Raw genomic sequence first — 102096 nt, forward strand, 5'->3', positions numbered from 1 at the left:
GGTCGCCGAGGGCACCAACGCGGACTCGGATATGGGCCCGGTGATCACCCCGGCCGCGAAGGATAAGGTCGTGCGGATTGTGGGCGAGGCCGAGGCCGACGGCGCCGCCCTGGTGGTCGACGGCCGCGACCTGGTCGTGGAAGGCAACGAGGAAGGGTTCTTCGTCGGCCCGACCGTGATCGATAAGGTCAAGACCGAAATGAGCGCCTACACCGAGGAGATCTTCGGCCCGGTGCTGGTGATCGTGCGGGTCAACGACCTGGACGAGGCGATCGATCTGATCAACGCCAACCCGTACGGCAACGGCACGGCCGTATTCACCGGCTCCGGCGCCTACGCCCGGAAGTTCCAGCGTTCGGTGAAGGTCGGCATGATTGGCGTGAACATACCGCTGCCGGTACCGGTCGCGTGGCACTCCTTCGGCGGCTGGAACGACTCCCTCTTCGGGGACCTGCACATTTACGGGCACGACGGAATCCGCTTCTACACCCGCGGCAAAGTCATCACCCAACGCTGGCCCGAACCAGCCCACGCCTCCGACGCCTCCTTCTCCTTCCCCTCCAACACCTGATTGCCGCTGACTGCCAGCTCGGACAGCCGCCATCAACGTAAAATAGAAAAGGTTCAATTAATGAATTTCAGTACTCGTCCCGAATTGGCCGGTACCTTCGGAATGGTTTCATCGACTCACTGGCTGCCTTCACAAGTCGGGATGGGGGTGCTGGAACGTGGTGGTAACGCATTCGATGCCGCTGTAGCGGCAGGATTCACTTTGCAGGTGGTTGAACCACATCAGAATGGACCTGGTGGAGATCTCCCGCTGATCTTCGCCCGTGGCGACGACAAGAAACCGACTGTGCTGTGTGCTCAGGGCCCCGCACCTGCGGGGGCAACCCCTGAGGCATTTGCGGCCCTCGACATTGACATGGTGCCGGGGACCGGGCCGCTTGCAACGGCCATCCCCGGAGCCACTTTGGGATGGATGACTTTCCTCCGGGATCACGGGACTATCAGTTTGCAGGACGCCCTGAGTCCTGCCGCGTCCTATGCCGAGAATGGCTTTCCGGCCGCGGCCAAGGTCGTTGAGTACATCGGGCGGATGGAACCAATGTTCCGGGAGCACTGGCAGCCCTCGGCTGACTTGTACTTGCCGGATGGCAAAGTCCCCGAGGCGGGACAGATGTTGGTCAACAAGGCGCTGGCCCGGACGTACCGGCGTCTGATGGAGGCAGAGACAAGTGCCCTCGACGACGGTGGTACGCGCGAAGATGGCATCGACGCTGCCATTGCGGAATGGACCGAGGGCTTCGTCGCCGAATCCATAACCGAATTCGTCAAAACGCCATGGCGGGATTCAACCGGAAAGAATCACGCGGGATTCCTGAACCGTGAGGACATGGCATCCTGGCGTCCGCATTATGAAGAACCCCAGACCTTTGAGTTCGAAGGCCACACCGTCTGCAAGGCCGGTTTCTGGAGCCAGGGCCCTGTCTTCCTGCAGCAGCTGGCATTGCTGGAGGGAATGGAAGTAAAGCCGGGTACCGCAGACGGAATCCACAAAATTCTTGAAGCCACCAAGCTGGCATTCGCCGACCGCGACGCCTGGTACGGCGACTCCGACGACGTCCCGGCCAAAACTCTTCTTTCCGCCGACTATGCGGATGAACGCCGGCGTCTGATTACCGATGAGGCGTCGCTGGAAATCCGCCCAGGCAGCCCTGATGGGCGGAATCCGATTCTTCCAAATCTGGAGGTAAAGGGTGACTTTGACGCCATCGGACTGAACGGAGTCGGCGAGCCCAACGCCGTCGCCGCTTTGCTTGACTCGGGTCCTAAAGCGAACGGTGAAGCTCGCTCGGATACCGTGCATGTCGACGTCGTCGACCGTTGGGGGAATATGGTTTCGGCCATGCCAAGCGGGGGCTGGCTGCACTCCTCACCTGTCATTCCCGAGCTTGGATTTCCGCTGGGAACCCGGTTGCAGATGGCTTGGTTGGAGGAAGGACTGCCGAATACGCTCAGCCCAGGCAAGCGCCCGCGCACAACGCTTTCTCCAACTCTTGTCTGCAAAGATGGCGAACCGGTTCTGGCTTTCGGCTCGCCCGGAGGGGACCAGCAGGATCAGTGGCAACTGCATTTCCTGCTGAATCACCTGCTGGGTGGGATGAATCTGCAAGAAGCCATCGACGCGCCGTCGTTCCACAGCACTCATTTTCCCAGTTCGTTCTTCCCTCATGAGCACCAATTGGGCGTCGTACTAATTGAACAGCGCGTGGGCGATGAAGTTCTGACCGCACTGAAGGCACGCGGACACCGGGTGGCACGCGCCGGTGACTGGGAGATCGGTCGGCTCTGCGCTGTGTCGAGGGAACCTGAAACGGGCATGCTGCACGCGGGGGCGAACCCGCGAGGCATGCAGGGCTATGCAGTCGGGCGTTGATAATGGGGATATCGGCGGTCGAAATGGGCCAGCGGAAGGCTAAACAGCCCCGTACATTCCGCATTGCGACACCCCGCTTGCATATGTGGCTTATGTTGGCGCTGACTTTTTCAACGGGCGTCATCGATGCAGTGGGATTCCTCGGCCTGGACCGGGTCTTTACGGGAAACATGACGGGCAACGTCGTGATCCTCGGTATGGCCTTGAGCGGGACGACGGACTTGCCGGTCCTCGGCCCCGCCCTGGCCCTGGTGGCGTTCTTCCTGGGTGCCATGCTGTGCGGGCGCATGCTTCGGGGACGGCCAGATGGCTGGGTCGGTCCGACGTCAGTGGCACTGGTCATCGTCGCAACAGTCCTGGTGGCGGTTTCGGTTCTTCTGATGGTGGCCGGTCGGCATGCGTTCCCGTTTATGACGGAGGGCATTACGTCCGCACTGGGGCTGGTAATGGGAATTCAGGCGGCCGCGGCCCGGCATATCAAGGTTCCAGATGTAACCACTGTCGTCGTGACGTCCACCATCACCGGTCTGGCCGCTGACTCCCGCCTGGGCGCGGATAAAAAACAGGACTGGTTGAAGCGGTTCCTCGCAGTGCTGCTCATCCTTGCTGGAGCGGTTGCCGGTGCCGGTTTGATGACGTTCACCCTATGGTTGCCGATTTCGATTTCGGGGTTCCTGACCATTGTCGTGCTCCTTATCGGGCACCTGCGTAGGCGGGCGGAAAAGCATCAAGAAAACAACGGCGGTGAATACGCCTAATTATTTCAACTGCGGCGGCTCCGAAAAAGACTTGCAACTTCCAAATGCAATGTTGATCGGGCCGCCGCAGGCTGTTAAGTTCGAAATAATTACAGGTGAAGATGCCCACCTGGTCTCCGCTATTCTAAGAGGACATGGAAACTATGCCTTCGCCGTCGAAAGCCAACGCTGACTCCGTTCGCCCTCCGAAAGCGGCCAATAAGCTTGTACAGAGTTATACGGACTTGATGAAATCGGTACGCGACGCTGGTCTGCTCCAGCGGCGGCGTAGGTTCTACATCACCCTCTTCGTTGTTCTCATGCTGCTGCTGACCGCGGCGTGGACGGGCTTCGCCCTGCTGGGGGATTCATGGTTCCAGCTGTTGATAGCGGCAGCCTTGGGCGTGATTTTCACGCAGCTGGCTTTCATGGCGCATGAGGCCGCCCACCGGCAGATATTCGCTTCAGGTCCTGTCAATGACCGTGCCGCGAGGGTGCTGGCGAATCTGGTGGTTGGGATCAGCTACTCGTGGTGGATGAACAAGCACAACCGCCATCATGCGAACCCCAACATCATGGGCAAAGATCCCGATGTCGATATGAAGGTGCTGTCCTTCGACGAGGAAAGTGCCAAGGGTAAGCGCGGTCTGGCGGCGCTGTGGACCCGCAACCAGGGGTACATGTTCTTCCCCCTGCTGCTGCTTGAAGGCGTCAATCTTCATGTGACGTCCTGGAAGACAGTCCTGGGGCGCGGCCGAGTGGAGAAGCGCTGGGTCGAAATCGCCATGCTGGGACTGCGCATGGGCGCGTATCTGGCCATCGTTTTTATGTTCCTGCCGGTTGGCATGGCGTTCGCCTTCATCGGCATTCACATGGCGGTCTTCGGCGTCTACATGGGCGCATCCTTTGCACCCAACCACAAGGGCATGCCGGTGCTGCCACGGGGCAGTAAGGTCGACTTTCTCTCCAAGCAGGTACTGACTTCCCGCAATATCCGCGGCGGTACGTTCATGAGCCACTTCATGGGAGGGCTCAACTATCAGATTGAGCACCACCTGTTCCCGAACATGCCGCGGCCGCATCTGCGCAAGGCGCGGGAGCTGGTACGGGCGCACTGCCAGGAACACGGCATCAAATACACAGAGACCTCGCTGCTGAAGTCCTACTCGATCGTGGTGCAGTACCTCAACCGGGTTGGGCTGTCCGCCCGGGATCCGTTCGACTGCCCGCTCATAGACCGGTACCGCCCGCGCTAGAGGCGGCGGTCCCGGTTAGCGCCGGGTCTCGTTGCCGCGGTTCGGGTCGGTGTCCAAGCGCCGGGTCTCGTTGCCGCGGTTCGGGTCGGTGTCCAAGCGCCGGGTCTCGTCGCCGCGGTCGAGATCGGTGTCCACCTGCCGCGTTTCGTCACCGCGGTTATGGTCAGTGTCCACATGCCGGGTCCCGTCGCCGCGGTCGTGGTCAGTGTCGACGTTCGGGTCGAGCAGGTCGGCCTCCCGGGTCCTGTTTTCCGTCTCGTTCCGCATCCCGTGCGCATCGGCTTTGCGCTGCTCAGCTTCATGGCGGAGACGCTCGGCCTCTACTTCCGCCTTTTCGGCTTCCGCTGATGCCTGGTTGGCGTCGGCTTCGCGCTCCCGCGTGTCCAGTTCGTTCTCCCGGGCCTTTTGGCGCATTTCCTCGGCATGGCGATGATCTTCCAGACGCTGCCGTTCGGCGTGTTCTTCCTTCTTCTTGCGTCCAAAGTAAATCGCTGCGCCAATGATGGCCAGCACAACGATGATCCCGACGATGATCCAGATGACTGCTTGGTCCACTGCTCATTCACCTTCTCTGTCGATGCTTCCGGTTTGCGGACGCTGCCGGACACAGTCTCCAGCCGGTTCTGCCGAAGCCTGTTGAACCAACTCTCGTCTTGCGCGGCGGACCCGTCAAGGGTTTAGCCTCAAGCCGAACTTGAAGCCCGCTTCCAGGTGGTAAATCCGCGCCCCAAAAACACTGCCGCAGGAGCCCCCCGCGTGGTTCAATTTAGCCAGAACGATCATCACCGTTTGATTCGCCATCGGGAGGATCCATGCAAGCGGGACAAAGAATCGTCGTCGGCTTCGATGGCTCGGACGAAGCCAGGCTGGCCGTGCGCTGGGCGGCCCATCTAGCCGTTGCGGAAGGGCGGGGCCTGCACCTGGTTCATTGCTGGCTTTGGCCGCTGTTCACCCACGATCTGGGTCCGGTCGAGGGCGTCGCAGGCAGCGGACTGAGGCATTCGGCGGAGGCCATCATCGAAGACGGGGTGGCTGAGGCGCGGGCAGTGGCGCCGGCGCTCGATATTAAGACCAGCCTCCTCACGGGTTCAGCTTCCTACGTTCTGGAAGAGATATCCCGGCGGCAGCGCATGCTGGTGGTCGGCAGTCGGGGGATCGGCGGCTTCCTCGGTCTGCTTGTCGGTTCCGTCAGCCTCCAGCTCGCCGTTACGGCAAAGTGCCCGGTCGCGATTCTGCGCTCCGCCGGCGATGCCAACGGGCCGGTGGTCGTGGGAGTGGACGGCTCCGCCGAAAGCAACATGGCCCTCGACGACGCCTGTGGCCTGGCGGGGCTATGGGATGCGCCGCTGAAGATCCTGCACGTGCAGAAAAGCATGGGCAGGTTCGGCCGGGGAAAGCTGACCGCCGATGCGGAAACCGAGGCAAAGGCAATCCTCGACGACGCCGTCACCAGGGCCCGCGCGCACGCGGCCGATGTGCCGGTCGAGGAGGAACTGGTATTGAAGACCTCACCACCGGGAGCGCTGGTGGAGGCCTCGCAAAATGCAAGAATCCTTGTCGTCGGGGCCAAAGGCAAGGGCGAATTCCGCGGCAATGTTGGATCAACGGCGCACGCCGTGCTGCACCACGCAGCCGGACCGGTGCTGGTCAGCCGGCGGGGCGCTGCTCCTGAGCCAGGGGAGGGAGGATCCGGTGGCCTTCCAAGCAGCTAATCAGCCACCGGGACAGCGGCACGTATCCGGCCATGCGTTTGCGGTTGTCCTCGGCTGGATCGGACTCGTTCTGCACATTCTGGTCGGTTTCCTCTACCTCGCCGCAGGACTTGTGGCACCGCTGTACGGAATCTTGTTCTTCTGGGCGGCCTGGATTGCGTTGACGATTGTCGCAGTGCACCTCCTCCAGCGCAGGCCGGCGTGGACGCTGGTCGTGCCCGTGGTCGCGGCATTGGTCCTGTTCGGCGGCATTGCGATCGGAGGCGAGCTGCTGGGCTGGCGCGCGTAGCAGCTTCCACCACGACGACGACCTGTCCGGTTTTGCGCCTCCGGGCTGGCCGGGCGGCATGCTTGAGGACTATCGTATGAATACCTTTGTGCACTTGCAGCGCCTTGCGGGACGAGGGAAGTGCCGACCGGGCCAAATCGTCGGGCGAACGGTGGTATAGATGGAGACCGAGCAGGTGCCGGCAGAGGATGAGGCTGTCCGGGTCCGGGAACGGATGCAGGGGCTGCTCGCCGCCGTCGTCACCATTGCCGGGGACCTGAGCCTTGAGGCAGTCCTGAACCATGTGGTGCACTCCGCCTGCCAGTTGGTAGGGGCCCAATATGCCGCCCTCGGTGTCCTGGAGGATGACCAGCAGGGACTCATGCATTTCATCACGGCCGGAATCGACGACGACACAGCCCGGAAAATTGGGACCAATCCCGTCGGCCTGGGCGTACTCGGACTACTGAACCGGGATCCCAAACCGCTGCGGCTGCACGACCTCCGCCGGCACCCCGATGCATACGGCTTCCCTGAGAATCATCCGCCGATGGCCTCTTTTCTCGGCGTACCGATCCGGGTCCGGAACGTGGTTTTCGGCAACCTGTATCTGACCGAGAAGCAAGGCGGCGGGGACTTCACCGACGAGGACGAGGAGCTGGCCGTTGCGCTCGCGGCGGCGGCCGGCGTCGCCATCGAAAACGCGCGGCTGTTCGAAGATGCACGACGGCGGCAGCAGTGGCGGCAGGCGTCGATGGACGTTACCGGAAACATGATGATGACCGTCCTGGATGCTCCTGTGGACGGACTGCACCTGGTGGCCGAGCGGGCGCTGGCCGAGTCCGGCGCTGCCTTGGCCATTCTCGGTTTTCCTGCCGGCGACGGCGACGCCGTTTACTGTGCTGCCGCCGCTGGAACCCAGGCCGACGACGTCGCCGGCAGGACGTTGTCCATAGCGTCGCCGTTGATCACCGAAGTACTCCGGATAGGAAAGTCGAAGGTGATACCCGACGCCGGCGGAATTCTGGACGCACAGGGAGTCGCAGGGCTGGGGCCGGTCCTCGCCGCCGCACTCGGGCCGCCCGGAAAGGACCAGGGACTGCTGCTGCTCGCGCGGGAGGCGGGCGGGGAAGGTTTCGTGCAGACCGACGTCGAAATGACAGCTGTCTTCGGTTCGCATGTCGCCTTGGCGCTCGAACTTTCGCGGGCGAACGGACTGCGCGAGCAACTGGCCGTCTTCAAGGACCGGGACCGCATCGCCCGCGACCTGCACGACGTCGTCATCCAGCGGCTGTTTGCCGCGGGCCTCAGCATGCAAAGCCTGCGCCGGTTCACTCCAGAACCCGCCGCCCTTGAGCGCATCGGTGCCGTTACCGGCGAACTCGATGGAACTATCCGCGAACTGCGCAACACCATCTATTCCCTTCGGGACGCCGCCGAGCAGGAGGTGTTGAGCAGCCGGATTCTCCGTGTCGTGCGGGAAGGGGCAAAATCAGTTGCCTTCACTCCGCGGCTGAAACTCTCCGGAGCCATCGACCTGAACATTCCGCAATCAGTGGGGGAGCACCTGCTGGCCGTGGTGACGGAGGGGCTGAGCAATGCCATCAGGCATTCCGGAGCAGACAGTATCGATGTCTCCGTGACCGTGGATACCAATGGTCTGGAATTGGTGATCTCCGATAATGGATGCGGTTTCGACGACGGCGGCTCCCGCAGTGGACTGGCGAACCTGGAGCACCGGGCGCGGTTGCTGGACGGGAAGTTCGACATCGACAGCGCAGCTGGAAAAGGGACGCGGCTGCGGTGGTCGGTCCCGCTTGGAGCCCCCGGGTAGCTTTATTGCTTCTCCCGGGTCACATACACCGCAGCCTGGGTGCGGCGTTCGAAGCCGAGTTTCGACAGCAGGGAGGAAACGTAGTTTTTGACCGTCTTTTCCGCCAGGAACATCTCCTCGCCGATCTGGCGGTTGGTTAAGCCTTGGCCGATCAATGTCAGGACGCGCCGCTCCTGCGGGCTGAGCGCCGCAATCCGCGAATCCAACGCTTCGGGATGGGTCAGTCCGCCGATGATCCTGGCTTCGACTCCCGGGTCGAAGAGGGATTCGCCGTCGGCCGCCCGGCGCAACTGCGTCACCAGCTCCATGGCGCCGATTTCCTTGAGCACGTAACCGGACGCCCCAGCCAGGACCGCGCCGCGCAACGCCTCGTCGTCGTCGTAACTGGTGAGGATCAGGCAATGCAGTGACGGGTCCACGGACCGGACGTTCCGGCAGACCTCTATGCCTGAGCCATCCGGAAGGCGGGCGTCGATGACGGAGACATCGGGATGCAGGGCCGGAATGCGGCGGGTGGCCTCCTCCGCAGAGCCGGTTTCCCCCACAATTTCGAATCCTTCGCTCTCCAGCAGTTCCTGGAGTCCGCGCCGGACCAGCTCGTGGTCGTCAAGGATGAAGACCCGTACGGGATCCTGGGCCGGAGCATCGCCGGGTTGCGGGATTGGTGCTTTCACAGTGCAATTCTGCCCGACCGGGGGGCGGTGCGATAGGGCCCAAAGTCCATTTGCGGTCGGCCCCTTGAAACATCAATTCTGATAGGGACTTAAGACCCTACTGGTGGGCGCCGTTCTGCAGGAGTCTTGAAGCGGGGATTCGCGGCCCGTCGGTGTAGGGGGAACCACCGGCGGGCACACCCCCATGTCGGGACTAAGGAATCTTCAAATGAACCAGAACCCAACAGGAGCAAAAATCGTCGTCGGCGTTGACGGTTCCGAATCGTCGATCGAGGCGTTGCGCTACGCCGCCAGCCTCGCACCGGCTTTGGGCGCAAAGATCAACGCTGTTGCCTGCTGGCATTTTCCGTACCTGTATGCAGGCATTGTGGAAGCGGCCGACGTCCAGGAGTACGAGAACTCCGCGCGGCAGTCCCTCGAAGAGGCCATCAAGAGGGCGTTCGACGGCCGAAAGAAGCCGGATATCCACACCTCGGTACTGAATGGGCCCGCGGCGTCGACCCTGATAGATGCCAGCGAAGGCGCCGACATGCTGATCCTCGGACGGCGCGGTCATGGCGGTTTCAGCGGGCTGCACCTCGGCTCAGTCAGTACCGCCTGTGTCTCGCATGCGACGTGTCCTGTACTCGTGGTTCACGGCGGCGGCAAGCGGCATTCGCACTGACCGAACCAGCGCTGTTCACCGAGCTGCCGCTTAAGCGTTACGGGCGGTGCTGACCACCTGGAGCCTAAGCGTTACGTGCGGTGCGGAAACCGGAGAAAATCTGGCGCCGGATGGGATAGTCCCAGTTCCGGAAGGTGCCGCGGCATGCCGTGGGATCCGCCGCCCACGAACCGCCGCGCAGGACCTTGTAGTCACTGCCGAAGAAGACCGCGCTGTATTCCTCGTACGGGAAAACGGTGAAGCCGGGATACGGCCGGAAATCACTGGACACCCATTCCCAAACGTCACCCAATAACTGCTGGACCCCCAGCGGTGAAGCACCCTTCGGATAGGAACCGGCAGGGGAGGGGCGCAGCGCCGCTCCACCCAGATTCGCGTGTTCCGGTGCTGGATCGGCGTCGCCCCATGGGTACCGCAGGGAGCGGCCTGTGTGCGGATCCCAGCGGGCGGCCTTCTCCCACTCCGCCTCGGTCGGCAGCCGCCGTCCCGCCCAGCGGGCAAAGGCATCCGCCTCATACCAGCACACATGTTGGACGGGTTCGTCACCCGGAACGGGTTCGACGACGCCGAACCGGCGCCGCAGCCAGTGGTTTCCTTCGCGCTCCCAGTACTTGGGCGCCTCGAGGCCCGCAGCGTTGCAAAGATCCCAACCCTCGGCGGTCCACCAGCGGGAGTCCCGGTAGCCGCCGTCGTCGATAAATTCCAGGAAGGCGCCGTTGGTGACTGGAAGCGAGTCGATCCAAAAACCGGGAACATCGATTTGGTGCGCCGGACGTTCGTTGTCCATGGCCCACGGTTCCAGGGAGGTGCCCATTGTGAAGGTGCCTGCTGGTACCAAGACCTCCCGGGGCAGTCCCACCGTGGTGGACGAGGCACTTACGGATGCACGCTTGACCCCGTTCCCGGCGCCGTGCAGCAGCGGTTCGCCCGAGCGCAGTTGGTGGGTGACGAGCATCGTCTCGGCGTGCTGCTGCTCGTGCTGAATCATCATTCCGAATAGGAAGCCGCGGTCCTCAAGGGGCGTTCCCTCAAGCCGGCTGCGTTCGAGGACATCCATCGCTTTGGCTCTGACTTCGGCGATATACCCCCGCGATTCGTTGGGCCTCAGCAGTGGCAAAGTAGGCCGGACGCTGCGGGGGTACTCGAAAGCGTCGTAATACCGGCGGATGTCGCAGCGCAGCGGTTCCATCCGGCCGACGTCGTGCAACAGCCACTGCTCCTCCTGGCTTCCCACATGCGCCAGATCCCAGACCAGCGGCGACATCAGCGGCGAATGCTGTTTGAGCAGCTCCTCATCATCGAAGTCCGCCAGGGCGAGGATCCGGTTGCGGGCGCGGTCGAAGCCGTTGGCGATCAGCGACCTGAGGGTTTCGGCGCCGGCGGCGTCCGGTCCGGGAACGTACGCGATGGTCACGGCAGCAGTCCATCTTCGGTCGGATCGAAATAACTGCCGGTGCGGCGCCACAGCTCCACCCGGTCGTCCGCCGGGCTGCGTCCGCGGTTGGTGTACCGCTCGACAAACTCCTCTGTGCGGGACACTGTTTCGCTGTCGGCCCCCAACCGGTCCAGCGCTCCAAGAGCCGCTTCGGCGCAGGCCAGCGCCGCCGCGGCGAGTACCGGATCGGTCAACCCGTCCCTTGCAGCCGACGATACGGGGCTGGGCAGACTGCCCAACGCCGCGCAGGCGTCGGCGGCAAGATCCGACGCCCGTTCATCGTCGACGAGTGCCGCCGTCATCGCCGCTACAGCTTCCCAATCGCTGCCAGCCTGTGCGTCGATGACCCGCAGCTCCAGGAAACCCCGCGGCCGGACATGTGGAAACAAAGTGGTGAGATGGTAGTCGACATCCCCCAGCGTCGCGGGCCTGGGACCCCCGCCGCGCAGCCATTCCCGCATTGTCAGACCGCGGGGAGCCTGCCAGGATCCATCGACTGATGGAATGCAAAGCACAAAAGCGTCGAGGGCGTAGCGGGCCCAGGCGGAACGCGGATCGTCCGACGGCGGTACCGGAGCCGCCCGTGAACAATCGGTGGAGAGCCACACACCCTGCCGGGCGCTGCGCCAGCCGCTGGGTACGCCAAAACGGAACGGTGAATTGGCGAAAGCCGCAATAAGTACCGGTGCCAAGTCATGCAGCCGCCGCCACCGCTGGACTGCACTCCCGGTTCCTGTCCCATCACCGCCGGCGTCGAGGCACACCTGAAGCGACGCCGTCGAACACATCATGGTGACTCCCGCCGGACTGGAGCGTCCGTAATACTCCTCCATGGCCTCGTAACGCGGCAGCTCCAGCGTGCGTACCGGCGGCCGGAGTCCATCCAAGGCGACCGGGCAGAAGGCAAGGCCGGCGTCTGTGACCCTTGCATCGATGGCAGCCAAGTCGGTGCGGACGTCCTTGACCAGGGCGGCAAAGCCGGGAGCGCACGCCGTACTCACCTCCAGTTGGCCACCCGGTTCGAACGTGACAACCCCGCCCCGGGGAAGTGATTGACCCGCGTCTCCGACTACTGAGCGGACCTCCGCGACGGGAACAGGACGTTTAGGATCAGCAGCATCGTGGATGATCCGCTCAATCTCCAGGCCAATGGCTCCACAAGGTCCGGTCCTGAAACAAGCCGCAGCGATGTAAAACTCCGCCTCCGATTCCAATACCGGGCGGAAATCCGGCTCCAATTTTGGCCTGGATGTCAAAGCACACCGTCCCTTCGGTGCATGCTCATAGACGGCTAGTAAACAGTCACGCGGCACTTCTGTCAATGGTTCCGCTGCGTTACAGGAAACTTTTCAGATTATGGGTTGAATCGCTGATTTGTGGGGTTACAATCATGCATCAGGTGGTTCAGAAGTGACTGATTTCACATTGGCTCTGCTGTTGGGGGGAGCCTGATTCAAGGCACTCTTGTGACCCGCGTTTTGTGACTAATGAGAATCCTCAAGGAATTCACAGGTTCCAAAACGCAAGCTTGGTTCCGGGACAGCCCCCGCACAGGGCTCCCATCACTCACAGAATGTGCGCAACTAAGGGGAACCACAATGAAGTCCGATACAACCAACCAGGCCCGGCAGGCCAAAAGCCGCCGGTTGCAACGACGGCGGGCGGCGGTGGGAATTGCTGCAGCAGGAGCTGTTCTGTTGCCGCTCTTCGGCGCAATACCAGCAGCAACATCGGCAACACCGGCTACCGGCGGCGCACTCGCACCTGCCGCACTCGCCGGCATGCTGCCTGCCGCACTACCAGCAGGACCGACCGGGGTAGGACCAGTCGATCCCGATAATGGATATCCGTACTGGTATGGCGATGCCGGAGTTCCGGCGACTGCTACTACACCGGCACTGGAGCCCGTGCGTCTGGAACTCTGCCTCGTCGTCGCTGAATGCGCCGCTGCCGCACCGGAGGCAGGTGTCGATCCAGGCTACGATCAGAGCCAGCCGCTGACTATCCCGGGAAACTTCCCGGAGGAAGCGTTCTGGTGGTCCGGTGAGGCTTCGATGACGCTGACTGGTGGAGCAGAGGCCAGGCTGGTCATGGCACAGGAAGCCGCATTCGGCGGGGACGGATCGGTCGCGGCGGGACAGCAGAACGGGTTCCAACGGATTCGTATCCGTATCGATGATGCAGTTCCGGGGGGCGTCTACACGGTCACCCACCCCTATGGAAAACTCGAAGTAACGGCTGACGATCGTGGCCGCGTCCGCTTCACGGAGGACATCGGATGCCTCCAGCAGCCATGCACCTGGGACGAGCCGACAGAGGGCAAGGTCGGCCCATTCCTTCGCTGGTCCGGCGATGAGGCACCGGCAGGGACCGTCGGTGATCCCAACGTGCTGCACAGAGTTGTCGGCAGCCCGAACAATACGAACTACTTCAGGATTAAGGGCCCCAACTCAACGGGAACGGTCGTCACGAACCGTACGAGTATGTTCGCCGTCATGGGCCAGATTGCAACGCTGAAGGCCGACGTGGACAAGCCCGGTGGGCTCTACAACCAGACCCAGGAAGTTAGGATCCAGGCGTCGTTCCCGCATGAATCCAAGATTGTTTGGACGACGGACGGCAGCAATCCAACCGTTGATGCAGACGGAACCGTTACCAACGGCGAGGAGTACGTTCCCGCTGAAGGCGAAATCAACCCTGCAGCGACCGTGACCCTGGCATCACCGGGAACACCGACGTTGAAGTTCATCGCCGTTGATATCGCAACAGGCGACGCCACGGAAGTATACAGCGAGGTGTACGATCTGGACCCGACCAGCCCCTGGGTTGAGGCATCACCTGCCGCAACGGTTCCTTTGGCAGGTCCGCAGACGGTGACGCTGACAGGCACCATGCCCTCAGGCGAAACGCCGACCGTCTACTTCACGACAGACGGATCCGTCCCGCAGTACACCGCAGAGGGAGAGCCGACCGGTTCAACTCAGGTTTACACGGAACCGCTGGCCATCCACTCCTCGACCATTCTGCGGACGGTCGCGGTCGACGCTGCGGGTGAGGCCGGCGAAGTCCGGACGCTCCCCTACAAGATTCACAACCTTCAGTCCATTGGCGCAGTGGGGGAGCACGGCTTCCCTGCTACCTTGACGGATAACGGCTTCGGGGATCAGGCTCCAGTGACATTGGACCTGTGCCTGGACGACCCGCTGTGTCCGAACGTGGATGCGCGGCCGAATCCGGACCTGCCGACGGCGTGGCCGAACAACTTCCCCGCCGAGGCGTTCTGGTGGGCTGCAGATGCTGAAATGACTGTTGCGGGCGAACGCGTCCGTCTGGTCCTCGCCTCCGAGGCGGCATTTGCGTCCGGCGAAGCCAAAGAAGGCGACCAAATCGCCTTCGGCCGGATCAGGGTCCGCGGCGACGCGGTCTTCGAGCAAGGCGTAACCTACCTGGTAACCCATCCGTACGGCACAGTGCGGCTCACGGCAGACGAAGACGGCGACCTCAATTACACCGAGGATCTGGGCGCCATGAATGGCAACGGTAACTTCGATGCGCTGCTTGAAGCGAAGATCGGTCCCTTCCTTCGCTGGGATGCAGGTGCACCGGCCGGCTACCTGGGTGACGGCGCCACGCCGCACACCGTTGTCGGCAGCCCGTACGACACGAACTTCTTCCAGCTCACGCAACTCACGAACACCGCGGGAGAACCGCTGGCTGAGCCGGTAGTGCTCGGTGAGACGAATGAGTTTGTGGTCCAGGGGCGCGAGGAATTCTTCTCGGATGCCCGTGGCGCAATGTGGGAAGAGCAGATCCGTTGGGCTGTTGACAATGGCATCACCGCCGGCTTCGCTGACGGGACGTTCCGTCCGCAGGCCAACACCAGCAGGGATGCGATGGCTGCGTTCCTGTACCGTCTGGCCGGGTCGCCTGAGTTCGTGGCACCCGAGGTGTCGCCGTTCGTGGATTACGGTCCGGAGAACGCGTTCTACAAGGAAGTCACTTGGCTCGCAGAGCAGGGCATCACGAACGGTTATAAAGACAACACAGCGGATACGACGGTTGAGTACCGCCCGTTCACCGAAATCAACCGGGATGCGATGGCTGCGTTCATCTACCGCTTTGCCGCCATGGCGGGGGACACCATCGAAGGACCGGCTGCGGACTACGCGGGGCCAGCGGTGTCTCCGTTCGTGGATTACGCCCCGGGCGAGAAGTTCTACAAGGAGGTGTCCTGGCTGGCAGAGCAGGGGATCACGAACGGTTACACAGACGGTCCGAACGACACCACCGCGGAGTTCCGGCCGTTTATCCCGATCAACCGCGACGCCACCATGGTGTTCTTGTGGAGGCTGTCCGGACAAGGGCAGTAGCTGATTGGCCGCTCCGTCACCGAGAGGCGGTGGAGCGGCCAACCAAATAAGTCAATACGAAGTGTGGCCCATGCGAACCAGATCGCGTGGGCCACACTTTTTGGTGTAGTCACGCAGACGCCGCAGCACCAGCAGGGCTGCGTATCTGCCATCGCAATACCGTCAGCCGGGGCTCGGGGCTGATCGCCCGCGCCGCCGATCTAGAATCCATCGCCGAACCCGGACGAGCCCCTTGACAACCGTTTTGGCGGCGGGGGCGGCGAGCATCGACCGGGCATCGGCAATCGCGGCATTCCACACGCCGTCGTTATATGTGGGGTAAGGGTGCGTGACTCCCGCCAGGTCCCGGGTGGAAAGGCCCTTTTCGACGGCGAGGGTCAGTTCGGCCAGCGACTCGCCGGCCCGTGGCCCGACGATGGTGCCGCCAACGATCCGCCCGCCTTTGCCGATAATGAGCCGGGTCAGACCATCCGGAGTGCCTTCGGTAATCGCCCGGTCCAGCTCCCGGTGCTCGATGGTTGAGGCACGGTACCGGCTTTGCCCGGTGACGGTAATGCCGACGGCGGCAAGTTCAGGGGCGGTATAGGTCACCCGTGGAATTACGGTGCTGACGCTGCGGCTGAGTCCGAGGATGGCGTTGAAGGCAGCAACGCTGGCAGATACTCCGGCCAGGTGCGTGAACTGTGGATTTGCTGTCACGTCTCCGGCCGCCCATATGGTTTGGTTGGAGCTGCGCATCTTGGCATCCGCGACAACGTGGCCGGTATCGTCGCAGTCCACCCCCACGGTTTCCAGCCCAAGCCCTTCTGTCCTGGGCCTCCGCCCGGTGGCGATCAGGACGAAGTCGCCATCGTGATGCGAACCATCGGCCAATTCGGCACGGCTGATGCCATCCGTCGCCGAGAGCCGCTCGACGGGGGAGTTCTCGAAGAACTGTACGCCGTCGGATTCCATGCTTTGCCGGACGACGGCGGCGGCGTCCCGGTCCTCCTTTGGAAGCAGCTGTGAGCGGGCCAGAATCGTGACCTTCGATCCGAACCGCGCAAAGGCCTGTGCCAGCTCGCAGGCAACGGGACCACCCCCGACGACGAGAAGCCGGTCCGGAGCCTCTTCAAGGTCCCAGATTGTTTCCGATGTGACGGTAGTTGCTTCGGCCAGTCCGGGAATGGGTGGCGACGCAGGCTCCGCCCCGGTGGCGATCAATGCCTGCCGGAAAGCGATTGTTTCGCCGTCGATTTCAGCCAGTCCAGGCGCGGTAAAGACCGCGGATCCCTTTCGGACAGTCACGCCGGCCTTCTCCAACGCAGCCGGGGAATCGACCGGTTCAATCGTGCTGATTGCGCTGCGGATGTGTTCACGCGCCGCGGCGAAACCCGATTGCCGGGTCCGCGTCTGTCCTGGAACGTCTCCAGTCAGTTCCCGCTCGGGAATGCCGCCGGTCAGTTCTTGCTCAGCCAAACCGCCAATCAGGTCCTGCTCCAGTTTCGCGCGTTTAGCAGCGGCGAGGATGGCCTTGGAGGGAACACATCCCGTCCAGAGGCAGTCACCGCCAGTGCGGTCCCGCTCGACCAGAACAGTGTTCGCCCCGAGTGCTGCCGCCGTCGTGGCCCCGACAATGCCTGCCGTCCCACCGCCAATCACGAGCAGGTCCACGATGCCTTTGTCCGATTCCATGCGGTGCTCCCTGTGCTAGATTCGACTTCCAATGCTTGAAAAGTACAGCACCTTCGCCCCGTATTACGACCTGTTGTCCGGCGAATACCCCGTCTATCGGGCGGGAAGAGTCCTCGGTATCAAGGCGCTGGGCCTGAGCGCGGGGGATCAGGTGCTCGATATCGGCTGCGGCACCGGGTTGAACTTTCCGCTCCTGGAAAAGCGGATCGGCACGACCGGAACCATCGTCGGAATCGATAAGAGTCCGGACATGTTGCGCCAGGCCCGGCGCCGGGCCGACAAGCATGGTTGGAGCAACGTTATTCTTCTCCAGGCGGACGCGGCCACGCCTGCTCTGGATGACATTGCTGTCCGGATCGAGGCTCAAAATGGGCGTCGCCGCTCGGACGCCGCCATCGCCACCTACGCACTGTCGCTGATGCCGGACTGGCCCCGGGCCTGGAAAAACATGCAAGCGCTGTGCCGGAACCGGGGGGCGCTGACCGTGGTCGATATGCAGGAGCCCGTCGGGACTGCCGCTGCCTTTACACCACTGGCCAGATTCGCCTGTTGGCTCGGCGGCGCCGACATCTCAGCGCATCCCTGGCGCGGTGTCGAGCAGGATTGTGAAGAAGTCACCGCAGCGTCTGCCCGTGGCGGCCACCTGCAAATCCGGGCTGGCCGAACAAAGGCTGGGACACCGCCGTCGTAAAGCCGGCCGATTCCGGTCTCTGGCACGCGCAAAACTGCGTATCGATCAGAAGGGGTTGAGCAACCGGTGGACGAACTGCCGGGTCCGGTTTTGCCTCGGGTCACGGAGCACACGATCGGGATGGCCATGCTCGACGACGACGCCGCCGTCCATGAAGACGACCTCGCTGGCCACTTCACGGGCAAAGACGAGCTCGTGAGTCACCAGGACCATGGTCCAACCTTCTTCCGCCAGTTCCTTGATCACCGACAGGACCTCACCCACCAGCTCCGGATCCAGTGCCGAGGTAGGTTCATCGAACAACAACACCGATGGCTTCAGCGCCAGTGCGCGGACAATTCCGACACGCTGCTGCTGGCCCCCGGACAGCTCGTGCGGGTACTGGTCTTTCTTGTCAGCCAGGCCAACGCGGCCCAGGAGCGAGACGGCATCGCTGACAGCATCGGCCTTCTTGCGCTTTTGTACCTGGACGGGACCTTCGATCACGTTCTCCAGCACCGTCTTGTGCGGAAACAGGTTGTAGTGCTGGAACACCATGGCGCTCCGGTCGCGCAGGGAGGCCAGCTCCTTGCGCGTGACGGGAGAGGCGAAGTCCACCTCCGGCCCACCGTCGAAGGCGACGATGCCGCCGTCGGGTACCTCCAAGCCGTTGAGGCTGCGGAGCACCGTCGTCTTGCCCGAACCGGACGGGCCGATCAACGCCACCACTTCGCCCTGGCGGACGGAAAGGTCGATGGAGCGGAGTACCGTGTTGTCGCCGAAGGATTTTTGCAGTCCTTGGACCGATAGTAACGGAGCGGAATTAGTGGGCGACATAGCGGTCCAGCCTCTTTTCCAGATAGGACTGCCCGGTGGAGAGCACGAGGCAGAACACCCAGTACACCACCGCGGCTTCAAGGTAGATCAACATGAACTGCTGGCTGAACGCGGCGATTTCCTGCGCCTCGCGGAACAATTCCGTCACCAGGATCAACGATGCCAGCGACGTGTCCTTCACCAGCGAGATAAAAGTATTCGACAGCGGCGGAACCGAGACCCGGGCGGCCTGCGGCAGGATGATCCGGCGCAGGGTTGTGGTGGGGGACATGCCGATGGTGTGGCCAGCTTCCCACTGGCCCTTGGGCACCGACAGGATCGCGGCCCGGATCACCTCCGCCGCATAACCGCCGACGTTCAGGGAGAAGGCGATGATGGCGCTGGGCCACGGCCCGATGGTCAGGCCAATCGAGGGCAGGCCGTAGAAGATCACGAACAACTGCACCAGCAGCGGCGTACCGCGGATGATCGAGACGTAGCCGCGGGCGATGCCGGAAATGATCCGCTTCCGGCTGAGCCGCATCAGCGCAACGACCAGCGCCAGGACCAGGCCCACGGCAAACGACGTCAACGACACCGGGATGGTTCCGGTCAGGCCACCGCGGACCAGCGGCCACAGCGATGACCAGACGAGGTCCCAGTCGATACTCATACAGTTACGCTGCCGGCGTCGTTATTTACTGACGTCCGTACCGAAGTACTTCTCCGAGATTTCCGCCAGTGTGCCATCCGCGCGCAATTCTTCCAAAGCCTTGTTCGCCGCCTTCACCAGCTCGGGACTGCCCTGCTTGAAGGCAAGTGCGCTCAGCGACTCTTCCTTCGTCTCAGCTGCGATCTCGATGGCATCGTTGTTGTTGGCCTGCTGGTAATCCAAGTAGGTCAGCTTGTCATTGATGGTGGCATCCACGCGGTCCTGCTCGAGCAGGGCAACGGACTGGGCCCAGCCCTCGACAGCCTGGACGTTCGCACCGCTGGACTTGGCGAGCTCCTGCCAGTTGCTGGTCAGCGACTGGGCGGTCGTCTTGCCGTCCAGGTCTTCGAACGATGAGATCTCGTCATTGCCGGCCTTGGTCACGATCACGCCGGTGCTCACGGTGTAGGGCTCGGAGAAGGCGTACTCGGCCTTCCGCGCATCGGTCATGGTCACTTGGTTGGCGATCACGTCGAAGCGGCCGGCTTCCAGACCGGCGAAGATGGCGTCCCACTGGGTCTCGCGGAATTCGGCCTCCACGCCCATTTTTTCCGCAACGGCCCTCATGACCTCGACGTCGTAGCCGGTTAGTTTGCCGGTGCCGTTTTCGTGGAACGAGAAGGGCTTGTACGTCCCCTCGGTGCCGACAGTGATCACGCCTGCCTCCCGGATCTGCTCCAGGCTGGACGCAGCGGCGCTTGAGCTCTCGTCTGAACCGCCGGTCGATCCTGAGGCACCGCAACCTGTGATGGCCAGGGTAAGTACGGCGGCTGCGCCGAGCAGAGAGAAACGACGATTCATGATGAGGAACCCCTTCAAGGTATAGACGAGCAGGCCCGGCTAAAGCAGGACCGCTAAATGTAACCATTACGGCGGCGGGAAATTCCGGCCGGCGTAACGCGGCGTCATATTCGGGGTAGTTGTGCAGCGCGGCGGAATGAGTGGGACGGCAAGTGGCTGCCAAGTATGGTGGAGAACATTCCGGCATCTGCGCCGAACGGTCGACCCCAGGGAGAAACATGTCAGTGGCAACAGCGGACCTCTACGACGAGCGCGGCGAGGATCTTCAGTCCGTGGCGATGCAATTCCAGTCGTTCGGAGGTGCCGCCGGCTTCAGCGGAAAAATCCGGACGGTCCACTGTTTCGAGGACAACGTCGTGCTGAAGTCGGTGCTGTCATCGCCGGGTGAAGGCGCCGTACTGGTCATCGACGGCGGTGGCTCGCTGGACCGTGCCTTGATGGGGGACATGATCGCCGAACTGGCCGTCGAAAACGGTTGGGCCGGCGTCATCATCAACGGCGCCGTCCGGGACCGGAAGGCACTCTCGCAGCTGCCGCTTGGAGTCAAGGCGCTGGGCAGCAATCCGCGCAAGAGCACGAAGGGCGGCGAGGGGGAGATCGATGTCCCGGTGACGATCGACGGCGTCGCGTTCCGGCCCGGGGCAATGGTTTACGCCGACGAGGATGGCATCCTGGTCGAACGGTAGGGGGCGACGGCCTTGATCACGGCGGAATCGTCCGCCGCACCGAGACCGGCCGCCTGGCCCAGCAGGTACAGCTGTTCCGCGGCGGAAGCAACCGGCGTCGGCAGTGCGTTTTCCCGGGCGGCCTTGCTGACGATGCCCATGTCTTTCACGAAGATGTCGAGTCGGCTGAGCACCTCAGCGCCGTCGTCGTCGTACGCCTGCAGCATCCGCGGGCCGCGGTTGCCGAGCATAAAGGAACCCGCGGCGCCGGCCTGCAAGGCCTCCAGCGTCCGCTCCTGATCCAGGCCCAGCGCTTCCGCCAAAGCCAAAGCTTCCGCGGCCGCGGCGATATGCACTCCGCAGAGCAGCTGGTTCACGGTCTTGAGCGCCTGGCCGTCGCCGGCCTTGTCGCCCACTACGCTTAGGGTCGAGGCGAGCAGATCCAGCACCGGCTGGGCTTTCCCGCGCGCGGTTTCGGTGGCGCCGACGACGATCAGCAGGTCGCCTTCACCGGCGCGGACCGGACCGCCCGAAAGCGGCGCATCCACAAGCTCGACCTGCTGCTCGCTGAGCCGCGCGGCAACCTCGGTCACTGCCGGAACGCCGACTGTGCTGGTGAGGATGACGACGGCGCCGGGCTTCAGCGCCGCTGCGATGCCGTCGTCGCCGAAAAGCACGTCGTTGAGCTGCTCGCCATTGCGCACAGCCAGCACGACGGCGTCGGCTCCCTCGGCAGCCGCGGCACCGGAGGCGAAGGTCTTGATGCCGGCGTCGGCGGCGAGCTCGAGCCGCGGCTGGGCGATGTCGAAACCGTGCACCGTCAGTTGTGTGGCCAGGCGCGTGGCCATCGGCAGGCCCATGGCGCCCAGCCCGAGAACTGCGGCGGTGTAGGTGGAGTTATCAGGCATGGCGGTCCTTAGCTGTTTTGCGACAGTGTTGCGGTTACGGCGGCCAGGGAGCGGTCATCGCCAACATTCCCGGCGAAGACGATGTAGGGAATGCCCTTGGCCGGGCCTTCGACCGGCTCCCAGAGCGAGACAATGCCGGGCAGCATCGGGCCGCGGACCATGGCCCGGCGGATTTCCAGTCCCTTGGAAGCGACATCCGAGGAGGTGATACCGCCCTTGGCGATGACGAAGCGCGGCGGGTTGGTGGCGAGCACCCGGCGGACGACGTCGACGACGGCGGCTGAGACCCGGCGGGCAATGTCCAGGCTTTCGTCCCCATCTGCGGCGGTGACAAGCCGGCGGCTGGTGTGGACCACGACGTCGCCGCGCTCCAGCCCATCGGCAACCGCGGCGACAATGCTGTCCAGGTGGGCACTGCGTGCTTCTTCGTCGATGACGGACGCGACGTCGATCTCGGCGGTGTGGGCTATCGGGTGGCTCTTTTGGAGTTCGTCGAGTTGCCGCGTGGTCAGCCCGACATGGGAACCAACCACGATCAGGCCACCGGTCCGTCCGCGGGCGTCGGCGTTGTTTCCATAGACGTCATCCGCGGTGAGTGGCAGGTGCGGCTCTTGCCCAATGGCGGCACGGACGAAGGGTGGTCCGACCCGGTAGAGGAAGCTCTGCCCCGCCGCTTCGGCCCGCTGCAGGCCCAGGGCGAGCAGCCGCAGGTCGTCTTCGGTGACGGCATCGACGACGACGGGTGTCGCGTCCGCAGCCTTGGCCAGCTCTTCGGCGATCCGTCCGGCACCGGCGCGGATGATATCCAGAGTGAGGGCGACGACGTCGGCCGCCTTGATGCGCCCGCCCGACTTCTCCTCCACATAGTCCCTCAGGTTGGAGTTGCGGTAGCCGAACGTCGCATCCTTGGCGAACTCCGTTTCGGCAACCGGCTGCAGGGCTTCGCCGTCGCGCATGTAATGGACGGAACCAATGGTGACCCGGCCGGCATCGGGGAACGCGGGAACAATCACGACGCCGTCGGGAACCGGCCTCCCGGCCGCGGTCAGGCTTTCGATGAGTACGTCCGTCTCCAACGGATAATGGCCGCGCATGGTGGAGTCACTGCGTGAGACGAAGGACAGCCGGAGATCAAGTTGCTCCGCTGCTGCCAGCGCCCCTGCCACGACCTCGCGATTGCGGACCGCGGCGTCTTCCGGGCTCAAACTGCGGGTATTTGTCAGTACGTACACCGCAGGGCTGCCGGTGCCCAGCGCCCAGCTGAAGTCCGCTTCCTCCCACGCTGTCAGGACCGGCAGATCGGCCACCGATTGCGTTCCGGTTGGATCATCATCGAGGACGATAAACACTCCACCGGTGGACGCCCCGGCTGCTACCTCTGAGGCGGGCGTGGGCACATCTGCCGGATAGTGGGCCATCAAGGTCTCAAAGTTTTCCACGGAACTCCTTTAGTAGCTGCACCGCAATTGAGCCTACCCCCGATTCCGCAATGTGCCTCAAGACCGGCGGTGAGCACATGAATGCCCCAACACTTGCCGGTCAGTCGCGTGAAACGCTGGCCAACTCTTCCTTCGGCAACTCTTCCTTGCCCCGGTGGCCAAGGTCCGCCGTCGGAGTCCGGAAAGTCTCCTTGGCAGTCAAAGCAGCAACGGCGGCGATTACGCAGATGGCTCCGTTGAACATGCTGATGATCACCCAACCGCCTTCGGCAATACCGCCCATCGCAGCCACAATCGAGGGAGCGAATCCTGCCATCAGGAAGCCGAGCTGGGTGCCGATCGCCAAACCGGAGAACCGGACCCGTGCGCTGAACATTTCGCCATAGAAGGAAGGCCAAACAGCATTGGCGGCAGCATAGCCACAGGAGAAAACGACGATCGAAAGCAGGAACTGCAGGAGCGTGTTTCCTGACTCCAGCGACAGCAAGTACATCGGCATGAAAAGTGCGCTGGAGAGGGCACCGTAAATGAAGACCGGTTTACGGCCGAACCTATCGGACAGCTTTCCGAACTGCGGCTGCGTAAACAGCGCGACGAAGTTCGCGGCAACCACCAGCCACAGCGTGATGCTGGCATCGACGTCACCCACGGCAACGCCATACTTGATCGCCAACGTGCCAAACACGGTGCTGACAGCGGCGATGAAGGCACAGCAAACGACCCTGACGACATCGCGCCAATTGTGCTTGAGCAGATCACGAACGGGCAGCTTCGTAATCTCGTTGTTGGCCTTCGCCTTTTCGAAGGTAGGTGTTTCATGCAGAGACCGGCGAATGAAGAATGTTACGAGGACGACGAGAGCACTGAGCCAGAACGGGATGCGCCAGCCGATTCCGTATTTGATGTCATCCGGCAGCGCCATTACGGGGATGAAGACCAGAGCGGCCAGGATCTGCCCGCCCTGGGTGCCGGTCAGTGTCCAGGAAGTGAAGAAAGAGCGGCGGTCGTCAGGGGAGTGCTCAAGGGTCATCGAACTGGCGCCGGCTTGCTCACCCGCGGCGGAGAGTCCCTGCATCAGGCGGCACAGCACCAGTAGCGCCGGTGCCCACCAACCGATGACATCGAAGCTGGGCAGGCAGCCGATGAGGAAGGTCGACGCTCCCATCATGATCAAGGTGAACATCAGTATCTTCTGGCGCCCGATCCGGTCTCCGAAGTGGCCGAGTATCACTGCACCGATTGGCCGGGCGACGTACGCAAAGCCGAAAGTTGCGAGCGACATGACGCTTGCCTCAGCGCCGGCATTGGGAAAGAAGACATGCGGAAAGATCAGCGCCGCGGCAGAGCCGAAAATGAAGAAGTCGTAATATTCGACGGCGCTGCCCATAAAGCTGGCCAGGGCAGCCTTCTTGGGTGTCTTCTGTGGCTCCGCGTCTGGCTGCGCGGCTGTCGATGCGGTCATGGCATCTCCTTTGGAAATTACGGACGCCCGCAAAGGCGGCCGCTACTAGCTGAAAACGATAGGGACGGATAGATGGAACTTCTCCGTTACCCGTAGTGGTCTCTGTGCGATATACGTACAAGTGTGCATAAAATGAACAGTGCGAGTAACGTAGCTCATATCACAGGCGCATCGCAACATGACTATTACGCCACTGCGAAACAACGCCGAAGATGGACGGCAATGTCCTGGAGCACCCGGCAGAGAGGAAACAGAACGTGAGCGTGACCTCGGAATCCTATTTAGTGGGACTGATTGGGGAAGGAATCATCCAGTCCCTGACTCCGCCCATGCACGAGCATGAAGCGGACCAGCACGGTCTCCGGTACCTCTATCGTCCGATCGACCTGACCACGACGGGCCGGCCGTCGCATGACGTTGGTGAATTGCTGCGGCAAGGTCGGGACCTCGGATTTAACGCATTCAATGTTACGCATCCCTGCAAGCAATTGGTAATGGAACATCTGGATGACATATCAGCTGACGCCCGTCGGCTCGGAGCGGTCAACACCGTCCTGATCCGGGACGGACAACTGATCGGGCACAACACCGACTTCTCCGGTTTCGGAACTGCCCTGGCCAACGGACTCCCCGACGCTGGTCTGAAATCGGTCGTGCAGTTGGGCACCGGTGGAGCCGGGGCCGCCGTCGCCTACGCTCTGCTGAAGGCCGGAACCCACACCCTGACGTTGATCGATCTGGACGCCGACCGGGCAACGGAACGGGCCGGAACCCTCAGCGGATTCTTTCCAGAACAACAGGTCCGCACGGTTGATATGTCGGATCTTGGCAGTGTTCTCGACGGAGCAGATGGTCTCGTCAATGCCACCCCCGTGGGGATGCACTCGCATCCTGGCCGGCCGCTCGACGTCGAACTCCTGAAGCCACGGCACTGGGTTGCCGACGTCGTCTACCGGCCGGTGGAAACCGAACTGATCGCCGCTGCAGCAGCCAAGGGATGCCGGGTACTTGATGGCGGGCACATGGCTGTCGGCCAGGCCGCCGATGCATTCGGGCTGATCACCGGACTCGTCCCGGACGCTTCCCGGATGCGCGCACACTTCCTCGAACTGCTGGCCGAAGGCCGCTAGCGACGGGCAATCGAAAGGCCGATATGAGAACTTCAATTGCAACGGTATGCCTCAGTGGCACCCTCGAAGAGAAGATGCACGCCTGCGCCCGCGCCGGTTTCGACGGCATCGAGATCTTCGAGCAAGACCTGGTGGTTTGCCCGAAAAGCCCGGCCGAGATCCGGAGCCTTGCGTCCGAACTGGGCTTGAGTCTTGACCTGTACCAGCCGTTTCGCGATTTCGAAGGCGTGACCGACGAGGAACTGGAGGTCAACCTTTACCGCGCCGAGGCGAAGTTCCAGCTGATGAACGGCCTTGGAATCGACACCATCCTGGTCTGCAGCAATGTTGGAACGGCAACTATTGACGACGACGACGTCGCAGCCTCCCAGTTGCGCAGGCTCGGCATTCTCGCGGCGAAGTACGGCATAAAGATAGCCTATGAGGCGCTGGCCTGGGGGAAATACGTCAACGATTTCGAACACGCCGCCCGGATTGCCGCACTGGCCGACTTGGCCAATGTGGGAACCTGCCTGGACAGCTTCCACATTCTTTCCCGCAACTGGGACCCGTCGGGGATCGAGGACATCCCCGCGGAGAAAATCTTCTTCGTCCAGCTCGCCGATGCGCCAACATTGAGCATGGACGTGCTCTCCTGGAGCCGGCATCACCGATTGTTCCCGGGCGAAGGGGACTTTGAGCTGGATAAATTCATGGGGCATCTGGTCCGCTCCGGGTATGACGGACCGGTTTCCCTCGAGATCTTCAACGACGTCTTCCGGCAGAGCGATGAGGTCCGGACCGCCGTCGACGCGATGCGCTCACTGATCCAGTTGGAGGAGCGCACCCATTTGCACCTGCAGGAGACAGATGAGAAGGCTGCCAGCTACCCCATGCAGCTGGCGACGCTCCCGCAGGTCGATCAGCCTACGGGGTTCAACTTCACTGAAGTGAAGGCTGAGAACACCGATCATGTGCAGGAGCTGCTGCACCAGCTCGGGTTCGCCTACAGCGGCCGGCACCGGACCAAAGACGTTCAGCTGTGGTCCCAGGGCCACGCGAGGCTGATTGTTAACGAACAGCAGGCACGGAACCAGGAGCCGACAATCGCGGCACTCGGGTTCGACGTGGCGGATCCGCAGGCAGCGGCGTCGCGCGCCGTCCAGCTGTTGGCCCGTCCGGTACCCCGGCGGACACAGGCCAATGAAGAGGTCCTGCAGGCAGTTTCGGCACCGGACTCCACCGAAATATTCCTATGCCAGGCGACTCCGGACGGCACTGCAGCCTGGACCGATGAATTCAGCCGCACCACGGAAAACCCCGGGGCTCCGGCCGACTCCGCCGAACCGTCCGCGGAGCCGGACTTGATTACGCATGTCGACCACGTCAACCTGGCCCAGCCATGGCAGCATTTTGATGAGGCTGTGCTGTTCTACGAAAGCACCTTGTCGTTGCACCGCCAACCGTCAATGGAAGTTCCCAGTCCGGTGGGCCTCGTCCGCAGCCAGGTTATGAGAACCACCGGCGGCGAGATCCGGCTGGCACTGAATATCGCTCCGTTGGCCCTGGAACAAGCCGGCCCTGCGGCGGTTTCGGCCTACCCCCAGCACATTGCCTTTGGCTGTACGGATCTGATCGCAGTTGCGCGCCGGGCTCTGTCGCGGGGCCTCAAATTCCTGCCGGTCCCTGCGAACTACTACGATGATCTGCAGGCCCGCTTCCGTCTGGATCCCAAACTTCTGAAGGTCCTGCAGGACTACAACCTGCTGTATGACCGTGACGAGCATGGAGATTTCCTGCACTTCTACACCGCCACCGTAGGCAACGTCTTTTTCGAAGTTGTAGAACGCCGGAATGGGTACGAGGGGTACGGAGCTCCGAACACGCCAGTGCGGCTGGCCGCCCAATACCATCGATCGGGAAAGTAGGAAGCAATTGGACCGGGAACTGCCTGCCCACTACGTAAAGTCGGCGGAAAAAACCTTGGCGGTGTTGCTGGCTTTCACCACCGAGGAACCCCGGCAATCGGTCTCGCGCGTTGCCGCCGGTACGGATCTGAGCCGGGCCGCGGCCAGGCGCTTCCTGCTGACCTTGACCGATCTGGGGTATCTGCGCACCGATGGAACGTTCTATGAACTGGCGCCACGCTGCCTGGACATCGGCGCATCCTTCCTGGCGAACCTGACGCTTCCGCAGATTGCCGAACCCCATCTGAAGCAGCTGGCAACGGAGCTGAACGAAACGACGTCGTTATGCATTCTGGACGGCACGGACGTTGTCTACGTCGCCCGCGTGGCGTCGCCGCGGCTGCTCAGCGTATCCATCAATGTCGGCACCAGATTTCCGGCCTGGGCCACGTCCATGGGGCGCGTCCTCATCGCCGGTCTGGCGCCGTCCGAGCGGGACGCCTACTTCGAGTCCGTCCAGCTCCAGCAGTTCACGCAGCGTTCGATCAGCAGTATCGATGACCTGCGTGCCGAGATCGATCGGACCGCTGCCCGGGGCTGGGCCATGGTGACGCAGGAACTCGAAGAAGGGCTCCGCGGGATCGCGGTACCCGTACGCCGGGGGAGCGTTGTGATCGCCGCCGTCAATGTGTCCTTGCAGACCCATCGCGCGCCGGAAGAGGTCATCGAACAAACAATCGTGCCTTTGCTGCAGGACGCCGCGCGGCAGATCGGTGAGGACTTTGGCGGCCGCCGCAAATAGCCGTTCGGAGGAGTCGCCCATTTGCGTGGAACCGTGCGATCAAGCACTCTTCAACCATGACTGAAACTGTGTTGATCACCGGTGCGACCGCCGGTCTAGGAGCCGAGTTCGCCCGCCAGATAGCGGCCAAAGGCTCCAATTTGGTTCTGGTAGCTCGAAATTCCGAGCGACTGGAGGAGAAAGCCGGGCAGCTCCGCGGGAAGTATTCGGTCCAGGTGGAGACCTTGGCTGCGGACCTGCTGACCGACGACGGCGTGTCCCGTGTCGTCGCACGCCTGAAAGAGAGTGCGGCGCCGATAACCACGCTGATCAATAACGCCGGGTATGGCTTGACGAAGTCCTTTGCCGACAATCCAACCGAGGCAGAACTGGATCACTTGAAGATCCATGTTGAGGTTCCGCTCACCTTGTCGCACGCCGCCCTGCAGGGTATGCGGGAGCGCAGGAGCGGGCACATCATCAATGTCGCCAGCGTGGCCGGGTTTACACCGAGAGGCACCTATGGTGCGGCGAAGGCCGCAATGATCAGCTTCAGCCGCTGGGCAAACATTTGCTACGGGCCGGAAGGCGTCAAGGTCATGGCACTGTGCCCGGGCTTCGTGCATACGGAGTTCCATCAGCGGATGAACGTTGACAAGAAACTCGTCCCCTCCTGGATGTGGCTTCACGCCGATGATGTCGTTGCCGAAGCCCTCCGCGATGCCGCCCGGGGCAAGGCTGTGTCAATACCGAGTGTGAAGTACAAGGTGCTGGTGGGATTGAGCCGTCTGCTGCCGCCCGCCTTGGTTGCCACCTTGGCAAAACGCGGCCGGTAGCCCGGGTCACTGGGCCTCGCTGGTCGCGCCTGCTACTTGTCGGGAAGCCAGAGCCAGTGCGGACCCCCTTAAAAGTGATGCTTGACACATCGTTACTGAACCGGTTAAGTAGTATCAGCTGAACCGGTTCAGTAACGAGAGGGGTTGTGGGTATGGCGGTGACTATTTCCGACGTCGCGAGGGCAGCGGGCGTCAGCAAGGGAGCGGTATCCTATGCCCTCAACGGCAGGCCTGGCGTCAGCGATAAAACCCGGCTGCGGATTCTGGACGCTGCCAAGCAAATAGGTTGGAAGCCCAGCTATCGGGCAAAATCACTGTCGTCATCGCGGGCCTATGCTCTGGGTTTAGTGGTGGCCAGGAATCCGAAACTCATTAGTACCGACCCCTTCTTCCCCTCGTTCATTGCCGGCATCGAAACGACATTGGCTGAGCACGAATATACGCTTGTTCTCACTGTCGCGACGCAGCCGGGTGCCGAGGAGCGCGGCTACCGGAAACTCGTCGACGGCGGCCGGGTCGATGGCGTTATTCTCACCGACGTGCGGCATGACGATTCCCGCATTCCACTGATTCAGGAACTGAAGATCCCGGCGGTCACCTTGAACCGGCCGGATACCGGTTCGCCATTCCCCGCCGTCTGCATGGACGACACGGAGGGAATCAGCTCCTCCGTGAATCATCTTGTTGAGCTCGGGCACAGCCGTATTGCTCATGTGGGAGGTTCCCAGCACATGATCCACGGCAGGAGCCGCCGGCGGGCATGGGAGGCGGCACTGAATGAAGCGGGTCTGAAGGCCGATCTTTTTATTGAGGCGGACTTTACCGCCGCTGGAGGCATAGCGGCCACCGAAAAGTTACTGCGCACCGGCGACAAGCCGACCGCCATCGTTTACGCCAACGACATTATGGCGACAGCGGGACAAGCTTTCGCCCAGTCCGCCGGCTTTCGCATTCCGGAGGATTTGTCCATCAGCGGATACGACGACGCTGATTTCACTCAGTACTTGAATCCCGCGCTCACCACCGTCAGCACGGACCCCATGGCGTGGGGCCGCATCGCAGCCCAGGTGCTGATTAATGAACTTGAAGGCACGCACGACGGTATGGACGTCACGCTGTCTTCCCCCAACCTTGTGGTCCGTGGATCCACAGGCCCATGTAAGGCCACTGGCGCAGCGCCAGTGGCAGCATCCAAGTAATAAACCGAGGAGACGCAATGAAGCGTGCATTTGCATCGCGAACTCTATCCATAGCTGCAATCGCAGCAATGGGACTTTCACTCGCCGCATGCGGCGGATCGGATTCCGGCGGAACGGGGTCCAGTGAAGAAGCGAGTACCGGACCGATTGATATTTGGTACTCGAATAACGAGGCCGAAGTGGCGTGGGGAAAGCAAATGGTCTCGTCATGGAATGAGGACCATCCCGATCAAAAGATCAATGCTCAGCAGATTCCTGCTGGTAAAAGTTCCGAAGAGGTCATTGCAGCTTCGATTACTGCCGGAACGGCGCCTTGCCTCATTTTCAACACCGCTCCTGTTGCCGTACCGCAGTTCCAACGGATGGGTGGACTCGTAGCCTTGGACTCCTTTGAAGGAGGCGCGGACTACATCAAGAAGCGCAGTGGAGAATTGGCCAGCCAATACCAGTCACAGGACGGCAGCTTCTACCAAATCCCGTGGAAGTCCAACCCCGTTGTTCTGTTCTATAACAAGGACATCTTTAAGGAAGCCGGGCTGGATCCTGAGAATCCGCCGCTCGGCACGCAGGAAGAATTCCTCGAAACAGCCCGCACGCTTGTGGAGTCCGGCGCAGTGGACAACGCTGTCTGGCCCTCCCCGGCAAGCGACTTTTTCCAATCATGGTTCGATTTCTATCCGTTCTATGCCGCGGCATCGGGCGGAGAGCAGTTGCTCGAAGACGGGGAAGCGACCTTCAACTCGGAAGAGGGCAAAGCTGTTGCCGGGATGTGGAAGAAGATCTATCAGGAAGGACTGTCCTCAAAGGAGGTCTACACCGGTGACTCCTTCGTCGACGGCAAGTCGGCTATCGCCATCTCGGGTCCTTGGGCTATCGCCGCGTACGGTGACCAAGTCAACTGGGGCACTGTACCTATCCCTGTGACAGAAGAAGGGGCTGAGAGCCACACCTTTGCCGACGCGAAGAACATCGCGCTCTACTCTGCCTGTGAAAACAAGGGCACCGCATGGGAGGTTTTGAAGTACGCGACCAGCGAAGAGCAGGATGGCAAACTTCTGGAAATGACGGGGCAAATGCCGATGCGCGCCGATCTGACCACCGTCTATGCAGACTACTTCGAGGAGAATCCGGCCTACAAGCAGTTCGCGGAGCAGGCGAATAACGCGGTGGGCGTTCCTCAGACCCCAAACTCAGTCGAGATATGGCAGAACTTCCGTAACGCCTGGGTCGGCTCGGTGATTCACCCGAACGACAGCATCGATAAGGCTTTCGAGAAGGCGGCCACTGAGACCAATAAACTGGCCTCACAGCAGTAAGGCGAGCTGGATGTCTTTGCCTCGCAGCAAACGCGTGCAGCGGGATGGAAATGACCCGGCAGGGGCAGCTGCGGCTGGCCCTGCCGGGCGCCATGGAGGTTCCAGCGGCGGTAACGCCGGTGGTCCCGCGCCCCGGAAAGCCCGTTGGCGGCCGTTGGGTGCACAGCCCATCGGGGTCCTGTTCAGCGCTCCCTACGTCTTGTTCATTCTTGCGGTGCTGGCGTATCCGCTCGGGTATGCCGTATACATCTCATTTCACGACTTCTTTTTCACTGCCCCTGGCATCAGCGTTCCCAAGCCATTCGTAGGGTTCGATAACTACATTGCGGTTCTCACGGATCCAGCGGTCATTCGTTCTTTCGGGAACATTCTGATCTTTCTGGTGATCAATGTGCCGCTGACTGTTGCGCTCTCGCTGGTACTGGCCAATGCGTTGAACCGTGTGACTCGACTGCGCACCTTCTTCCGGGTTAGCTATTACGTTCCGTACGTAACGGCAAGCGTGGCAGTCATCGGCGTGTGGCTGTTCCTGTTTCAGCAGAACGGACTGATTAATTCGATCCTCGGTCCACTGGCGCCCGAACCGTCGTGGCTCGTGAATTCCTGGTTGGCGATGCCCACGGTTGCGCTCTATGTGACGTGGAAGCAGCTGGGATTCTTTATCCTGCTGTATTTGGCAGCCCTGCAGAACATTCCAGAGGAGCTGTATGAATCAGCGGCCGTGGACGGGGCCAACAAGTGGAATCAGTTTTGGAACATCACAGTTCCCGGCGTGCGGCCGGCCAGTGTGCTGGTCACGCTGCTGGCCACCATTACCGGCGCGAACCTCTTTACAGAGCCCTACCTCCTCACGGCAGGTGGCGGGCCGGATGGTGCCTCGACGTCCCCGGTGTTCCTGATGTACAGGACTGGAATCCTGCAGGGCAACCCGGATCTTGCCGCTGCGCTCGGCGTCATTTTGGTTATTGGCGTGCTGCTGATTGCCCTCATTCAACGCCGCCTGGTCGGCGGAAAGGAGGAATAGCGTGGCCCAGACACTTAATAACGATGACAATGCCGCTGCGGCTCACGCAGGTAAGGACCGCCGTCGCAAATCCGATGTTGTACAGGAACGGCACAAGCTTCGCCCAGGCAGCTTGATCCTGCTCGCCGTCGGCGCTTTCGTTTTCCTCTTTCCGTTCTACTACATGTTCATTGGCTCGTTGCAGGCCAACCCAGACACCTCCGTGGCCGGTGCCTTTCCCCAGCCGGGCAACATTACGCTGGAGAATTACACCAACATCAACAGCTCCATCAACCTGCTCAGAGGATTGATCAATTCCGGTATCTTTACCGGCGGTGTCATCCTCTGCACGGTGGTATTCGGGCTCTTGGTCGGTTACGCGCTGGCACAGCTATCGTTCCGTGGGCGAGGGGTCGTTTTCGGAATGATGCTGCTCGTGCAGATGATTCCGTTCCAGCTCTTGCTCATTCCGCTGTACGTGCTGATCGTGCGGAACTATGGCTTGGGCGACACCTATCTCGGCATGATCGTGCCCTTCGCCATTAATTCGACGGCGGTCTTTGTGTTCCGGCAGTACTTCCTGCAGCTGCCCGCTTCGCTTTTTGAGGCGGCCCGCATAGATGGGGCAAGTGAGTTGAGGATCTTGTGGCAGATTGCGGTCCCGCTGGTGCGTCCGGCGATCGTCACGGCAATTCTGTTGACCTTCATCGGCCCATGGAACGAATTCCTGTGGCCGTTCCTTGTCACCAAGGAACAAAGCATGCAGCCGCTTGCGGTATCGCTGGCGAACTACATCTCAAATATTGCCGCCACGGCGTCAAATCCCTATGGGGCCATTCTGGCTGGCGCATGCGTGCTGGCGGCACCGGCCATCATCCTGTTCATCATTTTCCAACGACAGTTCATTTCCACCAATCTCGGATCCAGCGCGAAAGGCTGACATTATCTATGACTTCTCTACCTACGGTTCCATTCACCCTCACCCGCGCGGGCGTGGTCATGACTCCAGAACCCGGCAACGATCTTGAAGCCGAAGGAGTTCTAAATCCTGCCAGCGGACGGGGTCCCGATGGCGAGTTGTACCTGTTGCCCCGTCTCGTCTCTGCCGGGAATGTCTCCCGGGTGGGCCTGGCCAAAGTTAAGATCGACGACGGCGTTCCGGTTGGCGTGGAGCGCGAAGGCGTCGTCCTGGCCCCTGATGAGGGTTGGGAACGAGGCAAAAATAACGCTGGAACGGAGGATCCCCGGACTACGTGGGTTCCGTCACTGGACCGGCACCTGATGACCTATGTTGCCTACGGTCCGATGGGCCCACGGTTGGCAATGGCGCACTCCACTGACCTGCGCAACTGGGAACGGCTTGGGCCATGCTTCTTTGAGTACGAGGCCGGGCTCTCAATGGACCTGAATCTGTTTCCAAACAAGGACGCTGTGTTCTTCCCGGAACCGGTCAACGATCCTGATGGCGTCCTCTCCTATGCCATGCTTCACCGTCCGATGTGGGACCTCGGTTGGATCCGTGAGGGTGAGGGCGAACATTTGCCGGCCGGAGTCACTGACAACCGTCCTGGTATTTGGATCTCGTATGTGCCGGTGGAAGATGTGAAGCGGGACATTCGCAATCTCGTGCATATGGGGAAACACAAGCTGGTCGCGCTCAGCATTTTCGACTTCGAGGAGCTGAAGATTGGCGGTGGACCGGCTCCCATCCGCGTCGACGAGGGCTGGTTGATTATTCATCACGGCGTGGCAGGGGCACTGGAGAAATCAGCATTCGATCACCAGCAGAAGGTCAACTACTCTGCTGCGGCAATGATTCTTGATCCTGATGACCCGTCTAAAGTAATCGCTCGGAGCGATAAGCCCTTGCTGGCTCCTGAGACCGAGGACGAAAAGTCCGGCATTGTTCCGAATGTGGTGTTCCCCACCACCATCGAAGAAATTGAGGGGCAGTTATTTGTCTTCTATGGGATGGCCGACTCAAAAATCGGCGTCGCACGTCTCGACCGGATCTGAGAAGCGTATGTGGCGCACCGACAGGAGGAACAGGATGACCGTTCACTCTGCACGTTCCCGCGGAAAACTATCGCTTACCCGCTTGGCGGGTGCCCTTGGACTGACCGTCGCCTTAGCCTGCGCCGGTCTCATTCCGGCGGCTGCTGGACCAGGGACATCCGGTTCTGCATTCAACGTGGCTGCCGATGGTTTTGCCGAACCAGCGGTAACCGACGGGGGACCATTGACCAATCTGTCCCATCTTGATTTCCTGCTGGACGAAGTCCCCCTGGAGCCGGTCGAGGGACATAGCACGTACAAAATAAAGCAGAATCCGACCGTACTGGCGCCGTGGACCTATGCAGACAGGAACGACGACGGGAGTTATCGCCGGGTGGGCGGAGGAAGCCTTGATCCGGAAACCGGTCACTGGAGCCAAGGCGCCTTCAACGCGGACGATATTTCGCGCACCGCCGTTGTGTATCTGCGTCATTGGCAACAGGCCGATGACGTCTCCAGTCGTGCGAAAGCCCGCGAACTTCTTCGCTCTCTGACTTACCTGCAAACCACCGACGGAGAAAACGCGGGCAACGTGGTGCTCTGGCAGCAACCGGATGGCACCTTGAATGAGAGCGCCGAACCGGTGGAATTGCCGGATCCAAGCGATTCAGGAGATTCATACTGGCTTGCGCGTACGGTTTGGGCCTTGGGCGAAGGATATGCCGCCTTCCAGAATGACGACCCGGAGTTTGCGCAGTTCCTCCAGGAGCGGTTGCACTTGGCTTTGGACGCCCTCAACCGGCAATCGTTGGCGCAGTATGGCGAGTACGACATCGCTGATGGTGAGCGGGTACCATCCTGGTTGATTGCAGACGGAGCGGATGCTTCAGCCGAAGCAGTACTCGGACTGAGTGCGTATCTGGAAGCGGCGCCCGACGACGAGGTGGCACGGACGGCTCTCACGCAACTCAGCGAGGGCATTGCGAAAATGTCGTCGGGCTCCGTTGGGCAGTGGCCGTATGGCGCGATCCTGCCTTGGACCCACTCACAGACTTTGTGGCACGCGTGGGGCGGAATGGCCCCGGCGGCATTGGCTGAGGCCTCCACTGTTTTGGAGAGGTCTGATTGGATGCAAGCGGCAGTCAGGGATACTGCCCAATTCACCCCGCAGTTGCTTGCGGCCGGAGGACCGGACAACGGGTGGACACCGACACCGGCAGACAAGGTCCAGATCGCCTATGGCGTTGATTCCCGGCTGCAAGGACTCGTTAGTACGCTGGATGCCACAGGCGCAGACGGTCTTCGCGAATTAGCGGCCGTCACGGGTGCATGGTACTTCGGAGCCAACCGCAGCGGTGAACCGATTTATGACCCAGGCACCGGTGTCACCTTCGACGGCGTTGATGGCAATGGGATGATCAACCGTAATTCCGGTGCTGAGTCAACGATTCACGGTCAACTTTCCATGCTCGCCCTCGATGCACACCCGATATTGAAATCAAAAGCGCTGGGAATCGATGAAACCGTCTCGACGAGAGGCCTCAATGTCGTCGAGGCTGAGTCCGGAACTGTGAACGGAGGTGAGGTCGTCGAGCCAGCTGCTGCTTGGACAGGAGAGGCGAACTTTTCCGGCGGTGCTTACGTGTTGCTCGATAAAGGCGGGCAACTCACCATGGGGGTATCTGATTCAGACCAGCGACGCCGCGTCCATCCCATCGTCGATCAGGGCGTCGAGCCCGAAGGGAGCACGTTGTGGCGGGCCGAGGGCATGAAACTGGGATCTACCGAAAATGGTGGAGTAGGGGAACCCGGCTTAACAGCAGTGCCTGGTAAGTTGTCCCCGCTGTCCCTCGGGAAATTTTTGGATCCGGAGCGTGCTCAAATAACCGGAGTGTCGGATTCCAAAGTAGCAATCGATGCTCTCATGCTGCAGCCGCTGATTTCCTCCATCGTCGTTGATGGGCCGGCCGGTAAGTCGACCGTGTATGTAAGCGCCGGTGATAAGAAGCTCAAGGAAAAAATCGATCTGCCTCATGGTTACGAATTGAAACAGCGTGCTTTCGATTCGACAGGTCAGCTGGTCGAAATCAATGGTGAGGAGATGAGTCAATCGGGGCAGATTGTGATCTTGCCCGGTGGGTTTACCGTCGCCCATCTGGAAGAAAGATAGCCGAGGTTGTGCTACAGGCTAAAGGCTAACGGTTTGCAGTGAGAGGCGAAAAAGCACTTCCCGGCGGGTCCGCTCCCCGGTATGTTGGTAAGCGGGCTTACCATTGTTTGGGAGCTGCACCATTCCGTTTGAATTAGATGTAGTAACGAAGGAGTGCACCATGCTTGTCAAGAAGCTTTCCGATGCTGGAATTACCAGCGAACATGCCTACACCGCGGCGTTCATCTCCATCGGGTTGTCTTTCCTTTCGTGGGTGACGAGCCGGAAGAAGGAGAAGGCCGGACTCGACCGCGCCGATCGCTGGGGCATCTTCGTCGGTGAATGGGCGCCCACCTTCTTCGGACTCGGGCTCGCGCTGCGAAGCTACGAGAAGAAGTAGCGGCGAACCTCTCGCTGTTCAGCAGTACAGAAAAAAGTGTGGGACTCCGGCACTCCCGGAGTCCCACACTTTTTGCGTCCTGACTATTCAGCCGATTCCCGCTCAGGGCTGGAGACGGTGGTGATCGCGTCTATCCCGCTCCAACTATGAGCATCGTCCCGGCGAAGACAATGCCACTGAGGATCAGCGTGATCAGGGTATAGCCCAGGATCTCCCGGACTTTGAGACCGGCGACCGCCAGCAACGGAATGGCCCAGAACGGCTGGATCATATTGGTCCACTGGTCTCCATAGGAGATCGCCATGATGACCACAGACTGGTCAACTCCGAGAGCGTTGGCTGCTTCGGCGAAGAGTGGTGCCATGACGGCGAACTGTCCGCCGCCTGAAGGGATGAACATATTGAGCAGACCGGCCGACAGGAAAGTCCAAAGTCCCAGCGTGGCCGGCGAGGATATGTCAATAAAGAATCCACTGATGATGCCAACCAAGCCGCTGACACTCATCATTCCGATGATGCCTGCGTACAACGGGTACTGCAGCAGCACCTCGCCGACGGTCCTCCCGCCCCGGGCGATCAGCCCGGCAAGCTCACGGGCATTACCGACCAGGAGCATGATCAGGCAGAGGAAAGACCAGTTGACAATGTCCAGCGTCAGCTCGAATCCCCGGATGCTGAAGTAGAACGTCAGGTACAGGCCGAGCAGGACACCCAGGGACAGGGTGAAGATGCGGAGATTCTCTACTCTGTCTGCCGGACTGGGCTTGGTCCTTGAGGGAGTCGTTTCAGTGGCATTGGCTGCTCCCGGTCCCGGCCTGGGTCCCTTCCGTTTTCCCTTGGCGCTGGTGCCATCAGCAACTTGGGTTGAACCGACAGACGCGGTCCCCTCAGGGCCGGCGGCATCAACGTCGTCGTCTGCAAAAACACTGTCCGGAGCCGGAACTATCTCGTCATGCTTCTTCGGCGCCAGGAGCATCATGGCGGCCGAAACAACGACCAATGTGACAATCGTGGCAATGATGTTCCAGGTTGAGAAAGTGGTACGGCTAATGTCCACCAGGCCGCCAGGAAGATCCGAGTAGGCGCCGCCTTCGGTGGCAGCATTCAAGGGCCCGGAACCCGAATAGCCCATATGCCAGACAACAAAGCCGCTATAAGCCGCGGCCACGAGCAAGGGGTAATGCAGCTTGGTCCCGCGGGCCTTTGCCGCCCGTGCCACTTCAACGGCCATGACGCCACCAACGATCAATCCCAGGCCGAAACTGATCAGGGATGCAATGCCGGCAACGATGGTGACGAACCCGTACGCCTGCCGTGGTGTTCGGGGTAAAGATGCCACACGGACCAGGAGGCGGTGGACCGGCCGGGTGTTGGCCAGCGTGTAGCCGAGCAACAGGACCAGCGATACCTGGGTCATGAACGCGAGCAGTCCGGTCAGGCCGTCGCCCCACCCCAGGACGAGGTCAACAGGCGAAATGTCGGTCATGGTCAGTGCCATCACCCCGACGATCATGGTCAGTATGACGGCGAGGATCAGGGGACCCGGGAGCCACCTTTCCACGAAGCGGCTCAGCGGCCGGGATAGTGTCTGCAACATCGTTGTTGTCCTCGATTCATCAGTGCTGCGCATAGTGCTCAGCGGGATGGGTTGATTGGGAGGGGTATCAGGATTGGTAGTTGCGGAAGAGGGCGGCCAGCGCCTGCCCTCCGCCGATGCACATTGTGACGATGCCGTACTCCAGATCCCGCCGCTGCAGGTTTTTGGCAACTCGCAGTGACAGAATGGCGCCCGTAGCTCCAACAGGATGGCCGAGGGCTATAGCCCCGCCGTAGGGGTTCGTTTTCTCTGGATCAAGCTTTGCGTCACGAATGACGGCGACCGCCTGGGCGGCGAAAGCTTCGTTGAGTTCAACGACGCCGACGTCGGCCGGGGTGAGACCGGTTTCCTGAAAGAGGTTTCCGACGGCGATGGTCGGCGCGTAGCCCATTAGTCCAGGCTCGATTCCTGCTGTGGTTACGTGCTCCAGGGTGGCCAGGCCTCCCAGACCGCGTTCCCGGACGGTGCTTTCCTTCATCAGGACCACTGTCGCGGCGCCGTCGTTGATGCCCGATGAGTTGCCTGCGGTGACGGAGCCGTCCCGGCGGAAGGCGGGGCGGAGGCTTTGCAATTCCTCGAGGGTGGTTTCCGGACGCGGGTGTTCGTCCTTGGCGACGGTGACCGGCTTCCGTCCGGAAACCGTCACGTCAGTAATCTCCTCGTCGAAGGCTTGCTGCGCTTCGGTTGTGCCGGACCGCCGCTGGCTTTCGACGGCGAACTCGTCTTGCTCCTGTCGCGACACCTGGTACTTCGCCGCCACGTTTTCTGCCGTGACGCCCATGTGTTCCTCAATAAACGGATCGGTCAGCATGGCGATAGTGCCGTCGACCAAAGTGCGGTCACCGAGGCGCTTGTTGCCGCGGGCGTTGAAGTCCAGGAACGGCATCCGGGACATGGACTCATCTCCACCTGCGAGGATGGTTTCGACGCCGCCCCATGCCAACTGTTGGGCGCCGGACCAGATCGCCTGAAGGCCTGAGCCACAGAGCCGGTTGACGGTGAAGGCCGTGGTTCGTGGTTCGAGTCCGGCGGCGAGTGTCACCCGGCGGGCGTTGTAGGCGTCCGGGCCGACTTGGCCGATGCATCCCATGATCACTTCGTCAATGGAACTGGCGTCGGCACCGCTGCGCTCAAGGGCGGCCCGTGCCGCGGTGGCTCCGAGCTCGTGAGCGGGTACGTCTTTGAGTGCGCCGAGAAATTTCCCGGTGGGCGTACGGGCGCCATCGACGAGGACGATTCGGTCCTTGGACATAGGAACTCGCTTTCCTGCTGATAACCAACTTTTGGCTGGTGGATAAGAGGTTTATTTCGAGGGGACGGCAATGCCGGCGAACTGCCCGGCGGATTCGAGCAGCCTGGGCACGCCGGCTTCCAGGGATGGGCCGAATACCTTGTCGTGTGGCCGTTCGCCCTTGAGCCAGCGCGTGTAGATGGCTTCGGAGAAAATGGCGGCCTTCCACAAGGCCAGTGTCTGATACCAAGGCAGAGCGGTGACGTCGAGCCCGGTCTGATCGCGGTATCGTTCGATCAACCCATTCCGGTCCAGGTAACCGGGCTGGCGCGTGACCGAGGTGAGTTCCATGGTGGTCGAAAGGCTTCCGGGTTCCGCATAGGTGGCTGTGAGATAGCCGAGATCGGCAAGTGGATCCCCAAGGGTGGCCATTTCCCAGTCGAGGACGGCCGTCACCTTCGGCGGTGCGGTAGGCCCGAACATGAGGTTTCCGGTGCGGTAGTCGCCGTGGACGACGGCGGCACGCTGACTCTGCGGGAGATTGTTCCGCAGCCAGTCGCCGAGCTTTTCGACGTCGGGCAGTTTCCTTGTGGTGTTGACGTTCCACAGGGCGGCAAAACGTTCCACTTGTCGACTGAGGTAGCCGTCCGGGCGTCCGAATGAGGCGACTTCGGGGATTGTCACGTCCACTTCGTGCAGTTTTACCAGGGTGTCGACGACGGCGGCGCTGGTGGCTTTCCGATGTTCCGGAGCATCGAGGTAGCCCGGGGTGGTGTCTGTCAGGACCGATCCTTCGAGGAAGGACATGATGTAGAACGGCACGCCGAGAATGGCGGAGTCATCGCAGACGGCAAGGATCTCCGGGACGGGGACTCCTTGGCTGCCGACCGCCTTCTGGATGCGTGCTTCGCGCACCATATCGTGCGTGGATTTGGGAAGTGGCGGCCGGGGCCCGCGGCGCAACACGAATGTCTGGCCGCCGCGTTCTATCCGGTAGGTGATATTCGACTGGCCATCGCCAATCCGTTCCCAGGAAATCCGGCCGGACCCGAGCCGGTGAGCATCGAGGAAGTCGGTGACGGCATCCACTATCAGCAGCGGCGGCAATTCAAGGTTGGCGGCATCGGCCGATGTGCCGACGACTTCAATGCCATCTGGATGGTTCTGCATTAGAGTCCTCCATCGGTGACATCGGCCAGATAAGGGGCACCGGCGTCGACCTCTTCCTTGCGGCGTTTGGAAGCACGGCGGGAGATCGCCCATTTGTGTGTTTCATTCGGTCCGTCGTAGACGCGGAAGGGACGCACTTCGTTGAGGAAGGAAGCCAGCGGCAGGGCGTCTGACATGCCGTCACCGCCGCACAGCTGCATTGCCCGGTCGATGACGCGGAAGATTGCCTCCGAACAGTGCACCTTCGCCACTGAGGACATCGCCGAACCGGCTTTCGGATCGGATTCCAGCAGTGCGCCGGTCTTGGTGATGATGGCGTCGGAAGTTTCGATGTCGATGACAGACTGCGATATGAGCTCTTGCGCCAGGCCCAGGTCTTTCATTTTGGAGCCGAACATTTCACGTCGCTCGCAACGGTCAAGGGCGATGTCCAGTGATCGTCGGGCGAGTCCCAGCCAGCGCATGCAATGGGTCAACCGGGCCGGTCCCAGCCGTACCTGGGCGTAGCGGAAGCCTTGTCCGACGCCGCCCAGGACTGCGTCGTCGGGTACGAAACAATCGTCAAACCGAACATGCGGGTGTCCACCGCCGATGGCGCGGTCAATGGTGTGTATGTGGTCGCCGAGGATGAAGCCCGGGTTGGATGTATCGACGAGGAACATCGTTGCTCCGGCCGGAGCGTCTCCGAAAGCGTCAGTGCGTGCCATGACAATGCTGAATCCGGCGCCGTCCGCTCCGCTGATGAAGCGCTTGTCACCACTGATGGTCCACCCGCCGTCGACCTTGTGCGCGGCGGTTGTCAACATGGAGGGATCCGAACCGGTCCCGGGGTGCGGTTCGGTCATGGCGAAGCAGGAGCGGATATCGCCGGCCGCCAGCGGTGCGAGGTACTGCTGCTTCTGTTCGGCGGTACCGATGAGGTTGATCATGTGCATGTTTCCCTCGTCCGGGGCCATGCAATTAAGCACCGCCGCCCCGATGGGGGAGTAGCCGGCCTCTTGGAAGACGGGGGACCAATCCTCCACGGCAAGGCCTTGTCCACTAAACTCCGCCGGCACGTGCGGAGCGAAGACGCCGGCCTCTTTAGCCTGTTGCTGCAAGCGGCGCCGGGTGTCGTCGTCGAGCCGTTCGCCGGGAGCAGGTTCGGCCGGGAGGACGACGGTTCGGATGAATTCGCGAGTACGCCGCCGCAGTTCTTCGACGTCGGTCGGCGGCGCGGACGTAGCCGGCAAGGTGGAGGTCACAGTAGGGTCCTTACAGTTTGGAAGATCGGATACGGTGGAACGCGCCAGCGGTCAGGCGGTGCCGCCGGCGGCGTCGAGTCCGCCGTCGAGATTGAGGATTTGCGCCGTAATCCAGGACGCATCGGGCGATGCCAGGAACGCCACAGCAGCGGCGACGTCATCGGGGGTGCCGAGACGCTGCAGAGGGTATTTCGCCGCGACTTCGTCTTCCTTGCCTTCATAGAGCGCCTTGGCGAACTGCGTCTTGACGACGGCGGGAGCCACGGCGTTGACGCGTATCTTCGGGCCCATTTCGACGCCGAGAGTCCGGGTCAGGTGGGCGATGGCGGCTTTGCTGATGCCATAGAATCCGATACCGGGTGACGGAGTCTGTCCGGAAACCGAGGAAATGTTCACCACAGCCCCGCCCCGCTCGGCGAAGCCCAGGCCCTCGTGCCGGTACAGGTCCTGCGTCCATGCCAGGGTTGCCAGCACATTGACGTCGGAGATCTTCCGCGCCGCTTCTAGATCAAGCTCCATCATGGTGCCGTAGACGGGATTGATACCGGCGTTGTTGACGAGGATGTCGACGTGGCCAAAGCGGTCGGACATGGTGTCGAAAACCTCGCGGCGGTGCCCGGCGTCGTCGGCCTTACCGGCAATTGCGATGGCGGTCCCCTCGGGGAATTCTTCCAGGGCCTCCTGGAGAGGATCCGGTTTACGCGCCGTGATGCAGACTTTGGCGCCTTCGGCCACCAGCCGGTGGGCGATGGCCAGGCCGATTCCGCGGCTTGCGCCGGTGACGACGGCAGTGTGGCCCTCAAGCCGCCGGGCCTTCACCTGATGGGTGCTCATATAGTGTCCTTCCGAACGGTTGCGGTTGGGGCCGCGCTGACGGCTGCGCTGGGGGCAGCGTTGTCGGCTGTGGCTGGTGCCGGCTCCAGACCACGGAGTTCGCGGCGTCGGATTTTGCCAGTCATGGTCTTGGGCAACTCATCGACGATGTGCACAGAGCGCGGATACTTGTAGGCGGCCAGTCGATCGCGCGTGAACTCGATCAGTTCCGGCTCAGTTGCTGACGCGCCGGTTTTGATTGAGACGAACGCGACGACGGATTCTCCCCGGTAATCATCGGGTTTCCCCACAACGGCGGCTTCATACACGGCCGGGTGTTCATACAAGGCATCCTCGACCTCACGCGGCCACACTTTGAAGCCGGAAACGTTGATCTGGTCCTTTAGCCGGTCCACAAGGTAAACCCAGCCGTCCTGGTCCAGGAAGGCGACGTCGCCGGTGCGGAGCCGGCCATCCGGCATCGTCTGCGAGCTGGCTTCGGGGTTTTGCCAGTAGCCGGGAACAACCTGCGGGCCGGACAATTCCAATTCCCCGTGTTGGCCGGCAGGTTGAGGGTTGCCCGCCGGATCAATAATGCGCACGTGCATATTGGGCAGGGGAACGCCGATCGAGAGCGCCCCGCTGTCTGGGTCCACCGGTGCGTTGGCCCCGGGTGGGACCGCGATTACTCCGGACGCGGTTTCGGTCATGCCATAGGCGTTGTGGATATACTGGCCGAACCGGCTGTTGAACCGCTCGATGGTGGCTGGTGCAATAGGTGCTCCACCGGAATACAAGGTCTTCACAGAGGCGAAGTCGGCGGCTGTGGCCTGTTCAAGTTCAAAGAGGGCGTTGAACACCGTGATGGAGCCGATGGTGTATGTCACGGCGTGTTCGGCGAATGCTTCCAGCACCACCTCGGGATGAAACCTGCCGGTAAACACGAGCGTCGTGTCCGAAATAAGGGAGATGACTCCGTTGATTACAGCGCCGGTGATATGGAACAGCGGAGCCACCGCAAGTACGACGTCGCCCGGTGCCAGGTCTGCCCACTGACCGAAGGTGGTGGCAACGTTAAGTACATTGCCATGCGTGTTCATCGCACCCTTGGGCGGCCCGGTCGTGCCGGAGGTGTAGACGAGGAGCGCGACATCGTCCAGATTGAGGTCTATCTCCGGTTCCTTTTTGCCGTCAAACTCCGCTATCAACTGCGCGAGATCGCCATCAACCGACACTGCCGCACGCTCAGTGGCTGGATAAACGCGGGGATCGGAGCGGGTTTGGAAGTCTTGTTCCGACGTACCGATAATCCATCCAACGGTGCTGCCGTCAAGGGTGTTACGTGTTTCGTCGACGGCGGTGTCGGTGCAGATAATTCCTATAGCGCCGGAGTCGTCAACGAGTTTCCGAAGCTCGGCCCGGCGGTACATCGGGTTCAGGAGAACCCCAATGGCTCCCAACTTCCACAGAGCCAGCAGTGCCAACGCATATTGCGGAATGTTCTGCAGATAGATGCCGACGCGGTCGCCTTTCGTGGTGCCACGGTCGGCAAGCGCCGCAGCCAGAGCGCTGCTGGCATGATCCACCTCGGTGGCGCTGAGCGACCCATCGAAATACTTCAGGGCCGGGCGGTCTGGACTTGCCGAGACCCGGTTCTTCCAAGCGTCGATGATCGAAGTTGCATTCACGTCCACGGTGCTGCTGAGACCAGGGGGATAGGTCCGCAGCCATGGTTTGTATTCAGATTCCTGCATGAGCGATGTCTCCTGCTTCGGATACGATCTGGAAGTAACGCTGTTTCTCCTACCGAGCGATCGCTCGGTATAATTCAGTGTGCGCCAACGCCTCGTAATGTGTCAAGGCTCACGTTGAGCACAGGCGGCGGCAGATAATGGTGCAATGAGGACATGGAGTTCGAGTGACTATGGGAACGGTTGTTAAGGAGGCTTGCCCATGACCAAAGCGCTCCCGGCGCGCGTGGACGAGCCGGTTCAAGAACTTACTGATGGGCAGTGGCGTGATTTCAGCGGTCCTTCATTGCCGCCGATGCTGCAGGCAGCGCTCGACTGCTTTGTGGAGCACGGGTATCACGGGACCACTATCCGAGTAGTTGCTGCTGGAGCCGGCCTTTCCGTTCCAGGGCTTTACCACCACTATCCGTCGAAGCAGGCCCTGCTGGTCGGCATTGTCGAGTTCGCGATGAATGATCTGCTCAGCCGCAGCGAAGCGGCCCTGGCCGACGCGGGGACATCAGTCGAGGAGAGATTTCGACTGGTGGTTGAATGCCTGTTGTTGTTCCACGCTTACCGAAGCGAGCTGGCGTTCATAGCGGCAAGTGAGATCCGTAGTTTGGAAGATGGATCCCGCCCCCGGCACATTGCCCAGCGCGACAAGCAACAGCGGATGATGGACGAGATCGTCGTGGCAGGAGTGACTGAGGGCGTCTTTTCAACGCCTCACGCAATTGATGCCAGCCGGGCGGTCGTCACAATGTGTACCGGTGTTGCCCAATGGTACAAACACGGCGGTCCACTCACTCCGGAGGAAGTGGTCGTGCGTTACGGACTTGTCGCGAGGATGGCGGTTGGTCAAGCACGCCTCTGAAAACGCCCCGGGCTAGTTCTTCTCCAGCGCCGATGCCTTGTGCATGGCGATGTGCCCGGTCTTATCGCTCTCGATCTCATACTGCGGATCGTCCTTGCTGCAGCGGCGCATACGGCCCTTGAACTCAGTATCTTCAGTGTGGACCTTCAGGATCCTGCCTTCGACGTGGCCGGCCTCGGAGTTCCAGCGCACATGGTCACCAACCTTAAAGTTTCCGCTCACTTCTTATCCTGTCCCTTGTGGTTAGTCGTGCGGGTCAGCTGCCCGCCGTCGTCGTAGTATTTCCATTCGCCGGTCTTTTTCCCGTTGTTGTACTCGCCGACGTCCATCAACTCCCCGGTTGAGTGGTACCGCTTCCAGAGTCCAGTCTGTACCCCATTCGAAAAGTCACCGGCCTGCAGCATCCTGCCGCTCTCGCGGTACCAGATCCAGGCGCCATCCAACTCGCCGTGCAGGTAGCGCCCGGACGCCTTCACATCTCCGGAGCGGAAATAGAATGCCCATTCTCCGTGCCGCTTCCCGTTGGCGAATTCGCCCGAACCGGAAAGCCTGCCGTCTTTGAATCGTTCGTCCCACGGTCCGGACTTGTTGCCGTCGTCGTTAATCTGATTGTGCATCATTTGGGCAATCCTTAGTGGTAGAGGGCGCTGTAGGCGTTGATTGCCGGTTGGCCGCCGAGATGGGCAAACAGCACGTTTGAGTCCTTGCTGATTTCGCCGCCGGACACCAGACCGATGAGTCCTGCCATCGACTTGCCTTCATACACCGGGTCGATGATCATTCCCTCGAGGCTTCCGGTCAGGCGCATCGCCTCATTCGTGGAGTCGACGGGGATGCCGTAATAGTCACCGGCCCAACCATCGAGGATGTAGATTTCCTCGTCGCGGAGGTCCCGGCCCAAGCCGATCAGCTGTGCCGTGTTCCGGGCGATTCGCGCCACCTGATCCCGTGTTTCAGATATTTTGGCGGATGCGTCGATGCCGATAATCCGGCGCACCCGCTCCTGTCCGGCGAAGCCCGCGATCATGCCGGCCTGGGTGGATCCCGTGACGGCACACACGACGATGGTGTCGAAGAAGATGCCGAGTTCTTTTTCCTGCTGTTCAACCTCGTACGCCCAGTTTGCGAAGCCGAGCCCGCCCAGCTTGTGATCGGAGGCGCCAGCAGGGATTGCATAAGGTTTACCGCCTGCAGATTCGACGTCGGCGATGGCTTCCTCCCAGCTCGATTTGAAGCCGATTCCAAAGCCTTCGTTGGACAGCCGCACGTCTGCTCCCATCAGCCTGGAGAGGAGGATGTTGCCCACACGGTCATTCAGTGGATCCGGCCAGTCGACCCAGGACTCCTGAACGAGTACAGCCTTGAATCCAAGCTTCGCCGCGACGGCTGCCACTTGGCGGGTGTGGTTGGACTGTAGACCCCCGATGGAGACCAATGTGTCTGCGCCCGAAGCCAGGGCATCCGGAATGAGGTACTCAAGTTTACGGGTCTTGTTTCCGCCGAAGGCCAGTCCGCTGTTCACATCCTCCCGCTTGGCCCAGATCCGGGCGCCGCCAAGGTGCCTGCTCAACCGTGGGAGTTCATGCACGGGGCTGGGACCGAACGTCAGGGGATACCGGTCGAAATCCGAGAGGGCCATGTATCTCCTTTGATCGTGCTGACTAGGCTTGTCCCCATGATCATACGTACGGTGGAAACGCTGGTCACGGGGCCCGGACGGAAATGTGGACGATGATGACCGAACCGTTACCCATCCTCGACGACGCCGTGGCACTCAGTTTTGAGTACGACGACGTCCGCCTCGCCGGATATGCGTGGTGGGCAGCAGGCGCCGCTCCTGCCCCGACAGTTCTGATACTTCATGGTTGGGGCGAGGACGCTTCCACCCTTGCGCCCGTTGCGCGACAGATCAGGGACCGGGGCTGGAATGCGGTCTCAATCTCGCTGCGGGGGTGGCGCGGCTCCACTGGAGCCGACGATTACGGATTGAGCGCTGCGAAGGACATCGGACGGGTCCTCGACTGGATTCGGCAACGGTCGCCCAGCGGGCCGACCGTTTTACTGGGATTCTCCATGGGTGGCCTCATGGCCGGACTCGCTGCGGCAGACCACAAGGAGCTCACCGGTCTTGTCGTTGTCGGGGCGCCTTGTCATCTGCCGAGCTTTTATCAGGACACCGAATTCGATGGCGTCCGCCGGTACTTCGACGCGACCCTATTGCCGGAGCAATGGTATGACTCGTCGCCGCTGAGCCATGCCCATATGATCAGCATTCCTATGCTCTTGGTGACCGGGGGCAAGGATACGATGTGCCCGCCGGGACAAGGCCGCAGGATGGCAGGTGCCGTCGCCAATGGCAGGCTGTTCCATATTCCTGACATGGAGCATTATCCGTCCCTGGGCGAATGGCAGCGGATTTTGGATGAAGGGGCAGAGTTCATCGGAATCTGAGGGCCGTTCATTTGTGGAGTGCTTGTGGGAATGACCTTTTGTGCGTCGGGCTTCCGGCTTAGGCTGGGAGTAGCGGCCGCCGGAGGACAAGCAGGCGGTTCGACGATCTCCAAGGAGGCGTGATCCATGTCCAGCAAGAACAATGACTCCGATGACAGCATCGAACAGGCAGCCGAACGGATATTCCGGAATCTTTCCGAGAGCCGGGGTGGTGGCGGCACACCGGATGGCCGGGTGCCATCGGACCCGAATCCGGACGATGAAGAAGTTCCCGCTCACTCCAGTATCAGCGAGGGCATTAACTCAACCAGTGCGGATCCGGTCGCCGATAAGGATGACGAAGCTGACGAGTACAGAGACAACCCGGGCGGCCGTTCTTAGGCGTAGCCAGACCGGATTTCGCTGCAGCGACCGCATCCCAATCGTGCCGCCAGCTGCCCAGTACTGATCAAACATGACAAACGGATGCCCGGACTTCGTGGGAAGTTCCGGGCATCCGCGTGAAGCAGAGGCTCTGTCAGCCCTTCGTGGTTTTGGTGCGGGTGTCCAGGATCAGCGAGAGCCCAATACCGAGCATCCAGACATCCTTGGCGACGCCGGTCCCTTCCTGCGTGGGACGCACCCCGTCGTCCTGGGTCATGCCGGGCGTCTTGAAATACATTGCCAGCAGACCCGCGGAAAACGCCGTCAGACCAATTCCGGCCAGCCGGCTGGGAATAAATGGCGCCAGGAGCGCTCCACCGAGGGCGATCTCCGAATAGCTGAGATACTTGCCGAATTGCTCGGAGTCCAGCTTTCCAATCTGCGGAATGGCGCCTGCCGCCATCTGCTGCATACCGGCGGCACTCTCCCGGTCAATCTTCATCTTGCCCATGCCCGAGTTGAGGATAAACGCACCGGTTGCTGCGCGTAGCGGGATGTGACTCAGTTTGTAACCCATGAAAACCTCCGTTGTGTTGTCCAACCCTCCCGATCGTACGGACGCCGCATGAAGATTGCTAGGCGATGCGTAACTTCCGGTGCCGGCTGCTCCAGAGGTAGGAGGCGCCAGCGGAAAGCAGTCTCACAACGAGGGTGATCCTTGATCCGCGCTGCTGAGCGCGGCTACTTCACCGTCCCGGTCGTTGTCTTCACTCGACGCCAAGGCGATAGTGGCGATCTCAGCACGGGAAAGATTTGCGGCGGCGGATACCTGGTCCACCGGAAAGCCTGCGGCAATCGCTTCCACAATGGCGGTGTTTCGATCCTCCGCGGCCTGGTCCAATTCGACCTCGAGGTCCTCCACCCTGGCGGAGGCAACCCATAATTTCTTCAGATGCGATGTCATGACGCTTCCCCGAATTTTCCTCGTTAGGGCAGCCCCGTGCTTCTACAGGGTTCAAGCGCCGCTCTCTGGATTCCAGATGGCGGCGCTTCGAACGCAACACTACTTCAGGACCGGCTGCTTCGCCAGCAACCCGGCGGGACGATCTTCGCGTGGTGCCGCGTCGCGCGAACCGCGCAAACTCAACGACTAAATCCTCTAATGTGACGCAGAGCACAGCATAAGATAGATTCGACACAACATGCGCTTAGTGTTGTAGGGTCGAGCGGCTGGATGAAATCCGTGCTCGACTGACGGGGTGGACGAGGAGAAGGAGGAAAATTGTGTGGGAGTTTTTGGTGGACAGAATCGACCAAATCCTCTTCTCGAGCTACCAGCATTTCTCTCTAGTGGTGCAGAGCCTGATTCTGGCAACGGTCATCGCCGTCGGCATCGCTGCCCTTGTTTATCGCAGCAAATCACTGACCGGTCTCGCCAACGGGTTCTCCGCCGTCGGACTCACCATTCCTTCCTTTGCCCTGATCGGTATTCTCATCGCACCGTTCGGCTTCGGCGTGGCACCGGCCGTCATGGTGGTCACCTTTTTTGCCGCACTGCCCATCCTGCGCAACGCTGTCGTCGGACTGACCGGCATCGACCGTTCATTGATTGAATCCGCCCGCGGCATCGGTATGGGGCGGTTCAGCACCCTGCTGCGGGTGGAATTGCCGTTGGCGTGGCCGGTCATCCTCACCGGCATCCGTGTTTCCGCCCAAATGGTGATGGGTGTGGCCGCCATTACCGCTTACTCGTTGGGACCGGGTCTCGGCGGTTTCATCTTCTCCGGTTTATCCCGGCTTGGCGGTGCCAACTCTCTGAATTCCGTGGTGGTCGGTGTAGTCGCCGTCGTTATTCTCGCCATCATTCTTGACCTGTTGCTCCTCGGCCTTGGCCGACTAACCACCCCGCGAGGTATCCGTGTCTGAAACTATGCAAAAGGACCCCAACGCTACTCCGGAGAACAACGGCGTCAGCGGGGCAAGCATTCTGCTGGATAAGGTCACCAAGCGCTATTCCGGGCTATCGGACCCGGCGGTGAATGGTCTGACGCTGGAGATTCCCGCGGGCAAGATCGTCATGCTAGTCGGGCCGTCCGGCTGCGGCAAGACCACCACGTTGAAGATGATCAACCGCCTGATCGAGCCGTCCGAGGGGCGGATCGTGCTCGGCGGGGACGACGTTACGGACATCGACGGGGATAAACTGCGACGGCGGATCGGTTACGTCATCCAGGCCGGCGGGCTATTCCCGCACATGACGGTCGAAAACAATATCGCCATGGTCCCCAGGATGCTCGGTTGGAACAAGGACCGTATTTCCAAGCGGGTGGACGAGCTGCTGGAACTGGTCTCCCTTGAGCCCGGAAAGTACCGCAACCGGTATCCGAAGGAACTGTCCGGCGGTCAGCAGCAGCGCATCGGCGTCGCACGTGCCCTGGCGGCAGATCCGCCCGTCCTGTTGATGGACGAACCGTTCGGTGCGGTGGACCCGATTACCCGGCAGCGGCTGCAGGACGAACTGCTGCATATCCAGGAGGAAGTGCAGAAGACGATCGTCTGCGTCACCCACGACTTTGACGAAGCCGTCAAGCTCGGCGACTGGATCGCGATCTTCTCGCAGGGCGCGCAGCTGGTGCAATACGACACTCCCGAGCGCATCCTCGCAGATCCAGCGAGCGAATTCGTCGAAAACTTCATCGGCTCCGGTGCCGGTCTGAAACAGCTAACGCTGACCCGTGTTGGTGACGTTGAGCTCGCCGACGCCGTCGTCGCCCATCCCGGTGATGAGGCGGCTGCTGTGCTCGCCCGGCTCGATGAAGCCAGCCACAACCACGCGGTTATCGTCGACGAGCGCCAACGGCCGATCCAATGGCTGAGCCGGCGCCAATTGGGGCGTTTGAAAACCATCGATTCCAGTACAGACGAGCATCTGCCCCTGGTTGGCGACCGGGCAACACTGAATGATGCGCTGGACACCATGCTTGTATCCAGCGCCGGTGCCGCCCTGGTGACCGGACGCCGGGACACTTTCATGGGCGTCATCGATGTCAAAGCGATCATGGATGCCATCACCAGGGCGCACGAAGTCACCTCCAAGGAGCACATGGAAAGTGCGCCGGTGGGAATCAACACCGGCACAATGTCACAGGTGGAAACCACAGACCCGGGCGACGCGGAGGCTGACGATAGTGCGGACAGGGGCACCGGAGAAGGCGGCTCCCACCGTGCCGATGCTGACGGCGGCCGGCCATGACTACGGCAACAACTGCCAAGGTCCGCGGAAATGAACGTTGGCGCGAGTGGCGGCCGCTGATCATCCAGCCGCTGGCGATTCTTGTCGTTCTCGCGGCAGTACTCATCTATCTGCGCACGGCCGATCTCACCGCCACGGAACGAACCACCCTGGCGCCACAAGCGTTGTGGGGTTTCACCCTTGAGCACCTCGCATTGACCTTCCTCTCCGCGGCGATTGTTCTCGTGATAGCCGTTCCACTGGGAATCCTGCTCACGCGGGGGCCGCTACGTTTCCTGACCGGTCCCTTTATGACCCTTGCCAATATCGGACAGGCAGCCCCGGCCATCGGGCTCATCGTGTTGCTTGCGTTCTGGGTTGGATTCGGCTTCACGGCAGCGATTATTTCCCTGGTCGTGTACGCGTCCCTTCCGGTATTGCGGAATACGATGGTCGGGATTGAGCAGGTCGACTCCAGGCTGGTGGAAGCCGGGCGCGGTATGGGCATGAGTTCGACGGCGGTGCTGTTCCGCATCGAACTGCCTCTAGCCGTGCCGATCATGCTGGCGGGTATCCGCACGGCTCTCGTGTTGCTGGTCGGTACTGCCGCCCTGGCAACCTTTATCAACGGCGGGGGGCTCGGCATTCTGATTACTACCGGCGTCAACCTGAACCTGAATACGGTTCTGGTCGCGGGTTCAATACTGGTCGCCCTGCTGGCTTTATTAATCGACTGGGTGGGCCGTGTCGTCGAGCAACTGGCGCGCCCGAAGGGACTGTAACGGCGATGAAAGCGGCGAAGGCGGCGGAAGCGGCCAAAGCAACGAAGTCCATCAACAACCGTAGGGGACGTGGTCCCATTGTGACCGGACTGCTGGTGGGACTTGCCTTGATTCTCAGTGGCTGTGGACTGCAACCGGCGACGTCGTTTGTGCCAGCGGCGGGCCCCGGTTCCATTGAGGAGATTCCCGGGGCGGAAGAGCAAACGGTTGTTGTCACATCGAAGAACTTCACCGAGCAGCTGATCCTGGGAAAGATTGCTGTACTGGCCATGCAGGCGGCTGGTTTCAACGTGACAGACCTAACCAATGTCCCCGGCAGCGTGCCCGTCCGCGAGATCATGCTGTCAGGACAGGCGGACATCACTATCGAATACACCGGTACGGCATGGTTGACCTACCTTGGCAAGAAAAAAGGCATTCCGAACCAGCAGAAGCAATGGGAGGCAGTGAAGAAGGCCGACAAGAAGAACGGCTTGACCTGGCTTCCGCCGGCACCGCTGAACAACACCTACGCGATGGCTGTTCGATCAGAGGCCGTGGACAAGCTGGGAGGCATCTCCAAGCTTTCGGAACTGAAGGACCTGCCCGTGAAGGAGCGGACCTTCTGCATCGAGTCCGAATTTAATTCCCGTTCCGATGGAATGAACCCCATGCTGAAGCACTACGGTTTGGAGCGCGGATCACCGGAGGGAGTGCCGAACGATAATATCGGCATTTATGACACGGGCGCCGTCTATTCCGCCACCGACAACGGAGCGTGCAATTTCGGTGAAGTTTTCACCACTGACGGGCGTATTGATGCCCTCGATCTAACAGTCCTCGAAGATGACAAGAACTTCTTCCCGGCCTACAACGCGGCGCCGGTCGTGCGGACCGAGTTGCTCAAGGAATACCCGCAGATCGCCGACATTTTCGCACAGATCATGCCCGAATTGACCAGCGATGTCATGCGTAAGCTCAACGGGCAGGTCGACGTGGAGGGCCGGACGCCGGCGGATGTGGCCTTTGAATGGATGGTCAAGGAAGGTTTCATCAGCGAGGTCGAAAATCCGCTCGCACCGGAATAAACCCACCGGAATAAACCTCAAAGCAGTACAAGCGAGGGGCCGTCGTTCCGCTGTTATAGAACAGGATCCCGGTCTGTCGCCGTGCCGTTACCGGGATTTTACCTTTCGAGGGGATAATGGGAGCTGAAGTCGAAGCCAGCCTCTAAGCCTAAATCGAAGGTTCCCATGGATTTCATCCCGGCCGAACACCCCAGGCCGCGACATTTCATTCTTCACATGACTGATACCCACCTGCTGGGTAATCCTGGTCCTTTGCACGGCACAGTGGACAGTGAGCGCCGACTGCAGGAACTGTTCGGCCAGCTTGAGGCCTCCGGGGCGAGACCGGAGGCGATCGTGCTGACCGGGGACCTGGCAGACAAGGGAGAGCTCGACGCGTACGCGAGGCTGCGCTCAATCGTTGAGCCGGCGGCCGAAAAACTCGGCGCTCAGATCATCTGGGCGATGGGTAATCACGACGACAGGACAAATTTCCGCAGTGGGCTGCTGGGAGAAGTGAACCCCTCGACCCGGCCAGTCGACGCATCCTTCGAAGTAAATGGACTGCGCATCATCACCCTCGACACCTCCGTGCCCGGCCACCACTACGGGCAGCTTACCCCTGACCAACTTGACTGGCTGGCGGGCGAACTGGCGCACCCAGCTCCCGATGGAACCATCCTCGCCATGCACCATCCACCGGTTCCGAGCGTGCTTGACCTTGCTGTTCTGGTTGAGCTGAGGGAACAGCAGGACCTGGCGGAGGTGTTGCGCGGATCGGACGTCCGGACAATTCTGGCCGGTCACCTGCATTATTCGACGACGGCGACGTTCGCCGGTATACCGGTTTCGGTAGCTTCGGCCACCTGTTACACCCAGGATTTGAGCGTGACCGTCGGCGGGACCAGGGGGAGGGACGGCGCCCAGGCTTTCAACTTGGTGCACATCTACGACGAAACGATCGTGCACTCGGTGGTCCCGATTGGCGAGCATCCCACCGTGGGCGAACATGTCAGCCCCGAGGAGACCCGCCGCCGAATCGCGGCAGCAGGCCTGAAAATTGCAGAGGCCCCGTCCAACCGCGCCGCCCGCAAGGCAGCCAAGAAGGCCCACCTCACCCGCGTCTGAGCCGTCGTCGTACTACTTTTCCCAGGGCGCCTTGACGGGGAAGTACTTCTCCAGGAAGCTGACGACGAGCTTCGCCCGTTCCTCCGCGTCGACCTCGGGAAAGCTTCCATCGTTGAGGCAAAACAGGTCGGTGGCCCGTCTGCTGAGCAGTCGGTCCAGGGACTTCAATCCCGCCCTGGTAGTGGTGTCGATGTACTGCACCCGCGCCGAATGCTGGGTAACGGCGCGGCCGGTCAGCAGTGCGTAGTAGTGGTAGAGCGAATTCGTGACGGAGATATTGTCGCTGGCCCGGAAGGTGCTCGCCGCGGTGGCAGCGAATTCGGTGGCGAATTCCCGCTCCATCTCGAGCAGCACGCTCTTGCGCAGTGGCGCGGCGGTGTGTTCCAGATGCCGGGTGATGGTCCGGCCGAACCGCTCCTGCAACAGCTTCCGGTTGACCCGCGCGGAGTTTTCGAATCCGCTGCGCACCAGGTTGTTCTCGCCGAGGCCGATCCTCGTGGATGCTTCGATGAACTTGGTGACGCCGCCGGGGGAGAAGAACATGTCCGGCCCGACCGGACGGCCAAAGAACATGTCGTCGTTGGAATACAGGAAGTGTTCTGAGAGGCCGGGAATGTGCTGCAACTGGCTCTCCACTGCCTGCGAGTTGTGCGTGGGCAACACCGATGGGTCGGCAAAGAAGTCCTCGCTCCGCATCAGCGTGACTTTAGGGTGTTCGTCGAGCCAGGCGGGCCTATCGGAGTCGGTGGCGATGAAGATGTGCCGGATCCAGGGCGCGAAAGTGTAGATGGAGCGGAGGGCGTACTTCAGCTCATCGACCTGACGGAAACGGGCTTCGGAATCGTCTCCTTCCCCAACGACGGCGTTCTTCATCCGTTCGGCGCGTGCCCGCTGGAATTCGGGGGAACCGATGTCCACCCAGGAGAAGACGATATCGACCTCGAAGTGAATGTCGCTGGCGTGGTCGGCAAACATATTCTCGATGGTCGGCCAGTTCATCCCGAAGCGCTCAACCGAGCCCCGCACTGCCTCATCCGCCGGCAGCGTCTGCCTCGTCAGGGAGTTTTCGATCGGCAGGACAATGAGGTCTTCCTCGATGGCCCACAGTTCAATCTGAACACCGGCGGAGGCGCCGTAAAGCAGACCGCTGTCCGGGACGATGCGCGGACGGTACAGGCGGAAAATCCGTGCGTTCCTGTTGGCGGAAAGGGCTCCGTCGGCGACCAGGACCGTGTCGCTTGTTTTCGCATCCACCGTCTCCGAGTAGAAAGGTTCGCCGGAGCAGGCGGCTACGAGCGCTTCGCGCAATTCCCTGCGGTACTTCCAATCGACGGCGATGACGGGCCGTTCGTCGTTGCCACGCACCAGCAGGTATTCGATGCCGGCTTCATCGAGGGCTGCACGGATAAAGAGCAGATCCTCGATCATTGCCTGCAGTGGCGTGTGGCCGGTATTGAGGAGGGTAAACCGGCCCTTGGTCTTGATCAGATCGCCGCGGTCACGTAACTGCGCCGCGGATCCGGCCGAGGCAGACTCAACGACGCCCCGTTCGGTATCCTGTTCCGGCGCGACGTAGTAGACATCCTGCTCGTTCGACATACTGTCACCGGCCTTTCGGTCATGGGTGGGGTTCTCTCCTCCAATAGTACGTAGGCTGGAGCGGTGACTTTACCGCTGTTTATCCTGGCTCTCGCTGCGATCATTGTGTCGGCGATGGCGCAGCGGATTGCAGGTCTCGGGTTCGCCATGCTGCTCGCGCCGTTCCTGGTGCTCCTGTTCGGCCCGCACAGCGGGATTCTGCTTGTGAACCTGCTGGGCGGCATCTCGGCCGGCATCATGTTCATCAGGGTCAGGACCTACGTCGACTGGCCAATGTACTGGCGGCTGGCCATTCCGGCCGTGGCGGCGTCGATCCCGTTTTCGATCCTCGCGCTGGCGTTGCCGGCCGCTCCGCTGGAGGCAGGCGTCGGCTTCCTGTTGCTGCTCGCGTTGGTGCTCTCACTTGCCCTGCACCGGGGCGGGAGAACCATCGACGGCCCGGGAATCCGCGCGGCCGCCGGGCTCAGCTCGGGTATCACCAACGCTTTGGCGGGGGTGGGTGGGCCCACCGTAAGCGTCTACGCCGTCATCAGCCGCTGGGACCAGCGCCCCTTCGCGGCCACCATCCAGCCGTATTTCATGACAATCGGTTTCGCGGCGATGGCCACCAAAGCCGTCGTGGACCCGGGGGAGTGGCCGCCGCTGGAGCCGTGGATGTGGGTGGCAATGATGGCGATGATCGGGGTCGGAATGTACTTCGGCGAACGGGTGGCCAAGTTTGTCCACGACCGTACCGCCCGCCGCGCCGTCGTCGTTATCGCCTTCCTGGGCGCAGCAATAACCATGGTGAAGGGCCTCGTGACGCTCCTGTAGCGTTGGAGCAACAGCGCGTTGCCCGGTTCTATGGCAACACCGTGTTGGCCTTTGAGACCGGCACCTCTTTGATTAAGGAGTGAGCATGGACGAAAAAATCCGCGGGATCCTTCCTATCCCTCAAAGGACCCGATCCGTTCCGACGGCGATGGATCGAAAAGACCAGACGGGGAAATTCACGCCGGTTGCGGATTTGCGGCCACCGGAGAACGCGCCGAATGTGGTGCTGGTCCTCGTCGATGACATGGGTTTTGGCGCCTCCAGTGCCTACGGCGGTCCCTGCGGGATGCCGACGGCGGAACGCTTGTCCGGGGACGGGCTGCTGTACAACAGGTTCCATGTCAACGCGCTGTGCTCTCCCACCCGGCAGTCGCTGATGACCGGGCGCAACCACCATTCGGTCGGCATGGGCGTCACCAGCGAGATGGCCACTTCGGCGCCGGGCTACACCGGTTTCCGCCCGGCCAGCGCCGCGACGATCGCGCAAACCTTGAGCGGCAACGGCTACTGCACTGCGGCTTTCGGCAAATGGCACCAGACACCGCCGCGCGAGGTCAGTGCCTCAGGGCCCTTCGACCGCTGGCCGACCGGCGAAGGTTTCGATAAGTTCTACGGGTTCATGGGCGCGGAGATGAACCACTGGTATCCGCAGCTCTATGACGGAACGACGCCGGTGGAGCCGGAGCGCCGGCCCGAAGACGGCTACCACCTCTCGGAAGATCTCGTCGACCGGACTATCGAGTGGGTGCAGACGCAGAAGACTTTGACGCCGGACAAGCCGTTCTTCAGCTATGTGGCGTTCGGCGCCACGCATGGGCCCTTCCACGTCCGTCCCGAGTGGAAAGACAAGTACAAGGGGCGTTTCGATTCCGGCTGGGATGCGCAACGTGAAGCGACGCTGGCCCGGCAGAAGGAGATGGGCGTGGTTCCGGAGTCAGCCGACCTCGCGCCATGGGCGGACAGCGTTCCGCACTGGGACGAGCTCGACGATACCGAGCGCAGGGTGGCCGCCGGGTTCATGGAAACCTACGCCGCCTACGCTGAGCACACCGACGCTCAGGTCGGACGGCTGGTTGACTCGCTCGAGGAGATCGGCGAACTCGACAACACGCTCTTCATCTACATCATGGGTGACAACGGGGCTTCCGGCGAGGGCGGTATTGAAGGCACCACGCGCGAGCATCTCGTCGGGCACGGCTTCACCGACAGCACGGCCGCGATGGCGGAGGAGCTGGACCGGCTGGGAGATGCGAGTACCTACGCGATCTACCCGGTCGGCTGGGCGCTCGCGATGAATACCCCGTACCAGTGGACCAAGCAGGTCGCATCGCACTACGGGGGCACCCGCAACGGCATGATTATGCACTGGGGAAACGGGATCGACGCCGGTGGCGGGGTGCGCGACCAGTGGCACCACGTCATCGACATCGCCCCGACGATTTTCGAAGCGGCGGGTGTGCCGCAGCCGGTATCTGTTAACGGAGTTGCGCAGCAACCGATCGAGGGCACGAGCATGCTCTACACCTTCAATGAGCCGGATGCCGCAGACCGCCGCCGCACCCAGTACTTCGAGATGTGCGGCAATCGGAGTATCTACCATGAGGGCTGGACGGCGGTGACCCGGCATGGCACACCGTGGCAGATGGTGCCGCAGGGATTGCCGTCCTTCGCCGATGATGTGTGGGAACTCTACGACACAAGCACCGACTGGTCCCAGGCGCATGACCTTGCCGCGGAGTATCCGGACAAGCTCAGGGAACTGCAGCAGCTGTTCCTGATCGAGGCCAGCAAGTACAACGTGTTCCCGTTGGACGACCGTGTCACCGAGCGGGAGAACCCCAAGCTTGCCGGCCGCCTCGATCTGTTCGGGGAGCGGAAATCGGTTACGTACCGAGCCGGAATGGGTCGTTTCACCGAGGAAACGGCACCCAATGTGAAGAACCGGTCGCACACAATCACAGCCAAAATCGACGTTCCCGACGGCGGCGTTGACGGGGTGATCATCGCGCAGGGCGGGCGCTTCGGCGGCTGGTCACTTTACGTCGTCGACGGTTACCTGAGCTATGCGTACAACTGCTACGGCCGCGACCATTACCCGGTGAAGGCGACCCAACAGCTGGAACCGGGCAGCCGCGAACTGCGGCTTGAATTCGTCTACGACGGCGGCGGGATCGGCAATGGCGGGAAGGTTCAACTCCTCGTCGACGGGCAAGGCGTCGGTGAGGGACGGGTGGAACGGACTACGTCCTATTACTTCTCCTTCGATGAGACCCTGAACATCGGGGTCGACCGGGGAACGCCGGTCACGGAAGAGTATGCCGCCGTCGACAACGGATTCACCGGCACCATCCATACAGTGCGTGTGGATCTGGAAGGTGAGGATCCGCAGGAACTGGAGAGCGAGGCGGATCGTCAACGCCGGCTCCTCGCACACCAATAACCCCACGCGGCTACGATGGAAACGTGACCCAACCAGAACCGGCAGAGGACCCGCCCGGCCGTGGTGGTTTCTCGGCCTGGGTACTGCGTGGTGGCCAGGAACCTGACCCGCGGTTTACGCTCGCGAATGAGCGGACGTTCCTCGCCTGGATCCGCACCGCTTTGGCGTTGCTCGCCGGTGGCATTGCGGTCGAAGCCTTCACCGCCGAGGTGTTCAGCCCTGCGATCCGCACGACCGTTTCCGTGTTGTTGCTGCTGCTATCAATGTTCATTGCCGGTGGCGCGTGCGTGCGCTGGCTGAACGTCGAGCGGGCGATGCGGCACAAGGCACCGTTGCCGCTTCCGTTGATCATTCCCGTGTTGGCCGGTGGTGGCGCCGTGGTCAGTGCCGTTTTCGTGGTGTTCGTGCTGCTGCGGGCCGGGTAGCTCATGGATCCTGGGCTGCAGCCGGAACGGACATCGCTGGCCTGGGGCCGTACGATGCTGGCAATGGTGGTGGCGAGCATGCTGTTTCTGCGCTGGATCCCGGACTATGGCTGGTTCCCCGTGATTCTGATCGGGTTGGCGTTGGTCACCGCCGCCGGTGTCTACCTCGGCCAGCGCCGGCGTTACACGCGCGGGGGAGCGGAAAGTGCACCCGGTGAGGGTGAGGACAGCAGGTACGGAAGGGCGCACGACGACGCCGTGGCCGTGCTGGTGACCGGCGCGGCGGTAGTGCTGCTGGGCATTCTGGGAATCTATACCATCCTTGCCCTGCCGCTGCTCTGAAGGGGATATGGAAAACTGATTGCATGACTAACGACCGCTCGGAAGGCGACGTAAAAACCTGCTGTTCACCGACCCGTAACGCGTCCAGCCAAGGCCCACCCCGAGCCGATTCCGCAGAAGCTGGTGGTGCCTCGACTGCAGAAGCCTCCGTTGCGGGCGCGACCACCACTGACGCCCGCAGTTCCACCGCCGGTGCCGCCACGTCCGCTGCTCGTCATGACGATGTCATGGTGCCGGCCGGTTCATTTTCCATGGGTGACAACTTCGCCGAAGGTAGTCCCGCCGACGGCGAGACCCCGGTCCATGAGGTGCAGCTGAACCAGTTCCGGGTCGACTCCACAGCTGTAACCAACCGGCAATTCGCCGCCTTCGCAGCCGACACCAACTACCGCACGGAAGCCGAACAATACGGCACGTCGGCAGTCTTTCATCTGGTGGTCCAGGCGCCCGAAGGGGACATTATCGGCGAGGCCGCCGGCGCGCCGTGGTGGTTAAACGTACGCGGCGCCGACTGGTCCCACCCCTTAGGCCACGACTCGGACTGGCGCGACGCCGTCGACCATCCAGCGGTGCATATTTCCCACAACGATGCGCTCGCATATTGCAAGTGGGCCGGCCGTCGTCTGCCGACCGAGGCGGAGTGGGAGTATGCCGCCCGCGGCGGGCTGGATGGCCACCGGTATCCGTGGGGAAACGAATTGCTGGACGACGACGGCAGCCACCGGTGCAATATCTGGCAGGGAGTCTTCCCGACGTCGAACACCACCGACGATGGCTACCTCGGCACCGCGCCGGTGAAGTCCTTTCCGCCGAATGGCTACGGACTGTATGAGGTCAGCGGCAACGTATGGGAGTGGTGCTCGGACTGGTTCCTGCCCAAGTACTACCGGAATTCGCCGGCAGACAATCCGCGCGGGCCCACGATCGGTTCCGGCAGGGTCATGCGCGGCGGCTCCTACCTGTGCCACGATTCGTACTGCAACCGCTACCGGGTCGCCGCCCGCAGCTCAAACACGGCTGAATCGTCCACCAGCAACTGCGGCTTCCGCACAGTCGCGCTGAGTGATTGACTGACTGATCGACTGACCGACTGACCGACTGACCGACTGGCTGCCTGGCTGACTTGGCTGATCCGCCTTACTTGGTCGTCTCGCGGTACACCCGTACTTCCCAAGGGCGAAGCGTGGATGTGCCGGCATCGCCGTCGTAGTTGCACAGCAAGACCGGACCGGATGGAAGCTGCAGCGGTACGTCAAGGGGATCGCTGGACACATTGGCGGTAATCAGCAACCGTTCACCGTCGAGGATGCGCTCGAACGCGTACAACGTCGGATGTTCCGGCTCCAGCATATTGAACGTTCCGAGGGCGACGGCGTCGAGCTTGTGCCGGAGCCAAATCAACTGCTGGTAGAACCGGAAGACTGATTTGCCGCTCTGACGGTCACTGACGGTGTTGACGTCAGGATAGTTGGGGTTGACTGCCATCCACGGTTGCGCATCGGTGAACCCGGCGTGGCGCGATGCATCCCATTGGACCGGGGTGCGTGCGTTGTCCCGCCCCATCGTGCCCAACGCCTGCAGCACATCATCCTGATCCGCACCTCGGGCCGTGACGACGTCGGCGTAATGGTTGATGGCCTCAATGTCCTGGAAATCCGCAATATCCGCGAAGGGCATATTGGTCATGCCGATCTCTTCGCCCTGGTAGATATAGGGTGTTCCCCGGTGCAGATGCAGGACGGCCGCCCAAAGCGTTGCCGACTCGTAGCGGTACAGCCCGGTATTCTCCGGATCCTGCGGCGCCTGTCCATCATGCCCAAAGCGTGACACCAACCTCGGCTGGTCATGATTGTTGAGGTACAGGCTGTTCCAGCCCGACGACGCCAGCTCCACCTGCCAGCGGTTCATGCTCGCCTTCAGCGCCGGCAGATCCAGCGGTTGGGGATCCCACTTGCCACCGGGACCGTGGTCCAACCCGACGTGTTCAAACTGGAACACCATGTCCAGTTCCTTGCGCTCCGGGGCGGTAAAGAGCCGTGCATCCTCGACCGTCACGCCCGGCATTTCCCCGACTGTGAGCAATTCAGCGTCGCGTCCCTCGAAGACCGCGCGCACCATTTCCTGCATGAATTCGTGAATGCGGGGGCCGCTCATGAACAGGGCGGAACCATCGCCGAGGTTCGTTCCTTCGATTGGCGGACCGTCACGGAGCCCGGCCTTGGAGATGTAATTGATGACGTCCATCCGGAAGCCGTCAACGCCACGGTCCAGCCACCAGTTCATCATTTCGTAGACCGCGTCCCGGACTTCCGGATTCTCCCAATTGAGGTCCGGTTGCTGGCGGGCGAACAGGTGCAGGTAGTACTCGCCTGTGGCCTCGTCGAGATGCCATGCCGGGCCGCTGAATGCGGACTGCCAGTTCGTCGGCTCCGCCCCGGGCCGGCCGGCGTCGAACCCCTCGCGTGGCGGATGCCACCAATACCAGTCCCGCTTGGGGCTGTCCTTTGAGGAACGGGATTCCAGGAACCAGGGGTGTTCATCCGAGGTGTGGTTGACGACCAGGTCCATGATGATCTTCATGCCGCGTTCATGGGCGCCGGTGAGCAACTGATCGAACTGTTCCAAGTCTCCAAAGAGCGGATCGATGTTCCGGTAGTCGCTGATGTCGTAACCGTTGTCGTGCTGTGGCGAGGGATAGACCGGTGATAACCAGAGGACGTCGACGCCGAGATCCGCAAGGTAGTCGAGCTTGGAGATGATGCCACCAAGGTCGCCGAAGCCGTCGCTGTTCGAATCAGCAAAACTGCGCGGGTAGATCTGGTACACAACGGCGCGGGTCCACCATGGCGCGTCAGCGGAGTTTGTCCAGGTCATTCAGCGTTTCCTCTCATTGTCATCTTCATCCATGCTATGCCGCGGCGTTGCCTTCAAGGCTCTTGCAGTACCGCGTGGCACCATAGGAAGCAATGAAACTGAACCAGGAGCGCAGGCTGCCTATGCCGCTGTGGCTGCAGGGTGCATTCGAGTTTGCCCAGGTCGCGCTCATCTCCGCTATCCTCATTCTGCTGCCCTTGGTGGCCGTATGGTTGACCGACGGTTTTGCCGATCGCAGCTTCGACTCGCTGGCGCGGCTCGGCGGACACGCCTGGTTGCTCATTCACGGCGTTCCGCTGGACCTTCAGTTGGCGGCTGGAACAACGTCGCGTGACATGATTACCGGCGTCATTTCCCTGACGCCCCTCGGCCTGACACTCATCCCGTTCCTGCTCGCCTGGCGCGCAGGCAGACGCCTGGCAAGGGCCTCTTACACCGATCAGCTGTGGCAGGCAGGCCTTGGCGCGTTAATCGTTTACGCCGCTGTGGGAGCCGGTACGGGTTTCATCACCGAATCGGTCCAGGTCTCCACCTCGCTCGCGCAAGCTGCCTTGATCCCACTCATTCCGGCCGGTGCCGGTCTCATTATTGGTGCAAGACGGGAGGCCGGGTCATGGGCGCGTCTGATCGGCGTCGACGCTGCGGAGTGGATTGCGACGACGAGCCAGCACTCACGATGGGCAGGCTCGTACGTTTGGACGGTGGTGCGGGCAGCCTATCTGGCACTGATGACCGGCGTAGCACTCGCGGCACTGCTGATGACCGTCTCCATCGGGTTGCACTGGTCCGACATCGTAACTGTCTATGAAGGTCTGGCTCCAGGAATTGTCGGGGGTGCCGTACTGACCGTCGTGGAGCTGGGCCTGCTGACAAACTTCGTATTCTGGACATTCTCCTGGGCTTCCGGAGCGGGATTTGCCCTCGGCGAAGGATCATTGATCAGTCCGCTTGTGACACAGGTAGGCCCGCTGCCGGCGTACCCGGTTTTCGCGGCATTGCCCACTGGCGAACTGGCATTCGGCCTGGCAGCGTTGCTGATCCCCGTTGTGGGCGGGCTATTGGCGGGCTGGTGGTTCCTGCGTGAAGGCGAGAACCACTTTGACGAATGGCTCGAAATCAAGATCCATGCACGCTGGTTCACGGCGGCCGTTTCGACCCTCGTACTCGGAATCGCCATCGGAGTCATTGCGGGACTAATGGCAGCTGTGGCGACGTGGATTTCCCGCGGATCCATCGCCATCGGACGGTTTACGGAGATTGGCCCGGACCCTTGGATGACAGCTCTCTGGGTAGGTGCGGAAGTCGCCGTCGGAGTGGTCCTTGGCTACGCTCTGGCGCCACTATTCGAAAGGGACCCGGAGACGGCAGAGGATTTAACGACGGCGGACCGCTAACCGCCGTTCCGGGTCATGTCCTGGTCACTGCGTCAGCGGTTCGCTCAGCTCCTTGAGGGTGTCCTGGTAGTTCTGTTCACAAGTGTTTTCGGCACGGACTGTCAGCGCCTGGGACATGCAAGTCTCGTATTCAGCGGTGACCGGCCACAAGGCGACGAGGGTGGCCGTGGAGATCGTCAGCACGAGCGCGGCACCCAAGCCAAGTGCCATGCCAATCCGCAGCAACCGCGGAAATCCACACCGTACTGCTTTTACAAGTCCAATAATGCCAAAGACTATAGAAGCAATTCCGATGGCAGGAGCGACCGCTTTCCACGGTAATTCGAGGTAGCTGGTCAGCAGTGTAAGAATAACCGATAAGAGGAACAGCCGGATGAACATGCGGGCAGAGTTCAACTCTTCGTCGGTGGGTTTGTGCCGGTGCGACTTGCGTGGCTCTTCCGGTTGCTGCGGTGGCTGTGCCTGCCGCGTTGACTCCTGTTGCTGTGAATGCCCGTCTTCCATAGATTCCAGCCTAGGCCAGCTTGGCCCATAAAGTGTTCCTATGCGCATTGTTGTCCTCGTCAGCGGAACCGGTTCCAACCTTCAGGCCGTAATTGATGCAGTGGAATCAGCGGAGCTCGACGTGGAAATCGCCGCTGTGGGCGCCGACCGCGAGGGCACATACGGCGTCGAGCGTTCAGCTGCTGCTGGGATCGATACGTTTGTCGTGAATTTCCGCAGCTACGCCGAACGTCGGGACTGGGATGACGCACTGCGGGAGAAGGTTGCTTCCTATGATCCGGATCTGGTCCTCTCATCCGGATTCATGCGCATCGTGGACGAGCGGTTCATCAAGATGTTTGAAGGACGCTACGTCAACACTCACCCGGCGCTGCTGCCATCCTTCCCCGGAGCCCACGGAGTGCGGGACGCGTTGGCTTATGGGGTAAAAGTAACAGGAGCTACCGTCATGATTGCCGACGCCGGAGTGGACACCGGCCCCATCCTGGCGCAAGCTGCGGTTGAAGTATTGGATGACGATACAGAAGCGGCGTTGCACGAGCGCATCAAGGTGGAAGAACGCCGTCTGCTCGTTGAAACCCTTGCCAAACTAGCAGCCGGCGGCTGAGCACCGCAGCTGTCGCGACCACAACTTCCACCTTCTTCAGGCGCTCCCTGAGCCTTAACGTTCGCCAAACCTGTGGATAACCGGATGCACGATCGTATGATCTGCGCTACCTTGTTTGGAGCCGCCGACCAGGCGGACTGCCTAACAAACGGGGAACTTGGTGACTTTACAGAAGAAGGCGACGACGACGAGGGCCAGGTTCTCGAGCATTGCCGTAGGCCTTGCATCGATCGCTCTGGTATTGACCGGATGCGGAGGCAGCAGCGAGACGCCGCCGTCCAGTAGCCAGTCCGCAACAGAGTCAAAGACGCCCTCGCCAGCTCCTACCCCGACACCGACTCCCACTCCGACGCCTGCCTCCGCAGACGGACCGGCCCGGAACATACCCGTTCCCGAAATGCCGGAAGCCGCCACCAAGGAGACGAAGGCAGGGCTTGAAGCCTTCGTTCGTCACTGGTTCGATTTGGTCTCCCATTCCTACGCCACGGGCGACCTGGACCCGGCCAAGTCCCATAGCGGATCCAGCTGCGAAACTTGCGCTTTTGTTTATGATTCTGTGGCCTCGGCCTACAAAGATGGAGGATGGTCCGCCGGTGGTCAGATGACCATCAAAAAGATCGGCACCGAGTTCACGAAGGAGAACATCGCAGGCGTAGGTCCCTCGTACACAGTTGCCGCTGTAGTCGGTCAAGGAAAGATCACTTTTTACAATTCAAAGGGAGAAGTAAGCCTGAAAGAGGAGCCGGATGCACCCGTCGGATTTACGTTGGTGCTCACCTATGGTGCAAATGGCTGGACAATGGAGAATGCAAACATCGTAGGAAGTTCTAACTAGTGGCGTCCACTTGTTTCGGGGGCATCAACGGCTGTGCACCAGCAAAATCTCTTACTGTCGTGGTTGTGGCTGCTCTGACATTGGTGATCCTGCTCCTGCCCATGTCCGCTCCGGCAATGGCTCAGGTGTGCAATCCGAGTGATGTGAATGTCGGTTTCATTGATAGCGGAGCGAAGGCAGCCGGCCAATGCGGAATCAGTAAAGAGGACGGACGATCGGCATCCGAGTTGAACGATTCACAACCCCCAATGGGTGAAACGAGCGATGTTCCCAAAATTGAGACCAGATTCGTACGCGCCTGTTTGGAGGACCTAGACGACATCAGCATCAGTTGTGAGATCTTGGCTGCTGACTGTGGCACCGATGAAATCCTCCTAGAAAAATACACAGCACCGGTAGGGCCGGGCCCGGCACAATGGCAACCGACCGGCGAACTAACCTGTAGCTCGGCTCCATCCACATCAGAAGAAGTAGCGGAATTTCCGGGCTATACGTTAGAGGACTTTAAGTCATTGCCGTTTACGCCCGCGGGGAGCGCTATCCAACCATCGCCGCATACATTGATCGGAGCACACACAAACGTTTACGCAATTGCACATGATCAGTCATTTTCAGTCAACATCGCGGGCTTCGATGTCCGCATTAATGCCAATCCCAACAGCTATAGATGGAGTTTTGGCGATGGACAAGGGCTAGGGCCGGTTAAGACTCCAGGCGCGGAACTCTCTCGCGCACAGTGGGGTGAGGAGACCTCAACTAGCCATGTTTATGAACAGACCGGCGATTTCCAAGTAGTCCTGACGACGTACTTCACAGGGATGTACTCAGTCGACGGTGGACCGTGGATTCCCATTCCAGGACAAGCGGCGGTGGAGAGTGCCCCTGTCACGATCAGCGTTTGGCGGTCCGAGACGAATAACTACGCGGACAATTGTTTCGAAAATCCGGAAGGTGCAGGATGCCAGGGTGCTGGCGGCTGAGAAGTTGTCAACGACGTGTAAATAGGCGGATTCCAAGACTGGCTGGAAATTAGGTTGTCAGCCCCGTGCGAGTGCGGTCTAGATATTCCGGTGATCCTCACCACAAATTCGTTGCTTCTGTGAACCGATACACATTCTTCCCGTTAGCATCTTCAAGGGCGTCCTTCACCGCCCACCATGAATCTAATGACGAGCGGCGTCGAAAGCGCGGAACTGGACAATGGCATCCGGGGATTAATCCGCCGTCGCGCGTCAGATACCTCAGAGGATGATGATGACTAAGAAATTGATCAGCCTGGCAGCAGGAACGGCGATAGCAGCGTTGGCCTTGACCAGTTGCGGCACCGCCGACTCCGAGTCGGGTACTTCTACCGGGAGCGATCGTCCGGTAGGGGCGAGTTCCGAGGGCCCGGCGCAGAATGTTCGGGTTCCGCAGGAATCTCAGCCCTTGTCGGAGAAATCGGAGGAAGGTTTGAAGGCGTTCGCCTACTACTGGATCTCCTACAACAGCTACGCCCAGCAGACCGGCAAGACGGACAAGCTGAAGGAACTGTCGAGCGAGAACTGCACGTATTGCGCAGACGAGATCTCCATGATCGCCAATGTGTACGAAGACGGTGGCTGGATGGCTGGTGGCGACCCGCGCGTGACCAACGTTCACCCGAATGTTGCCAAGGGCGAGAGCACAGGCAAGGCATTAGTCGAATACTCCGAAATTCCCGGGACGATCTTTGATTCCGAAGGCGACAAGAAGTCCACGATCAAGCCGACGGAGCCGACTGTACTCACAGTCAAGGCTTCCTTCGATGACGGTGGCTGGACGATGGAATCCGTAAAGGAAACTCCCAACGCTGAACTGCCGGCCGAGTAATTACCGGCTCTACTCTTTGGTGAGGCGGGCAGCGAACGGCCCTGCCGCCATCATTACGACGACGGCGCTCCACCCACATAGGGCAGGGGCGCCGTCGCACATTTAAGAGACGGAGAATTAAGACAGTTTGCGGGCTTTAGTCTCCGGCGCGACGGCCGCCATCCACAAGACCGCGACGAGCACCAGCGCTCCGGTGACTGCAAACGTCAACGGCAGGCCCAGATAGGGCCAAAGGATGGAGCCGAAAATAAGTGGCACCAGTCCGGCGCCGATTCTGGAGATGGTGGAGGCCCAGCCGAAGCCGGAGCCACGAAGTTCGGTCGGATAGAGCTCGGAAACGTAGGCGTAGAGCACTGGAATGGCGATCTGGACCACCAGACCGAAGATGAGAATCCACAGTTGAGCCATCCACGGAACGTCGAGCACGATCGCGAAGATGACGAGAGAGAGGGCGGATAGGGGCCCGGTGACCCCCAGTATCCATTTGCGGCCGATCTTCTCCACCAGCAGTGCGGCGATGACGACGCCGACGAACCCGATGGCGGTCATTCCGGCCGTCACCATGAAGGCCGCGGTGTTGCCGTAACCTGCTTCAGTGAGAATTTGTGGCATCCATGTCAGCGCGCCGTAGTAGACCAGCAGGATGCTCAGGAACAGTCCCCAGGCGGCCAGCGTGATGCGCCAGTTGAACCTCCACAGTGCCGCCAGTTGAATGGAAATATTTCCCATCGACAGCCGTGGTGTTGCGGCCGGCTCAGGCAGGCGCCACTTGGTTACGGAACCGCCGGTGCGGTGTATCAGTGAATCAATGACATCCGCTGCCTCTTGGGTCCGTCCGTGGTGGACCAGAAACAGGGGCGATTCGGGAACGGAGCGGCGGACCCAGAAGACGAGTAAAGCGGGCAGGACCATCACGAGCATGAGCAACCGCCACGCGCCGGGGCCGAAATCGCCGAACCAGAAGACAAGAGCGGCCGAGACAATTCCGCACAGTGAAGCGCCGATGGGCCACCAAGCATCCATCGCGGTGAGGACCCGGCCGCGGTATTTACGAGGTGTGAATTCACCGACCAACGCATAGTCGACGGGGATGCAGCCGCCCAAGCCGAAGCCGGCGAGGAACCTGAACAGACAGAACCAGATGAAGTCGGGGGAGAAGGCGCCGGCGACAGTGAAAAGCGAGAAGATCAAGAGGGTGAGGGTGAAGGCGCGTTTCCGGCCGATGAGATCCGCAATGGAACCCCAGGCGAAAGCCCCGACCGCCATTCCGATCAGGTTCGAGGTTCCAACCCAGGCCGCTTGTCCGGTGCTCAGATCCCAGTAGCCGGACAGCAGGGGAATCAGATATCCGTTGAGGGTCACATCCCAGGCGTCGAACATGAACCCAAGACCGCCGATCACGAAAATGCGTCCCTGCACCTTCCAACGCCACGGCAGCTCCTGGACCACCTGGTCGCCAGTTGGCAGGTCTACGTGAGTGCTCATAAGTCCCTTACAAGTCAGGTACCGCCGGGTTACGGCTGCGGCTGATTCAATTATCCCGCATTTCCGTTACATCATCCGGGCTGTATGGCGGAGGCGGTCCCAGTGGGAGTTTTAGCACAGCCGCCGACGTAACGGCAGTGCGGCAAAGTGTGTGAACTAGACTGGGTGCGACCCCCCGATCTTGTGACCTCTCTGGAGATTTTGCGTGAGCCTCAACCAGCTTGACCGTGTTCCCATTCGCCGGGCTTTGATCTCGGTTTACGACAAGACAGGGCTGGAGGAACTGGCCCGCGGCCTCCACCAGGCAGGCGTGGCGATCGTTTCAACCGGTTCGACGGCGGCACGCATCTCCGCATCCGGCGTACCGGTCACCGAGGTGGCTGAACTGACTGGGTTCCCCGAAACTCTGGACGGACGCGTCAAGACCCTTCACCCGAAGGTTCATGCCGGCATCCTGGCTGACCGCCGCCGGCAGGAACATATCGACCAACTTTCGGAACTCGGAATCGAAGCTTTCGACCTGGTCGTCGTCAATCTTTACCCCTTTGTGGACACGGTCAACTCGGGTGCCGGCCAGGACGACGTCGTCGAACAGATCGATATCGGCGGCCCTGCCATGGTCCGCTCGGCAGCGAAAAACCATGCCTCTGTCTCCGTTGTCGTCGATCCTGCCCGCTACGCCGACGTCGTCGCCGCGGCTTCAGAGGGTGGCTTCGACCTGAATGCCCGACGGCGGCTGGCGGCCATGGCATTCGCCCATACGGCCGGATATGACAACGCGGTCGCTTCGTGGACAGCGTCGCAGTTCGGCGATGGAACCGATGAAGGCAACGCCTGGCCGCCGTATGCGGGACTGGCGCTCGAGCGCTCGTCGGTGCTTCGTTACGGTGAAAATCCGCACCAACAGGCGGCCCTCTACGTGGAGAAGGGCGCCACGCCAGGCATCGCCCAGGCGGACCTGCTGCACGGCAAAGCCATGTCGTACAACAACTATGTCGATGGCGATGCTGCCTTGCGCGCAGCCTTTGATTTCGCCGAGCCGGCCGTCGCCGTCGTCAAGCATGCCAACCCGTGCGGCGTCGCGGTGGCCAGCGAAGGTGCCCCTGATGCTATCGCGGATGCGCATGCCAAGGCGCACGCCTGTGATCCGGTTTCCGCGTTCGGTGGTGTCATTGCCGCCAACCGTGAAGTTACTGCGGCGATGGCACGCACCGTGTCGGAAATTTTCACCGAGGTGGTTATCGCCCCCGGATTCGAACCCGAAGCGATGGAGATTCTGACCGCGAAGAAGAACATCCGGTTGCTCACCCTTCCTGAGGGATACCGTCGCGATCCGGCTGAATTCAAACAGGTTTCCGGCGGGGTGCTGGTGCAGATGGTGGACACCCTCACGGCGGACGGCGACCGTGCAGAGAACTGGAAACTGGTTTCCGGTGAACCGGCCGATGAGGCAACGATGGCGGACCTCGTCTTCGCATGGAAGGCGCTACGCGGAGTTAAGTCCAACGGCATTCTGCTGGCCAATGACGGCGCTACGGTTGGCGTCGGAATGGGCCAGGTCAACCGCGTGGATTCATGCAAGCTGGCCGTGGAGCGCGCCCGTACCCTCGGAACAACCGTCGACGGCGCCGCTTCGGACCGCGCCGCAGGCTCCGTAGCAGCATCGGACGCATTCTTCCCCTTCGCCGACGGGCTGCAAATCCTGCTCGACGCCGGTGTCCGCGCCGTCGTCCAGCCCGGCGGTTCCGTAAGGGACGAGGAGGTCATCGCGGCGGCACAGGCGGCAGGCGTGACGATGTACCTGACCGGCTCACGGCATTTTTTCCACTAGGCTCGCGTAGTGGGAAAGACCGGAGCGAGGAATCAGTGAGTGAACCGCATGAGCAGCATGCGCACGAGGCAGGCGCTGCTGTGCCATCCCATGGCGTGGGGCAGGGATTGTTGGTCAAGCGACGGCGGTTCCTGTGGTTTTCGGTTGCGGCACTCATCCTGGCAATCGTGCTGGCCATGACCGCCAGTTTCAGGCTGACCGGCTTCGTCCTCGCCGGTTTGCTGCTCGTGCTGGCCGGACTCCGCGGTTTCGGGCGGGAGGAAGGCCTCCTCTTCGCCGCCCGCAGCCGCACCTTTGACGCCATCGTCCTGTCCGGATGCGCAAGCGGATTGGTGCTCTTTTCCATCATCGCTCCGGCCTGAGCTACCGGGCTTCGGGTTAGGGGCGGCAACTGCCGTTGTGGCATTATTGGACGTGATTGTCCACGAGAAACACTACGAAATCAGGGGCCAGTGAGCAGATTCGGTCCCGTGAAATAAGGAGACTGCGTGTCCAAGATTAAGGTAGCCGGCCCCGTCGTCGAGCTCGACGGCGATGAGATGACACGAATCATCTGGCAGTTCATTAAGGAACGCCTGATCCACCCGTACCTCGACGTGGACCTGAAGTACTTCGACCTCTCCATTCAGAACCGCGACGCGACGGATGACCAGGTCACCATCGATGCGGCCAATGCCATCAAGGAGCACAACGTCGGCGTCAAGTGCGCCACCATCACTCCGGATGAGGCACGGGTCGAGGAATTCGGCCTGAAGAAAATGTGGGTCTCGCCGAACGGAACCATCCGCAACATCCTCGGCGGCGTCGTCTTCCGCGAGCCGATTATCATTTCCAACATTCCGCGGCTGGTTCCGGGCTGGAACAAGCCAATCATCATTGGCCGCCACGCCCACGGCGACCAGTACAAGTCCACCAACTTCAAGGTTCCCGGCCCCGGTAAGGTCACCATGACCTTCGAGCCGGAAGATGGCTCCGAGCCGATGAAGTTCGACGTCGTCACGATGCCTGAAGAGGGCGGCGTGGCCATGGGTATGTACAACTTCAACGAGTCCATCAGGGACTTCGCGCGGGCGTCCTTCAAGTACGGACTGATGCGCAACTACCCGGTCTACCTCTCCACCAAGAACACGATCCTGAAGGCCTACGATGGTCAGTTCAAGGACCTGTTCCAAGAAGTCTTCGACAACGAGTTCAAGGACCAGTTCGAGAAGGCGGGCCTGACCTACGAGCACCGCCTGATCGACGACATGGTTGCCTCCGCAATGAAGTGGGAGGGCGGTTACGTCTGGGCCTGCAAGAACTACGACGGCGATGTCCAGTCCGACACCGTCGCACAGGGCTTCGGCTCGCTGGGCCTGATGACCTCCGTTCTGATGACTCCCGACGGCAAGACGGTTGAAGCGGAAGCTGCACATGGCACCGTTACCCGCCACTTCCGGCGCCACCAGGCAGGCGAGCCCACCTCCACGAACCCGATCGCTTCGATCTTCGCGTGGACTCGTGGACTCATGCACCGCGGCGAATTGGACGGCACGCCCGACGTTGTCACATTCGCGGAGACGCTGGAAGACGTCGTCGTCAAGACCGTCGAGTCGGGCAAAATGACCAAGGACTTGGCATTGCTGGTCGAAGGTGAGCAGGACTACCTGACGACCGAAGAATTCCTTGCGGCTCTGGATGAGAATCTGGCGGCCCGCCTCCAGAAGTAAACTGACGTACCAATCGCGGCTCCGCTCCCAACTTCAAGGGAGCGGGGCCGCTTGTGCGTTTGATCGATGTGTGGCTGCGCCGGGGGCAGAATAGCGCAGCCACACATCGGTCTTGGCCGAGGTCAGTCGACCTCGGACATAATAAGGACACGGCGTACCCGAAACGAGGCAACTCCAGTCAGGAGCAGGAGAGCTCCCATCATCAGAGCCCATGCAACGTCGGCGCCGGTGTCGGCCAGTGGCGCGGGCTCAGCAGCTGAGCTCAAATTGAACAGCTCGAACTCGCTGCCGGCACTGTCACTGGACGAAAACGCCGTGCCAACACTCGCCGAATCACGGACGTCGCTGGATCCATCGGTTCCTGCTCCTCCGGAGAACCCGGCGGAAGCTACGATTCCGTCGACTTCGACATTGACCGCACCTTGACCGGCGCTGCCACTGTCGATTACTTCATCCTCGTTGCCGGTTGCACCAACAAGATCCTCCTGGTTATCCACGTCGGCGTTCCCTGATTCATCGCTGGCGCCGCCTTGACCGGCATTACCGTTGTCGATTGCGTCATCGCTGTCTTCGTTCACAGCGTCGCCGCTACCAGTTATGGCACCGCTCTCTTTTGACTCGCCTTCCGTGCCCTCGTGGTCACCGTCGGCTTCGTCTTCTTTGGCGGCGTCTCCTTCGTTAGCATCGCCTTCGGCTTCGTTATTGCCGTTGGTGGCGGTGCCTGTGGCGGTGGAGTCGCCGATGATGGATACTGCGTTGCCGTCGACGTTCACTGGCGCCGTAATGGCGGCGTCGGTGTTGTTGTCGGTGATGATTCCGTCGCCGATGCCGAGCAGTCCGTCACCGAAACTTACATCGGTGCCTTCATGGTCATGGTCAGCTTCGTCTTCCTTGGTGGCGTCTCCTTCGTTGGCATCCTCTTCCGTTTCGTGGTCACCGTTGGTGGCGGTGCCGGTGTTGGAGTCGCCGATGATGGAGATGGAGTTGCCGTCGATGTTTACCGGCAGGTCCGCATCAATTGATGTGTCGTTGTCACTGAGGACTCCGTCGCCGATGCCGAGCAGTCCGTCACCGAAACTTGCATCGGTGCCTTCGTGATCGGATTCGTCGGCTTCGCCTTCCTTTGCACCGTCGGCTTCGTTGGCGTCTCCGTCTGTTTCGTGGTCACCGTTGGTGGCGGTGCCGGTGGTGGAGTCTCCGATGATGGAGATGGCGTTGCCGTCGACGTTCACAGGCGCTGTGACAGTGGCGTCGGTGTTGTTGCCGCTGACGATTCCGTCGCCGATGCCGAGCAGCCCGTCACCGAAACTTGCATCGGTGCCTTCGTGATCGGCTTCGTCGGCTTCGCCTTCCTTTGCGTCGGCTCCGTTGGCCTCTCCGTCTGTTTCGTGGTCACCGTTGGTGGCGGTGCCGGTGGTGGAGTCTCCGACGATGGAGATGGCGTTGCCGTCAACGTTCACAGGCGCTGTGACAGTGGCGTCGGTGTTGTTGTCGGTGATGATTCCGTCGGTACCGAGCAGCCCGTCGTTGTCAGCGGCAGCTGCGTTGGCTCCCTCCTGGTCGGCGTCGGCTCCGCTAGCGTGACCGTCGGCTTTATGGTCACCGTTGGTGGCGGTGCCGGTGGTGGAGTCTCCGACGATGGAGATGGCGTTGCCGTCAACGTTCACAGGCGCTGTGACAGTGGCGTCGGTGTTGTTGCCGCTGACGATTCCGTCGCCGATGCCGAGCAGCCCGTCACCGAAACTTGCATCGGTGCCTTCGTGATCGGCTTCGTCGGCTTCGTCTTCCTTGGTGGTGTCTCCTTCGTTGGCGTCTCCGTCTGTTTCGTGGTCACCGTTGGTGGCGGTGCCTGTGTTGGAGTCTCCGATGATGGAGATGGCGTTGCCGTCGACGTTCACTGGCGCCGTGACAGTGGCGTTGGTGGTGTTGTCGGTGATGATTCCGTCACCGGTCCCGTGCAGTCCGTTGTTGTCAGCGGCAGCTGCTTTGGCTCCTTCCTGGTCGGCTTCGGCTCCGCTAGCGTGACCGTCGGCTTTATGGTCACCGTTGGTGGCGGTGCCGGTGGTGGAGTCGCCGATGACGGAGACTGCGTTGCCGCCAACGTTCACTGGCGCCGTGACGGTGGCGTCGGTGGTGTTGTCGGTGACGATCCCGCCACCGGCGCCAAGCAACTGTTGGTCGCTACCGTAAACGACCTCGGTGTTGGCGGGGGCGCTCTCGGGTGCATATCCACCGACGGCGCTGCTGTTGGTGACTGGGCCAGCGGTGGAGTCTCCGACGCCGGAGACAGCGTTGCCGCCGACGTTTACGGGGGCTGTGACGGTGGCCTCGGTGGTGTTGTCGGTGACGATCCCGCCACCGGCGCCAAGCAACTGTTGGTCGCTACCGTAAACGACCTCGGTGTTGGCGGGGGCGCTCTCGGGCGCATATCCACCGGTGGCCTCACCGTTGGTAGCTGTGCCTGTGCTGGTGGAGTCGCCGATAACCGAGACGGCATTACCGTCCACGTTGACCGGAATTTCCACACTGACGCCGAGCCCATTACCGGACAACACGCCGTCCTCATTCGTTGGTGCCTGATCGGAGGCGGAGGCGGCGCCAGCACCGAAGACCATCAAGCCTCCAGCAAGTAGGGCACCGTAGAGCCCTCTGCGAATACATTCGCGCATGACTGATTTCCTAACTGATTGAATTGTTTGCTGCACTCGGCAGCGATTGCCTGATGCCGTCCGCACTGCGACGGCGATCGGCTCAATCAGTCGGGTGAAAATCCAGGGTCGGAGAAGGTTGAACTGGGCAATGCCCATGAACCGTGATGCTGTTGCCCGCCTACCAGTTGGTGGGGCAAGAGATAATAGTCGGCGAGGTAAGCCGTAGCTGAAGCGTTCCCGGCAGACGACGACGCGGATGCGGCAGGGGCGGGTGCACCAGGAGTTGCGACGTCGAAGTTTCCGCCCGTGCTTTTGGCATCAATGTCGTCGGAATTGGACATGCCGGCTGAGGTAAGGACGATAGCTGCGTCGTGGGCCGTCGAGTCGAGAATGGAAGGATGCGCCGGGGATGTTTCGATGTTCATGGATGTGAGTTGGACCGGACCGATTACACTGACGCCACTTGAAGGCTGCGCGCCATCAGTAACGTCCGCGGTCTTGTGGTTGGATGTCGTCCGAACGTCCGCTGCACTCTCTCGGACGGGAAGCGCGGGGTTGTTGATATTGGCTGAATCGGTTTCGACCACATGCTCAACGGGATTGGCGGCCGGTTCTGCGGGGGATACTGCATGTGGGGATGCGGCCGATTCGGTGATGGGCTTACTGACCTGCTCTTCAAGGCCGATAACCGGGTCAACAACATGTTCGGCTGCTGGCTCGGTGATCGGATCCAGGGTATTCCCGACGGTCTTGCTTACTGGGTCGAGGGTGGACTGTACAGAATCCGTCACGGGCTGCAGAGTCGATTTTACCGGCGCAACCGCGGAGTCGACCACCGGGCTGACGACTTTCTCGACGACGGGGACGACAGGTTTGGCGACGTGTTCGACAACCGGTTCTGCAATCGGCGTGACGACCTGACTGACGATTGGTGCGGCAACGTGTTCGACGACGGGTTCTACTACCGGGGCAGCGACTTGATTGACGATCGGCTTGGCTACCTGTTGAACGACGGGCTTAGCGACGTTGCTGACGATTGGCGCAGCGACCTGGTCGACGATGGGTTTGGCAACGTGTTGAACGGACTCAGCAACTTGGCTGGCGATGGGTTCTACAACCGGAGCAGCGACCTGGTTTACCGGATCGACAACTGTTTTGGTGGCTTGTTCGACGAGGGGCTGGGCTACCCGCTGAACGATAGGCTTGACGACAGCCTCAGTGACAGGAACAGCGGCTTTTTCGAGTACGGGTTCGATAATCGCCGTCGAACTTTCCGCAATCACGGGCGCTGCCACTTGTTTGCCAAGTGGTTCGGCAACCTGCTCCGTGAGGGAACCAAGGAGATCGCCGTCGTCGGCATTCGCGCTGGTTGCACCGATGACCATGATGCCGAGTGCTGCAAAAAGACCCAGGATCAGAGCGCGCAGGGCAATGGCGATGTGGTTCGCTCTATTACCGTTCACGTCTTCACCTCCCCAAGGGTGACATCAGTCACGTGAACCTCATCTTAGGTCGTAGATTCCGTCAGGTCTACCCGCAAATTGGGGTTAAATTGCACCGTCACATTCGGATGGCGGGAGAGTAACGCTTGGACGGGCGAAAAACCGGCGTGGTACATCTTTTGTCATGACTCCGCAGCCTTCTGCCAAAAACACTGCCCGCAAACGATCGCCGGAAGAGCGAAACGCCACCATTGCAGTGACGCTTTTTCCTTTGCTCATTCTTGCCGGCGGTGCTGCCGGAATGCTTTGGCCGTCGGCGTTTACCGGGTTCTCTCCGTGGATTGCGCCGCTGTTGGGAATCATCATGTTTGGGATGGGACTGACCCTGACGCCTCCCGATTTCGCTGTTATTGCAAGGCGTCCGGTTCCGGTGATCATCGGCGTAGTGGCCCAGTATGTGATCATGCCTTCGGTCGGGTGGCTGATCGGCGTCGTACTTGGACTGCCGCCCGAACTTGCTGCGGGTGTCATTCTCGTCGGTTGCTGCCCGGGCGGGACTGCCTCCAACGTTGTTTCCTATCTGGCGAAGGGGGACGTCGCACTGTCGGTCGCGATGACCTCTGTTTCCACTCTGCTGGCTCCGCTGCTCACACCGTTACTAACACTCTGGCTGGCCGGGACTTATATGCCGGTCGACGCCGGTTCGATGGCGTTCTCGATCGTGCAGATCGTTCTCATTCCAGTTGTGCTCGGCTTGGTGGTTCGGTTGGTCCTGCCCAAGCTGGTGGCCAAGGCCTTGCCGGTGCTGCCGTGGATATCCGTGCTGGCGATTACCGCTGTCGTACTGGTTGTTGTTGCTGGAAGTGCCGCAAGCATTGCCTCGGCAGGACTGCTGATCTTTGCAGCCGTCGTGTTGCATAACGGTGCGGGCTACGCGGTGGGATATGGGTTCGCGAAAATGTTCCGGCTGCCCACTGCGGCACGCCGCACGACGGCTATCGAAGTCGGGATGCAGAATTCCGGTCTGGCGGCAGGGCTGGCTGCGCAGTATCTCTCGCCGGCGGCAGCGTTGCCTGCCGCGATCTTCTCTGTGTGGCACAACATTTCCGGAGCCGTACTCGCCGCTTACTGGCGCCGCCGTGATGCACGCTCCCTGCCGGAGGATGTCCAGCCGATGGAAAAGACGGTCGCGAACTAACTGTCAGGCGTCGTTGGGGTAGCGCACCCCGAGCTGCTCGCGGACCGAATCGAAGAGGCGCATGGTCTCGAGCGAATCGGCCCACGGCATGGTCGGGCTCTCGTTAATGCCGTCCTGGATGCACCTGGTGACCTCGCGAAGTTCGTAGACGTAGCCGTTGCCGGTCTGCTCGAACCGTTCCGTCCGAGGCCCGGACGCTTCGGTGCTGATGGTCAGCTCAGTGGGATTGTGCAGTGGCTCGTTGGTGCGCAGCCAGCCTTCGGTGCCGCAGATGGTCGCCGTCCGCGGTGAACTTGCCAGCAACGACGACGTCAGTTGAGCCTGTGCCCCGGAGGCGTAGCCGAGCTGGAGCGCATTCTGCTGGTCAACGCCGTGCTCGTTCAATGAACCGGTTGCTACACACGAATCAGGCCGGCCAAGGGTTCCGAGCGCCCATGTCAACGGATAGACGGTGAGGTCGAGGAGTGCGCCACCGCCGTCATTGAGTGCCCAAATGCGGGCCTCCGGATCGAACGGAGCCGGAAATCCAAGATCCGCCTGCACCCATGTGACCCGCCCCAGTTCGCCGGAGCGGACGATGTCCCACGCCCGCTGCACGCTGGGCAGGAAGCGCGTCCAGACGGCCTCCATCAGGAACAGCCCGTTCGCGCGGGCCAGTTCGATCAGCTCTGCGGCCTCGCAGGCATTAATAGTCAGCGACTTTTCGCAGAGCACGTGCTTGCCAGCTTTCAGCGCCGCGCCCGCGACTTCGAAGTGCTGGCCGTGTGGAGTGGCGACGTAGACGACGTCCACGTCCGGGTCGGCCAGGAGCTGCTCGTAACCGGAGCGGCCGGTGCGTCTGCCGTCGTCGTCCGCGTAGTGTTTTTTGAAGCCGTGTTTGGCGGCAAATTCCGATGCCCGCTGAGGCGAACGCGAACTCACCGCATACAGCTCTGCGTCGGCCAGCCGGGCAATATCCGCCGTCACGGCACCGGCGATCCTGCCTGTGGCCACCACCCCCCAACGCAACACCCTGCCGGTAGCTTCCAACGGATCCGTGCTCGCGGACGCCGACAACTGCGGAACGGCGATGAAGGGCTCGGTATTTACGGAGAGGCTCATCCATCCATCCTTGCCTGTCGGACACGTTGCGTAAACTCCGGAACGGTCATGCCTCCTGCCCGGCGGCCGGGGAGCGCAGCACGGGAATCATGCTGAGGACGCAGGCGATAGCCGCAACGAGGATCAGCAACCGGTAGTCCACCAGCCCGATGACGGCGGCGGCAAGGACAGACATGAGTACCTGCGGGACGTTGAAAACCAGATTGGCCGCAGCCGCCGTCCTACCCTGCAATCGGAGCGGGGTTTCGGATTGGCGCAGGGTCACGTAGGCGACCACCATCCATGGCACGCCGATGCCAATGAAGGAGATTCCGAGCAGGAATAGGACGAGCGAGGAGCTGGCGAGTGTGGCAACGCCGAGCCCCGCCAGCAACACCCCTGCAGCCATAGTCTTCTGCAGCCCGACCCTCCGGATTACGCTGCTCGCTGCCAGGCCGCCGGCAATGGACATCACGCCCTGGACGCTGACCAGGACGCTGAGGTATTCAACCGGCATCCCCAGCCCCTCCTCCAGGGATGCAAAGTTCGTGACATTCAAGACGCCGGTGGCCGCGATCGTGATGAAGATCGTCAGCGTGGCGTTGCGAAGCGCGCGGTGCTGCCCGATGAAGCGGAAGCCAGCCGTTGTCCGCCTCCAGAAACTACCCTCAGGATCCGGTTCCGGTTCCGGTTCGTACACGCGCAGGGTCAGGAGGATCAGAGCCGCCGCCGCGAAAGACGCCGTCGCGAGGAGCGCAACCGGGTCCATGCCCCAGAGAGCGAATAGTGCCGCTCCGACGAGCGGAGAAATGATGCGCAGACCCTGATCGATACTGCTGAGCATGCCGTTTGCGGGTGCCAGCAACCGTGTTGGCAGCATCGAGCGCAGCAGGCCGGATTGGGCGGCCGCCGTGACGTAGGCGGTATTGGCGTACAGAAAAATGACAACGTAGATCAGCCAAAGCAGGTCGGCGTCGCGGACCAGCAGCAACAGCAGGACGACGGCGGCAGCAGCGGCGTTATTAATCACCAGCAGGGGCTTGCGCCGGAAGTGGTCCGCCAGTTGGCCGGTCAGCGGAGCGAACAGGGCGGGCAGGCCGAGAGCGGCAAAGACCATACCGGCCGCCGCATCGCTCCCGGTCAGTTGTTTTACCCAAATGGCGGCGGTGATGTACAGGGCGGAATCACCGAAATTGCTGACCAGCCAGGCGATCGTCAGACGGCGGAACTGCGGCTCGGCGAGGGCTTGCCGGTTTGTGCCGACGTCGTTTTCCTTATCGACGACGGATACCTCGCCGGCACGGATGCTTTCTGGAAGCTGATCACCCCCGCGGTTCACGGTTCCTCGATGGGATCGAAGTTCAGCACGGCGAACAAGCGGGCCGGTCTGGATCCTTCCGGGCGCAGTCCGGGGTCAGTCCAACGCCCGTCGAATCGTTTGGCCAGCGTGAGTAGTTCTTCACGGAGCTCCGCGATTTCCTCGTGGGTCAGGTAGAAGCTGTTGCTGTGAACCGTGGTGCAGTCGATGTCTTCCACAGGCTGTGCAGGGGCCTGGCCCAGCCAATTCTGGATGCGTGCAGTCTCCCGGCTCACTTGCAGAGACGCCAGGGTGGAGACGGCATGAACTGAGCCGGGCTGATCGCGATCGATCGACTGCGAGCGGGTGGTCGCAACGACCTTCCAAGGTTTTTCCCGGCCATTCCGTTCCGCCGGCTCGATATAACCGTGCTTGGCAAGAGTGCGCAGATGGAATGAACAGCTGGCCACCGATTCGTTCAACGCCTCGGCGCACTCGGTGGCGGTGGCTTGCGGAACTTCCCCGAGATAATCCAAAAGCTGCAGGCGGAATGGATGGGCCAAGGCACGGATGCGGACCGGGTCGGTGACAACCTGCTCACCTTCATGGGCTCGATAGGTGACGCCTGGGGCGGAAGGCGGAGAGACGTCGTCGTTCTTCATGGCCTCAAACTAACACTCTAAAGAGTTCTTTAGCAATAGTTCTTTAGAATACGCGAAGAAGAACCGACGAAACACCGGAGCGGCGTTAGAGTTGGACTATGAAAAAGCTTCTGCGCGAGGACGGTCCGGTCCTGCTTGTCTCTCTGGTCATCACCTATCTTGTCTTCCAGGGAGTGCTGAGCTGGGGTTGGAACATCATTGGAGCAGCCGTCTTCGCGGTCGTTATTGGGCTGATTTCCGCCATCGCCATCCAGGCGATCATCGTTTTATGGGACCACAAGCGCGGCAGCTCAAAGACGGATGAAGCGGATTCGGCCGGAGCAGACTCAGCTGGAACGGGCAACCGGGAGCACGACGGCGACGCTCCTGACGAGATTCCCGAGGATGGCAGTTCGCTGGACCGTCGCGGTGATGACCGTGGAGACGGCACCAAACCCGGCTGGCGCAAAAGCTTTGAGACCGATGACCCCAGCGAGGACGACGGGTCCGCCTCCGGAACCGGTGCTGAACAATCAGGTCCGAGGGGGCCGGTCCGCCGTACCGAGGAGTACCGGTCCAGCCTCGAAGATCCGGACTGACGCGACTCGTTTTGTTAGGTGGTTGCCGCCTTGTGCGCCCGCGCCAGTTCCACGTAATGCTTGGCGTTCTCTTTCACGCCGTCGAGCTCTTCGTCGCTAAGCTCACGGCGGACCTTCGCAGGTACTCCAGCAACGAGCGAGCGCGGCGGAATCTCTGTTCCTTCCAGCACGACGGCGCCAGCCGCCACCAGGGTCCCGGCGCCGATGTTGGCGCCGTTGAGCACCGTGGCACTCATGCCAATCAGGCAGTCGTCCCCGATCGTGCAGCCGTGGACTACCGCACTGTGACCGACGCTGACCCGCGCGCCCACCGTCGTCGGAAATCCCGGGTCTGCGTGTAAGACGACGTTGTCCTGCAGGTTGCTGCCATCTCCGACCTTAATGGCCGCCGTGTCGCCGCGGACGACGACGCCGTAGAACGCGCTGGCGTCCTTGCCCAGCGAAGCGTCACCAATGATGGTTGCGCTCGGAGCCACGAACGCATCGGCGTCGATCGCGGGAGTCTTGCCTTGAAACGGGATGATGTTAGCCATGGCCCAAGCGTAGCGAATGCCACATAGGTTCACATCCGCCGGCCGATGCAGGGATAAGTGTGCGTGTCGGCCGGGACGCGCGGTTACTTGAACAGTATGGTGCGGTGTCCATCCAACAGCACCCGGTGCTCCGCATGCCACTGCACGGCCTGGGCGAGGGTGCGTCCCTCGATATCGCGGCCGAGCCGGGCGAGCTGGTCCGCCGTCTTGGAGTGCTCCACGCGGGCAACCTCCTGCTCGATGATCGGCCCTTCATCAAGGTCGTCTGTGACGTAGTGGGCGGTCGCGCCAATGAGTTTCACGCCGCGGGCATGGGCCTGCGCGTAGGGCCGTGCCCCCTTGAACGATGGCAGGAAGGAGTGGTGGATGTTGATCGCGCGGCCGGAAAGGTCACGGCACAGTTCATCGCTGAGGATCTGCATGTAGCGGGCCAGCACCACCAGTTCGACGTCGTGGGCCGCGACCAGTTGCCGCAATGCCGCCTCAGCCTCCGCCTGGTTGTCCGGATTCCGGGGGACATGGTGGAATTCCACGCCGTAGAACCCGGCCAGTTCGCGCAGGTCCGGGTGGTTAGAGACGATGGCGGGAATCTCGATGGGCAGGAGGCCGGAGCGCTGCTGGAAGAGCAGATCGTTCAGGCAGTGACCATCCTTGGACGCCATGATCAGCGTGCGGACCGGTTGGCCATCGGGGTAGAGGCCCCAGTCCATGCCGAACTGCCGCGCCACCGGCGCCAGTCCGGATTCGAGATCCGGCAGGGCTGCCGTCGTCGTCATTGCCACCCGCATAAAGAATCTGTCCGTATCCGGACTGCCGTATTGCTGCGATTCAGTGATGTTGCACCCGGCGGCAACGAGGGCACCACTGACCGCGTGCACGATGCCCGGGCGGTCGGGGCATGACAGGGTCAACGTGTACTGCGGAGAAGAAGAAATGTCCGGCGAATTCACACTCCAACGCTACCGCGCGGGGCTTCGTCCTGCTGCGCTAAAGTGGGTAGCGTCGCGACTGGCGTGAGGTGGAGTACCACCGGGGAGTGGCGGAGCAGCAGATTACGGTCGTACGCCTGGGCCGGGAGTCACGTGAATACCGGTAAACCGGTAGCCTGACCTGTAGACCTTCGTAACTCTCACCAGGAGACTCCGTGAGTACACAATCCCCGTCCCTGACCTCGTCCGTGACCAACCTCCCGCTGTCCGAAGTCGATCCTGAGATTGCCGCCGTCCTCGACGACGAGCTGTCCCGCCAGCGCGGCACCCTCGAGATGATCGCATCCGAGAACTTCGCGCCGCGCTCCGTCCTGGAGGCGCAGGGATCGGTGCTGACCAACAAGTACGCCGAAGGCTATCCCGGCCGGCGATACTACGGCGGCTGCGAGTATGTCGACGTGGCCGAGAACCTGGCCCGCGACCGCGCCAAGGCACTGTTCGGCGCCGAGCACGTCAACGTCCAGCCGCATGCCGGCGCGCAGGCGAACTCGGCCGCACTGGCCGCGATGATCAAGCCAGGCGACAAGATCATGGGGCTCGAGCTGGCCCATGGCGGACACCTCACCCACGGCATGAAGCTGAACTTTTCCGGCAAGCTGTACGAGGTCGCTGCTTACGGCGTGGACCCGGATACGCTCCGTATAGATATGGACAAGGTGCGCGAGCAGGCTCTGGCCGAGCGGCCCAATGTGATTATCGCCGGCTGGTCAGCCTATTCGCGCCAGCTCGACTTCGCCGCCTTCCGCGAGATTGCCGATGAGGTGGGCGCCTACCTCTGGACCGATATGGCGCACTTCGCCGGCCTGGTCGCCGCTGGCCTGCACCCAAATCCGGTTCCGCATTCCGACGTCGTCACCTCCACGGTGCACAAGACCCTGGCCGGTCCGCGCTCGGGCGTCATCCTCACCAAGCAGGAGCTGGCGAAGAAAATTGACTCCGGTGTCTTCCCGGGCCAGCAGGGCGGACCGCTGATGCACGCCATCGCGGCCAAGGCCGTGGCCTTCAAGATCGCCGGCTCACAGGAGTTCAAGGAGCGCCAGCAGCGGACGCTGAATGGCGCCAACATCCTGGCCGACCGGTTGATGGGCTCCGACGTTGCCGAACATGGCGTGACCGTACTGACCGGCGGCACCGACGTCCACCTCGTGCTGGTGGACCTGCGCAACTCGGCGATGGACGGCAAGCAGGCAGAGGATCTGCTGCACAGCGCCGGAATCACCGTCAACCGCAATGCCGTCCCGTTCGACCCGCGACCGCCGATGGTGACTTCCGGACTGCGGATCGGTACCCCGGCGTTGGCCACCCGCGGCTTTGGCGATGCCGAATTCACTGAAGTTGCCGAAATCATTGCGACGGCGCTGAAGCCGGGTGCCGACGTCGACAGTCTGCGTCAGCGGGTGGACACGCTGGCCGGCAATTTCCCGCTGTACCCCGGACATGAGGAGTGGTAATCCAATGAGCCAACAGGACGCGACCACGGAACAAGAAACGGCGACGACGGCGGCACAAGGGGCGACGACGGTGCACACCGATGCTGCGGAGCGGGACAGTACGCGGGTAGGCACGCCCGTGGCTGCCCGGAAACTGGACGGCAAGGCCACCGCGCGCGCCATCAAAGCTGAACTGGCCGAGCGCGTGGCGGTTTTAAAGGAGAAGGGCGTCACTCCGGGGCTGGGTACCGTATTGGTGGGCAGCGACCCGGCCAGCCACTCGTATGTGGGAGGCAAGCACAAGGACTGCGCCGAGATCGGGATTAACTCGATCCGCAAGGAACTGCCTGAGGACATTACCCAGGAGGAGCTCGAAGCAGTCATCGATGAGATGAACGCGGATCCTGCGACGACTGCCTACATCGTCCAGCTCCCGCTGCCGGGACAGGTGAATGCCAACACGATCCTGGAGCGGATGGATCCGGCGAAGGACGCCGATGGGCTGCATCCGATCAACCTGGGCCGGCTGGCACTGAACGTCAGCACGCCCGTCAACGCGCCGCTGCCGTGCACTCCGCACGGGATCGTGGAGTTGCTGGTCCGGCACGGAATCTCGCTCAATGGCAAGAATGTGCTGGTGATCGGCCGCGGCGTCACGGTGGGCAGGCCGCTGGGACTGCTGCTGACCCGCCGGGCGATTAATGCGACAGTCACCCTGGCCCACACCGGAACTGTTGACCTGCCCGAACACCTGCAACGGGCCGACGTCGTCATCGCTGCGGCCGGTCTCCCGGGGATGATCAAAGCCGAGGAACTGAAGCAGGGCGCCATCGTGCTCGACGTCGGCGTCACCAGGATTACCGACCCGGAGACGGGCAAAGCAACCCTGACCGGCGACGTCGATCCTGCCGCCGTCGATGTGGCTTCGTGGATCTCTCCCAACCCCGGCGGTGTCGGTCCGATGACGCGTGCCATGCTGTTGGCCAATGTGGTCGAGGCCGCTGAATGGCAGGCGGGCATCATCGCGGATTAGCCGCTCCGCTGATCAACACAAATCGAATATCCCGCCAGCCGGGCCAGGCGCACATGCTTGGCCCGGCTTGCTGTTTAAGGCGGCAGGCTGTGACCAGTGGGACTCACGGAATATTCATACCGCGCACCCCTTGTCCCCGGCCCTTGAGGCATCCTACACTTTGAGCACGGGCTGGTTCCGCATTGTGCAACAACACTCACATAGCGAAATTGTCCTCGAATAAAATGCAACACCGCTGCAGGTTGGTTTACGGCTTCTGTTTCAAGTGGGGCGCATCATGGGCATCGGTGCTCAGGGTCAACGCCACTCACCGGCATAGGCGGTCAGCGGGGCTGCATAGCCAAGCGCGAGCTCAGGGAGTCCCCATGAACAACAACGTCCCCTCAGTCGATCAGTCGACGCGAAAAGTTCCGATTAATCTCCGCCAGTCCGGCCCGACCCCCGTTGAAATGTTGATCGACACCCGCATCCGCAAATCGCCCTATTGGGAGCTCTCCCACCAGGCCGGTTGCTGGCGGGCTTCCACCTATAACCGCATGTATCACCCGCGCGGCTACGTCCGTCCCGAAGATGGCGGAATGATGGTCGAGTACGACGCACTCGTCAATCACGTCACGATGTGGAATGTCGCCGTCGAGCGGCAGATTCAGGTTAAGGGGCCCGACGCCGAGGCTCTGGTGGACTATGTCATCACGCGCGATGCAACCAAGATTCCGCCGATGCGGGCGCGGTACGTCATTTTGTGCAACGAAGCTGGCGGCATCCTCAACGACCCGGTCCTGCTGCGCATTGCCGAAGATGAGTTCTGGTTCAGCCTTTCGGACTCCGATCTGATGTTGTGGCTCCAGGGCGTCAACGTCGGTAAGAAGTTCGACGTCGAAATCAACGAGATCGACGTCGCACCAGTGCAGATCCAGGGTCCGAAATCGGTTGATCTGCTCGTCGACCTTGTCGGTCCGGCAGCGGCGGAAATTCCTTCTTACGGGCTCCTCGCCTCGGCGGTCGGCGGCTGCGAAGTCGTCATTTCGCAAACCGGCTTCACCGGCGAGAAGGGATACGAAATCTACCTGCGGGATGCAACGCTCTACGCCGAGCAGATGTGGAATGCGGTGCTGGAAGCAGGCAAGAAGCACAACCTGATGGTCGTCGCTCCGGCGCACCACCGCAGGATCGCTGCAGGCATCCTCTCCTGGGGCCAGGACATGGACGTCGAAACCTTGCCGTTCCAGGTCAATCTCGGTTATCAGGTTCCGCGCCAGAAGACAGCGGATTATATCGGCAAGCAGGCTCTCGAGGCGGCCCGCGATGCGGTGAATGCAGGGTTTCCTCCCTACACACACACGCTGGTCGGAATGCAGTTGGGTGGCCGTGCCATTGACGACTATGCCCCGGACTTCTGGCTGATCAGTTCCGAACCAGAGACTGAACCCACCGGATACGTTACGTCGCCGTGGTACTCCCCGGAGCTGGGCACCAACATCGCCATGGGATTCGTACCCATCGGTCTGGCGGACCTCGGCACGGAACTATGGGTGCACTTGCCTGACCAGTACTCCGACTTCGTCGGCAAGCCGGTTCGTGCCCTGGTCGTGGAAATGCCGTTCCGTCCCTCGGTGAATCCAAACCAGCGCGAGCGGCTCAGGGGCCAGGGCCTGGACGCGGCGGTTTGAGCAGGGCTGGGCGGACGAGGGACAACGCGGGTTGAACATCACAGCCGACCGCAGGAAGGCGCCCTTCTTGTTACCCGGGCCCTTCCTGTTCCTCCCGTCCGCCCAGCTGCTCCAGCCATTCGCTGAGCCAGCGCTCGGTCCCTGCGACCTGGTTAAAGGTGTAGATATGCAGTCCCGCGATCTTCGCCTGGGGGTCGGCAGCCAGCGGCGCGCTCTTTTCGAGGAACCGCCGGGGGCTGTAGCCGCCGGGGCTGGCGATGCGGGCGAACAAGGACCTGTGCTTGCTCAGGAACCTGGTCGATTCGCCGACGCCGATCTTGGTCGCCATGCTGAGGAGCTTCGCCCGCTGCACCGGCCCTGGCATGCCGACCAGCAACGGCAGATCGACGCCGCGGCCACGCACCTGATGTACCCAGCCGGACAGTACCTTGGGGTCGAAGCACATGTTGCTGACCAACTCTGTGGCATGCGGGAGCTTGTCGGCCATCGCCTTGATGAGGACGTCGTCGGAAATGCTGGGGTGCTGCTCCGGGTAGCCGGCAATTCCCACCCGGGCGAATGGACTGCCGAGTCCGGCAAGGTCCTCCAGCAGGCCGAGGGCTGCATCGTACTCTCCGGCGGGCGGGGTGGCGTCCCCGGCCGGGACGAAGACCCCTTCCACGCCCAAGCCAGTCAGCCGGTCGACGATTTCCGTCAGTTCGGAGCGGCCGCTGATCATCCGTGCCGCGAGGTGCGGCACCGCGTGGTATCCGTTGCGGGCCAGCAGTTCGGCCAGATCAAGGGTCGCCGCCAGCCCCTTCGCTGTCGACGCCGTGACGGTCAGGGTCCGTTCCCTCGGAACATGCTCCAGAACCGTGTCGGCGATCGAAGCCGTGGGAAGAATCTCGTAGCGGGCTCTGGACAGCAGTGTGCGGATGGTTCCGCTGTGCGCCTGATTGGGCATATGCCTCACCATACCGCCCCTGACCCGGTCAAATGCCGACAATCGGCACTCTTTCCACAACAGAATCTGTGTCTCTTGAAAACCCCGTCCGCCGGGGCCAGACTGGAGGTGCACGGAGCAACGACGGCCGTGCGCAGGTCTGCGTCCCGCAGCGGTCTGATCAGAAAGGCCCAAACCGATAATGCTTACCAATCTTGAAATCTCCCGGGGCGCAAGCCTCCTGCCGCTGCAGAGCATCGCTGCCGATATGGGCATTGGCGAACATCTGTTGGAACCATATGGCAGATCGGCGGCAAAAATTTCCCTTGAGGCCGTTGAGGAACTGAAGGACCGGCCGAGGGGGAAGTACATCGTCGTCTCCTCCATCACGCCGACGCCGCTCGGAGCGGGCAAGACCACCACATCCGTCGGACTCGGGCAGGCCTTCAGCCACCTGGGCAAGCGCGGTATCGTCGCAATCCGGCAGCCATCCATGGGGCCGACCTTTGGTATCAAGGGCGGCGCGGCGGGCGGCGGCTATTCGCAGGTCGTTCCGATGGAAGCACTCAATCTGCATCTGACCGGTGATATGCACGCCGTCACCGCGGCCCACAACCTGCTCTCGGCGATGGTGGACAACCACCTGCACAAGGGAAACACCCTGGGGCTCGATCCTCAGTCGATCACCTGGCGCCGGGTCCTGGATGTCAACGACCGCGAACTTCGCCACATCGTTACGGGTCTCGGGGGAAAGGCCGATGGCGCACCCCGCCAGGCAGGGTTCGACATTACCGCTGCGAGCGAGGTGATGGCGCTGCTTGCACTGTCGACATCGTTGCGGGATCTGCGCGAACGGCTCGGCCGGATCGTGGTTGGCTACGACCGCGAAGGCGGACCGGTCACCGCCGAAATGCTAAAGGCCGCAGGTGCCATATGCGTCATCCTGACGGAGGCTATCAAGCCGAACCTGATGCAGACGGTCGAGCAGACTCCTGTGCTGGTGCACTGCGGACCGTTCGGAAATATTGCCACCGGCAACTCGTCCATTATCGCGGACCAGATCGGTATCCGCAGCGGCGACTACCTCGTCACCGAGGCCGGCTTCGGCGCCGACATGGGAGCCGAACGGTTCTTCAACATTAAGTGCCGCAATTCCGGTCTGACTCCCGACGCGGCCGTCATCGTTGCCACTGTCCGCGACCTGAAAACGCACTCCGGCAAGTACCGGGTAGTTGCCGGACGGCCGCTTCCCGAGGCAATGCTCGAGGAGAACCCGGAAGACGTCTTCGCCGGGGCCCCCAACCTCCGCAAACAGATTGCGAATATCCGCCTGCATGGGATCGAACCGGTGGTGGCGGTCAACGCCTTCCCCACAGACTTCGAAAGCGAGCACCAGGCCATTTTGGACATTGCTGCGGAGGAATCGGCACGGGCGGCCGTATGCACCCATGTGGTCGACGGCGGCAAGGGTGCCGTGGAGTTGGCCCGGGCGGTGATGGAGGTATGCGACGAGCCGAATGACTTCCGGCAGCTGTATCCCGATTCGATGCCGTTGGTCGAAAAGATCGAGACGGTGGCCCGCAACGTGTATGGAGCGGACGGTATTGACCTGTCCCCGCTGGCGGCGCGGCAGCTGGCGGATTACGAACGGTGCGGATTCGGTCAATTGCCGGTCTGCATTGCCAAGTCCCACCTGTCACTGTCGTCCGATCCCAGCCTCAAGGGTGCACCCACGGGATGGCGGCTGCCGGTCCGCGAGGTCCGGGCTTCGGTCGGGGCAGGTTTCATCTATCCAATCTGCGGGGATATGAGCACCATGCCCGGCCTGTCCTCCAGCCCCGCAGCAGAACGGATTGATATCGGTGAGAACGGTGAAATCATCGGACTGGCCTAAGAGATGACTCCAGGTTGGGAAGCCGGTGACTACCTGGAGCGGCCGCTGCAGGAATTATTGGACGACGTCGGCGGTACGGATCCGGCGCCGGCGGCTGGATCCGTCACGGCCGCCACCGTGTCGCTCGCGGCCGCGCTGACGGCAAAAGTGGCGCATCGCTCCACAACGCAGCGGCCCGACGCCGGCGCGCTGGCGGACCGTGCCACTGCACTTCGCGATCGGGTGTCGGCTCTGATTACCGCTGACGCCGCCGGCTACGCCGAGGTGCTCGCAGCGCAACGGCGGGGAAGGGGAAAGGCGGAGGCGATGGCTGAAGCGGTGCGGATACCTGCGGAGATTGCCGAAGCCGCCGCCGAAATCGCTGAACTGGCCGCCGTCCTGGCCGAGAACGGCAACCCGAACCTGCGCTACGACGCGCTCGCGGCGGTGGATCTGGCCGACCAGGGCGCGGCGGTGGCCGCATCACTGGTGAGCGCCAACTCGGTTGCCGCCAGCGCAGCCGCTGCCGCTGCGGCGCTCGCGGCCGCCCGCAGGGCCACCGACATTGCTGCCGGGGTCGTCCGGCCGCACTGATACGCGACACCCCGCAGAGGTTCCACGAACCACTTCTACAGGCTAGGCGTTGTAGCCGAGGTGGTGGCTGATTTGTTCGCCCGCGCGGATGAGTTCACCCGGAAGTCCCGGCACTTCTTCCGGATCGAACCGGAATGCCGGCCCGGAAATACTAACAGAGCCAATGACGTCCCCACGGTAGTCCCTGACCGGTACGGCGGCGGCATTCAACCCGATTTCCAACTCCTCGTAAACGGTCGAATAGCCGGTGGCGACGATGTCGGCAAGGTGTTTTTCCAGGTCATCCCGGTCCGTGATCGTGTTCGGCGTTTCGGCAGGCAGGCCAGTTGCGGCCAGCAGCTGGTCCCTTTCGGCGGGTTCAAGGTGAGCGAGGAAGACTTTGCCGCTGGCCGTCGCGTGCACCGGTGTTAGGTTCCCGATCCAGTCATGCGTTGCCACTGACGAGGGGCCCATCGCCTGATCCACATTGACCGCGAAGTTCGAGCGTAAGACCGCCAGGTTGGTGGTCTCGCCGAATGCGTCGGCAAGGACCTGAAGCACGGGCCGGGCCTCCTGCACCAGGCTCAGCTTGCCCGGGATGGCTGCCGCCAGCCGGAGGATGCCGAAACCGAGTTGGTATTTTCCGCGGTCCACATGCGGTTGGATCATGCCGCGCTGATCGAGGGCACTCAGCAACCTGGACGCGGTGGACTTATGTACCCCCATCGTTTCGGCGATCTCTGTGACACCCGAACCACCGGTGCGGGCGAGTATTTCGAGCACAGTGATGGCGCGGTCCACGGACTGTACTCCGCCGGGGCCGGAAGTCCGTTCCTCAGAGCCGTTCGACGTCTCGGTATCCATAGAAAATTCCTGTAGCCGGCGTGATTTATCGACGGGGCAGGCCGTTTGCCTGCCCGGACTGCCATTCTATGTCGTGGCCTGCCTATCCGCGGATCTTCTTCATCCCGGGATCCACCAACGGTTCGGCGACGACGGTGGCCGGTATTCGGTTCCCGAAGTAATCGATCTCCACCTGGCACCCCTCCACAGCTGACGAAGGAAGCCACGCGTAGGCGATCGGGGAGTGAACCGTGTGTCCATACGCAGCGCTGGTGATGTAACCGGCGCGTTCTCCCTTGAGGAACACAGGTTCCTTGCCCATCACCATTGATTCGCCGTCGTCGATCATCAGGCAGCGGAGCCGGCGCGTTGCCGTGTCCTCGCTCCGCCCCGTCAGCGCTTCCCTGCCGACAAAGTCGCCCTTGGCCGGCCGGACGGCAAAGCCCAGACCCGCCGCGTAAGGATCGTGCTCAGTGTCGACGTCGGAACCCCATGCCCGGTATCCTTTTTCGATCCGCATGCTGTTGAATGCGCTTCTGCCGGCGGCGATCACACCCAGCGGTTGCCCCGCCTGCCAAAGCGCATCCCAGAGCTTCAGCCCGTTCTCGGCACTGGCGTAGATTTCGTATCCCAGCTCGCCCACGTAGGACAGCCGCAGCGCCCGGACCGGTATTCCAGCGATGGCTGTCTGTTGCCCGCGGAAGTATTTCAACGCCTGATTCGAAAAGTCCGCCGGACTCAGCGGCTGAATCAGGTCGCGGGCGCGGGGACCCCAAACACCAATGCAGCAGGTTCCACCGGTGATGTCGCGGACCTCGACCCAGTCGGCCGGGTTCTCCTGGCCCTGGTCGCGGGCGGCCTTGTGCAGATAGTCAAAGTCGAGGCCACCGTTGACCCCTGCCTGGAACAGGTTCTCCTCGATCCTCGCGACGGTGATGTCGCTCTTGACGCCACCGGCAGCGTCCAGCGCCAACGTATAGGTCACCGAACCGATGCTCTTGTCCAGCTGATTGGAGGTCAGCCGCTGCAGCAATGGCAGGGCTCCCGGGCCGGACACCTCGAGCCGTTTGAGCGGGGTCATATCGAACATCGCCACGTTCGTGCGGGTGGCATACACCTCAGCGGCGGCGATGGGGGAGTCGAACCGCGCCGACCAGGGATCGCGTGCCGGCGGCTGCCATTCCGGCGGCAGCTCTGCCAGCAGCGCGGCGTTGGTCTCGTACCAGTGCGGCCGCTCCCAGCCTGATGATTCGAGGAAGTATGCGCCGAGCTCCTGCTGCCGCGGGAAGAACGGCGATACCCTCAGGTTCCGGGGCGATAGCCGCGGCTCGAGCGGATGCCGGACATCGTAGATCTCGATAAAGTTCTGCTGCGACGTCTCACTGATGTAGTCAGGCTGCAACTGGACTTCTTCGAAGCGTGCGATGTCGAGTTCCCGCAGGTCGGTTTCGGAACGGCCGGTGACCAGCAGCTCCGCCACGGCCTTGGCCACACCCGCCGAATGCGTGATCCAGACCGCCTCGGCCAGAAAGAACCCGCGCAGCTGCCTCGATTCGCCCACCAGCGATCCGCCGTCGGGCGTGAAGGAAAAAATGCCGTTGAACCCGTCCGCGATCCGAGCCGTCTGCAGCGAGGGCAACAGCCGCTGGGATTCCTGCCACGAAGGTTCGAAATCATCGGGGGTGAAAGCCAGCCGGGAGGGCATCGACTCGGCGGTAATGCGTTCTGGATCCGGCGCCGCCAGCTCCGCCAGGTCGACCGGCATCGGCCGGTGGGCGTAGGAGCCGATTCCAAGCCGGTCGCCGAATTCGCGGAAATACAGGTCCTCATCCTGGTGCCGCAAGATGGGAAGGCGGGCGTTACTGCCGGTGCCGGTTCCCTCCGGAGCCGGGTCGGTAATTTCCGCCAGGGGTGTCGTTTTCACATACTGATGCGCCAGCGGCAGCAGCGGAACGGTCACGCCGATCAAATCGCCGACGGCGGGACCCCAGAAACCTGCGGCGGAAACAACGACGTCGGCACTGAAGGTTTGGTCTCCGGCCCGCACCCCGGTGACGCGGCCGCCGTCGGAATCAATACCGGTTACGGTGGCGCCACCTATAAACCGTGCCCCGCGCGATTCGGCCCGCGCCTGCAGGAGTTCGACGGCGAGCAGCGCAGAGGCCAGTCCATCCGAAGGAACGTGCAGGGCACCCAGGATGTAGTCGCGGTCCACCAGTGGATGCAGTTTGACGGTTTCCTCGGGATCGAGGAGGCGGGGCTCGAGTCCCCAGGAAGTGGCGAGGCCGTGCCTGCGTTTCAGCTCCGCGAGCCGGGCCTCGGTGGTGGCGACTTCCAGGCCGCCGAGCTGGTTGAAGGCGGGCGTTCCATTCTTTTTCAACGAAAGGAATTTCTGCACCGTGTAGGCGGCGAATTCGGTCATCGCCTTCGAGGGGTTCGTCTGGAACACCAACCCGGGGGCGTGCGACGTGGATCCGCCGGTGCGGGGCAGCGGACCCTGGTCCAGGACGGTGATGTTGGTCCAGCCTCGCCCGGTCAATTCATCGGCGAGATTAGCCCCGACGATTCCTGCTCCTATGATGACGACGCGGGGATTATTGGGTGCCATAGTTTTCCGATCGCTTCGTTGCGCGGGGCGGCAGCTGCGCCGCTTTTCGAGCGTGCGGCGCACCTTGTCTTCGAACCGTAGCGGCGTGGCTCGGAGGCTGTCAATGGTCCGTTTTGGAGGCGTCAATTCCTCCTGCGGCGCCACTGCACTAAAGTGATCTGGTGCACACTAAAGTCTCAACAAACTACGTCATCACTGCCCGGAACCTGACAAAGATGTACGGCGGTTTCAAAGCCGTTGACGATATCTCCTTCGAAGTCCCGGCGGGGGAGTCGTTTGGACTGCTCGGACCTAACGGCGCCGGAAAATCCACCACCATGAAGATGATCGGCGGTGTCTCCGGCCGCACGTCCGGGGAGCTGAGCATCATGGGTCTCGATCCGGAACAGCACGGCCCCGAGGTGCGGGCGCATCTGGGTGTCGTTCCGCAGCAGGACAATCTGGACGAGGACCTCAAGGTCCGCGACAACCTGATCGTCTACGGCCGCTACTTTGGCCTGCCATTGAGCTATCTGCGTCCGAAGGCCGATGAACTGCTCGAGTTCGCGCAGCTGACCGACCGGGCCAAAGCCAAGGTCGACTCCCTCTCGGGCGGGATGAAGCGCCGGCTGACGATTGCCAGGTCGCTGGTGAACGACCCGAAAATCCTGCTGTTGGATGAGCCCACCACCGGCCTCGACCCACAGGCCCGGCACATCCTCTGGGACCGGCTCTTCCGGCTCAAGGAATCCGGGGTGACACTGATCCTCACTACGCACTACATGGACGAAGCGGAGCAGCTCTGCGACCGGCTGATCGTCGTCGACAAGGGCGCCATCATGGCGGAGGGATCGCCGTCGGCGCTGATTAAGGAACACTCCACCCGCGAGGTGCTGGAGCTGCGGTTCGGTTCGCAGCGCAATGCCACCATCGGCGAACAGTTGCAGGGTATTGGCGAGCGGCTGGAAACCCTGCCGGACCGCGTCCTGATCTACACCCGCGACGGCGAAGCTGCTCTTGAGCAGGTCACGGAGCGGGGCTTGCATCCCATTACATCGCTGGTGCGCCGTTCCAGTCTCGAGGATGTTTTCCTGCGCCTGACCGGAAGGAGCCTCGTTGACTAAGCAAGCAGACCAGCAGGCGCAGGACCGCAGCCAGGTGATGTCGCCGTCGGGCCTTCAAGCGCATTCACCGGAGGTAGCGGCGCAGCGGGCACGGAAGTATGGCTCCCTGTACTACGCCGAACACGTCCTGCGGGCGATGCGCGGCTATGGCTGGACCATCGTTGCCTCCAGTGTCGGCACGCCGATCGTGTATCTGTTCGCAATGGGGATCGGGCTGGCCACGCTGGTGGATGCCAGGACCGGGGACCAAGGGCTGGGCGACGTCTCCTACCTGACCTTTGTTGCCCCGGCCCTGTTGGCGACGGCGGCGATCATGGTGGCGAACGAGGAGTTCAGTTATCCGGTGATGGCCGGATTCAAATGGCGCCGGACCTACTACGGCCCCAACGCCTCTCCGCTGAGCAGCAGCCAGATCGTGAACGGGTCGGTGATGGCAGTGACGGTCCGGCTGGCGCTCACCTGCGGAATCTATTTCGTGTTCATGCTCGTCTTCGGCGCCGTTCCGGACGCCACCGGCTGGCTGTCCGCTGTCATCGCGGTGCTGTGTGGGTTGTCGTTCGGGCTGCCCTTGATGGCCTACGCGGCGGGGATCGAGGAGGAAAGGGGGCAGTTCGCGATGGTGATGCGTTTCGTCGTCACTCCATTGTTCCTGTTCTCCGGCACGTTCTTCCCTCTGGACTCGCTGCCGATGGTGGTCCGTTGGATCGGCTGGATCTCGCCGCTCTGGCACGGGACCGAACTGGGCCGCGTGTTCAGTTATGACTACGCCGAGCCGGTCTGGCTCTCCGCGCTGCACGTGCTGTACATGGTGGTGTTGGCGCTCGCGGGCTGGGCCGTGGCGCGGAAGCGCTACGCGAGGAGGCTGGGTAAATGAGTACCGTGATCAAGCAGGAGGACCTGATGCTTGAGGGGCGGAACCGTCCCTTCGGTTCGCTCTACTCACGTAACGCACGTGCCGTCATCGGACGCGGGCTACTGGCAACCAAGAGCAGCAACTGGCTGGTGATGGCCAGCGGCTTCTTCGAACCGGTGCTGTACCTGGTGGCGATGGGAATCGGGCTCGGGGCGCTGGTGGGCGAAGTGGAAGGACCGGGTGGCCAGCCGATCCAGTACGCCGCCTACATCGCGCCGGCGCTGCTGGCCGTTTCCGCGATGAACGGCGCGGTCTACGACTCCACCTGGAACGTTTTCTTCAAGATGAACTTCGCCAAGCTGTACGAGGGGATGCTCTACACCTCGCTCGGCCCGCTTGACGTGGCCCTGGGCGAGATCTTCCTGGCACTGCTGCGGGGGGCCATGTATGCGACCGGCTTCACCGCCGTGATGAGCATGATGGGACTGATTACGACGCCGTGGGCCTTGCTGTTGATCCCGGCGTCGGTCCTGATCGCCTTCGGCTTCGCCAGCTTCGGGATGGGGATCACGAGCTTCATGAAGACATTTCAGCAAATGGACTGGATCAACTTCGTCATGCTCCCGATGTTCCTTTTCTCGGCCACGTTCTATCCGCTCAGCGTCTACCCGACGGCGGTGCAATGGATCATCCAGGCGTTGCCCCTTTGGCACGGGGTGGAGCTGCTGCGCCAGATCAGCGTCGGCGTCTTCACTTCAGCGACGGCCATCCATGTGCTCTACTACCTCGTGATGATCGTCCTCGGCCTGCTGCTGACCACCGGCCGACTGCGCAAACTCTTCCTGAAGTAGCCCACGCGCTCGTCCGGAAACAGCCTCGTGGCAGCATTGACGGCGATTCCAAAGCAACTGACGGCAACCAGTCAAGGGACTGGAGTGACTCAAGCCATAGTGAAGTGTGCCATTCGGTCTTGTCGTCCTGGCGGGTTCGAGTGGCAGGTCCACTTTTAAGCATTCATTCAGGAGCGACACCTACCTATGAATCCATCGTCTAAACAAACACGCAGACGGACGCTGGCTGTCACAGCCGCCGTCGTGCCTCTGTCCCTCGCTTTGGGAGCGAGCGCGTTGGCCGCCATTCCAACCAATGCAAGTAACAGCGAAAAGGTGGCGACTGCCTCGACCCATAACGAGGGCAATCACGGAAAGCCACCGGAAATCGAAGCGCGCGCCAAAGCGACCATCAAGGTCAAAGGCCGGACCTTCAAGGACCTCAACGACAACGGCAAGCTGGACCCATACGAGGACTGGCGTCTTTCGGCCGACGAGCGGGTCGAAGACCTGGTCTCGCAGATGACGCTGAAGGAAAAAGCCGGCCTGATGCTGATCGACACCCTCAACGCAACCTGCGATACGGAGACTCAAACCCGCGGCACGCTTGACCCAGCGGCAACGGATTACATCAACACGCAGAAGATGCACCGGTTAATTTTCCGCAACACCGTCACGACTGAGGACAAGGCAGTCTGCGGCGAATCCGGTGGCGGTTTCCGCGCGAGCACCAGCGTGACGCCGCAGGAAGCGGCCAAGTACATGAACACCATTCAGGAAATGGGGGAGGCCACGCGTCTCGGCATTCCGATGCTGTACAAGTCGAACGCGCGTAACCACATCGATCCTGACGCCCGTGAAGGCATCAATGAAGCTTCAGGAGCATTCACAGCCTTCCCGAAGGAAGCCGGCATCGCCGCAGCCGCCTTGGGCGAGGAGTCCGCCAATACCGGCGGGGCACCGACTACCGGAGACATGTCGGTGGTGGAGGACTTCGCCGGCGTCATGGGCGAGGAATGGAAGGCGATCGGCCTGCGCGGGATGTACGGCTACATGGCCGATCTGTCGACCGAGCCCCGCTGGTACCGTGCCCACGAAACATTCACCGAGGACGCGGATCTCAATGCCAACATTATGACGTCCCTGGTGGAAACACTGCAGGGCCCGGTCAATGAGGATGGCATATCGTTGAGCCCCGACACCTCCGTGGCACTGACCATGAAGCATTTCCCAGGTGGCGGCCCGCAGGAACTGGGCCTTGATCCGCACTATTCGTTCGGCAAGACACAGGTGTACCCGGGCGGCGGCTTTGGGTACCATCTGAAGCCGTTCGAAGCTGCCATCGACGCCGGAGTATCATCCATCATGCCGTACTACGGAGCACCGATGGAGGTGACCTATGACGGCGTCACTTATGACCAGACAGGCATGGCCTTCTCGGAGCAGATTGTCAATGACCTGCTGCGCGGCAAGCTTGGTTTCCAGGGGTACGTCAACTCAGACACGGGCATCATCCAGGACCGCGCCTGGGGGCTGGAGGACAAGTCGGTTCCTGAGCGGGTTGCCGCAGCCATCAACGGTGGCACCGATACGCTCTCGGGTTTCCACGACGTGCAAACCATCATCGATCTGGTTGATCAGGGTCTGGTGACCAAGGAACGAGTCACGACGGCTGCGGAGCGCCTGCTCAAGCCGATGTTCCTGATGGGTCTGTTCGAGGATCCGTACGTTGATGCTTCGAAGGCCAACGATGTCGTCGGTAACTCTGAGCACCAGGAAACAGCGCTGGAGCTGCAGCGCAAGTCAGCCGTGCTTTTGCAGAACGAGGAGACGCCCGACGGCGGCAAGGCTCTGCCGCTTAAGGAGGACTCGGATGTCTACATCCTCGGCAGCATCGACGAGGAGACGGTGGAGAGCTACGGCTACAAGGTCACCAACGGCAACACCCAAGATCCTGCCGACCGGCCGGGTGCAGAAGGCAGCGACCGGGTGCTGATTTCGATGACGGCCAACAACGTCAATACCGGAGACTACAAGAGTGATGCCCCCAAGACGGGCCTCAACGAGGAACACATCAACCCCATCGAATTTCCAGGTGTAAAGGGATTGGATGGCGAGAGCCCGTACGGCGCAGCCGATGCGTGTGTTGCCTATGGTGCCGAAGAGTGTACGGACAACGGTCTTAGATTCGGTGGATCACTACCATGGGAATCCAGCATTCTGGACTTCACCGGCATGTCCAACGCCGAATCCTGGAAGGTAACGCCGTCGCTGGAAACCATCCAGCAGGTCATGAAAGAGGTCGACGATCCCAGCAAGGTGGTGCTGCAGGTCTACTTCCGGCAGCCGTTCGTCCTTGACAAGGCCAGCGGTCTGCGCGACGCCGGAGCCATCGTGGCTGGCTTCGGAATGAGCGACAAGGCACTGATGGACATTCTGTCCGGAAAGGTCAGCCCGCAGGGCAAAATGCCGTTTGCGCTGGCCGGAACGAGGAAGGCCGTCAAGGAACAGTACAGTGATCTGCCAGGCTACAAGGAAACCACTGACGGAGCGCTATTCCCGTTTGGTTTCGGACTGACCTACTAGGGGGGGCGGATCACCACGGACTGGATGTAGTCCGGCTCTCCGCCACAAATGAGAGCCCGTCCCATCACGGGGCGGGCTCTCATTTGGTGCCTGGCGATTGAGGCTAGACGTGTACCCCGGGATCCAGGATGCGCGGTGCAAGCCTGGTGAGCTGAGTGACGTGCCTCGGGGACAATTCCTCGATGGAGTTGACTTGAAGGAGCTTCATTGTGCGTGTGATCTCCTCCGAGAGGATTGAGATGGTGCGGTCCACGCCCGCGCGTCCGCCAGCCATCAACCCGTAGAGGTACGCGCGGCCGATGAGTGTGAACTTGGCACCGAGAGCCATGGAGGCGACAATGTCCGCTCCACTCATGATTCCGGTATCCACCATGATCTCGATGTCGTCTCCTACCTCGCGGGCCACCGTTGGGAGCAGATGGAATGGGATAGGTGCGCGATCAAGCTGGCGGCCGCCGTGATTCGACAGGACGATGCCGTCGACGCCCAAGTCCGTGAGTTTCCTGGCATCCTCAAGAGTCTGGACGCCCTTGACGACCAGCTTGCCCGGCCACATCTGCCGGATGATGCCTAGATCGTCGTAGCTGATCGATGGATCCATCGCCGAGTCGAGCAGTTCTCCGACGGTCCCTCCTGTGGAGGACAGCGATGCGAATTCCAGCTTGGGTGTGGTGATGAAGTCCCACCACCACCAGGGCCGCGGAAGGGCATTGAGTACGGTGCCCATCGAGATCTGGGGCGGGATCGAGAAGCCGTTGCGCTTGTCCCGCAGGCGGGCCCCCGCGATCGGCGTGTCCACGGTGAAGAAGAGCGTATCGTATCCAGCTGCCGCAGCGCGTTCGACCAGACCGTAGGAGATCTCGCGCTGCCGCATGACATAGAGCTGGAACCAGTTCCTCCCGGCGGGGTTGGCATCCCGGACGGCCTCGATGGATGTCGTGCCGAGGGTGGAGAGCGAGAACGGGATGCCCGCTGCACCGGCCGCACCCGCGCCGGCGATTTCTCCTTCGGTCTGCATCAGGCGGGTGAATCCGGTAGGCGCGATTCCGAATGGCAGCGCCGAGTGGCCGCCGAGGATCGTTGTCGAGGTATCCACGTTGGAGACGTCATTGAGGATGGCCGGATGAAATTCGACATCCTGAAAGGCTTGGCGTGCACGGGTCAAGGACAGCTCTGCTTCTGCGCCGCCGTCTGTGTAGTCGAAGGCGGCGGCGGGCGTACGGCGTTTGGCAATGTTGCGCAGATCTTCGATCGTCAAGGCGGCCTCAAGCCGGCGTTTGAGAGGGTCGAGTTCTATTTTCTTGAACTGCAGCAGATCAAATATCTCGGAGACTTTGGGTATTTGTCTCGTGGTCATGTTGGTTCTCCTCGGGTGTATGGGAAATGGGGCGTATCGATTCGTCAGGGCCGCGTCCCGGTACGGACGATGTGAATGCGGCTCATCCCACAGTTATGTGTGATTTCGCCGGACTTTGCCGCCTCATCCAGCCGACGAGCAGGGCCAACGTTGCGAGGAGCAGTATGAGCATGAAAGTACCGAGGTTGAGACCCAGCCCGTGGATAAATACGTAGGCCAGTGGGCCGGCTGCAAGGCAGTAGTACGTGGTGATGATGATGGTTTTCCGGAGAAGATCTCCCTCGCGTCCTAGGAGACCTACTGTGGCTGATGCGGCGACGATGTTGTGGATGGCAATCGGGTTGCCGCCGGCACCGCCGACGGCTTGGGCTGCCACTACAGTC

93 protein-coding genes, 1 pseudogene and 1 riboswitch are annotated in these 102096 nt (G+C 61.7%); of the genes and pseudogenes, 55 read left to right on the plus strand and 39 right to left on the minus strand.

Annotated features, from left to right (window positions below; all coding sequences use genetic code 11):
* From ACX80B_RS15575 to ACX80B_RS15595, 5 genes are all read left to right on the plus strand, one after another.
* Nucleotides 1-571 (plus strand): aldehyde dehydrogenase family protein (locus ACX80B_RS15575; protein WP_459297795.1); only part of this gene is annotated, 571 nt, incomplete at its 5' end.
* A gap of 60 nt (nucleotides 572-631) precedes the next feature.
* Complete coding sequence (locus tag ACX80B_RS15580; RefSeq protein ID WP_459297797.1) at nucleotides 632-2440, plus strand: gamma-glutamyltransferase family protein; 1809 nt, start codon at nucleotides 632-634, stop codon at nucleotides 2438-2440.
* 92 nt (nucleotides 2441-2532) lie between these two features.
* Nucleotides 2533-3198, plus strand: coding sequence for a YoaK family protein (locus ACX80B_RS15585; protein WP_459297799.1), 666 nt, complete (start codon nucleotides 2533-2535; stop codon nucleotides 3196-3198).
* A complete protein-coding gene (locus ACX80B_RS15590; protein ID WP_459297974.1) occupies nucleotides 3185-3370 on the plus strand; it encodes a hypothetical protein in 186 nt (61 codons plus the stop codon). Before ACX80B_RS15585 ends, ACX80B_RS15590 begins: the two co-directional genes overlap by 14 nt.
* The gene (locus ACX80B_RS15595) at nucleotides 3333-4433 is read left to right on the plus strand and encodes a fatty acid desaturase family protein (protein WP_459297801.1); all 1101 of its coding nucleotides are present in this window, start codon (nucleotides 3333-3335) and stop codon (nucleotides 4431-4433) included. The genes ACX80B_RS15590 and ACX80B_RS15595 overlap by 38 nt, the downstream gene beginning before the upstream one ends.
* 15 nt (nucleotides 4434-4448) lie before the next feature.
* On the opposite strand, the gene ACX80B_RS15600 is transcribed toward ACX80B_RS15595, so the two are convergent.
* Nucleotides 4449-4988 carry a hypothetical protein gene (locus tag ACX80B_RS15600; RefSeq protein WP_459297803.1) on the minus strand — a complete coding sequence of 180 codons (540 nt, stop codon included), beginning with the start codon at nucleotides 4986-4988 and terminating at the stop codon, nucleotides 4449-4451.
* Nucleotides 4989-5245: 257 nt separating this feature from the next.
* Between ACX80B_RS15600 and ACX80B_RS15605 the strand changes: the two genes are divergently transcribed.
* From ACX80B_RS15605 to ACX80B_RS15615, 3 genes are all read left to right on the plus strand, one after another.
* A complete protein-coding gene (locus ACX80B_RS15605; RefSeq protein WP_459297805.1) occupies nucleotides 5246-6145 on the plus strand; it encodes a universal stress protein in 900 nt (299 codons plus the stop codon).
* Entirely contained in the window at nucleotides 6126-6434 is a 309-nt protein-coding gene (locus ACX80B_RS15610; RefSeq protein WP_459297807.1) for a hypothetical protein, read from the plus strand. The genes ACX80B_RS15605 and ACX80B_RS15610 overlap by 20 nt, the downstream gene beginning before the upstream one ends.
* A gap of 160 nt (nucleotides 6435-6594) precedes the next feature.
* Entirely contained in the window at nucleotides 6595-8247 is a 1653-nt protein-coding gene (locus ACX80B_RS15615; protein WP_459297809.1) for a GAF domain-containing sensor histidine kinase, read from the plus strand.
* Nucleotides 8248-8249: 2 nt separating this feature from the next.
* On the opposite strand, the gene ACX80B_RS15620 is transcribed toward ACX80B_RS15615, so the two are convergent.
* A complete protein-coding gene (locus ACX80B_RS15620; RefSeq protein ID WP_459297811.1) occupies nucleotides 8250-8921 on the minus strand; it encodes a response regulator in 672 nt (223 codons plus the stop codon).
* A 208-nt stretch (nucleotides 8922-9129) separates the two neighbouring features.
* Here ACX80B_RS15620 and ACX80B_RS15625 point away from each other — a divergent pair, with 208 nt between their 5' ends.
* Nucleotides 9130-9585: a universal stress protein gene (locus ACX80B_RS15625; protein WP_459297813.1), complete on the plus strand. Its 456-nt coding sequence runs from the start codon at nucleotides 9130-9132 to the stop codon at nucleotides 9583-9585.
* Between the two features lie 64 nt (nucleotides 9586-9649).
* Here ACX80B_RS15625 and egtB read toward each other — a convergent pair whose 3' ends face one another.
* Together egtB and ACX80B_RS15635 are read right to left on the minus strand one after the other, a co-directional pair.
* Nucleotides 9650-10999, minus strand: a complete 1350-nt coding sequence (gene egtB / locus ACX80B_RS15630) for an ergothioneine biosynthesis protein EgtB (RefSeq protein WP_459297815.1) — start codon at nucleotides 10997-10999, stop codon at nucleotides 9650-9652.
* The gene (locus ACX80B_RS15635; RefSeq protein ID WP_459297817.1) at nucleotides 10996-12276 is read right to left on the minus strand and encodes a glutamate-cysteine ligase family protein; all 1281 of its coding nucleotides are present in this window, start codon (nucleotides 12274-12276) and stop codon (nucleotides 10996-10998) included. The genes egtB and ACX80B_RS15635 overlap by 4 nt, the downstream gene beginning before the upstream one ends.
* A 342-nt stretch (nucleotides 12277-12618) precedes the next feature.
* Between ACX80B_RS15635 and ACX80B_RS15640 the strand changes: the two genes are divergently transcribed.
* On the plus strand, nucleotides 12619-15390 hold the full coding sequence (locus ACX80B_RS15640) for an S-layer homology domain-containing protein (protein WP_459297819.1): 2772 nt from the start codon (nucleotides 12619-12621) through the stop codon (nucleotides 15388-15390).
* A gap of 162 nt (nucleotides 15391-15552) precedes the next feature.
* On the opposite strand, the gene ACX80B_RS15645 is transcribed toward ACX80B_RS15640, so the two are convergent.
* On the minus strand, nucleotides 15553-17064 hold the full coding sequence (locus ACX80B_RS15645) for a dihydrolipoyl dehydrogenase family protein (RefSeq protein WP_459297821.1): 1512 nt from the start codon (nucleotides 17062-17064) through the stop codon (nucleotides 15553-15555).
* Nucleotides 17065-17095: 31 nt separating this feature from the next.
* Between ACX80B_RS15645 and ACX80B_RS15650 the strand changes: the two genes are divergently transcribed.
* The gene (locus ACX80B_RS15650) at nucleotides 17096-17755 is read left to right on the plus strand and encodes a class I SAM-dependent methyltransferase (protein ID WP_459297823.1); all 660 of its coding nucleotides are present in this window, start codon (nucleotides 17096-17098) and stop codon (nucleotides 17753-17755) included.
* A 45-nt stretch (nucleotides 17756-17800) separates the two neighbouring features.
* On the opposite strand, the gene ACX80B_RS15655 is transcribed toward ACX80B_RS15650, so the two are convergent.
* The 3 genes from ACX80B_RS15655 to ACX80B_RS15665 are packed head-to-tail and all read right to left on the minus strand — an operon-like array spanning nucleotide 17801 to nucleotide 20063.
* The gene (locus ACX80B_RS15655) at nucleotides 17801-18571 is read right to left on the minus strand and encodes an amino acid ABC transporter ATP-binding protein (RefSeq protein ID WP_459297825.1); all 771 of its coding nucleotides are present in this window, start codon (nucleotides 18569-18571) and stop codon (nucleotides 17801-17803) included.
* Nucleotides 18558-19217 carry an amino acid ABC transporter permease gene (locus tag ACX80B_RS15660; RefSeq protein ID WP_459297958.1) on the minus strand — a complete coding sequence of 220 codons (660 nt, stop codon included), beginning with the start codon at nucleotides 19215-19217 and terminating at the stop codon, nucleotides 18558-18560. Before ACX80B_RS15660 ends, ACX80B_RS15655 begins: the two co-directional genes overlap by 14 nt.
* 27 nt (nucleotides 19218-19244) lie before the next feature.
* The gene (locus ACX80B_RS15665) at nucleotides 19245-20063 is read right to left on the minus strand and encodes an amino acid ABC transporter substrate-binding protein (protein WP_459297827.1); all 819 of its coding nucleotides are present in this window, start codon (nucleotides 20061-20063) and stop codon (nucleotides 19245-19247) included.
* A gap of 218 nt (nucleotides 20064-20281) precedes the next feature.
* On the opposite strand from ACX80B_RS15665, the gene rraA reads away from it, so the two are divergent.
* Nucleotides 20282-20749: a ribonuclease E activity regulator RraA gene (gene rraA, locus ACX80B_RS15670; protein ID WP_459297828.1), complete on the plus strand. Its 468-nt coding sequence runs from the start codon at nucleotides 20282-20284 to the stop codon at nucleotides 20747-20749.
* On the opposite strand, the gene ACX80B_RS15675 is transcribed toward rraA, so the two are convergent.
* The 3 genes from ACX80B_RS15675 to ACX80B_RS15685 all read right to left on the minus strand — a co-directional run bounded on the left by ACX80B_RS15675 (nucleotide 20713) and on the right by ACX80B_RS15685 (nucleotide 24537).
* Nucleotides 20713-21636 (minus strand): NAD(P)-dependent oxidoreductase, encoded by a 924-nt coding sequence (locus ACX80B_RS15675; protein WP_459297830.1) that lies wholly within the window; start codon nucleotides 21634-21636, stop codon nucleotides 20713-20715. The genes rraA and ACX80B_RS15675 overlap by 37 nt on opposite strands.
* A gap of 8 nt (nucleotides 21637-21644) precedes the next feature.
* On the minus strand, nucleotides 21645-23054 hold the full coding sequence (locus tag ACX80B_RS15680; RefSeq protein WP_459297960.1) for a four-carbon acid sugar kinase family protein: 1410 nt from the start codon (nucleotides 23052-23054) through the stop codon (nucleotides 21645-21647).
* Nucleotides 23055-23175: 121 nt separating this feature from the next.
* Nucleotides 23176-24537 carry an MFS transporter gene (locus tag ACX80B_RS15685; RefSeq protein ID WP_459297832.1) on the minus strand — a complete coding sequence of 454 codons (1362 nt, stop codon included), beginning with the start codon at nucleotides 24535-24537 and terminating at the stop codon, nucleotides 23176-23178.
* A 257-nt stretch (nucleotides 24538-24794) separates the two neighbouring features.
* Here ACX80B_RS15685 and ACX80B_RS15690 point away from each other — a divergent pair, with 257 nt between their 5' ends.
* The 11 genes from ACX80B_RS15690 to ACX80B_RS15740 all read left to right on the plus strand — a co-directional run bounded on the left by ACX80B_RS15690 (nucleotide 24795) and on the right by ACX80B_RS15740 (nucleotide 37232).
* A complete protein-coding gene (locus ACX80B_RS15690) occupies nucleotides 24795-25667 on the plus strand; it encodes a shikimate dehydrogenase (protein ID WP_459297834.1) in 873 nt (290 codons plus the stop codon).
* Nucleotides 25668-25690: 23 nt separating this feature from the next.
* Nucleotides 25691-27574, plus strand: a complete 1884-nt coding sequence (locus ACX80B_RS15695; RefSeq protein ID WP_459297836.1) for a bifunctional sugar phosphate isomerase/epimerase/4-hydroxyphenylpyruvate dioxygenase family protein — start codon at nucleotides 25691-25693, stop codon at nucleotides 27572-27574.
* 7 nt (nucleotides 27575-27581) lie between these two features.
* Nucleotides 27582-28355, plus strand: coding sequence for an IclR family transcriptional regulator domain-containing protein (locus ACX80B_RS15700; RefSeq protein WP_459297838.1), 774 nt, complete (start codon nucleotides 27582-27584; stop codon nucleotides 28353-28355).
* 56 nt (nucleotides 28356-28411) lie between these two features.
* Complete coding sequence (locus tag ACX80B_RS15705; protein ID WP_459297840.1) at nucleotides 28412-29170, plus strand: SDR family NAD(P)-dependent oxidoreductase; 759 nt, start codon at nucleotides 28412-28414, stop codon at nucleotides 29168-29170.
* A gap of 152 nt (nucleotides 29171-29322) precedes the next feature.
* Complete coding sequence (locus ACX80B_RS15710) at nucleotides 29323-30369, plus strand: LacI family DNA-binding transcriptional regulator (RefSeq protein ID WP_459297842.1); 1047 nt, start codon at nucleotides 29323-29325, stop codon at nucleotides 30367-30369.
* Nucleotides 30370-30437: 68 nt separating this feature from the next.
* Nucleotides 30438-31685, plus strand: coding sequence for an extracellular solute-binding protein (locus ACX80B_RS15715; RefSeq protein WP_459297844.1), 1248 nt, complete (start codon nucleotides 30438-30440; stop codon nucleotides 31683-31685).
* A 10-nt stretch (nucleotides 31686-31695) separates the two neighbouring features.
* Nucleotides 31696-32709: a carbohydrate ABC transporter permease gene (locus ACX80B_RS15720; protein WP_459297847.1), complete on the plus strand. Its 1014-nt coding sequence runs from the start codon at nucleotides 31696-31698 to the stop codon at nucleotides 32707-32709.
* Between the two features lie 163 nt (nucleotides 32710-32872).
* Nucleotides 32873-33628, plus strand: a complete 756-nt coding sequence (locus ACX80B_RS15725; protein ID WP_459297962.1) for a carbohydrate ABC transporter permease — start codon at nucleotides 32873-32875, stop codon at nucleotides 33626-33628.
* 8 nt (nucleotides 33629-33636) lie between these two features.
* Nucleotides 33637-34704: a glycoside hydrolase family 130 protein gene (locus tag ACX80B_RS15730; RefSeq protein ID WP_459297849.1), complete on the plus strand. Its 1068-nt coding sequence runs from the start codon at nucleotides 33637-33639 to the stop codon at nucleotides 34702-34704.
* Nucleotides 34705-34738: 34 nt separating this feature from the next.
* On the plus strand, nucleotides 34739-36853 hold the full coding sequence (locus ACX80B_RS15735; RefSeq protein WP_459297851.1) for a hypothetical protein: 2115 nt from the start codon (nucleotides 34739-34741) through the stop codon (nucleotides 36851-36853).
* Nucleotides 36854-37013: 160 nt separating this feature from the next.
* A complete protein-coding gene (locus ACX80B_RS15740) occupies nucleotides 37014-37232 on the plus strand; it encodes a hypothetical protein (RefSeq protein WP_459297853.1) in 219 nt (72 codons plus the stop codon).
* A 130-nt stretch (nucleotides 37233-37362) separates the two neighbouring features.
* On the opposite strand, the gene ACX80B_RS15745 is transcribed toward ACX80B_RS15740, so the two are convergent.
* The 6 genes from ACX80B_RS15745 to ACX80B_RS15770 form a co-directional block, all read right to left on the minus strand.
* Nucleotides 37363-38829 carry a short-chain fatty acid transporter gene (locus tag ACX80B_RS15745; protein WP_459297855.1) on the minus strand — a complete coding sequence of 489 codons (1467 nt, stop codon included), beginning with the start codon at nucleotides 38827-38829 and terminating at the stop codon, nucleotides 37363-37365.
* A gap of 67 nt (nucleotides 38830-38896) precedes the next feature.
* Nucleotides 38897-40081 carry a thiolase family protein gene (locus ACX80B_RS15750; RefSeq protein WP_459297857.1) on the minus strand — a complete coding sequence of 395 codons (1185 nt, stop codon included), beginning with the start codon at nucleotides 40079-40081 and terminating at the stop codon, nucleotides 38897-38899.
* Between the two features lie 51 nt (nucleotides 40082-40132).
* On the minus strand, nucleotides 40133-41230 hold the full coding sequence (locus tag ACX80B_RS15755; RefSeq protein ID WP_459297859.1) for a phosphotransferase family protein: 1098 nt from the start codon (nucleotides 41228-41230) through the stop codon (nucleotides 40133-40135).
* Nucleotides 41230-42474, minus strand: coding sequence for an acyl-CoA dehydrogenase family protein (locus ACX80B_RS15760; RefSeq protein WP_459297861.1), 1245 nt, complete (start codon nucleotides 42472-42474; stop codon nucleotides 41230-41232). The genes ACX80B_RS15755 and ACX80B_RS15760 overlap by 1 nt, the downstream gene beginning before the upstream one ends.
* A gap of 51 nt (nucleotides 42475-42525) precedes the next feature.
* Nucleotides 42526-43308 carry an SDR family oxidoreductase gene (locus ACX80B_RS15765; protein WP_459297863.1) on the minus strand — a complete coding sequence of 261 codons (783 nt, stop codon included), beginning with the start codon at nucleotides 43306-43308 and terminating at the stop codon, nucleotides 42526-42528.
* Nucleotides 43305-45041 carry a class I adenylate-forming enzyme family protein gene (locus ACX80B_RS15770; RefSeq protein ID WP_459297865.1) on the minus strand — a complete coding sequence of 579 codons (1737 nt, stop codon included), beginning with the start codon at nucleotides 45039-45041 and terminating at the stop codon, nucleotides 43305-43307. The genes ACX80B_RS15765 and ACX80B_RS15770 overlap by 4 nt, the downstream gene beginning before the upstream one ends.
* Nucleotides 45042-45240: 199 nt before the next feature.
* On the opposite strand from ACX80B_RS15770, the gene ACX80B_RS15775 reads away from it, so the two are divergent.
* Nucleotides 45241-45891, plus strand: coding sequence for a TetR/AcrR family transcriptional regulator (locus ACX80B_RS15775; RefSeq protein WP_459297867.1), 651 nt, complete (start codon nucleotides 45241-45243; stop codon nucleotides 45889-45891).
* A gap of 12 nt (nucleotides 45892-45903) precedes the next feature.
* Here ACX80B_RS15775 and ACX80B_RS15780 read toward each other — a convergent pair whose 3' ends face one another.
* From ACX80B_RS15780 to ACX80B_RS15790, 3 genes are read right to left on the minus strand one after another with little or no spacing between them, the layout of a single operon-like run.
* A complete protein-coding gene (locus ACX80B_RS15780) occupies nucleotides 45904-46113 on the minus strand; it encodes a hypervirulence associated TUDOR domain-containing protein (protein ID WP_459297869.1) in 210 nt (69 codons plus the stop codon).
* On the minus strand, nucleotides 46110-46511 hold the full coding sequence (locus tag ACX80B_RS15785) for a toxin-antitoxin system YwqK family antitoxin (protein ID WP_459297871.1): 402 nt from the start codon (nucleotides 46509-46511) through the stop codon (nucleotides 46110-46112). The genes ACX80B_RS15780 and ACX80B_RS15785 overlap by 4 nt, the downstream gene beginning before the upstream one ends.
* 11 nt (nucleotides 46512-46522) lie before the next feature.
* Nucleotides 46523-47530, minus strand: a complete 1008-nt coding sequence (locus ACX80B_RS15790; RefSeq protein WP_459297873.1) for a 1-aminocyclopropane-1-carboxylate deaminase — start codon at nucleotides 47528-47530, stop codon at nucleotides 46523-46525.
* A 92-nt stretch (nucleotides 47531-47622) separates the two neighbouring features.
* On the opposite strand from ACX80B_RS15790, the gene ACX80B_RS15795 reads away from it, so the two are divergent.
* The gene (locus tag ACX80B_RS15795) at nucleotides 47623-48342 is read left to right on the plus strand and encodes an alpha/beta hydrolase family protein (RefSeq protein WP_459297875.1); all 720 of its coding nucleotides are present in this window, start codon (nucleotides 47623-47625) and stop codon (nucleotides 48340-48342) included.
* A 126-nt stretch (nucleotides 48343-48468) separates the two neighbouring features.
* Entirely contained in the window at nucleotides 48469-48723 is a 255-nt protein-coding gene (locus ACX80B_RS15800) for a hypothetical protein (RefSeq protein ID WP_459297877.1), read from the plus strand.
* Between the two features lie 136 nt (nucleotides 48724-48859).
* On the opposite strand, the gene ACX80B_RS15805 is transcribed toward ACX80B_RS15800, so the two are convergent.
* Entirely contained in the window at nucleotides 48860-49282 is a 423-nt protein-coding gene (locus ACX80B_RS15805; RefSeq protein WP_459297879.1) for a hypothetical protein, read from the minus strand.
* Nucleotides 49283-49405: 123 nt separating this feature from the next.
* Nucleotides 49406-49669, minus strand: coding sequence for a hypothetical protein (locus ACX80B_RS15810; RefSeq protein ID WP_459297881.1), 264 nt, complete (start codon nucleotides 49667-49669; stop codon nucleotides 49406-49408).
* A gap of 320 nt (nucleotides 49670-49989) precedes the next feature.
* On the opposite strand from ACX80B_RS15810, the gene ACX80B_RS15815 reads away from it, so the two are divergent.
* From ACX80B_RS15815 to ACX80B_RS15835, 5 genes are all read left to right on the plus strand, one after another.
* Nucleotides 49990-50631: an ABC transporter permease gene (locus tag ACX80B_RS15815; RefSeq protein WP_459297883.1), complete on the plus strand. Its 642-nt coding sequence runs from the start codon at nucleotides 49990-49992 to the stop codon at nucleotides 50629-50631.
* Between the two features lie 4 nt (nucleotides 50632-50635).
* Nucleotides 50636-51958 carry an ATP-binding cassette domain-containing protein gene (locus ACX80B_RS15820; RefSeq protein WP_459297964.1) on the plus strand — a complete coding sequence of 441 codons (1323 nt, stop codon included), beginning with the start codon at nucleotides 50636-50638 and terminating at the stop codon, nucleotides 51956-51958.
* Nucleotides 51955-52719 (plus strand): ABC transporter permease, encoded by a 765-nt coding sequence (locus ACX80B_RS15825; protein WP_459297885.1) that lies wholly within the window; start codon nucleotides 51955-51957, stop codon nucleotides 52717-52719. Before ACX80B_RS15820 ends, ACX80B_RS15825 begins: the two co-directional genes overlap by 4 nt.
* A gap of 5 nt (nucleotides 52720-52724) precedes the next feature.
* The gene (locus tag ACX80B_RS15830) at nucleotides 52725-53786 is read left to right on the plus strand and encodes a glycine betaine ABC transporter substrate-binding protein (protein ID WP_459297887.1); all 1062 of its coding nucleotides are present in this window, start codon (nucleotides 52725-52727) and stop codon (nucleotides 53784-53786) included.
* 165 nt (nucleotides 53787-53951) lie between these two features.
* Complete coding sequence (locus tag ACX80B_RS15835) at nucleotides 53952-54893, plus strand: phosphodiesterase (RefSeq protein WP_459297889.1); 942 nt, start codon at nucleotides 53952-53954, stop codon at nucleotides 54891-54893.
* 12 nt (nucleotides 54894-54905) lie between these two features.
* Here ACX80B_RS15835 and ACX80B_RS15840 read toward each other — a convergent pair whose 3' ends face one another.
* A complete protein-coding gene (locus ACX80B_RS15840) occupies nucleotides 54906-56492 on the minus strand; it encodes a stealth conserved region 3 domain-containing protein (protein WP_459297891.1) in 1587 nt (528 codons plus the stop codon).
* 63 nt (nucleotides 56493-56555) lie between these two features.
* Between ACX80B_RS15840 and ACX80B_RS15845 the strand changes: the two genes are divergently transcribed.
* The 5 genes from ACX80B_RS15845 to ACX80B_RS15865 all read left to right on the plus strand — a co-directional run bounded on the left by ACX80B_RS15845 (nucleotide 56556) and on the right by ACX80B_RS15865 (nucleotide 61582).
* On the plus strand, nucleotides 56556-57305 hold the full coding sequence (locus tag ACX80B_RS15845; RefSeq protein WP_459297893.1) for a TSUP family transporter: 750 nt from the start codon (nucleotides 56556-56558) through the stop codon (nucleotides 57303-57305).
* Nucleotides 57306-57390: 85 nt separating this feature from the next.
* Nucleotides 57391-59745: an arylsulfatase gene (locus ACX80B_RS15850; RefSeq protein WP_459297895.1), complete on the plus strand. Its 2355-nt coding sequence runs from the start codon at nucleotides 57391-57393 to the stop codon at nucleotides 59743-59745.
* A 23-nt stretch (nucleotides 59746-59768) separates the two neighbouring features.
* Nucleotides 59769-60170, plus strand: coding sequence for a YidH family protein (locus tag ACX80B_RS15855; RefSeq protein ID WP_459297897.1), 402 nt, complete (start codon nucleotides 59769-59771; stop codon nucleotides 60168-60170).
* Between the two features lie 3 nt (nucleotides 60171-60173).
* A complete protein-coding gene (locus ACX80B_RS15860; RefSeq protein WP_459297899.1) occupies nucleotides 60174-60512 on the plus strand; it encodes a DUF202 domain-containing protein in 339 nt (112 codons plus the stop codon).
* Nucleotides 60513-60739: 227 nt separating this feature from the next.
* Nucleotides 60740-61582, plus strand: a complete 843-nt coding sequence (locus ACX80B_RS15865; RefSeq protein WP_459297966.1) for a formylglycine-generating enzyme family protein — start codon at nucleotides 60740-60742, stop codon at nucleotides 61580-61582.
* Nucleotides 61583-61649: 67 nt separating this feature from the next.
* Here ACX80B_RS15865 and ACX80B_RS15870 read toward each other — a convergent pair whose 3' ends face one another.
* Nucleotides 61650-63386 carry a glycoside hydrolase family 13 protein gene (locus ACX80B_RS15870; protein ID WP_459297901.1) on the minus strand — a complete coding sequence of 579 codons (1737 nt, stop codon included), beginning with the start codon at nucleotides 63384-63386 and terminating at the stop codon, nucleotides 61650-61652.
* Between the two features lie 92 nt (nucleotides 63387-63478).
* Here ACX80B_RS15870 and ACX80B_RS15875 point away from each other — a divergent pair, with 92 nt between their 5' ends.
* The gene (locus ACX80B_RS15875; RefSeq protein ID WP_459297903.1) at nucleotides 63479-64780 is read left to right on the plus strand and encodes a cell division protein PerM; all 1302 of its coding nucleotides are present in this window, start codon (nucleotides 63479-63481) and stop codon (nucleotides 64778-64780) included.
* 24 nt (nucleotides 64781-64804) lie between these two features.
* Here the strand turns inward: ACX80B_RS15875 and ACX80B_RS15880 are convergent, their stop codons facing one another.
* On the minus strand, nucleotides 64805-65284 hold the full coding sequence (locus tag ACX80B_RS15880) for a hypothetical protein (protein WP_459297904.1): 480 nt from the start codon (nucleotides 65282-65284) through the stop codon (nucleotides 64805-64807).
* A gap of 40 nt (nucleotides 65285-65324) precedes the next feature.
* Between ACX80B_RS15880 and purN the strand changes: the two genes are divergently transcribed.
* Nucleotides 65325-65891, plus strand: coding sequence for a phosphoribosylglycinamide formyltransferase (gene purN, locus ACX80B_RS15885; protein ID WP_459297906.1), 567 nt, complete (start codon nucleotides 65325-65327; stop codon nucleotides 65889-65891).
* A gap of 141 nt (nucleotides 65892-66032) precedes the next feature.
* Here purN and ACX80B_RS15890 read toward each other — a convergent pair whose 3' ends face one another.
* On the minus strand, nucleotides 66033-66236 hold the full coding sequence (locus ACX80B_RS15890; RefSeq protein ID WP_459297976.1) for a hypothetical protein: 204 nt from the start codon (nucleotides 66234-66236) through the stop codon (nucleotides 66033-66035).
* Nucleotides 66237-66252: 16 nt separating this feature from the next.
* Here ACX80B_RS15890 and ACX80B_RS15895 point away from each other — a divergent pair.
* The 3 genes and pseudogenes from ACX80B_RS15895 to ACX80B_RS15905 form a co-directional block, all read left to right on the plus strand.
* Nucleotides 66253-66726, plus strand: a pseudogene (locus tag ACX80B_RS15895) (DUF6318 family protein); the annotation flags it as partial.
* A 65-nt stretch (nucleotides 66727-66791) separates the two neighbouring features.
* Nucleotides 66792-67706 carry a PKD domain-containing protein gene (locus tag ACX80B_RS15900; protein WP_459297908.1) on the plus strand — a complete coding sequence of 305 codons (915 nt, stop codon included), beginning with the start codon at nucleotides 66792-66794 and terminating at the stop codon, nucleotides 67704-67706.
* A gap of 274 nt (nucleotides 67707-67980) precedes the next feature.
* Nucleotides 67981-68577, plus strand: a complete 597-nt coding sequence (locus ACX80B_RS15905; protein WP_459297910.1) for a DUF6318 family protein — start codon at nucleotides 67981-67983, stop codon at nucleotides 68575-68577.
* A 117-nt stretch (nucleotides 68578-68694) separates the two neighbouring features.
* Here ACX80B_RS15905 and ACX80B_RS15910 read toward each other — a convergent pair whose 3' ends face one another.
* A complete protein-coding gene (locus tag ACX80B_RS15910) occupies nucleotides 68695-70062 on the minus strand; it encodes an MFS transporter (protein ID WP_459297912.1) in 1368 nt (455 codons plus the stop codon).
* A gap of 205 nt (nucleotides 70063-70267) precedes the next feature.
* On the opposite strand from ACX80B_RS15910, the gene purH reads away from it, so the two are divergent.
* The 3 genes from purH (at nucleotide 70268) to ACX80B_RS15925 (ending at nucleotide 73602) form a co-directional block, all read left to right on the plus strand.
* The gene (gene purH / locus ACX80B_RS15915) at nucleotides 70268-71893 is read left to right on the plus strand and encodes a bifunctional phosphoribosylaminoimidazolecarboxamide formyltransferase/IMP cyclohydrolase (RefSeq protein WP_459297914.1); all 1626 of its coding nucleotides are present in this window, start codon (nucleotides 70268-70270) and stop codon (nucleotides 71891-71893) included.
* Nucleotides 71894-71928: 35 nt separating this feature from the next.
* Nucleotides 71929-72255, plus strand: a complete 327-nt coding sequence (locus tag ACX80B_RS15920) for a hypothetical protein (RefSeq protein ID WP_459297916.1) — start codon at nucleotides 71929-71931, stop codon at nucleotides 72253-72255.
* A gap of 126 nt (nucleotides 72256-72381) precedes the next feature.
* Entirely contained in the window at nucleotides 72382-73602 is a 1221-nt protein-coding gene (locus tag ACX80B_RS15925) for an NADP-dependent isocitrate dehydrogenase (RefSeq protein ID WP_459297918.1), read from the plus strand.
* A 122-nt stretch (nucleotides 73603-73724) separates the two neighbouring features.
* On the opposite strand, the gene ACX80B_RS15930 is transcribed toward ACX80B_RS15925, so the two are convergent.
* Both ACX80B_RS15930 and ACX80B_RS15935 read right to left on the minus strand, forming a co-directional pair.
* The gene (locus ACX80B_RS15930) at nucleotides 73725-76271 is read right to left on the minus strand and encodes a chaplin family protein (RefSeq protein WP_459297920.1); all 2547 of its coding nucleotides are present in this window, start codon (nucleotides 76269-76271) and stop codon (nucleotides 73725-73727) included.
* 86 nt (nucleotides 76272-76357) lie between these two features.
* A complete protein-coding gene (locus ACX80B_RS15935; RefSeq protein ID WP_459297922.1) occupies nucleotides 76358-77716 on the minus strand; it encodes a hypothetical protein in 1359 nt (452 codons plus the stop codon).
* A 163-nt stretch (nucleotides 77717-77879) separates the two neighbouring features.
* On the opposite strand from ACX80B_RS15935, the gene ACX80B_RS15940 reads away from it, so the two are divergent.
* Complete coding sequence (locus ACX80B_RS15940) at nucleotides 77880-78893, plus strand: bile acid:sodium symporter family protein (protein WP_459297923.1); 1014 nt, start codon at nucleotides 77880-77882, stop codon at nucleotides 78891-78893.
* Between the two features lie 3 nt (nucleotides 78894-78896).
* Here ACX80B_RS15940 and ACX80B_RS15945 read toward each other — a convergent pair whose 3' ends face one another.
* The 3 genes from ACX80B_RS15945 to ACX80B_RS15955 are packed head-to-tail and all read right to left on the minus strand — an operon-like array spanning nucleotide 78897 to nucleotide 81932.
* Nucleotides 78897-79994 carry a Gfo/Idh/MocA family protein gene (locus ACX80B_RS15945; protein WP_459297925.1) on the minus strand — a complete coding sequence of 366 codons (1098 nt, stop codon included), beginning with the start codon at nucleotides 79992-79994 and terminating at the stop codon, nucleotides 78897-78899.
* Nucleotides 79995-80040: 46 nt separating this feature from the next.
* A complete protein-coding gene (locus tag ACX80B_RS15950) occupies nucleotides 80041-81312 on the minus strand; it encodes an MFS transporter (protein ID WP_459297927.1) in 1272 nt (423 codons plus the stop codon).
* Nucleotides 81309-81932 (minus strand): helix-turn-helix domain-containing protein, encoded by a 624-nt coding sequence (locus ACX80B_RS15955; RefSeq protein ID WP_459297929.1) that lies wholly within the window; start codon nucleotides 81930-81932, stop codon nucleotides 81309-81311. Before ACX80B_RS15955 ends, ACX80B_RS15950 begins: the two co-directional genes overlap by 4 nt.
* Nucleotides 81933-82030: 98 nt before the next feature.
* Between ACX80B_RS15955 and ACX80B_RS15960 the strand changes: the two genes are divergently transcribed.
* A complete protein-coding gene (locus ACX80B_RS15960) occupies nucleotides 82031-82510 on the plus strand; it encodes a hypothetical protein (RefSeq protein ID WP_459297931.1) in 480 nt (159 codons plus the stop codon).
* A 14-nt stretch (nucleotides 82511-82524) separates the two neighbouring features.
* Here the strand turns inward: ACX80B_RS15960 and ACX80B_RS15965 are convergent, their stop codons facing one another.
* Together ACX80B_RS15965 and purU are read right to left on the minus strand one after the other, a co-directional pair.
* Nucleotides 82525-83043: a gamma carbonic anhydrase family protein gene (locus ACX80B_RS15965; RefSeq protein ID WP_459297933.1), complete on the minus strand. Its 519-nt coding sequence runs from the start codon at nucleotides 83041-83043 to the stop codon at nucleotides 82525-82527.
* An 83-nt stretch (nucleotides 83044-83126) separates the two neighbouring features.
* Nucleotides 83127-83993, minus strand: coding sequence for a formyltetrahydrofolate deformylase (purU, locus tag ACX80B_RS15970; protein WP_459297935.1), 867 nt, complete (start codon nucleotides 83991-83993; stop codon nucleotides 83127-83129).
* Nucleotides 83994-84037: 44 nt separating this feature from the next.
* Nucleotides 84038-84122: riboswitch (ZMP/ZTP riboswitch) on the plus strand.
* A gap of 65 nt (nucleotides 84123-84187) precedes the next feature.
* Between purU and glyA the strand changes: the two genes are divergently transcribed.
* From glyA to ACX80B_RS15985, 3 genes are all read left to right on the plus strand, one after another.
* On the plus strand, nucleotides 84188-85483 hold the full coding sequence (gene glyA, locus ACX80B_RS15975) for a serine hydroxymethyltransferase (protein ID WP_459297937.1): 1296 nt from the start codon (nucleotides 84188-84190) through the stop codon (nucleotides 85481-85483).
* A 118-nt stretch (nucleotides 85484-85601) separates the two neighbouring features.
* Complete coding sequence (locus ACX80B_RS15980; RefSeq protein ID WP_459297968.1) at nucleotides 85602-86495, plus strand: bifunctional methylenetetrahydrofolate dehydrogenase/methenyltetrahydrofolate cyclohydrolase; 894 nt, start codon at nucleotides 85602-85604, stop codon at nucleotides 86493-86495.
* A 365-nt stretch (nucleotides 86496-86860) separates the two neighbouring features.
* Nucleotides 86861-88165: a glycine cleavage T C-terminal barrel domain-containing protein gene (locus ACX80B_RS15985; protein WP_459297939.1), complete on the plus strand. Its 1305-nt coding sequence runs from the start codon at nucleotides 86861-86863 to the stop codon at nucleotides 88163-88165.
* 70 nt (nucleotides 88166-88235) lie between these two features.
* On the opposite strand, the gene ACX80B_RS15990 is transcribed toward ACX80B_RS15985, so the two are convergent.
* A complete protein-coding gene (locus ACX80B_RS15990; RefSeq protein WP_459297941.1) occupies nucleotides 88236-89108 on the minus strand; it encodes a methylenetetrahydrofolate reductase in 873 nt (290 codons plus the stop codon).
* Between the two features lie 181 nt (nucleotides 89109-89289).
* Here ACX80B_RS15990 and ACX80B_RS15995 point away from each other — a divergent pair, with 181 nt between their 5' ends.
* Nucleotides 89290-90981, plus strand: a complete 1692-nt coding sequence (locus ACX80B_RS15995; RefSeq protein ID WP_459297943.1) for a formate--tetrahydrofolate ligase — start codon at nucleotides 89290-89292, stop codon at nucleotides 90979-90981.
* Between the two features lie 3 nt (nucleotides 90982-90984).
* The gene (locus ACX80B_RS16000) at nucleotides 90985-91554 is read left to right on the plus strand and encodes a cyclodeaminase/cyclohydrolase family protein (RefSeq protein WP_459297944.1); all 570 of its coding nucleotides are present in this window, start codon (nucleotides 90985-90987) and stop codon (nucleotides 91552-91554) included.
* A 42-nt stretch (nucleotides 91555-91596) separates the two neighbouring features.
* Here ACX80B_RS16000 and ACX80B_RS16005 read toward each other — a convergent pair whose 3' ends face one another.
* Both ACX80B_RS16005 and ACX80B_RS16010 read right to left on the minus strand, forming a co-directional pair.
* Entirely contained in the window at nucleotides 91597-92397 is an 801-nt protein-coding gene (locus ACX80B_RS16005; RefSeq protein ID WP_459297946.1) for an IclR family transcriptional regulator, read from the minus strand.
* Between the two features lie 82 nt (nucleotides 92398-92479).
* Nucleotides 92480-94984, minus strand: coding sequence for a GcvT family protein (locus ACX80B_RS16010; protein WP_459297948.1), 2505 nt, complete (start codon nucleotides 94982-94984; stop codon nucleotides 92480-92482).
* A 215-nt stretch (nucleotides 94985-95199) separates the two neighbouring features.
* On the opposite strand from ACX80B_RS16010, the gene ACX80B_RS16015 reads away from it, so the two are divergent.
* The 4 genes from ACX80B_RS16015 to ACX80B_RS16030 all read left to right on the plus strand — a co-directional run bounded on the left by ACX80B_RS16015 (nucleotide 95200) and on the right by ACX80B_RS16030 (nucleotide 100356).
* Complete coding sequence (locus tag ACX80B_RS16015) at nucleotides 95200-96087, plus strand: ABC transporter ATP-binding protein (RefSeq protein WP_459297970.1); 888 nt, start codon at nucleotides 95200-95202, stop codon at nucleotides 96085-96087.
* Between the two features lie 37 nt (nucleotides 96088-96124).
* Entirely contained in the window at nucleotides 96125-96961 is an 837-nt protein-coding gene (locus ACX80B_RS16020) for an ABC transporter permease (RefSeq protein WP_459297972.1), read from the plus strand.
* Complete coding sequence (locus ACX80B_RS16025) at nucleotides 96958-97791, plus strand: ABC transporter permease (RefSeq protein WP_459297950.1); 834 nt, start codon at nucleotides 96958-96960, stop codon at nucleotides 97789-97791. The genes ACX80B_RS16020 and ACX80B_RS16025 overlap by 4 nt, the downstream gene beginning before the upstream one ends.
* A gap of 186 nt (nucleotides 97792-97977) precedes the next feature.
* A complete protein-coding gene (locus tag ACX80B_RS16030; RefSeq protein ID WP_459297952.1) occupies nucleotides 97978-100356 on the plus strand; it encodes a glycoside hydrolase family 3 protein in 2379 nt (792 codons plus the stop codon).
* 103 nt (nucleotides 100357-100459) lie between these two features.
* Here ACX80B_RS16030 and ACX80B_RS16035 read toward each other — a convergent pair whose 3' ends face one another.
* Together ACX80B_RS16035 and ACX80B_RS16040 are read right to left on the minus strand one after the other, a co-directional pair.
* On the minus strand, nucleotides 100460-101713 hold the full coding sequence (locus ACX80B_RS16035) for an alpha-hydroxy acid oxidase (protein WP_459297954.1): 1254 nt from the start codon (nucleotides 101711-101713) through the stop codon (nucleotides 100460-100462).
* Between the two features lie 82 nt (nucleotides 101714-101795).
* On the minus strand, nucleotides 101796-102096 hold a 301-nt coding region (locus ACX80B_RS16040), incomplete at its 5' end, for an L-lactate permease (protein ID WP_459297956.1).

This window comes from Arthrobacter monumenti (assembly GCF_054511255.1).

What these genes read in the sequence shown, in the direction of transcription:
- ACX80B_RS15580 (WP_459297797.1), top strand. Translation starts at nt 632, where the DNA reads ATGAATTTCAGTACTCGTCCCGAATTGGCCGGTACCTTCGGAATGGTT.
- ACX80B_RS15585 (WP_459297799.1), top strand. Translation starts at nt 2,533, where the DNA reads ATGTTGGCGCTGACTTTTTCAACGGGCGTCATCGATGCAGTGGGATTC.
- ACX80B_RS15595 (WP_459297801.1), top strand. Translation starts at nt 3,333, where the DNA reads ATGGAAACTATGCCTTCGCCGTCGAAAGCCAACGCTGACTCCGTTCGC.
- ACX80B_RS15605 (WP_459297805.1), top strand. Translation starts at nt 5,246, where the DNA reads ATGCAAGCGGGACAAAGAATCGTCGTCGGCTTCGATGGCTCGGACGAA.
- ACX80B_RS15615 (WP_459297809.1), top strand. Translation starts at nt 6,595, where the DNA reads ATGGAGACCGAGCAGGTGCCGGCAGAGGATGAGGCTGTCCGGGTCCGG.
- ACX80B_RS15625 (WP_459297813.1), top strand. Translation starts at nt 9,130, where the DNA reads ATGAACCAGAACCCAACAGGAGCAAAAATCGTCGTCGGCGTTGACGGT.
- ACX80B_RS15640 (WP_459297819.1), top strand. Translation starts at nt 12,619, where the DNA reads ATGAAGTCCGATACAACCAACCAGGCCCGGCAGGCCAAAAGCCGCCGG.
- ACX80B_RS15645 (WP_459297821.1), bottom strand. Translation starts at nt 17,064, where the DNA reads ATGGAATCGGACAAAGGCATCGTGGACCTGCTCGTGATTGGCGGTGGG.
- ACX80B_RS15650 (WP_459297823.1), top strand. Translation starts at nt 17,096, where the DNA reads ATGCTTGAAAAGTACAGCACCTTCGCCCCGTATTACGACCTGTTGTCC.
- ACX80B_RS15655 (WP_459297825.1), bottom strand. Translation starts at nt 18,571, where the DNA reads ATGTCGCCCACTAATTCCGCTCCGTTACTATCGGTCCAAGGACTGCAA.
- ACX80B_RS15665 (WP_459297827.1), bottom strand. Translation starts at nt 20,063, where the DNA reads ATGAATCGTCGTTTCTCTCTGCTCGGCGCAGCCGCCGTACTTACCCTG.
- rraA (WP_459297828.1), top strand. Translation starts at nt 20,282, where the DNA reads ATGTCAGTGGCAACAGCGGACCTCTACGACGAGCGCGGCGAGGATCTT.
- ACX80B_RS15675 (WP_459297830.1), bottom strand. Translation starts at nt 21,636, where the DNA reads ATGCCTGATAACTCCACCTACACCGCCGCAGTTCTCGGGCTGGGCGCC.
- ACX80B_RS15680 (WP_459297960.1), bottom strand. Translation starts at nt 23,054, where the DNA reads ATGGCCCACTATCCGGCAGATGTGCCCACGCCCGCCTCAGAGGTAGCA.
- ACX80B_RS15685 (WP_459297832.1), bottom strand. Translation starts at nt 24,537, where the DNA reads ATGACCGCATCGACAGCCGCGCAGCCAGACGCGGAGCCACAGAAGACA.
- ACX80B_RS15695 (WP_459297836.1), top strand. Translation starts at nt 25,691, where the DNA reads ATGAGAACTTCAATTGCAACGGTATGCCTCAGTGGCACCCTCGAAGAG.
- ACX80B_RS15705 (WP_459297840.1), top strand. Translation starts at nt 28,412, where the DNA reads ATGACTGAAACTGTGTTGATCACCGGTGCGACCGCCGGTCTAGGAGCC.
- ACX80B_RS15710 (WP_459297842.1), top strand. Translation starts at nt 29,323, where the DNA reads ATGGCGGTGACTATTTCCGACGTCGCGAGGGCAGCGGGCGTCAGCAAG.
- ACX80B_RS15715 (WP_459297844.1), top strand. Translation starts at nt 30,438, where the DNA reads ATGGGACTTTCACTCGCCGCATGCGGCGGATCGGATTCCGGCGGAACG.
- ACX80B_RS15720 (WP_459297847.1), top strand. Translation starts at nt 31,696, where the DNA reads ATGTCTTTGCCTCGCAGCAAACGCGTGCAGCGGGATGGAAATGACCCG.
- ACX80B_RS15725 (WP_459297962.1), top strand. Translation starts at nt 32,873, where the DNA reads ATGTTCATTGGCTCGTTGCAGGCCAACCCAGACACCTCCGTGGCCGGT.
- ACX80B_RS15730 (WP_459297849.1), top strand. Translation starts at nt 33,637, where the DNA reads ATGACTTCTCTACCTACGGTTCCATTCACCCTCACCCGCGCGGGCGTG.
- ACX80B_RS15735 (WP_459297851.1), top strand. Translation starts at nt 34,739, where the DNA reads ATGACCGTTCACTCTGCACGTTCCCGCGGAAAACTATCGCTTACCCGC.
- ACX80B_RS15740 (WP_459297853.1), top strand. Translation starts at nt 37,014, where the DNA reads ATGCTTGTCAAGAAGCTTTCCGATGCTGGAATTACCAGCGAACATGCC.
- ACX80B_RS15745 (WP_459297855.1), bottom strand. Translation starts at nt 38,829, where the DNA reads ATGTTGCAGACACTATCCCGGCCGCTGAGCCGCTTCGTGGAAAGGTGG.
- ACX80B_RS15750 (WP_459297857.1), bottom strand. Translation starts at nt 40,081, where the DNA reads ATGTCCAAGGACCGAATCGTCCTCGTCGATGGCGCCCGTACGCCCACC.
- ACX80B_RS15755 (WP_459297859.1), bottom strand. Translation starts at nt 41,230, where the DNA reads ATGCAGAACCATCCAGATGGCATTGAAGTCGTCGGCACATCGGCCGAT.
- ACX80B_RS15765 (WP_459297863.1), bottom strand. Translation starts at nt 43,308, where the DNA reads ATGAGCACCCATCAGGTGAAGGCCCGGCGGCTTGAGGGCCACACTGCC.
- ACX80B_RS15770 (WP_459297865.1), bottom strand. Translation starts at nt 45,041, where the DNA reads ATGCAGGAATCTGAATACAAACCATGGCTGCGGACCTATCCCCCTGGT.
- ACX80B_RS15775 (WP_459297867.1), top strand. Translation starts at nt 45,241, where the DNA reads ATGACCAAAGCGCTCCCGGCGCGCGTGGACGAGCCGGTTCAAGAACTT.
- ACX80B_RS15785 (WP_459297871.1), bottom strand. Translation starts at nt 46,511, where the DNA reads ATGATGCACAATCAGATTAACGACGACGGCAACAAGTCCGGACCGTGG.
- ACX80B_RS15790 (WP_459297873.1), bottom strand. Translation starts at nt 47,530, where the DNA reads ATGGCCCTCTCGGATTTCGACCGGTATCCCCTGACGTTCGGTCCCAGC.
- ACX80B_RS15795 (WP_459297875.1), top strand. Translation starts at nt 47,623, where the DNA reads ATGATGACCGAACCGTTACCCATCCTCGACGACGCCGTGGCACTCAGT.
- ACX80B_RS15800 (WP_459297877.1), top strand. Translation starts at nt 48,469, where the DNA reads ATGTCCAGCAAGAACAATGACTCCGATGACAGCATCGAACAGGCAGCC.
- ACX80B_RS15805 (WP_459297879.1), bottom strand. Translation starts at nt 49,282, where the DNA reads ATGGGTTACAAACTGAGTCACATCCCGCTACGCGCAGCAACCGGTGCG.
- ACX80B_RS15810 (WP_459297881.1), bottom strand. Translation starts at nt 49,669, where the DNA reads ATGACATCGCATCTGAAGAAATTATGGGTTGCCTCCGCCAGGGTGGAG.
- ACX80B_RS15820 (WP_459297964.1), top strand. Translation starts at nt 50,636, where the DNA reads ATGCAAAAGGACCCCAACGCTACTCCGGAGAACAACGGCGTCAGCGGG.
- ACX80B_RS15825 (WP_459297885.1), top strand. Translation starts at nt 51,955, where the DNA reads ATGACTACGGCAACAACTGCCAAGGTCCGCGGAAATGAACGTTGGCGC.
- ACX80B_RS15830 (WP_459297887.1), top strand. Translation starts at nt 52,725, where the DNA reads ATGAAAGCGGCGAAGGCGGCGGAAGCGGCCAAAGCAACGAAGTCCATC.
- ACX80B_RS15835 (WP_459297889.1), top strand. Translation starts at nt 53,952, where the DNA reads ATGGATTTCATCCCGGCCGAACACCCCAGGCCGCGACATTTCATTCTT.
- ACX80B_RS15840 (WP_459297891.1), bottom strand. Translation starts at nt 56,492, where the DNA reads ATGTCGAACGAGCAGGATGTCTACTACGTCGCGCCGGAACAGGATACC.
- ACX80B_RS15850 (WP_459297895.1), top strand. Translation starts at nt 57,391, where the DNA reads ATGGACGAAAAAATCCGCGGGATCCTTCCTATCCCTCAAAGGACCCGA.
- ACX80B_RS15860 (WP_459297899.1), top strand. Translation starts at nt 60,174, where the DNA reads ATGGATCCTGGGCTGCAGCCGGAACGGACATCGCTGGCCTGGGGCCGT.
- ACX80B_RS15865 (WP_459297966.1), top strand. Translation starts at nt 60,740, where the DNA reads ATGGTGCCGGCCGGTTCATTTTCCATGGGTGACAACTTCGCCGAAGGT.
- ACX80B_RS15870 (WP_459297901.1), bottom strand. Translation starts at nt 63,386, where the DNA reads ATGACCTGGACAAACTCCGCTGACGCGCCATGGTGGACCCGCGCCGTT.
- ACX80B_RS15875 (WP_459297903.1), top strand. Translation starts at nt 63,479, where the DNA reads ATGAAACTGAACCAGGAGCGCAGGCTGCCTATGCCGCTGTGGCTGCAG.
- ACX80B_RS15880 (WP_459297904.1), bottom strand. Translation starts at nt 65,284, where the DNA reads ATGGAAGACGGGCATTCACAGCAACAGGAGTCAACGCGGCAGGCACAG.
- purN (WP_459297906.1), top strand. Translation starts at nt 65,325, where the DNA reads ATGCGCATTGTTGTCCTCGTCAGCGGAACCGGTTCCAACCTTCAGGCC.
- ACX80B_RS15905 (WP_459297910.1), top strand. Translation starts at nt 67,981, where the DNA reads ATGACTAAGAAATTGATCAGCCTGGCAGCAGGAACGGCGATAGCAGCG.
- ACX80B_RS15910 (WP_459297912.1), bottom strand. Translation starts at nt 70,062, where the DNA reads ATGAGCACTCACGTAGACCTGCCAACTGGCGACCAGGTGGTCCAGGAG.
- ACX80B_RS15930 (WP_459297920.1), bottom strand. Translation starts at nt 76,271, where the DNA reads ATGCGCGAATGTATTCGCAGAGGGCTCTACGGTGCCCTACTTGCTGGA.
- ACX80B_RS15940 (WP_459297923.1), top strand. Translation starts at nt 77,880, where the DNA reads ATGACTCCGCAGCCTTCTGCCAAAAACACTGCCCGCAAACGATCGCCG.
- ACX80B_RS15945 (WP_459297925.1), bottom strand. Translation starts at nt 79,994, where the DNA reads ATGAGCCTCTCCGTAAATACCGAGCCCTTCATCGCCGTTCCGCAGTTG.
- ACX80B_RS15955 (WP_459297929.1), bottom strand. Translation starts at nt 81,932, where the DNA reads ATGAAGAACGACGACGTCTCTCCGCCTTCCGCCCCAGGCGTCACCTAT.
- ACX80B_RS15960 (WP_459297931.1), top strand. Translation starts at nt 82,031, where the DNA reads ATGAAAAAGCTTCTGCGCGAGGACGGTCCGGTCCTGCTTGTCTCTCTG.
- ACX80B_RS15965 (WP_459297933.1), bottom strand. Translation starts at nt 83,043, where the DNA reads ATGGCTAACATCATCCCGTTTCAAGGCAAGACTCCCGCGATCGACGCC.
- ACX80B_RS15985 (WP_459297939.1), top strand. Translation starts at nt 86,861, where the DNA reads ATGAACAACAACGTCCCCTCAGTCGATCAGTCGACGCGAAAAGTTCCG.
- ACX80B_RS15990 (WP_459297941.1), bottom strand. Translation starts at nt 89,108, where the DNA reads ATGCCCAATCAGGCGCACAGCGGAACCATCCGCACACTGCTGTCCAGA.
- ACX80B_RS15995 (WP_459297943.1), top strand. Translation starts at nt 89,290, where the DNA reads ATGCTTACCAATCTTGAAATCTCCCGGGGCGCAAGCCTCCTGCCGCTG.
- ACX80B_RS16000 (WP_459297944.1), top strand. Translation starts at nt 90,985, where the DNA reads ATGACTCCAGGTTGGGAAGCCGGTGACTACCTGGAGCGGCCGCTGCAG.
- ACX80B_RS16005 (WP_459297946.1), bottom strand. Translation starts at nt 92,397, where the DNA reads ATGGATACCGAGACGTCGAACGGCTCTGAGGAACGGACTTCCGGCCCC.
- ACX80B_RS16010 (WP_459297948.1), bottom strand. Translation starts at nt 94,984, where the DNA reads ATGGCACCCAATAATCCCCGCGTCGTCATCATAGGAGCAGGAATCGTC.
- ACX80B_RS16015 (WP_459297970.1), top strand. Translation starts at nt 95,200, where the DNA reads ATGTACGGCGGTTTCAAAGCCGTTGACGATATCTCCTTCGAAGTCCCG.
- ACX80B_RS16020 (WP_459297972.1), top strand. Translation starts at nt 96,125, where the DNA reads ATGTCGCCGTCGGGCCTTCAAGCGCATTCACCGGAGGTAGCGGCGCAG.
- ACX80B_RS16025 (WP_459297950.1), top strand. Translation starts at nt 96,958, where the DNA reads ATGAGTACCGTGATCAAGCAGGAGGACCTGATGCTTGAGGGGCGGAAC.
- ACX80B_RS16030 (WP_459297952.1), top strand. Translation starts at nt 97,978, where the DNA reads ATGAATCCATCGTCTAAACAAACACGCAGACGGACGCTGGCTGTCACA.
- ACX80B_RS16035 (WP_459297954.1), bottom strand. Translation starts at nt 101,713, where the DNA reads ATGACCACGAGACAAATACCCAAAGTCTCCGAGATATTTGATCTGCTG.